The sequence below is a fragment of the Pantoea sp. sgz302252 genome (genome assembly GCF_042610525.1).
Taxonomy (GTDB): Bacteria; Pseudomonadota; Gammaproteobacteria; order Enterobacterales; family Enterobacteriaceae; genus Erwinia.
In genome coordinates this window covers 320,593-414,434 of record NZ_JBHDVM010000005.1, presented here as the reverse complement: position 1 = coordinate 414,434, position 93,842 = coordinate 320,593, and the positions used below count along the sequence as shown (strand labels likewise).

75 protein-coding genes (1 of these 75 running past the window's edge) are annotated in these 93,842 nt (G+C 52.8%); 26 read left to right on the top strand and 49 right to left on the bottom strand.

Going from position 1 to position 93,842, the window contains the following annotated elements:
• The 4 genes from ACETPC_RS12230 to ACETPC_RS12215 form a co-directional block, all read right to left on the bottom strand.
• A partial coding sequence (locus tag ACETPC_RS12230; protein ID WP_380181722.1) for a hemagglutinin repeat-containing protein occupies positions 1-8,768 on the bottom strand: 8,768 nt, incomplete at its 3' end.
• A gap of 30 nt (positions 8,769-8,798) precedes the next feature.
• Positions 8,799-10,502 (bottom strand): ShlB/FhaC/HecB family hemolysin secretion/activation protein, encoded by a 1,704-nt coding sequence (locus ACETPC_RS12225; protein WP_380181720.1) that lies wholly within the window; start codon positions 10,500-10,502, stop codon positions 8,799-8,801.
• 642 nt (positions 10,503-11,144) lie between these two features.
• Positions 11,145-11,690, bottom strand: coding sequence for a glycine zipper 2TM domain-containing protein (locus ACETPC_RS12220; RefSeq protein WP_380181718.1), 546 nt, complete (start codon positions 11,688-11,690; stop codon positions 11,145-11,147).
• Positions 11,691-11,940: 250 nt separating this feature from the next.
• On the bottom strand, positions 11,941-13,245 hold the full coding sequence (locus ACETPC_RS12215; RefSeq protein WP_380181716.1) for an NAD(P)/FAD-dependent oxidoreductase: 1,305 nt from the start codon (positions 13,243-13,245) through the stop codon (positions 11,941-11,943).
• A 102-nt stretch (positions 13,246-13,347) separates the two neighbouring features.
• On the opposite strand from ACETPC_RS12215, the gene ACETPC_RS12210 reads away from it, so the two are divergent.
• From ACETPC_RS12210 to ACETPC_RS12200, 3 genes are all read left to right on the top strand, one after another.
• On the top strand, positions 13,348-13,512 hold the full coding sequence (locus tag ACETPC_RS12210; protein WP_380181714.1) for a hypothetical protein: 165 nt from the start codon (positions 13,348-13,350) through the stop codon (positions 13,510-13,512).
• A 407-nt stretch (positions 13,513-13,919) separates the two neighbouring features.
• Positions 13,920-14,516, top strand: a complete 597-nt coding sequence (locus tag ACETPC_RS12205; protein WP_380181712.1) for a carbonic anhydrase — start codon at positions 13,920-13,922, stop codon at positions 14,514-14,516.
• Positions 14,517-14,532: 16 nt separating this feature from the next.
• Positions 14,533-16,017, top strand: a complete 1,485-nt coding sequence (locus tag ACETPC_RS12200; RefSeq protein WP_380181767.1) for a SulP family inorganic anion transporter — start codon at positions 14,533-14,535, stop codon at positions 16,015-16,017.
• 115 nt (positions 16,018-16,132) lie between these two features.
• On the opposite strand, the gene ACETPC_RS12195 is transcribed toward ACETPC_RS12200, so the two are convergent.
• The 7 genes from ACETPC_RS12195 to hinT all read right to left on the bottom strand — a co-directional run bounded on the left by ACETPC_RS12195 (position 16,133) and on the right by hinT (position 23,598).
• Positions 16,133-19,183: a calcium-binding protein gene (locus ACETPC_RS12195; protein ID WP_380181710.1), complete on the bottom strand. Its 3,051-nt coding sequence runs from the start codon at positions 19,181-19,183 to the stop codon at positions 16,133-16,135.
• A gap of 607 nt (positions 19,184-19,790) precedes the next feature.
• Complete coding sequence (gene ycfP / locus ACETPC_RS12190; protein ID WP_380181708.1) at positions 19,791-20,333, bottom strand: alpha/beta hydrolase YcfP; 543 nt, start codon at positions 20,331-20,333, stop codon at positions 19,791-19,793.
• A gap of 63 nt (positions 20,334-20,396) precedes the next feature.
• On the bottom strand, positions 20,397-21,413 hold the full coding sequence (gene nagZ / locus ACETPC_RS12185; RefSeq protein ID WP_380181706.1) for a beta-N-acetylhexosaminidase: 1,017 nt from the start codon (positions 21,411-21,413) through the stop codon (positions 20,397-20,399).
• Between the two features lie 10 nt (positions 21,414-21,423).
• Positions 21,424-22,266, bottom strand: coding sequence for a thiamine kinase (gene thiK / locus ACETPC_RS12180; RefSeq protein ID WP_380181704.1), 843 nt, complete (start codon positions 22,264-22,266; stop codon positions 21,424-21,426).
• The gene (lpoB, locus tag ACETPC_RS12175) at positions 22,250-22,819 is read right to left on the bottom strand and encodes a penicillin-binding protein activator LpoB (RefSeq protein WP_380181765.1); all 570 of its coding nucleotides are present in this window, start codon (positions 22,817-22,819) and stop codon (positions 22,250-22,252) included. Before lpoB ends, thiK begins: the two co-directional genes overlap by 17 nt.
• 44 nt (positions 22,820-22,863) lie before the next feature.
• The gene (locus ACETPC_RS12170) at positions 22,864-23,232 is read right to left on the bottom strand and encodes a YcfL family protein (protein ID WP_380181702.1); all 369 of its coding nucleotides are present in this window, start codon (positions 23,230-23,232) and stop codon (positions 22,864-22,866) included.
• Positions 23,233-23,247: 15 nt separating this feature from the next.
• Positions 23,248-23,598 carry a purine nucleoside phosphoramidase gene (gene hinT / locus ACETPC_RS12165; protein WP_380181700.1) on the bottom strand — a complete coding sequence of 117 codons (351 nt, stop codon included), beginning with the start codon at positions 23,596-23,598 and terminating at the stop codon, positions 23,248-23,250.
• A gap of 508 nt (positions 23,599-24,106) precedes the next feature.
• Here hinT and ACETPC_RS12160 point away from each other — a divergent pair.
• Positions 24,107-25,738, top strand: coding sequence for a hypothetical protein (locus tag ACETPC_RS12160; RefSeq protein ID WP_380181698.1), 1,632 nt, complete (start codon positions 24,107-24,109; stop codon positions 25,736-25,738).
• Positions 25,738-26,649: a hypothetical protein gene (locus ACETPC_RS12155; RefSeq protein WP_380181696.1), complete on the top strand. Its 912-nt coding sequence runs from the start codon at positions 25,738-25,740 to the stop codon at positions 26,647-26,649. The genes ACETPC_RS12160 and ACETPC_RS12155 overlap by 1 nt, the downstream gene beginning before the upstream one ends.
• Positions 26,650-26,741: 92 nt before the next feature.
• Here ACETPC_RS12155 and ptsG read toward each other — a convergent pair whose 3' ends face one another.
• The 14 genes from ptsG to yceD form a co-directional block, all read right to left on the bottom strand.
• The gene (ptsG, locus tag ACETPC_RS12150) at positions 26,742-28,175 is read right to left on the bottom strand and encodes a PTS glucose transporter subunit IIBC (protein WP_380181694.1); all 1,434 of its coding nucleotides are present in this window, start codon (positions 28,173-28,175) and stop codon (positions 26,742-26,744) included.
• A 283-nt stretch (positions 28,176-28,458) separates the two neighbouring features.
• Positions 28,459-29,250, bottom strand: coding sequence for a metal-dependent hydrolase (locus ACETPC_RS12145; protein WP_380181692.1), 792 nt, complete (start codon positions 29,248-29,250; stop codon positions 28,459-28,461).
• A gap of 17 nt (positions 29,251-29,267) precedes the next feature.
• On the bottom strand, positions 29,268-30,251 hold the full coding sequence (gene holB, locus ACETPC_RS12140) for a DNA polymerase III subunit delta' (RefSeq protein ID WP_380181690.1): 984 nt from the start codon (positions 30,249-30,251) through the stop codon (positions 29,268-29,270).
• Positions 30,248-30,880, bottom strand: a complete 633-nt coding sequence (gene tmk, locus ACETPC_RS12135) for a dTMP kinase (RefSeq protein WP_380181688.1) — start codon at positions 30,878-30,880, stop codon at positions 30,248-30,250. Before tmk ends, holB begins: the two co-directional genes overlap by 4 nt.
• Entirely contained in the window at positions 30,870-31,889 is a 1,020-nt protein-coding gene (gene mltG, locus ACETPC_RS12130; RefSeq protein ID WP_380181686.1) for an endolytic transglycosylase MltG, read from the bottom strand. The genes tmk and mltG overlap by 11 nt, the downstream gene beginning before the upstream one ends.
• A complete protein-coding gene (pabC, locus tag ACETPC_RS12125; RefSeq protein WP_380181684.1) occupies positions 31,886-32,701 on the bottom strand; it encodes an aminodeoxychorismate lyase in 816 nt (271 codons plus the stop codon). The genes mltG and pabC overlap by 4 nt, the downstream gene beginning before the upstream one ends.
• Before the next feature lie 125 nt (positions 32,702-32,826).
• Entirely contained in the window at positions 32,827-34,068 is a 1,242-nt protein-coding gene (gene fabF / locus ACETPC_RS12120; protein ID WP_380181683.1) for a beta-ketoacyl-ACP synthase II, read from the bottom strand.
• Positions 34,069-34,157: 89 nt separating this feature from the next.
• Positions 34,158-34,394 (bottom strand): acyl carrier protein, encoded by a 237-nt coding sequence (acpP, locus tag ACETPC_RS12115; protein WP_124233666.1) that lies wholly within the window; start codon positions 34,392-34,394, stop codon positions 34,158-34,160.
• Between the two features lie 154 nt (positions 34,395-34,548).
• The gene (fabG, locus tag ACETPC_RS12110) at positions 34,549-35,283 is read right to left on the bottom strand and encodes a 3-oxoacyl-ACP reductase FabG (protein WP_380181681.1); all 735 of its coding nucleotides are present in this window, start codon (positions 35,281-35,283) and stop codon (positions 34,549-34,551) included.
• Positions 35,284-35,296: 13 nt separating this feature from the next.
• Positions 35,297-36,226 (bottom strand): ACP S-malonyltransferase, encoded by a 930-nt coding sequence (fabD, locus tag ACETPC_RS12105; protein ID WP_380181679.1) that lies wholly within the window; start codon positions 36,224-36,226, stop codon positions 35,297-35,299.
• 16 nt (positions 36,227-36,242) lie between these two features.
• On the bottom strand, positions 36,243-37,196 hold the full coding sequence (locus ACETPC_RS12100) for a beta-ketoacyl-ACP synthase III (RefSeq protein ID WP_380181677.1): 954 nt from the start codon (positions 37,194-37,196) through the stop codon (positions 36,243-36,245).
• Between the two features lie 5 nt (positions 37,197-37,201).
• Positions 37,202-38,233, bottom strand: a complete 1,032-nt coding sequence (plsX, locus tag ACETPC_RS12095; protein ID WP_380181675.1) for a phosphate acyltransferase PlsX — start codon at positions 38,231-38,233, stop codon at positions 37,202-37,204.
• 23 nt (positions 38,234-38,256) lie between these two features.
• Positions 38,257-38,427 carry a 50S ribosomal protein L32 gene (gene rpmF / locus ACETPC_RS12090; protein WP_013025362.1) on the bottom strand — a complete coding sequence of 57 codons (171 nt, stop codon included), beginning with the start codon at positions 38,425-38,427 and terminating at the stop codon, positions 38,257-38,259.
• A gap of 14 nt (positions 38,428-38,441) precedes the next feature.
• Positions 38,442-38,963 (bottom strand): 23S rRNA accumulation protein YceD, encoded by a 522-nt coding sequence (gene yceD / locus ACETPC_RS12085; protein WP_380181673.1) that lies wholly within the window; start codon positions 38,961-38,963, stop codon positions 38,442-38,444.
• A 141-nt stretch (positions 38,964-39,104) separates the two neighbouring features.
• On the opposite strand from yceD, the gene ACETPC_RS12080 reads away from it, so the two are divergent.
• Positions 39,105-39,692, top strand: coding sequence for a Maf family protein (locus ACETPC_RS12080; protein ID WP_380181671.1), 588 nt, complete (start codon positions 39,105-39,107; stop codon positions 39,690-39,692).
• Between the two features lie 65 nt (positions 39,693-39,757).
• Here ACETPC_RS12080 and rluC read toward each other — a convergent pair whose 3' ends face one another.
• On the bottom strand, positions 39,758-40,720 hold the full coding sequence (gene rluC / locus ACETPC_RS12075; protein WP_380181763.1) for a 23S rRNA pseudouridine(955/2504/2580) synthase RluC: 963 nt from the start codon (positions 40,718-40,720) through the stop codon (positions 39,758-39,760).
• 568 nt (positions 40,721-41,288) lie between these two features.
• On the opposite strand from rluC, the gene rne reads away from it, so the two are divergent.
• Entirely contained in the window at positions 41,289-45,191 is a 3,903-nt protein-coding gene (gene rne, locus ACETPC_RS12070; protein WP_380181669.1) for a ribonuclease E, read from the top strand.
• A gap of 248 nt (positions 45,192-45,439) precedes the next feature.
• On the opposite strand, the gene ACETPC_RS12065 is transcribed toward rne, so the two are convergent.
• The 12 genes from ACETPC_RS12065 to flgB form a co-directional block, all read right to left on the bottom strand.
• Entirely contained in the window at positions 45,440-53,677 is an 8,238-nt protein-coding gene (locus ACETPC_RS12065) for a hypothetical protein (RefSeq protein ID WP_380181667.1), read from the bottom strand.
• 831 nt (positions 53,678-54,508) lie between these two features.
• Entirely contained in the window at positions 54,509-55,474 is a 966-nt protein-coding gene (gene flgL, locus ACETPC_RS12060; protein ID WP_380181665.1) for a flagellar hook-associated protein FlgL, read from the bottom strand.
• 20 nt (positions 55,475-55,494) lie between these two features.
• Entirely contained in the window at positions 55,495-57,147 is a 1,653-nt protein-coding gene (gene flgK / locus ACETPC_RS12055) for a flagellar hook-associated protein FlgK (protein WP_380181663.1), read from the bottom strand.
• A gap of 106 nt (positions 57,148-57,253) precedes the next feature.
• A complete protein-coding gene (gene flgJ, locus ACETPC_RS12050) occupies positions 57,254-58,216 on the bottom strand; it encodes a flagellar assembly peptidoglycan hydrolase FlgJ (protein WP_380181661.1) in 963 nt (320 codons plus the stop codon).
• Complete coding sequence (locus ACETPC_RS12045) at positions 58,216-59,316, bottom strand: flagellar basal body P-ring protein FlgI (protein ID WP_380181659.1); 1,101 nt, start codon at positions 59,314-59,316, stop codon at positions 58,216-58,218. The genes flgJ and ACETPC_RS12045 overlap by 1 nt, the downstream gene beginning before the upstream one ends.
• 9 nt (positions 59,317-59,325) lie before the next feature.
• Positions 59,326-60,027, bottom strand: a complete 702-nt coding sequence (locus ACETPC_RS12040; protein WP_380181657.1) for a flagellar basal body L-ring protein FlgH — start codon at positions 60,025-60,027, stop codon at positions 59,326-59,328.
• A 62-nt stretch (positions 60,028-60,089) separates the two neighbouring features.
• Entirely contained in the window at positions 60,090-60,872 is a 783-nt protein-coding gene (flgG, locus tag ACETPC_RS12035) for a flagellar basal-body rod protein FlgG (protein ID WP_380181655.1), read from the bottom strand.
• Between the two features lie 16 nt (positions 60,873-60,888).
• Complete coding sequence (locus ACETPC_RS12030; protein WP_380181654.1) at positions 60,889-61,629, bottom strand: flagellar basal body rod protein FlgF; 741 nt, start codon at positions 61,627-61,629, stop codon at positions 60,889-60,891.
• A gap of 21 nt (positions 61,630-61,650) precedes the next feature.
• Positions 61,651-62,859, bottom strand: coding sequence for a flagellar hook protein FlgE (gene flgE, locus ACETPC_RS12025; protein WP_380181652.1), 1,209 nt, complete (start codon positions 62,857-62,859; stop codon positions 61,651-61,653).
• Positions 62,860-62,885: 26 nt separating this feature from the next.
• Positions 62,886-63,557: a flagellar hook assembly protein FlgD gene (gene flgD, locus ACETPC_RS12020; RefSeq protein WP_380181650.1), complete on the bottom strand. Its 672-nt coding sequence runs from the start codon at positions 63,555-63,557 to the stop codon at positions 62,886-62,888.
• An 11-nt stretch (positions 63,558-63,568) separates the two neighbouring features.
• A complete protein-coding gene (gene flgC, locus ACETPC_RS12015; protein WP_380181648.1) occupies positions 63,569-63,973 on the bottom strand; it encodes a flagellar basal body rod protein FlgC in 405 nt (134 codons plus the stop codon).
• A gap of 3 nt (positions 63,974-63,976) precedes the next feature.
• On the bottom strand, positions 63,977-64,390 hold the full coding sequence (gene flgB, locus ACETPC_RS12010) for a flagellar basal body rod protein FlgB (protein WP_380181646.1): 414 nt from the start codon (positions 64,388-64,390) through the stop codon (positions 63,977-63,979).
• Positions 64,391-64,544: 154 nt separating this feature from the next.
• Between flgB and flgA the strand changes: the two genes are divergently transcribed.
• From flgA to flgN, 3 genes are all read left to right on the top strand, one after another.
• Positions 64,545-65,210: a flagellar basal body P-ring formation chaperone FlgA gene (gene flgA / locus ACETPC_RS12005; RefSeq protein ID WP_380181644.1), complete on the top strand. Its 666-nt coding sequence runs from the start codon at positions 64,545-64,547 to the stop codon at positions 65,208-65,210.
• A gap of 100 nt (positions 65,211-65,310) precedes the next feature.
• Positions 65,311-65,604 carry a flagellar biosynthesis anti-sigma factor FlgM gene (gene flgM / locus ACETPC_RS12000; protein ID WP_380181642.1) on the top strand — a complete coding sequence of 98 codons (294 nt, stop codon included), beginning with the start codon at positions 65,311-65,313 and terminating at the stop codon, positions 65,602-65,604.
• Between the two features lie 8 nt (positions 65,605-65,612).
• Positions 65,613-66,044 carry a flagellar export chaperone FlgN gene (flgN, locus tag ACETPC_RS11995; protein ID WP_380181640.1) on the top strand — a complete coding sequence of 144 codons (432 nt, stop codon included), beginning with the start codon at positions 65,613-65,615 and terminating at the stop codon, positions 66,042-66,044.
• A 205-nt stretch (positions 66,045-66,249) separates the two neighbouring features.
• Here the strand turns inward: flgN and ACETPC_RS11990 are convergent, their stop codons facing one another.
• The 6 genes from ACETPC_RS11990 to rimJ all read right to left on the bottom strand — a co-directional run bounded on the left by ACETPC_RS11990 (position 66,250) and on the right by rimJ (position 71,923).
• Positions 66,250-66,741 (bottom strand): DUF4411 family protein, encoded by a 492-nt coding sequence (locus tag ACETPC_RS11990; protein ID WP_380181638.1) that lies wholly within the window; start codon positions 66,739-66,741, stop codon positions 66,250-66,252.
• Positions 66,738-67,994, bottom strand: coding sequence for an ImmA/IrrE family metallo-endopeptidase (locus ACETPC_RS11985; protein ID WP_380181761.1), 1,257 nt, complete (start codon positions 67,992-67,994; stop codon positions 66,738-66,740). The genes ACETPC_RS11990 and ACETPC_RS11985 overlap by 4 nt, the downstream gene beginning before the upstream one ends.
• Positions 67,995-68,106: 112 nt before the next feature.
• Positions 68,107-69,645: a murein biosynthesis integral membrane protein MurJ gene (gene murJ / locus ACETPC_RS11980; RefSeq protein WP_380181636.1), complete on the bottom strand. Its 1,539-nt coding sequence runs from the start codon at positions 69,643-69,645 to the stop codon at positions 68,107-68,109.
• 121 nt (positions 69,646-69,766) lie between these two features.
• Positions 69,767-70,684, bottom strand: a complete 918-nt coding sequence (locus ACETPC_RS11975; protein ID WP_380181634.1) for a Gfo/Idh/MocA family protein — start codon at positions 70,682-70,684, stop codon at positions 69,767-69,769.
• A gap of 1 nt (position 70,685) precedes the next feature.
• Positions 70,686-71,327, bottom strand: a complete 642-nt coding sequence (locus ACETPC_RS11970; protein WP_380181632.1) for a DUF480 domain-containing protein — start codon at positions 71,325-71,327, stop codon at positions 70,686-70,688.
• Complete coding sequence (gene rimJ / locus ACETPC_RS11965) at positions 71,327-71,923, bottom strand: ribosomal protein S5-alanine N-acetyltransferase (RefSeq protein WP_380181630.1); 597 nt, start codon at positions 71,921-71,923, stop codon at positions 71,327-71,329. The genes ACETPC_RS11970 and rimJ overlap by 1 nt, the downstream gene beginning before the upstream one ends.
• A 282-nt stretch (positions 71,924-72,205) precedes the next feature.
• Here rimJ and grxB point away from each other — a divergent pair, with 282 nt between their 5' ends.
• From grxB to solA, 7 genes are all read left to right on the top strand, one after another.
• Positions 72,206-72,853 (top strand): glutaredoxin 2, encoded by a 648-nt coding sequence (grxB, locus tag ACETPC_RS11960; protein ID WP_380181628.1) that lies wholly within the window; start codon positions 72,206-72,208, stop codon positions 72,851-72,853.
• Positions 72,854-72,994: 141 nt separating this feature from the next.
• The gene (locus ACETPC_RS11955) at positions 72,995-73,558 is read left to right on the top strand and encodes a lipoprotein (protein ID WP_380181626.1); all 564 of its coding nucleotides are present in this window, start codon (positions 72,995-72,997) and stop codon (positions 73,556-73,558) included.
• A gap of 181 nt (positions 73,559-73,739) precedes the next feature.
• Positions 73,740-74,786 (top strand): dihydroorotase, encoded by a 1,047-nt coding sequence (pyrC, locus tag ACETPC_RS11950; protein ID WP_380181624.1) that lies wholly within the window; start codon positions 73,740-73,742, stop codon positions 74,784-74,786.
• Positions 74,787-74,854: 68 nt separating this feature from the next.
• Complete coding sequence (dinI, locus tag ACETPC_RS11945) at positions 74,855-75,100, top strand: DNA damage-inducible protein I (RefSeq protein ID WP_380181622.1); 246 nt, start codon at positions 74,855-74,857, stop codon at positions 75,098-75,100.
• Between the two features lie 142 nt (positions 75,101-75,242).
• Positions 75,243-75,488, top strand: a complete 246-nt coding sequence (locus ACETPC_RS11940; protein ID WP_380181620.1) for a hypothetical protein — start codon at positions 75,243-75,245, stop codon at positions 75,486-75,488.
• Between the two features lie 238 nt (positions 75,489-75,726).
• Positions 75,727-75,981, top strand: coding sequence for a biofilm formation regulator BssS (bssS, locus tag ACETPC_RS11935; RefSeq protein ID WP_380181618.1), 255 nt, complete (start codon positions 75,727-75,729; stop codon positions 75,979-75,981).
• 99 nt (positions 75,982-76,080) lie between these two features.
• The gene (gene solA, locus ACETPC_RS11930) at positions 76,081-77,187 is read left to right on the top strand and encodes an N-methyl-L-tryptophan oxidase (RefSeq protein ID WP_380181616.1); all 1,107 of its coding nucleotides are present in this window, start codon (positions 76,081-76,083) and stop codon (positions 77,185-77,187) included.
• A gap of 80 nt (positions 77,188-77,267) precedes the next feature.
• Here solA and proP read toward each other — a convergent pair whose 3' ends face one another.
• Positions 77,268-78,737, bottom strand: coding sequence for a glycine betaine/L-proline transporter ProP (proP, locus tag ACETPC_RS11925; protein WP_380181614.1), 1,470 nt, complete (start codon positions 78,735-78,737; stop codon positions 77,268-77,270).
• 427 nt (positions 78,738-79,164) lie between these two features.
• Positions 79,165-80,217 (bottom strand): rhodanese-related sulfurtransferase, encoded by a 1,053-nt coding sequence (locus tag ACETPC_RS11920; RefSeq protein ID WP_380181612.1) that lies wholly within the window; start codon positions 80,215-80,217, stop codon positions 79,165-79,167.
• Between the two features lie 199 nt (positions 80,218-80,416).
• Here ACETPC_RS11920 and ACETPC_RS11915 point away from each other — a divergent pair, with 199 nt between their 5' ends.
• From ACETPC_RS11915 to mdtG, 3 genes are all read left to right on the top strand, one after another.
• On the top strand, positions 80,417-81,511 hold the full coding sequence (locus ACETPC_RS11915) for an NADH:flavin oxidoreductase/NADH oxidase (protein ID WP_380181610.1): 1,095 nt from the start codon (positions 80,417-80,419) through the stop codon (positions 81,509-81,511).
• A gap of 158 nt (positions 81,512-81,669) precedes the next feature.
• Positions 81,670-82,590 carry a Kdo(2)-lipid IV(A) acyltransferase gene (locus ACETPC_RS11910; RefSeq protein ID WP_380181608.1) on the top strand — a complete coding sequence of 307 codons (921 nt, stop codon included), beginning with the start codon at positions 81,670-81,672 and terminating at the stop codon, positions 82,588-82,590.
• A 126-nt stretch (positions 82,591-82,716) separates the two neighbouring features.
• Positions 82,717-83,937, top strand: a complete 1,221-nt coding sequence (mdtG, locus tag ACETPC_RS11905) for a multidrug efflux MFS transporter MdtG (RefSeq protein ID WP_380181606.1) — start codon at positions 82,717-82,719, stop codon at positions 83,935-83,937.
• Here mdtG and ACETPC_RS11900 read toward each other — a convergent pair.
• Together ACETPC_RS11900 and ACETPC_RS11895 are read right to left on the bottom strand one after the other, a co-directional pair.
• A complete protein-coding gene (locus tag ACETPC_RS11900; RefSeq protein WP_380181604.1) occupies positions 83,934-84,248 on the bottom strand; it encodes an ArsR/SmtB family transcription factor in 315 nt (104 codons plus the stop codon). The two genes, mdtG and ACETPC_RS11900, sit on opposite strands and share 4 nt — an antisense overlap.
• A gap of 15 nt (positions 84,249-84,263) precedes the next feature.
• A complete protein-coding gene (locus ACETPC_RS11895) occupies positions 84,264-85,388 on the bottom strand; it encodes an alkene reductase (protein ID WP_380181602.1) in 1,125 nt (374 codons plus the stop codon).
• A 280-nt stretch (positions 85,389-85,668) separates the two neighbouring features.
• Here ACETPC_RS11895 and ACETPC_RS11890 point away from each other — a divergent pair, with 280 nt between their 5' ends.
• From ACETPC_RS11890 to ACETPC_RS11865, 6 genes are all read left to right on the top strand, one after another.
• A complete protein-coding gene (locus ACETPC_RS11890) occupies positions 85,669-86,478 on the top strand; it encodes a flagellin (protein ID WP_380181600.1) in 810 nt (269 codons plus the stop codon).
• 507 nt (positions 86,479-86,985) lie between these two features.
• A complete protein-coding gene (locus ACETPC_RS11885; protein WP_380181598.1) occupies positions 86,986-88,755 on the top strand; it encodes a type I secretion system permease/ATPase in 1,770 nt (589 codons plus the stop codon).
• Positions 88,724-90,052, top strand: coding sequence for an HlyD family type I secretion periplasmic adaptor subunit (locus tag ACETPC_RS11880; RefSeq protein ID WP_380181596.1), 1,329 nt, complete (start codon positions 88,724-88,726; stop codon positions 90,050-90,052). The genes ACETPC_RS11885 and ACETPC_RS11880 overlap by 32 nt, the downstream gene beginning before the upstream one ends.
• A gap of 2 nt (positions 90,053-90,054) precedes the next feature.
• A complete protein-coding gene (locus ACETPC_RS11875; RefSeq protein WP_380181594.1) occupies positions 90,055-91,410 on the top strand; it encodes a TolC family outer membrane protein in 1,356 nt (451 codons plus the stop codon).
• Positions 91,411-91,467: 57 nt separating this feature from the next.
• Positions 91,468-93,195 carry a lipase gene (locus tag ACETPC_RS11870; protein WP_380181592.1) on the top strand — a complete coding sequence of 576 codons (1,728 nt, stop codon included), beginning with the start codon at positions 91,468-91,470 and terminating at the stop codon, positions 93,193-93,195.
• A gap of 195 nt (positions 93,196-93,390) precedes the next feature.
• Complete coding sequence (locus ACETPC_RS11865; RefSeq protein WP_380181590.1) at positions 93,391-93,798, top strand: MysB family protein; 408 nt, start codon at positions 93,391-93,393, stop codon at positions 93,796-93,798.
• A gap of 3 nt (positions 93,799-93,801) precedes the next feature.
• On the opposite strand, the gene ACETPC_RS11860 is transcribed toward ACETPC_RS11865, so the two are convergent.
• Positions 93,802-93,842, bottom strand: the final stretch of a protein-coding gene (locus ACETPC_RS11860) for a YceK/YidQ family lipoprotein (protein WP_380181588.1). 199 nt of this gene lie beyond the right edge of the window; only the last 41 of its 240 coding nucleotides appear in the window; its start codon lies off the right edge, out of view — the gene reads right to left on this strand; its stop codon occupies positions 93,802-93,804.

Here is a 93,842-nt window from a genome sequence, read left to right as displayed (position 1 = left end):
CTGGCCATATTACCCAGCATCTGGCTGCCGATCGGGCCGCCGCTGCTCATGCCCACGCTCTGGTGCTCAACCTTGTAATCCGCGTGGTTTTCAATGTTGCTGAAGCCCAGCGTGCCGGTATCGAGCTTATTGAGGCTGGCATCCGCCGTCGAGCCGATAACCGCACCATTCAGCTGCGTGTGCTCGCCGACCGTCACGTCAAAGCCGCCTTTACCTGCGAAGATGCCCGTCTGTTCGTTCACGCTCTGCCAGGTGCTGTGCATCTTGTCCCGGCTCAGGTTCACGCTGACCGAGCCGCCGCCTCCGCCGAAGGTATAGCTGGCTCCGGCGCTGGCGCTCTGCTGCTTCGAATCGTAGCGGTCGCTGTCCTGTTCCGAGGTCAGCGTCAGGTTACGTCCGGTATCCACCTTCACGCTGTTGCCGCTGACCTGCGCGCCCTGAAGCAGCGTGTCGCGTCCGGCGTTCAGGCTCAGGGCGTTGCCCGCGTTCAGCGTGGTTTCCGTATGGGTCACGCCGTTGCCGTTCTCGCGCCCTTTGCCGGCGTTGACGCTGGCCGATACGTTGAAGCCGGTACCGCCTGAACCTGCGGTCAGCCCCACGCCGATGCTGCCGCCCTTACTGCTGTTGGTGCTGTCGGTGCGCTCGCTGTTCTGTGCTGAAAGCAGGTTGATATCATTTTTTGCCGTCAGTGCCATATCGCCGCTGGCATTGAGCTGGCTGCCCTGCACGGTGATATCGCCCTGGCTGGCTGCCTGCGCACCCGTGGCGGTAATATTCAGATTGCCGCCCGCGCCCAGCGAGCTGCCCTGCGCCTGGCGGCTTTCACTGCGGGTTTCGCTTTTCGATGACTGGCTGCCGTAAGAGAGGTTGACGCCAACGGTGTCGGTCGAGCCTTTTTGATAGCCCTCATCGCCCGGCTTCAGGCCCAGCGCTTCATTATGCGCGTTTGCCGCAGCGGTCTGCGCGCCATCCATTTCATAAGCCTGCTCCGCCTGCTGCACGCTTAGCGCCGCTTTAGTGGCCTGTAAGGCTTTCATACGGCCGTCGCCAGTTTCCGCCGCCGTATGGGCGACCTGCGTCGCCGTGTTCAGCGCGGAGCCTACGGTGCCGGAAAGCGCCAGCGTCAGGCCACTCTGTTTCTGTTCGGTTTTGGTCAAAGAGGTATGGCTGTTTTCCGCCGCGGTGATCGCTACGTCGCTGCCGCTCAGCGTCAGATCCTTGCCTGCGATAACGTCGCTGCCGTGGACGTTAAGCTGATTATTGGCGCTGAGGGTAACGTTGCCGTCGCTGCTGCCGATGGTGCTGCCCTTGTTCAGCGAGCCGCTGGCGTCAGTAGTGCTTTTCTGCATCGCCTGGCCAACGGTGAAGCCGATGCCGCCGGTGCCCATCAGGCCCGATTTTTTCTCTTCGCGCTGATGGATTTCCTGGCTGGACTCGCCTGCGGTGGTCACGTTGAGATCGCGGCCCGCGCTCAGCGCGACGTCCTGCGTGCCCGCCACGTTGCTGCCCGTAACGGCGATATCACGGCCCGCCTGAAGCTGGACGCTGTCGCCGCTAAAGGTAGTGCTGAGCGCCTGCTGGTTATGCACCTCGTCGTGCGTTTCCAGGCTGCTGCCCGACAGCAATCCTTTGCTGCTCTGTTTGCTGTGCTCAACCAGATCGCTGCGGTCGTTGCCGGCGTTCAGCATGATGTCGCGTCCGGCGCTGGCGGTCAGCGCGCCGCCAGCCGTGACGTCGGCAGCGCTGGCTTTGATATCCTGTCCGGCGCTCAGCGTCAGGCTTCCCGCCGCGTTAATGCGCGTACCTACATCAGTCTGCTGTGACAGTCGACGATAATTATCGCTGCCCCAGCTGTCGTTTTCGCTGTGCTGCGTGGTGACGGTGCCCAGCGTCAGATCTTTGCCCGCCTGGATACGCGTCGTGCCGTTCGCGCCTGCATTGCCGATATCGCTGGCGGCCAGCGTGATATTGTTCAGCGCGCTTAGCGCCAGCGTGCCGTCGCTTCCCTGAACATAGATGCCCGCCGGACGATCCACCCATCTGTCTGTGCCGTCGCTCCGCAGCGTCGACTGGCTGGTGATATCGTGGCCTGCCAGCAGCGAAACGGATTTATCGCCGCTGATGGTGCCGCCAAGGTTGTTGATATCCTGACGCGCGGTCAGGCTTACCTCATTACCATCGATATAACCGCTGTTGGTCAGCGACTGCGCGGTGAGCTGCGTGACTTCCCTTCCCAGAATAGTGCCGCTGTTGGTTATATCTTTTTGCGCGTTAATAGCCACGCTACCGCCACCGAGCAACGCGCCGTCGCCGGTTAAATCCCCTTCTTTGACTTTCGCATAGACCTGAGGCACCAGCACGGTTTGCTGCGTACCGTCCGGCAGCGTTACCGTCTGATTCACCAGCCAGACGATATCGCTGGTCAGCAGCGCCATCTGCGCCGGGGTCAGCGCCACGCCCAGCGTCAGCTGATATTCCTTGCCGAAGGCGATGCCGTTGTTCATCAACCCGCGATACTGATCTTCATCGCTGCCGTAGCCGCTGATATAGCGGCCACCGGTCAATTGCGTGACCTGATCGCGTACCAGCCTTTGTTCATAATAGCCGTCGCCCAGCCGTTTCAGGATCTGGCTGCCGTCCGTGGTCAGCGCATTTTGCATGTAGTCGCTACCCAGCCACTGCTTTTGATTTACGAAGCGTGGATCGGTTTCCACCAGATAGCGGCTGTCGCTGGCGGGCTGTAGCTGATACAAGCTGTTGTCCGGCAGGCGCGTGTCCGGCGAAACGGCGCGGATCACTGGCGTAATGGTTTGCCCGTCAACCACCGTAGAAGGCAGCGTTAATGAAAACTGCTGTCCGTTCGGCAACAGTAACGGATTATTTTTGACATCGCTAAGTTTATCAAGGGTTAATGTGCTGTCGTAACGCTCTCCGGCGGGCAATAGCATGTCGCCGCTGGCTACGCTGCCCAGCGTTACCGCTGTTTTAGCCTGCTGGCCTTTTATCGCGCCGACCGTACCGGCCTGGGCAGTTACCGCCTGCTGTTGCAGACCATTAGTTTGATAGCCGCTGCCCTGCGGCGCGGCATTGGCCTGCCACGTCAGCGTTTGTAGATCGATAGTTTCCGTTACCGGCGCTGGCGCGTAGTTGCTGCTGCTTTTGCCCTGCGAGGTTTTAGTGCCGCCAAGTTTCTTTTTCTTCTTTTTGGCGTACCAGCGTACCGATTTGCCTTTATCCGTAGTGACGCGCGTCCCTTTGGTCGCCTCGTTATCCAGCTCGCCAATCTGGCCGCCCAGCGCCGCGCCTGCCACTATCTGGCTATCCTGGTTTGTCAGCCGGTTGGCGGTAAAGGTCATATTGCCGCCCGAGAGGATTTTCCCTGGATCGCTCGATTTAATCTGCGTTTCTTTGACTACGCGCTGGTAGGTGTATTCGTAAAATTCGCTGCCGCTGGTGCCGTCCGGCATGCGGGCGCTGTGGACGTTGTATTTATTTTTATGGCTGGTATCCACATCGGCCCAGTCAAAGCGATCGGTATGGCCTTTCAGGACGGCATCATGATGCTGGGCGTTTTCCGTGGTGACGATTTTCGTGGTGAGGTTGCGGTTAGTGTTGTTCACTTCGGAAACAGCGATAGTTGCATCGCGGCCGGCTTCAATGGTCGCGCCATCATTATTCAGCTGCCGGGCCTGTCCGATTGCGTGGTAGCTGGCATCCAGCTGGCGGCCAAAATGCATATCGCCGTCGCTGTAGATTAACGCGTGATCGCGGTTATTGATGGTATCGGCACCTACGTCCAGCCTCTCCCGCGCAGCGATAACGGCAGCCTTGCCCTTATCGCTGAGGTTATTCAATACCGTAGCGGCAATAGCGATACGATCGCCGTAAATACGGCCCGTGCCAATATTGTTCAGTACGTTAGCCGTAAGATGCGTCAGGCCGCCGTCAATCAGCCCGGTGTTGGTCAGGGTATCTGCTGCTGCGATATGCGTTTCCTGCGCGCTGATTTCACCCTTTTTGTTGTTGGTGATGTTCTGCGCAGAGAGCCAGAGCGCCTGCTGGGCGCCGATCGTGCCGTCGTTAGTCAGGTTGCCGCCCGTGGTCAGCCGCAGCGTGCCGTTAGCTTTAACTTCAGAAGCGTTCTGAAAATCTCCCGCCAGCGTAATATCAAGATCGCCCTGCGACAGCACCTGCCCGTCGCCGCTTAGCGAGGCTGCACTGATTTGGGCCTGGCTGTCGGCGATCAATGTTCCTTTGCGGTTATCGATAGCAAGCGCCTGGCCCTGAGCCGCATCCTGGACAATCAGCGTATTGGCGGAGGAGATTAGCCCATTGAGGTTTTCCAGCGCCTGACGCACCGTCAGCGAGAGCAGGTTGCTCGCCCGTAGCGCGCCTTTGCTGTTATCCAGCGTATCGATTTGCAGCGTCAGCGTGCCGCCTTCAATGCCTTTGTTGTTTTGCTTGCTGTTCTGGTTGATTAGCCGTGGCGTAACGATATCCAGTGCCTGACTGCCGTGGATCAGGCCGCCCGTGTTGTCGAGCTTTTGCGTCAGCACAAGGCTGGCGTTGTCCACACTTTGCAACTGCCCGGACTGGTTATTTAGCTGACCGGCCTGAAGCGTTAGCGTGCCGGCAGAGAACAGTTTACCGTTCTGGTTTTGTAGCCCATTCGCGCCCAGGTTTAAATCTTTGCCGCCCTGGATTTGCCCCTGCTGGTTGTCCAGTTCACCGCTGGCAATACGGGTGTTTTTCGAACCGGCAATCAGGCCGCGCTGGTTGCTCAGCGTCCGACCTGCGGTATCGATAGTGATATCGCCCGCCGACTGGAGCTTGCCGTCATCGTTATTGAGCGCCTGGCCGCTGTATGCCAGCCCGCCGTTGCCCGCTATCTGGCCCTGACTGTTGTTCAGCTCGCCGGTATGCAGCGTCGCCTGATTGCCTGCGGCAATAAAGCCAGTGTGGTTATCCGTCGCGCCGCTGCGTATATCGAGATCGTGCATGGCGACGATGCCGCGCTGGCTGCCGCTGCCGGTATTCACCAGCTGCTGGCCCTGAGTATCAAGCAGCAAATCCGTGCCTGCCTGTAACAAGCCGCCCTGATTTTCCACTTTACCGCTGAGCAGGCTGAGCAGGCCGCTGCCGCCGTTCAGGACGCCGTCCTGATTATTGACATCGCCAGCGACGATATCCGTCCCGGCTTTACCCGTGAGATCGCCTTTTTGGTTGTTTAGATTACCCGAACGCAGCCTTAGCTTGCCGCCGCTGAACAGGCCACCTGCGGTACCGCTATCGCTGTTATTCAGGCTGTTGCCGTGCGTATCCAGCAGCAGGTCGCCAGCGGCTTCAATTCTGCCCGCGCGGTTGTTCAGCTCGCCGCTGTCCAGCTGTAAAACGCCGCGAGCCCCTAACTGCCCAAGCTGATGGTCGAACGTCTGCTGATGCGTATCTACGGTAACGTTCTGCCCGAGAATGACGCCGCTGCCGCCGTTTATCTGGCCGGTTGAGAGCAGTAGATCGCCGCCTGCAATGATGCCGCCAGTAGTGCCGCTGTCGCTGTTAGTTAGCTGCGCGCCCTGCGTATCCAGCGACAGCGCATCACCTGCCTGCAGCAGACCATGCTGGTTTTCTACCGCGTTGGTTATCAGCTTCAGCGTTTTATCTGCAGCGAGCGTGCCGTGGTTATTGGTTAAAACGCCGCTGTTTATGTTTGCGTCACCCGCTGCCACTATTGCGCCTGTACTGTTATCTGTGTCGCCACTGTTTAACAGCAAATCACCGCCCGCAATAATGCCGCCCGTCTGCGCGCTTTGCTGGTTATCCAGCGCTCCGGATGCAAGCTGCATGTCGCTGCCGGACTGAATACGCCCCGCCTGGTTATTTAATTCGCCGGTCTCCAGCAGCAATGTGCCCGAAGAGCTGAGGATACCGCCCTGATGCTGGAAATCCTGCTGATGCGTGTTAATGGCAATATTTCGCGCCTGGATAAAGCCTTTGCCGCCGTCGATTTCACCCGTCGCCAGTTGCAGATCGCCTCGTGCTACGATACCGCCACGCTCGCCGCTGTCGCTGTTGATCAGGCTTGCGCCGTGCGTGTCCAGCGAAAATTCGTCACCCGCCTGAAGTAAGCCGCGCTGGTTATCTGTCGCGCCAGTATCGAGAGAAAGCGCCCGATCTGACATCAGAACACCATCAGCATTAACCAGCGCTCCGCTGGTGATATTGCTGTCTGAGGCCGCAGCGATTACGCCCCGGCTGTTGTCTGTGTCGCCGCTGGCGATGGTGAGCGTGCCGCCGCTGATTATTCCGGCTTTGCCGCTGTCGGTATTGGTTAACGCTGCGCCGTGGGTATTGATTGCCAGAGCCTGGCCGGACTGAATCAGGCCCGCGTCATTCTTCAGGTTGCCACTGTCGAGGTTTAGCGCGGTCTGCGCCACTATATTACCGCTGGCGTTGTTCAGTTCGCCTGCCTGCGTAGCAACAGAGAGCTGTTTGCCCAGCAGCGTACCGCCCTGGTTGTCCAGCCCAAGACTCTGTGTAGTTAACTGCTGCTGCGCCTCTATACGCCCTTTGGCGTTATCAATGCGCTGGCGCGTTGTCAGCCTGGCTTCGCCGCCTGTGGCAGAGATCACGCCCCGCTCGTTTTTCAGGCTTGAGGCGGAAAGATTCAGGTTATGGCCAGCGAGCATTGAGCCCTGCGTGTTGTTCAGCACCTCATTCGCGCTGACCTGCAAATCGCCCTGCCCGGCAGCCAGTAGCGTGCCGCGACTGTTATCCAGGCTGCCTGACGCTATACGCAAATTGCCGCCGCTTTCGATGCGGCCATCCTGGTTTGCCATCGCGCCTGCCACATCCAGCGCCATTTCGCCCTCGCCGCGCTGCGACAGGATCCCCTGTTGATTATTCAGCGTGTCAGATTTGAGCGTTAACGCCTGCGCCTGGGTATGCCCCTGCGAGAGATCAAGATCGCTGCCGGTTATCTCTAACGCGCCTGCCGACAGGACACTGCCCTGATTGCCGTCCAGCTGCGCGATATTCAGCTTTAATTTGTCATTCCCCGCCAACTGTAGCGTGCCCTGCTGGTTCTCCAGCTGACGCGCATCAAGCGTAAGATTGCTGCCGTTGCCCGCGATCAGGCCGCTGCGGTTATCAATGCTGTCGGCTTTAATAACCGTGTCGCCTTCGTTGACGATGGTACCCTGATTGTTCAGCAAGGCACCGGTATTCAGCGCCAGCGACTGCTGGTTTTGCTGCCGCAGCAGGCCGCGATTGTTGCTGATGTTTTTTGCCGTGACGCTCAGGCTGCCCGCGGAAAGTTTGCCCTCATCATTGTTTAGTTTTGTCGCGGCGCCGATCTGAACCGCTCTGGCGGATAAGGTTGCGCCCGCAGTGCTGACATCGTCCTGTGTAGAAGCCAGCCCAATGCTGTCGGCTGAAGTCTGGCTGCCAGAAAAATCCACCCGGCTGCCCTGAGCCTGAATTTGGTCGTGCGCCAGGTTTTTTCCCTGCGCCCTTAGCTCACCCTGGCTGGTCAGCGACAGATTGCCCGACTGTGTCAGCGCGCCGCTGCCGTCAACGCCTGCAGCCAGTGTGCCCTCGCTCGTGCTCTCAATACGGTTGGCGCTAAGCGTTGCGTTACTGCCCGCGCTAACCAGCCCGCTGTTTCGCAATGTTCCATCTGCCGAAAGCGTCACTGTCTGTTGCGAGAGTATTTTGCCGCTGTTGTTCTGGTCACTTTTACTGGCGATCTGCAAAGCGTCGCTGCTTTGCAGTGTGCCGCTGTTTTCCAGCTTGCCGTCCACGCTCAGCTTCAGCTCACCAGCGCTTGCGCCCAGTTCCCCCGCGTTACGTACGCCCACGCCTTTCTCGGTGCCGGTCAGGGTAATTTTATTAGCGTACATGCCGCCTATTGCCGCTACGTCCAGTGCGAATGCAGGACGTGTAGCTTCATCGCTGGCTTTAACCGCAGTGACGCCGCCATCGGCCGAAACCTGGTTTTTACCGGTAACCACGTTAAGGTCGCGGGCATGAAGTTTGGCGTTGACGGTGACCGACTGCGCGATGATTTGGGTGTAATCGGCATCGCTGTCCTGCAGGCCTTTGCCTTCGATATTGACGCGGCCGCCGTTGACGTCAAACCCTTTAAGCTGGCCATTCTCCATGACTGCCTGGCCAGTGGTCAGGGTATTACGGCTGGCATTGATAAAACCGCAGCCGTTGCAGGTAATGCCAGAAGGATTGGCGATCACTACCGCCGCGCGTTTTCCGGCGACTTCGATAAAGCCGTTGAGCTGGCTGGGATTACGGCTGTTGACCTCGTTAAGGATAACGCTGGCTTCCTGCTTTGACAGCCAGGGATTAGCCGCCACCATGCCGCCCAGCTGCGTGCGCGTGTTCTGATGACTGTTGTTCAGGATGACGCCGCGTCCGTCGACGTCGAGCTGGCTGTATTTATTACGCGATACGCCCTGGCCGTTCGGTGTCTGAATATTGATTTGCGGCAGGCCGTTGGCAGTAGACATTACCGTCGGCTGCTGATTGCCCGGCGCGCTGCTGTCTGCCACGATATTCGCCTGCGCCGGTAGCGCCACGGCGCCTGCTGCCAGCCAAAGCGCAAAACTAAGCGGGTTGATGCGCACCTGCGCTTCCTTACGCGTGGCACGCTGACGGCGACGAGCGGCATGGCCGTAACCGCTGCGGGCAATTTCAGGTACCACCATCAGCATGCCGCGAACTTTATTGAAGATAATGCGATAGCAAAGCTTGTTCATAACGGGCGCAATCCCTTGTCAATGGTGAAATCAGTAATTCCAGTTCAGGCTAAAGCCGAAGGTCACCGGATCGGTTTTAAATCCGGCAGGTTTGGCAAGTGGTATACCGGCAAATAAGTCATAGCTGAGGTTGGCTGGCGTGATAGCGCCGCGCAGACCGGCCACGCCGCCAGCCAGATGCTGTCCGCGCAGCCCGCCCTGGGTAGTACTGTTGCCTGCTACTTCGCCATAGTCAGCGCCCAGGTAAAGTTCCTGCGCCGGAAGCGGCGTCTGCCAGGCCAGCGTGTTTTGTACCGTCCAGCCGCGGCTGGCGCTCAGCGTCCTTTCGCCGTCGAAGCCGCGCACCGTCCAGCGGTTGCCGATAGCGAACTCGTCCTGCGGCGTCAAAGGCGTATTGCTCATCTGCCGACGGTATTGGATGTTGTAACTTAAATGCTGGTTACCCAGTGAGAACGGCGCATTTAGCCCGGCCTGCCAGGTCAATATTTTCGCCAGCGCGGTTGCGTAAGTGGCATCGTCAAAAGATTCTTCCCACGCGGGCAACGCGCCAAACCAGCGGGTGCCGCGCTGATAGCTGACGCCCGCATCCAGCGTGGCCGCGCCAATATAGTGACGATGGGCAAGCCCCAGCCGCCAGGCGCTGGTGCGGCGCTGCTGGCTGACAACTTCGGTATCGTTAATAAAGTTGCGCGATTCCTTTACCAGCACGTCATAAGTTGCCGTGGTTTTCGAGGTGGCGTTGCGATGCAATACCCGGCTGATTTGCAGATCCAGCGAACGGCTGTCGCCTGCATACAGAAAATCCCGGCTATAGCCAGCGACTGTCTGGTGATAGTCGTAGTCGCTGGCGGTCACGCCAAACAGCCACCATCCCAGCGGCACCGAATAGTGCCCCGCCAGGCTTTTGCTGCTTTTTCTGCCCGCAAACCCCAGATCCCGACTGGCCGTCAGGTAAAACAGATCGCTCATTGAAGTAGGGTTATCCAGCGCCAGCATGATACCGCTCTGGTAACGGCCAGTGCTTTCCGTGCCGGAATCGTCCAGCCAGGCACCCAGCCGCCAGAAACGATGCTGTGTGCGCTCGATAACAATGTCGCTTTCGCCAGGTTTATCGCCCGGCTGCAGCGCCATTTTTGCTTCTACGGTCGGCAGGCGCTGCAGGTTTTCCAGCCCCTGTTCAATATCCCGCAGATCCAACAGTTCGCCGTTATGCGCGGGCATGGTGGGATAAAGGCTGACGTAGCGCGATGAGGCGGAAGACAAAATAACGTTGCGTATTTTACCCGGAACGATCAGCAGCCTGAGTTCACCCTGACGCAAGTCCTGCGGCGGTGCCAGAACTCGCGTAGTGACCCAGCCATGATTAATGAGCCGATTTTGCAGCAGGCTCATTAGCTGGTTGATGCCCTGTACGCCCAGACAGTGTCCGACTGCCTGACTGGCCAGCCGCTGTAAGGGCACCCAGTGTGGCAACGCCTGCTGGCCAGAAAGGCTGACCCGGTTAATCACAAAGCAAGGGTGTTCCGCCGGGAAAGCCAGCCGGGAAGGAGCCGGAACGGGATCGGCAAGACGGATATCGGGTGCCTGCGGCGTCAACTTTTGCTGCCGGGCTTTCTGCTGTTCCTGCTGATGCTGTAGCTGTTCATCGCCTGGCGCAGCCTGAGCGCCGGCCAGCCAGATAAGGGTGCCCGCAAACAGCACCGCAGAAAGGCGGCTTTTTTCTTTTCCCTGCATAATTTTCCCGGCCACTTAATTTGTAACAAAATGTGTTAACTGCGTTTTTATGCGCACATTATGCACCTGACCTGAGAAACATCAAGTAAAAACTAGCGAAAAATTTACGTATTCCTTACAATGCTAAGCGACACCGGTAAGCTAAATAAGTAATTTAACTTACTAATTTGATTTAAGTGATGCCGCTTGCGTAAAACTAAAACAGAATACCTGAACTCATCAAAATGCTGATGCGTGCCTCGAACCGGGATTACCTGACTGAAAAGAAAGGAGCTTGTAAGAAAGGGATTTGGGCTTTACTGATTTTATAAAAGAGTAATGAGGATTTCATAATCGCATTTAAGATTAAACGCCAGGAAAGAAGCGCTCGGTAATTAAATTTAGCTTAAGTAATAACCTTAAGGAATCATCTGATTCAGAAGAAAAGGGAGGGTGTCAATACTAAAATTAAAGGATTAGGAAAAAGATTAAACCCTACTGCTTTAATCTTTCTGCCTGTCGAAGCCGCGTATAAGACGGCTGCGTTATGCTGCATAACGATGCGGCTATCTGATACCAGTGAACTGGTCTTTTTATCGGGTAAAAGGCCAAAAAAAAGCCCCATCTGCAAAGATGAGGCTGGATTTCGTGCTGGGAGGCTGTTTACGCCTGGTTCTGACCGTTAAGGATCAGTTGCCCATCGCTGTTTAGCGGAATACGGGTACCGGGATCGTTATCCATCCGGATTTTGCCCTGCTGGTTGCCGATTTTGTAGGTTACGTCGTAGCCCAGGGTTTTTTCCTGCTTGTCGTAAACAGTCTTACAGCGCTGCTCGGTGGTGGTGTAGGTATCGCGATCCTGCATGGCGCCCTGCACCTGATTACCGCCGTAGCCGCCAGCCAGCGCGCCTGCTACGGTAGCGACATCTCTTCCTCTTCCGCCACCGAACTGGTGGCCCAGCACGCCGCCCGCGACCGCGCCCAGCACGGAACCGGCAATACGGTTTTCATCCTGTACCGCGCGCCTGTGGGTCAGCGTAACGTTGCGGCACTCCTGACGCGGATTTTTTGTGGTCTCTTTGATTGGCGTAGCGGAGAGCACCTGAGCGAACTGTGGCCCGCGATCGAACACGTTCATTCCCGCCACGGCGGCGACGCCCAGCGCGGCCGCTACCCCAATTCCAATACCTGCCAACATTGATTTATTCACAGGGCTGCCTCCTGAAACGGTTATCGCGCATCTTTAACCGTTGCCCGCCAGGGGCGTACGCGACGCGCTTTGTCCGTTAAAGTTTGCTTATCAGGACCAGTTATGACAATAAGAATTCAGGACGAAATAATCGTTTAAAGTCAAATGCAAAAGCTTTTAAGAGAGTTCCTAGGGCGGGCTGAGACAGAAGAAAGGCTTATAACAGCGGGGCCGCTATAAGCCTGATTACTTTACCTGGGGCGGATCTAACTTAGTGCAGTTTGAGACGCGGGCGAATTACGCGGTTGATGCTGCCGACCAGCATCATCAGACCCGTTTTAAAATAGCCGTGCAGCGCCACCTGATGCATACGGTACAGCGAGATGTAGACAAAGCGTGCGATACGCCCTTCTACCATCATAGAGCCGCGCATCAGGTTACCCATCAGGCTACCTACCGTACTGAAGCGTGAGAGCGAGACCAGCGAGCCGTGATCTTTATAGACATAAGCTTTTTGTTCGCGCCCTTTCATTTGCGCAAGGATATTGTCCAGCACACGCGATGCCATCTGGTGGGCAGACTGCGCGCGAGGAGGAACAAAACCGCCAGACGGCAGCGCACACGAAGCGCAATCGCCAATCGCGTAGATATCCGGATCGCGGGTTGTTTGCAGCGTCGGCTGCACCACCAGCTGGTTGATGCGGTTGGTTTCCAGGCCGCCAATCTCTTTCATAAAGTCCGGCGCTTTGATGCCTGCGGCCCAGACCATTAGATCGGCGTTGATAAACTCGCCCGATTTAGTGTGCAGGCCGTTTTCATCGGCGCTGGTAACCATAGTTTGGGTCAGCACGCGCACGCCTAATTTGGTTAATTCCTGATGCGCGGCGGTAGAGATACGCGGCGGCAGTGCAGGCAGAATGCGCTCGCCTGCTTCCACCAGCGTTACGTTCAGCGCGCTATTGTTCAGGCCCTTATAGCCATAGCTGTGCAGCTGTTTTACCGCGTTGTGCAGCTCGGCGGAAAGCTCCACGCCGGTTGCGCCACCGCCGACGATAGCGATATTGACCTTCTCCTGGCTGCCTTCGCTGGCGGAGAATTTCAGGAAGAGGTTCAGCATTTCGTTGTGAAAACGGCGCGCCTGATGCGGATTGTCCAGGAAGATGCAGTGATCTTTCACGCCCGGCGTGCCGAAATCGTTGGAGGTACTGCCCAGCGCCATTACCAGCGTGTCGTACGCCAGCTCGCGCTCGGGTACCAGCAGCTCGCCCTGCTCGTTGCGGATTTCCGCCAGATGCAGTTTTTTGTTATCACGATCGATTTCGGTCAGCGTGCCCAGCTGAAACTGGAAATGGTGATTACGGGCGTGGGCAAGATAGCTCAGCGCGTCAATCCCTTCATCCAGCGATCCTGTGGCTACTTCGTGCAGCAGCGGCTTCCACAGATGGCTGTGATTGCGATCCACCAGGGTTATTTCCGCCTTTTTCTTCCTTCCCAGTTTCTGACCAAGCTGCGTCGCCAGCTCAAGCCCGCCGGCTCCTCCGCCGACAATAACGATCTTCTTCATTGGTGTAGTCAAACGACCCCCTTAAATTGTGAACCAGTCGTTAATTAAAGGTTAAATAATATCCTTAATTAACATAGGGTTGGCGATTTATTCGCTATCTACAGGCAGAATAGCATGGGGAAATTCGGTCGTCCTGTAAAAATTGATATGGGTCAATTTTTTTCAACTATTTCTTATCAGGATGCTGTTTTAATTAATAAATTTCATCCGGCTTTTGCTGCATTCATTTTGCCGCCTGATAAAAAACAGGCTTACATCAGCTATTTTATTTCTCTTTAAGGAATTATCAGGAATAGATGCTGGAAAAATCAACGTTGGTATAGTCGATAAATTTCCCTCAATAACTGAGGTGCTTATCGGTTTTCAAATCCCTTATTTAAATCGTGGATTTATAACCGTGTTGGCTGCTGAAAACCGCGCTTTACTTAGCCTGATATTGATTATTTACAGCTCAGATAATTGTGTGCAGCGCAAAAAAGACGTTAAATATACTTAATAAATTGCGAATAAAAATACGCATCCCATGCTGATTCACATGGTTTTATTTCAGCACTGTCGCCAGTTTCTTCTGTCAATATACAAAAACGTAATCATCAACCGCTTTTTTTCATCTTTAATTCCTTAAGATCCCCTTAAGATTTACTCGTTAATGTAATCAGATAATGGAATGGGGGACAGGAATGAAAATGCTTAACGCCCTGATGGCACGGAATCGTAGCTGGGTGCAGCAGCAGAAAAGCCGCGATCCGCACTACTTTATTAATCATGTTTCCGGCCAGCAGCCGCAGGCGCTGTGGATTGGCTGTTCCGACAGCCGCGTGCCCGCCGAGGTGCTGACCTGCGCCCATCCTGGCGAGCTTTTTGTACACCGTAATATCGCCAGCATGGTGCTGGAAGACGATGAAAGCCTGATGAGCGTTTTGCAATACGCTTTGCAGGAACTGGGGATTTCAACGGTAATTTTATGTGGTCATTACGGCTGCGGCGGCGTGCTGGCGGCGCTTGAGCGCCAGCAGCGCCAGACTTTGCCCGCAGAGGATCCTTTAAGTAGAAAATTACAGCGCCTTTATCAATCGCTGAAGCGCTATATGAATCTTTACCAACCCGATAAAGAGATTACGCAAACCAGCGCCAGACAGATTGCTGAATACCACGTGATGGCGCAAACGCTGAATTTAATTAACTGCTGGCCGATTAAAGAGGCGCAGCGACAGGGAAAAGAGATCGCTATTTTCGGCTGTATTTATGAGCTGCACAGCGGCCGTTTAAAAAAACTGGTTTAAAAGGATTTTTATGATGATAACGCTGCAAACTGTTCGTTCCGATATTCTGGCAGGCACGGTCGTTTTTCTGGTGGCTTTGCCGCTGAGTCTGGGGATTGCTCAGGCCTGTGGTTTACCCCCTTTTGTCGGTCTGCTGACCGGCGTGGTCGGCGGTATTGTGGTAACAATATTTAGCCCTTCTCGTTTTGCGGTAAGCGGCCCGGCGGCCGGGCTGGTCACAGTGGTGGCTGGCGCGATGGAGTCGCTCGGCAGCTTCTCGCTGCTGCTGAGTGCGCTGGTGCTGGCGGGCGCGCTTCAGCTTCTCGCTGGTTTTTTACGGGCGGGACGCTGGATTTGCCTGGTGCCGGGATCGGTGATTCAGGGCATGATGGCCGCTATCGGGCTACTGCTTATTTTGCAGCAGACGCCCGTCGCGCTGGATACCGACGGCGACTCGGTAACGAAAATTATCTCTCCTGATTCGGTGCTGGTCGCGCTGGGGGCTTTGCTTATCCTCGCCCTGTGGCAAACCCGGTTTATCAAGCGCAGCCGCTTTTTGGGGCGGATCCCTGGCGCGCTGATGGCCGTTCTGTGGGGCAGCCTGATGGTGTTAACCAACGACTATCTGGTTCCGGGGTCGCTAGCCGATCTGGATCGCCTGAGTCTGCCAGAGATTGATTCTTTTTCCGAAGTGGCGGCACAGTTCAGCCATCCGGAATTTAGCGCTTTCTGGCGCAACGGCGCGGTCTGGCTGACGGCAGTTACTTTGGCGCTGGTTGCCAGCCTGGAGACGTTGCTTAGCCAGGAAGCGCTGCAAAAACTCTGTCCGCAGCAACCCCAGCCTTCCGCTGATAAAGAGCTGCTGGCGCAAGGTGTCGGCAATATGCTGAGCGGTTGTTTGGGCGGTCTGCCCATTACTGCCGTGATCGTACGCAGTTCCGTTAACGTCAACGCTGGCGCACGCAGTAAGTTCTCGGTTTTACTCCATGGCCTTCTGCTATTCTGCTGCGGCCTGTTTTTTGAAACGCTGTTAAATACTATTCCGCTGGCAAGCCTGGCGGCCATTTTGATGTATACAGGCTACCGGCTGGCTCATCCGGAGCTATTTCTGCGCCAGTGGCGGCTCGGCGCGGTGCAGTTTATTCCTTTTATCGTTACCGCCTCGGCTATTGTTCTTACCGGCATGCTGACTGGCCTGGCGCTGGGTATGTTATCGCAGCTGCTTTGCAGCACCTGCGCCAGCCATCGTAGCGCTATTCAGTTAAGCAGCTACAGCAATCATTTTGTGATCCGCTTTAATCAGAACCTGACTTTTCTACACAATGCGCGGCTAAGAGATCTGCTGGCGAAGATCCCTGATAACAGCGTCGTCATTGCCGAGTATGAAAGCGCGGAATATATGGACAGAGATATCTGGCTGACGCTGGCAGCGTTTAGCGAAGCGGCGGCGGCTCGTGGAATTATGCTTGAACGCTGGCCCAGGGCAGAGGATCCGCAGCTGGTGGATGGCGGCGTTCATTAATCCGCTCAGGTGGCCGAGGCGCTGTTTTACGTTGTCCGATGGTGTGAAAGCGTTGACAGCAGAGATAAAAAAAACGGAGCGGCTTTTACGCCGCTCCGGTTAGCTGCTGACAGGCTTAGCCATATTGAGAGGAAGCCCAGCCGGTCGGATTTTGCTGCGGCAACGTGAGCTGCGTAATGCCTTCCGCCTCGTTAGCCGCGTCGCCGCCGTCATCGCTATCCAGCATCATAAACTGGGCGGACATTTGCTGAAGTAATAATACAGAGGGTGTTGTCCCGACTGATTCTGCTACAGGTAACGGAATACCGTGTTCAACGTTGCTGATAAGATCTTCTTTAAGCCATACTGTGCCATCGTCAAAACGCACCGCGTCTATCGCATCGCCGCTGGTGCCGTCCTTCCAGAAAAAGTAGTCGACGCGCACCTTGTCCGTTGTGTCCTTCAGATAGAAAAAGAGGTTATTACCGCTGCGCTCGATAGCCACCTCGTCCGGCCGGATGCCGTCGGTGAACTGCAGCACGTCCGTTTTGTTTGCGCCCGCGTCGTTGTTGTAAATCGCGTCGTAGCCGTCGCCCCGGCCAAACACGTAGGTGTCCGAACCCGCCCCGCCGTACAGGCTGTCGTTGCCTTTGCCGCCAATCAGCACGTCGTTGCCCGCGCCGCCTTTAAGCGTGTCGTTGCCCTCATTGCCGATTAAAGCATCGTTAAGATTTCCTCCGGTTAAGCTATCATTACCGTTTCCGCCTTCGGTAAATTTCTCAACCCCGATATTTTCAATGACTTCTTTATAGTCAGGATCGTAAATAAAATAGTTATAGAGCAGATGGCGTAGCTTTTGCGCTTCTACCAGATCCGTTGCGCTAAGTGCTTCAACGTAGCTATCGAAACGATCAAACTGCCACAGGGGATATCCGTAAATATCCGTCTGCTGCGAATAAATCAAGTCAAATGCTTCTTTATAAGTTGTTTGCGCCAGTAACACGGCTTCTACATAGCGGGAGAATGTCTGGAATTCGTTTTCCAGAAAGGCTACATCCAGCTTTCTGACATCGTTACCGTAGGGATAGGCAACACCAGAAGCCGCCTCGAGGAGCGCCATTTTGCGAGCATCAAAAACTGTTCCTCTGCTGTCTGTTTCTACAGCATCTACCTGTCCCCAGTGAAATAATATCTCTTCAAGCAGACCGGATTTCCGGGCTGATGTTGGATCGGCCACAAAACTTTCTATCAGCTTTAATAATTCTTCATCCTGCGTCATCGCAATATGCAGATTGAATATGTTTCCAAATCCACGCACATAGGGTAAGGCCTTAGCCCGATCGGAGACTTTATAATCACCTGTCGGAACAGTCAGACCTGGTCGAATCTCGAACCAGACGTCCGCTGACTGGCCTTTAGCGCCGTCGGTATAAGTGATTTCCCCTGTTTGCCGGTGCGCGTTGCCATTTTCATCTACCGTGCTGGATCTTTTATATGTTGTGCCGATTGCAGCGACGCCTGCTTCCTGCAAGGACATCAGTTCTCCGCTATCGACCATGCCGTTACTATTTTTGTCCTGCCAGACCTGCAGCATATGATAAAGACTATCCTCTTTATCGATAACTTTATCACCATTCTCATCGTATTCAGCCAGAAGCTGATAGCCATTGCTGGCCTGAGTGCCATCTTTTAAATAAGCATTATTACCGAATAATTCGCTGCCGCCGTTAATATTGCCATCACCGTTTCTGTCCCAAACCAGTAAGCCGTCATCGTGACCTACCCAGCCTGAGCTTTCTGCGAAAGCATTGTTGTCATGATCGAAATAAATGCCTTTAGTTCTTGCCTGTGTCTCAATACCATCACGATCCAAATCTAAAATAATTGGACTTGTAGGAAGAGGCGGGACTGGAGAAGGGCCTTCGCTGTTGGGTGAAGGCGGGATCGGATCTGATACACCAGGAGAGTCATCTCCGTTGTCATCATCCTCCGGTTCATCCTTATCATCGGAAGGTCCGTCATCATCATCATCGGGCTTATCATTCGACGGCTCTTCATTGGTTGATATATCATCAACCGCAGGTTCATCGTGCTGCGATGTATTATCTTCTAAAGATTCATTGGGCTCTGATGCATTATCCTCCGAAGGTTTATCTTGCTCTGAAGTATTTTCTTCCGGTGATTCGTCTCGCTCTGACGTGGCATCCTCTGAAGATTTATCTTGCTCTGAGGTATTTTCTTCCGGTGATTCGTCTCGCTCTGACGTGGCATCTTCTGAAGGTTTATCTTGCTCTGATTTAGCATCTTCCGGAGCTTCATCTTGCTGCGACGCATTTTCTTCCGGAGATTTATCAGGCTCTGTTGTAGCCTCTTCCGGAGACTCGTCTTTTTCGGATGCGTGATCTTCCGAAGACTCATTTTCCCGTGAGGTACCGCTGTTATTTGGTGAACCGCTATCCTCTGTACCACCATTTCCCGAATTAACGCTATCATCATCAGGAAGCTGCTCTTCATGGTGAGGAAAATCAATATCGTCATCACCGATTGTTGTGACCTCTTCAGATGACGGACCATTACTCTCTGGTGCGCTATCTTGTTTTGAGGAGCTATCCTCTTCCGATGAACCATCATCTTCTGAGGCGCTGTTGCCTCCTGTTCCGGCACTACCACCGGGCACGCTGCCAGCGTCATGTCCTGATGAATTATCTATATCCTTTAGCATATTTTTAACAATGGCTTCCACATTGTCAAAATGATGTTCATAAGCATCAATTCCAGCCTGGACGGCTGAATACCATACCAGGTAGCCCGCTGCCGCCAGATTGGCTCTTGAAAGTGCGGCGACTGCAGTCTCGCTCAGCACTGGTCCTAAAGAAGCTTCCATCGCCGTACCAACATAGGATGCTACATTAACTAAATCCGCCTGTTGCTCAATAACGCTGCCCCGATCGTTGACCAGCCGATCTAAAGACTCTTTTGCCCCCTGCGCATTATATACTGTAGTAAATAATCCCAGCATGTTGCTGGGTTGAGAGAACTTCTCAAGGCCAGAAGCGGCCTCTGCATCAAGTTCTTTTGCCGCCAGACTTAGTGAAAAAAGAAATTGATTCCTTGTATAATTTTCAAAACCATCTGCCGAAGCTTCATTGTCGCCAGTTTTACTCAGGATGTTTTCTTCACTGTTCATTAAAACCTCTATCGTCCGTAATTGAATCGTCTTATAATATTCATATAACAGCAATAATGAATCCCATTAATTGAAATAGTAATTCCCAATAAAATAATAATTAATAAGCATATCAAACACAAATCATGATTACGTATTTATGTAGCAATAAATAACAAAAATGTAAAGAATAAAACAGCATTTATCTTATAACATTGCATACTACTGGATTAATTATCTTTAGGGTTATTTAGCGGTATCATTGAGAAATTACACATATGCAGATTTTTATATAAATTAGCTACCTCGCTCCCTATAAGACACCTTCTACCTTGTATCTCCTTGAATAAAATATATTATCCATGTGTTCATGGCTGCACTAATTTAAGATGATTTTCCTAAAAACCCGGAAAAAGGCAATGATATTCAGTGCTATTTAAAAATACTGAAACTATTAGTTACGCTTTCTAAAAAACGCAGATTACTGTATTTAAAATCAAGCTAAGGAGATATATTTGTTTTATCCCTGAATCTTATCTTTAGAAAAACCCATTGATTACAATGAAAAAAATAAAAATCATATAATAATTAGCCCGTGTATAAACTCAGGCTATTACCGGAAAAATCTCTACCCCAGCGTCTTAAACGCCTTGATCCGCTGTAGATGCGAGGTGATATCTTTAAATTTATGCCCCTGGACGTCGTCCCAGACGATTTCATAATAGCTGCCCAGTGCCTGTGCGCTACGCTGGCTGTCCAGCGCCTCGTCCTTGCGGGAAAGGATGGTCAGGCAGCGATCGCGGTTTTTCTCGCGAAAGTTGCTTACGCATTTAGTGGCGATATCAGCATATTCTTCAGGTCGGTTTATCTTGCCCTGCATGTTTTCTTCCGGCCACAGGTTGGGATTAAACATTACCTGGCGAATGTCGTTGAGGAAACCGATGCGCTCGGCCCAAAAGCCGCCTAAACCCACGCCGCAAATCAGCGCCCTTTCATCGTCGCTGCTGCGCAGGAGCTTGTCGGTCTCTTTCAGCAGATATTGCATATCATGTTTGGGATGCAGGGTGCTGTAGCTTAACAGCCGCACATCCGGATCGATAAACTGTAGCTGTAGGACTTTCTCGTGGTTGCCGGGACTGGTGGAATCAAAGCCATGCAGATAGATGATCATCGTTTTCCCCTGTGATTTACCTCGGTCTCAATTTTCCCCGGACGTCACATCCGGGGTAATTTTCTAACGCTGCTCCAGCCAGCGCGTTTGCAGCGTGCTCAGCGCCTGGCTGCTCTCTTTCCAGCGTGGCGAAGCCTGTAGCTGCTGACGCGTAAAGTTGCCTCTATGATACAGCTGCGTTGCACGCTCAGCATTGATCGGTGACAGGTTATCCAACACGCTAACGGCGCCGTCACGATTGTTGCAAACCAGGATCATATCGCAGCCCGCATCCAGCGAGGCCTGACCGCGCTCGGCATAGCTGCCCATGATCGCTGCGCCTTCCATCGAAAGGTCATCGGAGAAGATCACGCCGTTAAAGCCCAGTTCTTTGCGCAGCACTTTTTTCAGCCAGTGCGAAGATCCGCTGGCCGGACGCGGATCTACCTGAGTATAGATAACGTGTGCAGGCATAACCGCATCCAGCATTTTTTCGTCTATCAACTGCTTAAAGATCTGCATGTCGTGCTGACGAATAACCTCTTCAGGGCGATCGTCGCGCGGCGTCTCTTTATGCGAATCCGCGCTGACCGCGCCGTGACCGGGAAAATGTTTGCCGGTGGTTTTCATACCCGCTTCGTGCATGCCGTTGATAAAATGCCGCGCCATTTGCAAAGCAATCGCCGGATCGTCATGGAAACTCCGCTCGCCGATTGCCGCACTGCCGTGACCAATATCCAGTACCGGCGCGAAGCTGATATCGATATCCATCGCGATCATCTCGGCAGCCATCAGCCAGCCAGCTTCCTGCGCCAGCCTGGCCGCTTCGGCTTCGCTATTCAGGGCTGAGAAAGACTGCATGGCAGGTAAGCGCGTAAAGCCTTCACGGAAGCGCTGCACGCGGCCGCCCTCCTGATCGACAGCGATCACCAGCCGATGGCGCGAGGCCGTGCGGATCTGCCTGATTAGCTCCTGAAGCTGCTCAGGATCGTGATAGTTGCGGGTAAACAGGATCAGGCCGCCCACCAGCGGATGCTGTAATATTTCCCGCTCTTCCGCGTCCAGCTCGTAACCGAGCACATCTAACATTACCGGTCCCACAAATTACCTCTTATGATCGTACCCGCTGCCAGGCCTGCGCCGCCAGCGTATAAAATGTTTTTTCACCGCTCTGCTGCCAGCGCAATTCATACCAGCTGGCCGCCAGTAGCTGCAGCCAGGGCTGCCAGCGCGCCATCTGCCGCCGCAGCACTGTCGCCTCCAGCCGTTGCAAAGCGGCATACTCATCGATTAGCGCTGTCTCATCAACGGCGCTCAGCGCATTGCCGCTCACCGCCGCCGCCAGTTCCAGCGCAATATCGCCATCGCTGGCGTATTCCCAGTCAATCAGCCGCAGCCTGTTCTGCTGCTGTATCAGATTGCCCGGATGAACATCCATATGCAGTAACGCCAGCCGCAGCGGTTTTGGCTCGCCGTGGCGACGCAGTTGATGCAGCGCGCGCAGCCAGCCATGATGCCGCCGCGCTGGCTGGCTTAGCTGCCAATAGCGCTCCAGCAATTTTTGCATTTGCAAAGGGTAACCGCTTAGCGGCTGCTGATGAAGCCGCGCCAGCTCGCTTGCCAGCACACCGAGCCTCTTAACAAAAGCCGATTCGCTTAGCGGTTCGCCAGGCTGCCAGCCAAGCAGCAGCCAGCTATCGGCATAGCCGTAAGCAGCTGGTGCCAGATCTTTACCGGCAAGCTTGCGCAAAATACGGTACTCCCGCTGGCGATCTACGCCGGGGATCGGATTATCCTGCCGCTGATGGCGGGCCAGCATCGTTAGCTTCTCCAGCTCTACCTTTGCGGTCAGCCCCGTCAGGCCGGAAAGCGGATAAAAAGAACCGGCGGATCGCTCCGCCGGAAATCGTTGTTTAATCAGCCTTGCCAGCGCGGGATCAATGCTGTACGACACCGCTGCCCGACCAGATAATTTCGCCGGTTTGCACCAGCATCAGCTGCATCTGCAGCTCTGGCGATTTTATATCGCCCTGCGCGTTGGTATAGAGCACGTACTGTGCGCCAACGTAACGAGCCAGACCAACCGCTTTGCTACGCGATCCCAGGCTATCCTCGGCAGAAAGGCCCAGCGTCTGTTTAGCCGTGGCAAGCTGTTCCGGCGCCACCAGTTTGAACTGAGTGTTGTTCTGCAACGCGCTTTGCAGCGCGGCAGTGGCTTTCGCACGCTGCAGGCTGCCGTTGGTGCTGTTTTTTACGCCGTCGATCAGCAGCACGCTGCCGGGCGTTACGCCGTCCGCCTTTAACATTTGCGCCACCAGCGGTGTAACGCTGGCGTCCCAGTTAATGGTCTGCATTTTCGGCGGCTGCGGCACCGTTTCTACCGGCGGCGGCTGGGTCGGCGTCGGTACAGGCTGCGGCTGCTCTGGCACCGTCTGGGCCGGTTCAACCGGCGCTGGCTGCTGCTGCTGTTGCAGCACACAGCCGCTCAGAACCAGCGCCAGTAACATCACGCCCGAGAGTTTAGTTATTTTCCTTTCCACGCATTAATCTCCTACAGATACAGGTAAAGGCGAACCTTGCTGGCCGTCAGGTTACCCGTTTGCGACGATATTTCAACACTGCTATGCGGCGCGACCCTTACCGTACGGGGCGCTTCAAAGGGGAGGATTTCCAGCCCTTTATCGTCATACCAGTAAAAACGGTAGTGCAGCGTAACGGGCTTTTCCTGCTGATTATAAAGCTGGGATACAGCGCGCTGCTGCCCTTCGCGCACGGAGATCACGGGTTTATCGGTAATAATGCCAGCCGACAGCACCGAGGATTCCATAACCAGCGACTGCGAAGTATCAATAACGGTGCGATCGCTGCTGCAGCCGCTTAACAGTGCCAGCATAACGCCCAGAGCAAATATCCGCTTCATAATGACCCTGTTATGTTATTCAGCCAGCATCGGGCCTAATGGACGTCCGCCAAGCAGGTGCAGGTGGATATGATAGACCTCCTGACCGCCGTGCTGGTTACAGTTCATAATCAGACGATAGCCATCTTCGGCGATGCCTTCGTCTTTGGCGATTTTTGCCGCCACCACGATCATCCGGCCCAGCGCGGCTTCATGTCCTGCAACCGTGTCGTTAGCGGTCGGGATCAGGATATTCGGCACCACCAGAATGTGCGTTGGCGCTTTTGGCGAGATATCGCGGAAGGCGGTGACCAGCTCATCCTGGTAAACGATGTCGGAAGGAATTTCGCGACGGATAATTTTACTGAAAATGGTTTCTTCAGCCATGGTGCATGTCCTTTAGCTACGAGTTGGATTACGGCAGTATGAGCGAGATATTTGTTTTCTTTCAACCTTCCGCTGCTTTTTCTTTGCCTGCCTGCTGTTTTTCGCGCCGTCCGGCCACTGATTTGCTCTCCTTTGGCCTGCTGGTGAGCACAGGCTAAAAATCCAGACTGCGGCCCAACAGGCAACACCGGCAAAGGGGTAAGCGGACCTTGAAGCATTCAGGGCAAATGAGACGAAAGCATGGAGATAAACAGTCAGTCATGCTGGCAGGCATAAAATAACAAGCAGAATGATAATAGCCGTATACGTATTATCGGCAAGTAGATCTGATACTTGAAAAATAAATAAGTTTTATTGAAAAGATAACTTTATTACAGAGATAATAAATAAAAAGCAATTTGCGCAGCCGCGATTTTATTTACTGTAATTTAGCGGAGTTATTATCTGCCTGGTCTCCAGTGATTATTTCATCGCCGGTGTCTCTGGCCTTGTAATTAAGGATAATTAAATGATTAATTTTTCGACTGACGAGGCGGAGAATTCTCGTCACAGCCCTGTCCAGCCTAACCGATTCGCCCTACGTGAACAGCGTTTGCAGGCGCTGATGGAGAGCTGTCAAAGCCAGATACTGCAGCAGTTAATTGGGCCATTCGGTCTTAACAGCGCGATGTTTACCGATAAGGACGGTGGAAATGTTACGACTACCCACAATTTTGAAAAAGGCGTAGTAGCTACTGAGGAGGATAAAAATCGGCAACAGAGTTGGGTCGATACTAATAGCGGTGGTTACGATAGAAAATCTTATGATAGCGAGCTACCAGGCAAACGCAAGACGTTATTTAATAAAGATGAACCCATTATCTCTGCCTATACCGGTAATGAACTGGCGCGAGACGGTACTACTCACCTCGACCATGTTGTTTCTGCTAATCGAATTGAAGCAGACAGCCGTAGCAATTTATTTATGACTCAGGCGCAACGGGTGGCTATGGCTAACAATCCCAAAAACCTCGTTGCCGCCGAAAGTCATATTAATCAGTCCATGCAGGAAAAGGAGAAAAATGAGTGGGCTGATAAAGTGCGTACAAAAGGTAAAGGAAAAGGCCTGACTAACGCCGAGCATTTCGGCATTGACAGTGAAAAGCTTCAGCAGACGGCCAGTACCGCTGAAGCTCATGTCAGCGCCGAAGTACGGATAGCGCAGCTAAAAAAGCAAGGCGTGGAGCTGGTGAAAACCGGCGCGGATCAGGCGATGTATAGCGCGCTTCGCCAGGCTTTGGGGATTGCATTGCACACGCTGGTTAACCAAACTTTTATCGAACTAAAGCGGCTTTACAGCGATGCTGCGAAAGATAACCTGATTGACCGGCTGACTGCCGCGCTCAGACGCGTGGTAGATAAAGTCATGTCCAAACTGCGCGCCATGCTGGACGCGGCCGTAAACGGTTTATTCCAGGGATTTATCAGCAATCTGCTGACCTTCCTGATCAATAATTTTATCACTACAGCAGCGAAAGTCGTGACGGTGATCCGCGAAGGGACAGCGGGCCTGTGGAAAGCGATAAAAATGCTGATCGCTCCGCCGCCCGGGCAGTCGGCTATCGACACCGCGCGCGCCGTCACAAAAATTCTGGCTGGAGTGGTGACCACCTCGCTGGGGCTAATGTTTGAAGAGGCTATTAAAGGCTTCCTGGCCAGTATTCCCTTGCTGCTCCCGTTGGTAAATATTCTTTCGCCTGCGATCACAGCGATCCTTACCGGGATTGTTTCGTCGCTGGTGGTATATGGCCTGGATCGGTTTTTCGACTGGCTTTCTCAAACCGATACAGAACGTTTGCAGGCAATGGAAAATGGCCTGGACGTGGTTAAAGAAAATACGCAGAGGATGGCAAACTGGCTGGAGCTGCAGTTTCAGAGCGCCGTAAACTATCGCGAGATTGACGCTGATTATCAGCTCATTGCGACCCGTCTGAGCACTGTCCATGAAATGCAGAGCGAAACCGAAGCCAGCCAGCGCTTGCGGGTAAAGGCTAATCAACAGTTCAATCAACAGCTGGAAACTACCATCAACACGCTCGGACATGCCGAGACAGATGTTATGCAGCTTCTGGAAAATTATCTGGCAGGAGATCCTCATTAATGGATGTTATTAAAGATTTGGCAGAAGTACATTTGTCGGAAGCGATGCTTCGGCAGGTTGATGTTCCTGGACTGCTGAAAAGCTTCAAGGAAGATTATGACAAGCTGGATAATCTCAAAAAAGACCGGGCGAAGCATGAGGCGCGCCATGCGGTTTCCCGCTGGTGGAATTCCGATGAGCTTGACGTTGCGCAGCTGAATGCGGCTGAGCTGCATGCCAGTTTTGCGAAAAAGCTGGGGCAGCTGATGATGATCTCTATCGCTCAGTCGCAGCTGCTAAATGAACAGCAGCAGCAGTTGCAGCGCCAGCAAACCAGCATTAAAAAGCAGACCTGCGATATCGCCGAAGCTAATGAGGTAATTAGAGAGCAGCAGGGGATGCTGGCAGAACAGCAGCAGTCGCTAGAGAATTTAATTTCCGACTATTTTGAACTCAAAGGACTGACAGCCGAAGGCGCGAAGCAGCTAATTCTTATTGCACAGGAAGTCAAACAGACAAAAGAGAAGCTGCTGATGGCCTTTGACGAAAAACTGGAGGCCGCGGAAAAGCTCAGGCTACAAAGCGAACTACGCCTGCAGCAGCAGGAGATCGCCTTTTTACAGCAGCGCCAACTGATGCATGACGAGGCGGAAGCGCTAAAACGCCATGTCGCCAGTGAGATCGCTAGCCAGCAAAAAATGGCGAGTGAAGAGCTTGAGGCGGTGCGGCAGCAAACGGAAGTGGTTTGTCAGAGCCTCCAGCAGCGCTATGAACAGGATATCAACGAAGTGCGGCAGCAGTATGAACAGGCTTTTTCCGTACAGCAAATAAAAATGACGCGACTGCGGCGGCTTGCTATGGGCAGCCTGGCCATCGGCATTATCGGGCTGGCCTGGCTGGGATGGTTAAGTCGCGCCCTGTATGCCGGTTAAGAGCGCGTGATTCAGTAAAATACAACCATAAAAAACCCCACTATGAAGTGGGGTTTACTGATGCTTATGTCAGCGCTTTCGCTTCGTTATTCTTAGCTGTTGCGGATATAGTCATCCATCTCGGTTTTCAGGTTATCGGACTTGGTGCCGAAAATAGCCTGCACGCCGGAACCTGCTACCACCACGCCTGCCGCGCCAAGCTGTTTCAGCCCTGACTGGTTCACTTTGGAAACATCCGCCACGCTCACGCGCAGACGTGTGATACAGGCATCAAGGTTAGTGATATTTTCTTTTCCGCCGAAAGCGGCGACCAGGTTGGCAGCCATTTCGTTAGAGGCACCTGCCGTTTGCGTTGCTGCCACATCTTCACGGCCCGGTGTTTTCAGATTGAGTTTGGCAATCAGCACGCGGAACACGCTGTAGTAGATCAGGCCGTAAATGATGCCGACGATTGGGAACAGCCAGATACGGCTGCTGTTGCCGCTCAGCACCACAAAGTCGATCAGGCCGTGCGAGAAGCTGGTGCCGTCGCGCATGCCCAGCAGAATACAGATTGGGAAAGCCAGACCGGCCAGAATGGCATGGATCACGTACAGGATCGGCGCCACGAACATAAAGGAGAATTCGATAGGTTCGGTAATGCCGGTCAGGAACGAGGTTAGCGCGGCGGAGATCATGATGCCGCCCACTTTCGCACGGTTTTCTGGTTTAGCTGAATGCCAGATAGCAATTGCCGCCGCAGGCAGACCGTACATTTTGAACAGGAAGCCGCCGGAGAGTTTGCCCGCGGTTGGATCGCCCGCCATATAGCGCGGAATATCGCCGTGGAAAACCTGACCCGCTGCGTTGGTGAATTCGCCGATCTGCATCTGGAAAGGAACGTTCCAGATATGGTGCAGGCCGAACGGCACCAGAGAACGCTCGATAACGCCGTAGATACCGAAAGCCACTACCGGGTTCTGATAGGCGGCCCACTGTGAGAAGTCCTGAATCGCCGTGCCGATTGGCGGCCAGATAAAGGAGAGCACGATGCCGATAAAGATCGCAGTGAAACCGGAAATAATCGGTACAAAGCGTTTACCGGCAAAGAAGCCAAGATATTCCGGCAGCTTGATGCGATAGAAGCGGTTAAACATATAGGCCGCGATCGAACCGGCAATGATACCGCCCAACACGCCGGTATCGGCAAGGTGTTTGGCCTCTATTTCGCCAGCCGGCATATGCAGTACCAGCGGTGCCACTACCGCCATGGTTTTAACCATGATGCCGTAAGCGACTACCGCAGCCAGCGCGGAAACGCCATCGTTATTGGTAAAGCCGAGCGCCACGCCGATAGCGAAAATCAGCGGCATATTAGCGAAAACGGAACCGCCTGCCTCCGCCATGACATGGGAAACAACGGTGGGCAGCCAGCTGAAGTTGGCGGAGCCTACGCCAAGCAGAATACCGGCGATCGGCAGCACCGATACCGGCAACATCAGCGATTTACCGACCTTTTGCAGGTTTGCAAATGCGTTTTTGAACATAGTGTGAAACTCCTGAGTATGGATGCTTTTACGCGCTTTTCGGCGCGATATAACGGGGGGAGGACCCGCTATGAGTGGAGCGTTTGACGCTCTCGTGATTTATTACGAACTGTAAAATAATTCGCTAAGCATTTGTTTGACGGTTATCACGTTTCACTGAACAACCGTCTGCTGTGTAGTTTAATTCCGCTGAAATCGCCAGTTTTTGGCCATAAAAAAGCCGTATTAACCTGATTAGGGCGCTACGGCTACAAGTTTATTACGAGCTGTAAAATAAAACCGATCAATCCATCAGGCGGCTCATCGGCACATGAAACAACCGGGAAAAATTAGCGGTAGTGGCTTCTGCCAGCTCTTCAATACTGACGCCTTTCAGCACCGCCATATAATCCGCCACGTCACGGGTATAGGCGGGCTGGTTTTCTTTTCCCCGATAGGGCACTGGCGCAAGATAAGGCGAATCGGTTTCCACCAGCATTCTGTCTAAAGGCACGTAACGCGCCGCTTCGCGAATGGTCTCCGCATTACGGAAAGTCATAATGCCGGAAAAGGAGATATAAAACCCCATATCCAGCAGTTTCTCTGCCGTTTCACGATCTTCCGTAAAACAGTGCAGGACGCCGCCGCACTCTTGCACCTGCTCTTCTTTCAGGATTGCCAGCGTATCTTCCCGCGCGTCGCGTGTATGAACAATAACAGGCTTGTTCAGTTCACGGCCTATGCGGATATGCTCGCGAAAAGACGCCTGCTGCTGCGCCATCGTCTCTTTCTGGTAGTAGTAGTCCAGACCCGTTTCGCCCATAGCGATCACTCGCTCATCGGCAGCCAGCTGGCGCAGCTCGGCGAAATCGTATGGCTCATCCTGATTCAACGGATGCACGCCGCAGGAGTAAGCGACATTAGGGCGATTGCCGATTAGCTCAGTCATGGCTTTATAACCTGGCAGCGTAGTCGCTACCGCCAGCATAAATTTTACGTCGCGGGCGGCGGCCTTAGCCAATACATCATCAACATTTTGATGCAGCTTTTCATAATCAAGGCCGTCAAGATGACAGTGTGAATCCACTAAAAACATAATTACTCTCTGATTGATTAGCCGATGGCCGAGGCGTGCAGCATTTGCTCCCACGCCAGCAGCCGGTCGGTCAGTAACAGCTCGCGGTTTACCGCGACCACGTTCAGACTTTCACGGCACAAAAACCACTGGCGAATGCTCTCGTCCAGCGCGCTGGAAGGCAGTTGGCGAGCGATATCGGCCACCAGCGCCTGGCTGTCGGCATTAGCGATAAACCGCCCGCCGCCCTGCTGCCATTTCAGGGCATCCACCAGCAGCGCGCAAAGCCAGCCGGTGCGCTGCACCGCATCCTCATGGTTAAGCACGGGCAGCAAAGATAGCATATCTTGCTGCAAGGCCTCCGGTAGCGCTGCGCACAACGCCTGCCGTGCGGCCCAGTGATTTTCCAGCAGCGTCTGCGCCGCCGCCGGTGCACCGCCGCTTAGCCGCAGCGCGGTCAGACAATCCGGCTGTGGCGCGCCGATCTGCTTTTGCAGCCAGCCCAGGCTTTGTGCCTCGTCCGGTGCCGCCAGATGAACCGTCTGACAGCGGCTGCGCAGCGTAGCCAGCAGCTGTGAAGGCTGCTGGCAGCAGAGCAAAAACCAGGTGTTGGCGGGAGGCTCTTCCAGCGTTTTTAACAGGGCATTGGCAGCCGCTTCAGTAAGCTGGGCGGCATCCGGCAGCCAGACCACTTTTGCGCCGCCCTGCTGCGCGTGATGGAAAAGTTTTTCCGTTACGCCGCGTACCGCGTCAATGCCCAACGAACTTTTGCCCTTTTCTGCCGCCAGCTCGTACCAGTCCGGATGCGTGTGGGCCTGCATCAAATTACAGGCGTGGCACTCTCCGCAGCTTTTCAGCCCCTCTCTGCGCTGGCACATCAGCCAGCGGCTAATCCCCCAGACCAGCGAGGCATCACCCATGCCGGGCAACGCCTGTAGCAGCAGCGCATGGTGTCCGCGCCCGGCCTGGTGCTGGCCGATAATCTGCCGGTAAGGCTGGTTAAGCCACGGATACCAAATCATAGCTGTTCCTGTAGCCACTGGGCCAGGGTCTGGCGCAGCGCGGCGGAGACTTGATCGATAGTTTGGGTAGCATCGATGGTTTTGATGCGCTTATCGCTGGCGGCAAGCGCCAGGTAGCGCTCACGCGTGCGGATAAAGAAGTTTAGCGACTCTTGTTCAATACGATCCAGCTCTCCTCTGGCGCGCGCGCGTTGCAGGCCAATTTCCGGCGTGACATCCAGATAGAGCGTCAGATCCGGCGCGAAATCGCCCAGTACGCTCTGTTTTAGCTGTGCCATCAGTTCAGCATCCATCCCACGCCCGCCGCCCTGGTAAGCCTGAGAAGAGAGATCGTGACGATCGCCGATAACCCAGGCGCCGCGCGCCAGCGCTGGTTTGATTATGTTCTCCACCAATTGCACGCGCGCCGCATAGAGCATCAGTAACTCTGCTTTATCGGTAACAGGTTCCCCTTCAATACCCTGTTTGATCAGCTCGCGTAATTTTTCCGCCAGCGGCGTACCGCCTGGCTCACGGGTATAGACAATATCTTTGATGCCGTGCTGCTTAAGCGTCGCCACAAGAGTATCGCGGGCAGTAGTTTTGCCCGCCCCTTCCAGGCCTTCGATAACGATAAATTTACTGTTCATTTTTTTCCTTAAGCAGCAGGCGCCACGCCTGCACGGCACGATTATGGCTGGCCAGATTGGTGGTGAAAGTATGGCCGCCTTTACCGTCCGCGACAAAATAGAGGAAATCCGTTTTCAACGGATGCGCTGCGGCTTCCAGCGATGCTTTGCCCGGCGTGGCTATTGGACCCGGCGGCATGCCGGCAATCACATAGGTGTTATAGGCCGTAGGCGTTTCCAGATCTTTATGGGTCAGCGTGCCTTTATAGCTTTCTCCCATGCCGTAGATCACGGTGGGATCGGTTTGCAGCCGCATGCCCAGCCTCAGGCGATTGATAAAGACCGAGGCGACCTTGCTGCGTTCATCGCTCAGGGCCGTCTCTTTCTCGACGATCGAAGCCATTGTCAGCAGATCGTTTTTATCTTTATACGGCAAGCCTTCCGTCTTGCTTTGCCAAAGGTTGTCGACAAGCTTTTCCATTCGCTCATGGGCGCGGCGCAGGATAGCTGTATCCGTAGTATTAGCCGTATAGGAATAGGTATCGGGGTAAAACCAGCCTTCTACATCCTGCTCCGGCAGCTTTAAGGCTGCTGCCAGCGTAGTGAGTTTATCGTCCGCCAGCGTATGTTTAATATAGGGCGCCGCACGCAGCTGAGCCAGCCACTCCTGCATACGCGAGCCTTCGATAAACCGAATCGGAAACTGCGCCTCTTTGCCGCTGGAGAGCAGCGCCAGCAGCTGCCGTACGCTCATCCCCTGAGTTAAACGGTAGGTTCCGGCTTTAAACTGCGCCAGATCCGGCTCCAGTTTTAGCAGCCAGCCGAACCAAATGGTTGGTGAAATGATTTTTTGCTGGTTTAGTTCTGCTTCCAGCACCACGCGCCCCGAACCAGCGGGCAGCGTAAATATCGTTTCTTTATCGATAGTGAGAGGCGAAGCGGCGAACTGCCTGATTTGCCAGTAGCTAAAGGCCAGTCCGGCGATCGCGAGCGCGACGATGCCGCCGACAAGTTTACTTTTTACTGTCATAAATTTCCCTGAAAATCTTCCTGCTCGCCGATGCGGTTAAAGAGTTCCCTTGAACCATAAACCCGATTTCCGATCTCAGAAACCGGCAGTACCGGCATCAGCGCATTGGTGATAAAAATTTCATCCGCTTCTTCGAGCGCTTGCGGCGGTACGCTAACTTCGCTGACCCTTATGCCCTGCCGGGCCAGGAGCCGCATTATCTGCCGACGCTGAATACCGTTTACGCCAGACTGGGTGACGTCCGGCGTATAGACACGTTGTCCGCTACGCCAGAATAAATTCGCCGCACAGCATTCCACCACCTTGCCTTGGGTGTCAAGCACCAGTGCCTCGTCGGCACCGCTCTGCTCAAGCTCTGTGCGGATCAGGACCTGTTCCAGCCGGTTAAGGTGTTTGATACCGGCCAGCAGAGGATTGCGCCCAAGGCGAACTGAGCTTAAAGCCAGCCGGACGCCAGTGTGACGTAGTTGATGGTAATGAGCCGGATAGTCCGCCAGCATCAGAATGCGCGAGGCCGCTTCGCAGCCGCTGGCGCTGTAACCGCGACCGCCCGTGCCGCGAGAGATAATTACTTTCAGCACGCCCTCTGTACGCGTTGCGGCAGCAGTATCCATCTCTTGCTGTAGCGACTCCCAGTCAACCTGAGCGATAAGCAGCCGCTCACAGGCTTCTTCCAGCCGCCCGATGTGCGCCGCGCGCGCCACCACTTTTCCCTTCATAATACGGGCCGTCGTGAAACAGCCGTCGCCGAACTGCACGGCGCGATCCCTCACTGCAATAAGTTCCTGCCGTTTACCGTTTGTCCAGATCATCTGCTCTCCTTATTGTCAGGCTGAAGCTTACCTCTCCTCTGGCGTGGATTCATCTCCGATCGGGCGGCGCCACGCCTGAAAACAAAAAAGGCCCGCATTTGCGGGCCCTTTATCACGACAGGCGATCAGATTTTACGGAAGATCAGCGAGCCGTTAGTGCCGCCAAAACCGAAGGAGTTGCATAGCGCATACTCCAGTCCCTTAACCTGACGTGCCGTGTGCGGCACGAAATCCAGGTCGCAACCTTCATCCGGGTTATCCAGGTTGATGGTTGGCGGGATCACCTGATCGCGCAGGGCAAGGATCGAGTAGATAGATTCTACCGCGCCCGCCGCGCCTAACAGATGACCGGTCATGGATTTGGTCGAGCTGACCATGACGCTGGAGGCCGCCGCGCCGAATACCGACTTCACGGCCTGTGCTTCAGCAATATCGCCCGCTGGCGTGGAAGTGCCGTGCGCATTGATATAGCCGATCTGCTCCGGAGACAGCTGCGCATCGCGCAGGGCGTTTTCCATTGCTAACGCTGCGCCTGCGCCGTTTTCCGGCGGCGACGTCATATGATAAGCATCGCTGCTCATGCCGAAACCGACCAGCTCGGCGTAAATTTTCGCGCCGCGCTTTTTCGCGTGCTCATACTCTTCCAGCACCACAATGCCCGCGCCATCGCCCAGCACAAAGCCGTCGCGATCTTTATCCCACGGACGGCTTGCCGCCTGCGGATCGTCATTGCGGGTAGAAAGAGCGCGCGCCGCGCCAAAGCCGCCCATGCCCAGCGGCGTGCTGCCTTTCTCGGCGCCGCCCGCTATCATCACATCAGCATCGTTATAGGCGATGATACGCGCCGCCTGGCCAATGTTATGCACGCCTGTGGTACAGGCAGTGGAGATAGCAATACTTGGGCCCTTCATGCCATACATGATAGTCAGATGACCGGCAATCATGTTCACAATAGTGGAAGGCACAAAGAATGGGCTGATCTTACGAGGGCCGCCGTTTACCAGCGAGGTATGGTTTTCTTCGATCAGACCAAGACCGCCGATGCCGGAGCCGATAGCCGCGCCAACGCGGTGCGCATTCTCGTCAGTAATGACCAGACCGGCATCCTGCATAGCCTGCATGCCAGCAACAACGCCATATTGAATGAAGGCGTCCATCTTGCGCTGATCTTTGCGAGAGATAAACTCTTCGCAGTTGAAATCCTTTACTAAGCCAGCAAAACGCGTTGCATAGGCGCTGGCTTCAAAATGGTCGATCGGGCTGATGCCACTCTGACCGGCAACAAGAGCATTCCAGGTAGACTCTACGGTATTGCCGACAGGAGACAACATGCCAAGACCGGTCACAACTACACGACGCTTAGACACGTTCGTCCTCCAGGGAGGGGAAAAAAAGAGAATCAGTGGGAACTACAGATAAAACTCAGGCGGTCGAGTGACCGCCTGGAGATGCTCACTTAACCCTGGTGACCATTGATGTAATCAATAGCTGCCTGAACGGTAGTGATTTTCTCAGCTTCTTCGTCCGGAATCTCAGTATCAAACTCTTCTTCCAGAGCCATTACCAGCTCAACGGTATCAAGAGAATCAGCGCCCAGATCTTCTACAAAAGAGGCAGTGTTAACAACTTCTTCTTGCTTAACGCCAAGCTGCTCGCCAATGATTTTCTTAACGCGTTCTTCGATAGTGCTCATACTATTAAATTTCCTATCAAAACTCGCTTTCGCGATGGTTTTCGTAGTGTATAAAATGGTGAAAAAGATGCAACTAAATCCCGGCTGGTCAAACCACGAATTTACGCTATTTTGCGGGTTTTACCGCAAATAACGCAAATAGTTTTCGCGATTATCAGACCATGTACATTCCGCCGTTGACGTGCAGCGTCTCACCAGTGATGTACGCCGCCTCGTCAGAGGCTAAAAATGCAACGGCACTGGCGATCTCCTGCGCGTCGCCTAAACGACCCGCCGGCACGCCCGCCAGTATGCCCGCACGCTGCTCTTCAGTCAGCGCACGCGTCATGTCGGTTTCAATGAAACCGGGAGCCACAACGTTAACGGTAATACCACGTGACGCGACTTCACGCGCCAGTGACTTGCTGAAGCCGATTAAACCCGCTTTTGCTGCCGCGTAGTTTGCCTGACCCGCATTACCCATTGTTCCGACAACGGAGCCAATGGTAATAATTCGGCCCACGCGTTTTTTCATCATAGCGCGCATTACCGCTTTTGACAGGCGGAATACGGAAGTCAGATTAGTATCCAGGATATCCTGCCACTCATCGTCCTTCATGCGCATCAGAAGATTATCACGCGTAATGCCAGCATTATTGACTAAAATGTCCACTTCGCCAAATTCTGCGCGAATGGTTGCCAGCGCCTCTTCAATGGAAGCGCTGTCGGTCACGTTCAGCGCCAGGCCTTTGCCGTTGCTGCCCAGGTAAGCGCTAATCGCCTCTGCGCCGCTTTCGCTGGTCGCCGTGCCGATTACTTTCGCGCCGCCCGCTACCAGTTTTTCCGCGATAGCGCGGCCGATGCCGCGGCTCGCGCCGGTAACCAGCGCAATTTTTCCTTCGAAGTTCATTTTCATCCTCTTCTTACTGCCCGAGCGCCGCTGACAGGCTGGCCGGATCGTTAACCGGCGCCGCCGTCAGGGTGTCTACAATTCGTTTGGTCAGGCCGGTCAGCACTTTGCCAGGCCCAACTTCCAGCAGCGACGTTACGCCCTGCTGTGCCATAAACTCTACGCATTCGGTCCAGCGAACCGGGCTGTAGAGCTGGCGAACCAGCGCGCTGCGGATCGCTTCCGGCGTCGTTTCACAGCGCACGTCGACGTTGTTTACCACCGGCACGGTTGGCGCATTGAAGGTCAATGCCTCCAGCGCCACGGCCAGCTTGTCCGCAGCGGGCTTCATCAGCGCGCAGTGCGAAGGCACGCTAACCGGCAACGGCAGTGCGCGTTTGGCGCCAGCAGCTTTACAGGCTGCGCCAGCGCGCTCTACTGCGGCTTTATTGCCAGCGATAACCACCTGGCCCGGCGAGTTAAAGTTTACCGGCGAGACAACCTCGCCCTGCGCCGACTCTTCGCAGGCTTTGGCGATAGCCGCGTCGTCCAGGCCGATAATCGCCTGCATCGCGCCGGTGCCTTCCGGCACCGCTTCCTGCATCAGTTTGCCGCGCAGCTCAACCAGCTTAATGGCGTCTTTAAAATCGATCACGCCTGCGCAAACCAGCGCACTATACTCGCCCAGGCTGTGTCCCGCCAGCATTGCAGGCGCGGATCCGTCTTTTTCCTGCCAAACGCGGAAAATAGCAACAGATGCGGCCAATAATGCCGGCTGAGTCTGCCAGGTTTTGTTCAGTTCTTCCGCAGGGCCATTTTGCACCAGCGCCCACAGATCGTAGCCTAAGGCAGCAGAAGCTTCAGCAAATGTCTGTTCAACCAGCGGGTTTTCCGCCGCCAGCTCTGCCAGCATGCCTGGCGTCTGCGATCCCTGTCCGGGAAAAACCATTGCGAATTGCGTCATTGTTATGTCCTGTTAATCAAAAACGAACCAGCGCCGAGCCCCAGGTGAAGCCGCCGCCAAAGGCTTCCAGCAGAATCAACTGGCCTGGCTGAATGCGGCCGTCGCGCACCGCTTCGTCAAGCGCGGTCGGCACTGAGGCTGCGGAAGTGTTGCCGTGGCGATCGAGCGTCACCACAACTTTGTCCATCTCCATGCCCAGCTTGCGCGCAGTGGCGCTAATGATGCGCAGGTTAGCCTGATGCGGCACCAGCCAGTCGATCGCCTCGCGTTCGAGGTTATTGGCCTGCAGGGTCTCTTCGACGATATGCGCCAGCTCGGTTACCGCCACCTTGAACACTTCGTTGCCAGCCATAGTGACATAGGAAGGCTGCTGCTGATTTTCACGATCCTGGTTAGCCAGAGTCAGCAACTGCCCATAGCGGCCATCGGCATGCAAATGCGTAGAGATAATGCCCTGCTCTTCGCTGGCGCCAAGCACTACGGCGCCTGCGCCGTCACCGAACAGGATGATGGTGCCGCGATCTTCAGGATCGAGCATACGCGCCAGCACGTCAGAACCGATAACCAGCGCATTTTTTACCGCGCCGTTTTTGATGTACTGATCGGCGACGCTCAGGCCATAGGTGAAGCCCGCGCAGGCTGCCGCAAGATCGAAAGAGGCAGCGTCTTTGATGCCCAGCATCTGCTGGATCATGCAGGCGGAGCTTGGGAAAGCATGGCTGGAGGAGGTTGTTGCCACCACGATCAGGCCGATATCATCTTTATCGATGCCCGCCATTTCCAGCGCGCGCTCGGCGGCCTGGAAGCCCATCGTCGCCACGGTTTCGTCCGGGCCGGCGATGCGACGCTCACGGATACCGGTTCGGGTGACAATCCACTCGTCCGACGTATCCACCATTTTTTCCAGATCGGCGTTAGTCCGCACCTGCTCGGGCAGATAGCTGCCCGTACCGATAATCTTCGTATACATGAACGTCAGTCACTCTTAGGTAATACAGTTTCAAGGCGGGCAGCAATCCGCTCGGGAAGTTGCCGCCGCACCGCCTGCTCTGCCTGTTCAATCGCCGCGATAAATGCGCGCTGGCTGGCGCCGCCGTGGCTTTTCACCACGGTTTTGCGCAGCCCTAACAGGCAGGCGCCATTGTACTGGTCGGGGTTAAGATGGCCGAAGCGCTTAGCCAGGCGTTTTTTCAGCAAACGCCCCAGCAGCGACAGCCACCAGGCCCTTTTTTTACCTTCTTGCGATTGCAACAGCGAAAGAAAAACCCTTACCACGCCTTCCATTGTCTTTAACGTGACGTTGCCGATAAAGCCATCGCACACAAGGACGTCCGTTTTCCCGGTAAGAAGCTCGTTACCTTCGAGGTATCCAATATAGTTAATTTCTGTCGCGGCCTGCAGTTTCTCTGCGGCTTCGCGAATACTTTGTAACCCTTTAGTCTCTTCCTGGCCGATATTCAGCAGCGCGACGCGAGGCCGATCGATGGCCAGCACTTCCTCTGCCATTACCGCTCCCATCACGGCAAACTGCACCAGCATAGCGCTATCCGACTCTACGTTAGCGCCCAGGTCCAGCACCACCGTTTTACCTGCCTTGACGTTTGGCAGCACGGTCATCAGCGCCGGACGTTCAATGCCGTCCAGCGGCCCAATCAGGAGTTTAGCCAGTCCCATCAGCGCGCCGGTATTACCGGCGCTGACGCAGGCTTCGGCGCGCCCTGTTTTTACCAGCTCCAGCGCTATACGCATAGAGGAGCCCCGGCTTTGGCGAACCGCCTGCGCTGGCCTGGCATCACTGGCAATAACCGACTCGGCAGGAATAATCTGCAGACGTTCCCGTAATGCGGAATCGGCTTTTGCGAGTAATGACGTGAGTGTGTCGGGATCGCCGACCAAAAGAAGATAAAGCTGCGGATCGGACGCCAGTGCCTGCATTGCCGCAGGCACTGTCACGCAGGGACCGAAATCCCCGCCCATGGCATCTATCGCCAGGGTCAAACGTGTCAAAGTATCGCCGGCTGGGCCGAGAATTACTTAACGATGACCTTGCGACCGCGGTAGTAACCATCCGCAGTGATGTGGTGACGCAGATGAGTTTCGCCAGAAACTTTATCTACGGAAAGAGTGGCAGTGGTCAGAGCATCGTGTGAACGACGCATGCCACGTTTGGAACGGGTTGGTTTATTCTGTTGTACGGCCATGGACCTTACTCCTATTACTTACGCTTTAAACTGGCTAATACGGCAAATGGGTTTGGTTTTTCCGCCTCTGCAGGCAACTTGCCAAAGACCATGTCCGCCTCGGACACTTCACAGTGTTCAGAATCATGCACCGGAACGACCGGCAGGGCGAGGATAATTTCATCTTCTACCACTGCCAGCAGATCGATTTCGCCAAACTCGTTGACCTCGACCGGCTCGTACGCTTCCGGTAGTGCTTCTGCCTGTTCGTCGGTGACGACCGGGCTGAAACAATACGTTACGTGGACGGCGTGCGGAAAGTTCTGGCCGCAGCGTTGACAGCACAGCGTGACGGAAACCGCCGCAGTGCCATTCAGCACGGCTAAACGCTGGTTGTCGATCGCGAACGACATTGCACAATCTACATCGCTGTCCACACTCACTACCGATTCGGCAAGACGCTCCACCTGTTCAGGGGTGTAAACGCCCTGATAGTCCAGGCGTTTCTGAGCGGTGCGAACCGGATCGAGAGTCAGGGGTAATTTTACCTTTTGCATAGGGCGCGCATATTAACTTTGTAACGAGATAGAGTCAAAGAAAAAGGCCGTTTAACAGCATCTTTCACCCATTATTCGCATCCAGTGCGGCGCATAGTTTAAAATGTCCTGCACTCCTGCGCAATTAATCCGGAAAAAATTATGACACAGCTGGTTCTGGCTTCGACCTCCCCTTTCAGAAAAACGCTGCTTGAGAAGCTCGGCCTCCCTTTTATCACCGCCGCGCCTGAGGTTGACGAAACGCCGCAACCTGATGAATCAGCAACGGATTTAGTGCAGCGCCTGGCGGCGGCAAAGGCTCGTGCGCTGGCGGTGAACTATCCCGAACATTTCATTATAGGTTCCGATCAGGTGTGCGTAATTGACGGCAAAATCACCGGCAAGCCGCACACGGAAGAACGGGCCTGCGCGCAATTACGCCAGGCCAGCGGGCATAGCGTGATTTTTTATACTGGCCTGGCGCTGCTCGACAGCCGAAATAATAGCCTGAAGGTTATCTGCGAGCCTTTTAGCGTGGATTTCAGATTATTAACTGAACAAGAAATTATTAATTATGTGCGTAAAGAGCAGCCGCTGAACTGCGCGGGCAGTTTTAAAAGCGAGGGATTGGGCATTACACTGTTCGACAGGCTGACGGGCCGCGACCCCAATACGCTGGTTGGCCTGCCGCTGATTGCGCTGTGCGAGATGCTGCGTGAAGCAGGCATGGACCCGCTGGCGCTGCGCTAAGCAAACAAAAAATTATGCCGCGTAAATGCGGCATAAATTATTAATAACGACGAGAGTACTAAGTTTTATTTGCCCGTGGCCGTTTTACGCAGTACGGCCAGGCAGCGTTTCAACTCGTCGTCCAGCGGCGCTTCCACACGCATTACCTCGCCCGTGTTCGGATGGGTGAACTTTAGCGCCGCCGCATGCAGGAACAGCCTCTTTAGCCCCGTACCCGCCAGCTGCGCATCAAAATCCCTTTCGCCATAGCGATCGTCAAACGCGATAGGATGGCCTGCATGCAGCGTATGCACGCGGATCTGGTGCGTGCGCCCGGTAATTGGGCTGGCTTTAACCAGCGTCGCCTTTTCATAACGCTCTTCTACTTTAAAGCGCGTTTCGGAAGGCTTGCCTTCGCTGCTGACCCGCACCACCCGCTCGCCGCTCTGCAGAATGTTTTTTAGCAGCGGTGCCTGTACTGCTTTAACGTGAGATGGCCACGAGCCGCGCACCAGCGCCAGGTAATCCTTCTGCATGCCTTTTTCACGCAGCTGCTCATGCAGCGAGCGCAACGCGGAACGCTTTTTGGCCACCAGCAAAATGCCTGAGGTATCGCGATCCAGACGGTGCACCAGCTCCAGGAAGCGTGCTTCCGGGCGCAGCGCTCGCAGGCCCTCAATTACGCCGAAGCTCAGTCCGCTACCGCCGTGTACGGCCGTGCCGGAAGGTTTATTCAGCACCAGAATATAGTCATCTTCATAAACAATGGCGTCCGCCAGCGCGGCGACTTTATCCAGCTTTGGCGAGACGGCTGCTTCTTCGCGCTCTGCCACGCGCACCGGCGGAATGCGTACCTCATCGCCAGCCTCCAGCTTATATTCCGGCTTGATCCTGCCTTTATTAACGCGTACCTCGCCCTTGCGCAAGATGCGGTAAATCATGCTTTTCGGCACCCCTTTTAGCTGGGTGCGTAAAAAGTTGTCGATGCGCTGCCCCGCTTCATCAGCGGCGATAGTCACAATTTGTACTGCTGGCGTATTGGTTTTCATGGTGGGCGATTCTAAATAGAGCGCCAGCATAGCGCCACTTCTTTTTCTGTGCTTAACTGTCAGTGACCCTGCCACAGTGAATTTACGCCGTTTTTTTAGGCGATTTGCTGAAAAGCGCTGCAAATCGTCTGAATTGCTGGAATAAACTTCGCAGAGCGGGAAAAGTCACCTTGCTATCACAGGCTTAGCTTGAAATAATGATTTCGTTTTTCTGGCTCAATGCTTGCGAAACAAGATAATAGCGTTATAAGAAATTTTGCCGGATAGCCCATACACGCAGCAATGGCGTAAGACGTATTGTGCAATCAGGCATTTAGCGGGCTGCGGGTTGCAGCCTGGACGGCGAGACGGGATTGGTTCACTCTGGTTTTCACTGGCGGTTCCCCCTCTTTATAAATGCGCTGTTTTTCCAGTTGAAAAGCAGGCTACCGAGATTTGCGCCCCTTGAGCTGGCGACAACCGGGAGGTTGACGGCTTTGCGATGAGACACGGGGCCATCGGTTTGACGCGTCCAGCGTTACTATGCCCGTAGCTTTGTCACTAATGTAAGAATAATGAGTAAGTTACGATGAAAAGAATGTTGATCAACGCAACTCAACAGGAGGAGTTGCGTGTCGCCCTTGTGGATGGACAGCGCCTGTACGATCTGGATATCGAAAGCCCCGGACACGAGCAGAAAAAAGCCAACATCTATAAAGGCAAGATTACCCGCATTGAACCCAGCCTTGAAGCCGCCTTCGTTGACTACGGCGCTGAAAGACACGGTTTTCTCCCTCTGAAAGAAATCTCCCGCGAAAACTTTCCCAGCAACTACTCCTCTCACGGCCGTCCCAATATCAAAGACGTGCTGCGTGAAGGCCAGGAAGTTATTGTCCAGATCGATAAAGAAGAGCGCGGCAACAAAGGCGCGGCGCTGACTACCTTTATCAGCCTGGCCGGTAGCTATTTGGTGTTGATGCCGAACAACCCACGCGCTGGCGGTATCTCTCGCCGCATCGAAGGTGACGATCGTACCGAGCTGAAAGAGGCTCTTTCCGCGCTGGAGCTGCCGGAAGGCATGGGCCTGATCGTGCGTACCGCAGGCGTTGGTAAATCCGCCGAGGCGCTGCAGTGGGATTTAAGCTTCCGGATGAAGCACTGGGAAGCGATTAAAAAAGCCGCCGACAGCCGCCCTGCTCCCTTCCTGATCCATCAGGAGAGCAACGTGATCGTTCGCGCTTTCCGCGACTATCTGCGCCAGGATATCGGTGAAATCCTGATCGATAACCCAAAAGTGCTGGAGCTGGCACGTCAGCATATCGCCGCGCTGGGCCGTCCCGACTTCAGCAGCAAAATCAAGCTCTACACCGGCGAAATCCCGCTGTTCAGCCACTATCAGATCGAATCGCAAATCGAATCCGCTTTCCAGCGTGAAGTGCGCCTGCCTTCCGGCGGCTCTATCGTTATCGATTCCACCGAAGCGCTGACCGCCATCGACATCAACTCCGCACGCGCTACCCGCGGCGGCGATATCGAAGAGACGGCGTTTAACACCAACCTGGAAGCGGCGGATGAAATCGCCCGCCAGCTGCGCCTGCGTGACCTGGGCGGCCTGATCGTTATCGACTTTATCGATATGACCCCGGTTCGCCACCAGCGTGCGGTAGAAAACCGCCTGCGTGAAGCAGTGCGTCAGGATCGCGCCCGTATTCAGATCAGCCATATTTCTCGTTTCGGCCTGCTGGAGATGTCGCGTCAGCGTCTCAGCCCGTCGCTGGGCGAGTCCAGTCACCATGTTTGCCCGCGCTGTAGCGGCACCGGCACCATTCGTGACAACGAGTCGCTGTCGCTCTCTATTCTGCGCCTGATCGAAGAAGAAGCGCTGAAAGAGAACACCAAAGAAGTTCACGCCATTGTGCCGGTACAGATCGCCTCTTACCTGCTCAACGAAAAACGCGAAGCGGTAAATGCCATCGAAAAACGCCAGGGCGGCGTGCGTGCCATCATCGTGCCGAACGATCAGATGGAAACTCCGCACTACTCCGTACTGCGCGTGCGCAGCGGCGAAGAGACGCAGACGCTGAGTTATCATCTGCCGAAGCTGCATGAAGCGGAGATGGCGCTGCCTTCAGAAGAGGAGCACGCCGAGCGCAAACGTCCTGAGCAGCCTGCTCTGGCCGCGTTTGTGATGCCGGATGCGCCGCCAGTGCCGCAGGAAACCGTTGCGGAAGCACCACCGGCCGCGCCGGTTGCAGCGCCTCAGCCAGCCCAGCGTGCTGCCAACGAACCTGGCATGGTAGGCCGCCTCCTGCGTGGACTGAAGAAAATGTTCGCGGGCGCAGAGAAGCCGGTTGAACAGCCGCAGCCTGTGGCCGAAGCCGCAGAAGAAGAGAAAGCGCCGGAAGCTGCGCCGCAGCGTAACGAACGTCGTAACAACCGTCGTCAGAACAATCGCCGCGACCGCAATAACGGCGAGCGCTATGGCGATCGTAGCGAGCGCGCCAATGACCGTAACGATCGCAATGGTGAACGTAACGATCGCAACGGCGAGCGTAATGACCGCAACGGCGAGCGTAACGACCGCAACGGCGAGCGTAACGACCGCAACGGTGAACGCAACAACAACCGTAACGATCGTAACAACAATCGCAACGAGCGTATGGTGCGCGATAGCGATCCGCAGGCGGAAGCCCGCGAAGAGAACCGTCGCAACAAGCGTAACGCAGCACCGCAGGGCGAAGCACCGCTTAGCGAAGAGGCCCGTAACCAGCAGCGCGAAGAGCAGCAGCAGCAGCGCCGCGAGCAGCGCGCCGAGCGCAAACGCCGTCAGGAAGAGAAACGCCTGGCCGCGCAGGAAGAGAAAGCCGCTGAGGCTGTGCAGCTGGAAGAAGCCGCTGTTGAGCAAGCCGAAGAGCAGGTTCAGGTGATGCCGCGCCGTAAACCGCGCCAGCTGAGCCAGAAAGTGCGTATCGAAACGGCTGAGCAAACCGCAGCCCGCTCTTTCGCGCCGGAAGAGCCTGCGCCAGTTGAACAGCAGCAGCCTGCGCTGGCCGAAGCAGTGGATATCGTTGAGTCGGAAGAAGAAGAGCGCGATAACAGCATGCCGCGTCGCTCACGTCGTTCGCCACGCCATCTGCGTGTTAGCGGCCAGCGTCGCCGTCGCTACCGTGATGAGCGCTATCCGAACCAGTCGCCGATGCCGCTGACCTTTGCCGCCGCTTCGCCGGAAATGGCTTCAGGCAAGGTCTGGGTTTCCTATCCGGTAGCGCACGTTTCCGATAACCATGAGGTTGAGCAATCCGTGGTGCCGGATTACGGTCACGAAGAGACGGCAGCCGCCATCGCCGCTGCAGAAAGCCTGCCGCAGGAAGCCAAAGACGAGGCCCAGCCAGTGCATATCGCTGAGCCGCAGTCGATTACGCCAGCTAACGCTGTAGAAACTGCCGCAGCGGAAGCGCCGGTAGAGGCTACTAACACTGCCGCAATCGCAGCGCCGGTGAGTGAAGCACCCGCCGTGATTTCTGTCGCTGATGAAGAAGTAGCGAAAGAAGTCGCGCAGGAAGCCTTCCCGGCAGATAAAGCCCATGAAGACGAATCGGCGGAAGCTGCTCAGCCAGCCTCTGCTACCGATGTCAGCGCAGAAACCGAGCAGCAGGTTGCCGAGGTGCTTAACGCGCCGGTAGCCGCGCCAGCAGCTACCGAACCGCATGCGCCAGTACCTGCGCGTGACGAACCTGTAGCCACCAGCGCGCAGGCTGAAACCACTGCTCCGGCACAGGCTGAAGCTGCTGCTCCGGTACAAACTGAAGCCGCTAAGCCACAGGCTGAAACTGCCGCTCCGGTACAAACTGAAGCCGCTAAGCCACAGGCTGAAACTGCCGCTCCGGTACAAACTGAAGCCGCTAAGCCACAGGCTGAAACTGCCGCTCCGGTACAAACTGAAGCCGCTAAGCCACAGGCTGAAACTGCCGCTCCGGTACAAACTGAAGCCGCTAAGCCACAGGCTGAAACTGCTGCTCCGGTACAAACTGAAGCCGCTAAGCCACAGGCTGAAACTGCCGCTCCGGTACAAACTGAAGCCGCTGAGCCACAGGCTGAAACCGCTGCTCCGGTACAATCCGAAGAAGCTGTTAAAGCGCAGGCTGAAAGTGTGGTTCAGACCGGTATGGCTGCGCCAGCCGTGCAGGCAGAGCCGGTACAGCGTGGCAGCATGGCCTCAGCCGCTCCGGCTCGCCCAACTCAGGTCGAAACGGCTCCGGCAGTGCCAGCACCAGCACAGCCAGAAGCACCTGTAGCCGCTCAGCCTGCTGCCGCACCGGCCTTTAAGCACCACGCCGCCGCGCCAATGACTAAAGCTCCGGCACCTGAGTATCAGCCAGAACCCGCTCGCCACAGTGACTGGGTACGCCCTTCCTTCAATTTTGAAGGCAAAGGCTCTGCTGGCGGCCATGCCGCTACGCACCAGGCGACCGCTCCGGCAACGCGTCCGTAGCAATTAATACTGACAACCGTTACCAGTAAATCAAAACTGCACCCTAAAAGTTGAATATCAACTGATTAAGGTGCAGTTTTTTTGATCTTTAGTCAGTTAAACCTGCCCGGACTTGTGATGTGACACAGGACATCCAGCCAAAATAGATATTGATATTATCCAACGTACAAGCCCTGCCTGAACTGATCATGAGTTTTAAAAAACAGGGACCAGGTGCTATCAGCCCGCTTCATTACTGGCAAGGCCAATCAGGCTCCATAAATTTCTATATAAAAGCCTAAAAAACGTTCTACAGGTATTCGTTGTAAAACCTCAGGCACATAGTCTAAAAATCTTTCTGGAAGGATACCTGATGAAAGTTGTTCTAATTCCGCATCGGTAGTCATTGTTCTTACCATGTTTATAAATAAAATAATTTTTTGTAAGTCATCTGCACCCAAATGCTCATTACCGAAATATTGCTGTGAAATTATCTTTAGATCCAAATCATAATTACTACTTAAGCTTTTAATATCGATTAAATTTTCTTCCACTTCCTTTAACGCGTTACGGCGGTTCTCAGCGTTAAATGCTCCAGTTGCTCCTGCTCCAAGAATAAGCAAACCTCCTGTCAACGCCCCTGCTGATGCTTTTGAGCGCAGTGGCATCTCTCGTATGAGCTGAAGAATTTCCCGCCCATCACTATTTCTGTCAGGGCTTTCCGCTATCAGATAATCGCCTGTTATCGTCGAATTATTTGTGTCACTGGTTACGTCAGCTGAGCCTCTTCCTAGCCGGAGCGTTTTAAAGCTTTCAGGTATAGTTACACTACGACGACTACCAGCAGGTCGATAATATTGCCTCAGAGAATAGACTTCACCCCTATCTACTGGCTCTTGCAATCGCCCGATACCCAGCCTCCGTCTAAGCGAAAGCACGGATTCAGTCAACTGATAAACAGCGATATTACCTACGTCTGAGATTAGCACTGAGGCACGGTTTGAATAAGGTACGGAAAATGAACCATCACTGGGTAAGGAGTTTGCCATAGGGGAGTATATACCGCTATAACCTTTAACTTTGACCCTCAGTAAGTTCGCTATAACCTGCCCCTGAGAAAAAGGTCTGATAGTATTTCCATAACAACACTGAAGATCAATATAATTGATATTATTAATATCGACATTACGTGCTTTAGCAAATTCACGAATAACCTTAACCACATCCCGTGCGGTAAAATGTCCTGTGCTTCCTGGAGCACCATGCGCGCGAATGACTATAGTTCGGTTATCTGACCCCATCCGAATATAGCTATCCGGACCAAAAGGCTCAGCAAATCTGTCTTTTTTTTGAGTATACTGCGAGGCCTCAGAGATTTCTTTTTGTGAAGATGCAGATTTATTTTCAGAAACGTCACTATAAGGAGTATTTCCAGCTTGTTCAAAGGAGGTCGATGGGGAATTCGGATTATCCCTGTAGTGGGATGTTCCAGGCATTGCAGAAACGTCTGGCTCCAATGAGCCTTCTGCATGCATATCATTAAAGTAGTTTTCCACTATTTTTGTGGCGGGCGTATACTGAAAAACCGGCTGATAGCCCTCTTCATCAGGCTTTGCAAAATAGTCATCAAAATTCTTAATCGTTTTACTATCCATGGTATGTTTAAAATGATTTCTGGAAGTGTATTTACCAATTTTATTAAACTTTTCCAAAGGATATTTGCCATTCAGCTTAAGTATGAAATCACCACCATTGACCTGATACATATATATACCCTTAGCTGTAACGTGCACATACGCTACATGATCATATATTACAGTGCCATTCTTACGTATTACGCCTACATGTATAAAACCAGATTGAGTTATGTTACCGGATTTGAAAGTTGTTAATGGGGGTCTTGTTTGCAAGTCGAATGTCTGACGATAACGATCAGAATTCATTATTTCACCATTTTTATCCGGTTTCGCCACTGTTTCAAGCAACCATTTAGTTTGCCTGGGCGTCAAAGATTCAGCCTGGCCGGCATTTTTGATTGCGGTACTATAACAAATATTGCTGTAAGAAGCGGCCCCCTCAATCTTGCTCGCCCGATTAATTTTTTTATCAAGCTCCTTTGAACTTAACTTTGCAGCAGGCCTGTATCGCCATACTGCCTCATGCATCCAGGAACCATTTTGCCACGTATCACCCCCATTTCTGGATATTTCAAAAACACCGTTACGTACCCGTCCTTTCAAACGTTTACCATCGGCATTAAAACTTCTCGCGCTTTCATTAGGTTTAGCAGACTTGAGGGTTTGAAAATATTTTTTTGGGTTCTGCCCTGCTTTTAGCGCCTCGGCACAGTGCTCTTCTGACCCAAAGCTGTTCCTTTCAGGAATATTATCCCGTCTACTGTAACCGGCATTTTGTAGTACATATGCGAACATATGTATATCACTACCTCGAGTCCATGTCTGGCCATTATCAGACGAAATTTCCAGCACGCCATGCTTTTTCCTGCCCAAAAGTTGCCTGCCATAAAAAACAAAGGGATGGGTTCTTTCAGCCGGAGGTATATGGTAGGGTTTAGCAGGGCGTAATGGTCTGATTTCGTGATTTTTTTTTGGCAAGCTTCCGGTTCTCTTTTTTTCCTCAATCTGAATTTTATTGTTTGGTTTTTCGTTGAAAGAGTCTTTAACTTTCGTGTGCACGGTTTTCCTTTCCGTCACATTCATATGTGCGTTATTAACTTCCGGAGTTGCCCTGGACAATGGCTCAGCCAGTGAATTTTTCAGCTTGATATTATTTGTGATAATTTTTGTCGTTATCCAGCCATTCCTGCTGCTCATGCCAGCATCAAGGCAAGCCATATAAATATGCAAAGGATCGCCTGTTTCTACAGCAATTTTTATGCTTAGAGCAAGCCCCGCGATATCAATGACTTTATCTGCGATAACTAAGCCATAGCTAACTATTGCCGCTCCTGTTCTGCTAAATTTCCTGATGATTTTTGCAACCTTAGCACCAGGAATGAAAGAAACAACTAAACTCGCTACCGCTAAAGGGTCAGGGCTTTTACCTTCAATTATATTCGCCGTTATTTCTGAGGAAGATTGAGCAATAGGTAAAACAAATCCTCCTGGGAGTAACGTCACGATTAATGTAAAAGTCGGATCTATCCATTGCGCCGTACGTACAGCATTATCTATATTTATTTGTGCCTGTTCTGAACTTTCTTTTTTATTAATACTAATATTATTTTGTATTGCCCTGGCACTACTTTCTGCCGGATGTGCTATGCCATATAGAATTTTTAAATGTAGCGGCCTTTGGTCTGCGAACTCTCCTTTATATAAGGTCTTATTAGCTTTAAAATCCGCATCATCTATTTTAGCCCCACAAGCCGCTTTAACCATTAAATCTTCATTAGTGGTCCAATTAATCTTCTTATTACTGTCCATTGAATAAATTTCATACAACCATTTACTTCTGGGGTCTTTGATTTCGCTTATTTTATTTTCTTCAAATTCTTTGTAAAGACGGTCAGCAATAGTAATAATATCCGTTCTTGCTCGCCTGATATAATTAAAATACTTATCAAAATCTATCTCTCCTTTTTTTATCTTTCTGAATATAACAAAACCATTATCATAAATATAGCTCCCTGCTGATGTATAAGGCAGCCGACCTTCAAGCTCTTTCTTCAAATCTTTTTCATCAGCAATATAATAATATTTTTTTGGGGAACTAAGATCGACCAGAACACCTGTTTTAGCACCAGGCTTATCAGGAATAAAAAGACAGTTGACAAATGTATAACCATATACGTCAACCTGAGTAACGCGTTCTTTCCCCATTCGAGCTTCATGGGCGTTAATGCGGGAAGCGTAGGGTATTTTAGGATCGTTTTCAATTTGAAAAAGCGTATATTTTAATGCATTATAATAAGCTTTTGATTTTTGTTCATCAGGTAATTCACTATAATTTTTTTGTTGACCAAATTCTGTATCATCACTTCTATTCTCAACTGCCTCATTTATAAGAAACTTTCTGCTATACATTAGCCTGAATTTAGTTCTCGCGATTTCCCTTTTCTCATCCTCACTTCCCCCTCCCCTTTTTTCTAATTCTTCTTTAGCTATCATTAACCTTTTATTAAGGTCATCAATTTGGATTGTCGGCGGAGGAAATGATTCCATTTCCAAATCAATTTTTTCAGCCACATTCCAAAGTTCACTTCTTGTTAAAACATCTATATGATTTTTTCTAAAATACTCATTTATTTCCTCCTCTTTGAGTTGTAATTTAGCTTGATCCTGAAGACATTTTTTACTGATAGCTGAAATATTTTTGTCATTATTATTTATACTTGAATTTAAGAGAGTTTTAATTTCTTCTGGTGATTCGAAATCTTCTGCTTTCCTGCCTGTCATACTGAAGTACGCATTCAACGACATATTATAGTTATCCATTGCTTTTAACATATCCGTATGAATTTTCTCCAGACCACGATAGTAAACTACCTCTTCCTTACGAATCTGGTGAAAGTAATCGTTTACTTCACTTTCTTCACCGGTAAAATTAGCCGGTATGGTGTATAAGGGGTTGGGCCTCTCTACAGCATGTATATTCTCATCGTAATAGTTATTTTGACTTTCTCTATCCTGAGCTTCTGGCTTACTATAGCTTGTTTTATCTATTTCTGCTGTGTTTGGATCGGCATGCTGTAAATCTGCAAGTTTCACTCGAATATTTTTCTCTACACGTTCGAAAGCCTCAGCTGTCAACTCATCGCCATTCCATCGGGCTTTTTTAATATGTATATCAAGGGCTATGTTAAGATATTCTGTAAATGATTTTAAATTTATATAACAATTATTTTCAATGTAAATTCGGTGCATTTCATTTTTTAAGATCTCATCTATTTTATTATTGCCATTGTCATGTAATACGTATGATGAATAGTAATCAAATTTATAGCTACTAGTGTAGAATTCTTTCCATCTTACCATAGCTCCGGGTATGCGCTTTATTGTAAAACCCTCACCACCAACATTTAAATATAATCCATCTTTTCCAAATATTGTTGCCGGCCAATACTGCCCGCCAAAATAGATATATATATTCTCACTTTCTATAGCGCCTGATGACTCATTTATCACTCTTAAACATATTGTTTCGCCATCACCCATAATGGGAGTAGCTACAGGAAGCGGTTGAGGACCATACACCTCTTTCATTGTATTATTTATAGCGTTTTTTAGCGCCATGAAATCTCTACTACTTTCTGATTCAACCTCCCATTCATTCATCTCTGGAGTATTGCGCAGAATGTATTCTATATCAGTTTCGTTAATTTCAGTAACAGGGAAATTTATATGCCGCCCGACACGGCTGAACCTGGTTGGTAAATTGTCTGTATTGTTTATAGTATAAACTTTACTACCTTCACTAATTCTGTTAGCACTTATATCCTGACCAGGTTCCCTTTCTTTGGCATCCTGCTTCTCAATAGCAGAATTGCCACTGAGGCGAACAACTTCGGATGCGGGGCTGATAACGCATTTTGTTCTCTTTAAATATTCATTAACTATTACCTGAATGGCCAGCCTTTTATTAAAATCAGGAACATCCTCCCTGGATGGGCTATTTTTGATTGCTGCCATTAGCTGAAAGACAATGATTTGAAATTCAGGATCCTTCTTCATATAATTATAAATCTCAGCAACCAATTCTGGCTTTACTACATCTCTATCAACATTATACCATCCCATCATCTCCTCTAGTTTCCCGGTTATAACCTGTTCTTTCTCTTTTTCCCAGACTACCTTTCCGTATATCGTACCAAAGCCTGCATATACTCCTCGCCAGAACATATCCTCCGGTAGGTCAGCCAGACTATCAGTAATATATTCATCCAGGGCAATTTCTTTATCATAAATTTGCTTTAGGGTACAGGCTCCAGCGCCTAACCAGCCCAACAAAGGAATGGTTGACATGCCTGCTTTGTAAGCTGCTTTAAAGATTTCCTTTTCTATAAATTTATTTTTAATCCTTGTAGCAGGTCCCTGCTGAAATCGGATGCCACGATTTATGGCCTTGTTCCCCTGATGCAAAATTAATCCGGTGATTAAACCTCGAATAAGTAATTTCGTTGGCACATTAAGTGGAGTAGAGAACATGGTAAAACCGCCTTTTAAAGCGGCAGTAACTGCGCCTCGCGGCACCTTTTTCTGCGCCCACTGTTTTAAACAGCCCTTAATATTGAGTGTTCCCGCTATAATTTCTTCCGGCGTGGGAGGATAGATAATATTGTTCTCTGATGCATGTTTTAACTCCAGCTCTAACTTTTTTATAAATACCTCAAGATTAGGATCTTTCTCTGTTCTCAAAGCAGGATAAGCATCACTTATAACACTTACCAGGTTTTTTTCGAAAATGGCGATCGCGGTCTCTTTGTTTTCCGGATTTATTTCATACAGATAATCCTGCTTTAAATTTTCTGCCCATTCGGCAATGCCGCGTGCCAGCATACCAGCACGGGAAAAGTAACCTAAACTTTCTCCCGTAATTCTTGTTACTTCTTTGCCAATCAAGTTTTTAAGTGGACTTAATTGAAGCAGTAATTTTTCTACATTTTTTGCAAGTTCTTTCCCGCCTTCATGCCCGTGACTGGCCAGACGCAATGCAGAATCCCCAACTTCACTGGCAACAGTGGAATATTTCTCAATCACACTTTCCAGAATGCCGTAAAACTGGCGAAATCCGCGCCACTCGTCTTCCTCTGTTTTTTCAGTTTTGAGTTTCTGAGAAACGTCATGCCAGGTTTTCTCTTGCCTTCTTTCCTGCACAACTGCGTCAATTGACGCCAGTAGCTTTGTTAACGCTTTCTGAGAGTTCTTGATTTTATTTTCCCAGCGCGCCTTTTCCAGTTCTAACTGTTCATTAAGCAACTCATCCAATACAGGCTGGACGGAAGAGCGAACGGTCTGCTTCTGCAGACTATTTAGCTGTTCTACTCCTTCCTGTAACTCCCAGGCAACTATCAGCAACTGTCTCAGCAGGCGCTCAATTTGTTGATATTGATCCCTTAGCAACAATCCCGCATTTAAAATTTCATTTTTGGCGCTCTCAGACATGACAATATCAATCCTGGGGCTTTTTTTCAGAAGCCACTTCTGCAGCTCCAAGCCTATTTTATTGATTGAACAATATAATTTATCTGATCTTTCTTTTATTTTATTGCCTACCTTTTTAGCATTGGCAACAATTTTATCCTCCAGGTCTTTATACTCTTTAAATTTTTCCTCTGCCGAAGGCTCAAGCTCTTTGCTCTGCTGCCTGAATACAATTATGGCTTCTCCCAGAGCTTCAGACATAGTAAGGATGGCACGGGCAATATGAGTATGCATGGATTCATTACATTTTTCCGGCCTGAAATTACCTGTCAGAGGGTTTTTTCCAGAAATATCGCTCGCAGATCCTCCGTCAACAGCAGCTATATATCGATCATGCTTACGCAGGCCTGCTTCGTACTTTGCAATTGGTCCCATTCTTCCTGGCGCTGTTGGCCGATATCGGTCATGTAAATTTCTCATGGCATATTCTCTGGCATCTCTGGCTTCATTAAGAATATGGTCAGATTTTTTATCTATAAATTCCTTAAGTTTTATCCGCTTCCTTATATCCTCTGCTAACAGCGAATTTTTTAATTGTTTGAATTTAAAATTTTCCACCGTTAGTTGATATGACTGGCTGGACATTAAGCCTAAAAGCTTATTTTTTACAATAACGTAATTATCTTCACTTACCGCTGTTGTTGGATCCTCGTTGAGTTTTTCAATGGTTTCTTCTGCCAGAGCGTTCAGCTTTACATTAACTACTTTATCTACATTCTTTGCCCAATCTATTACCGCAAGACTTTCTGTTATCTTTAATGTTTGCAGTGTATCATGAATTAGATTGAGCATATTATTAGCCTCATCTATGGCACTTTGTAATTTTGGCGATCGCTCCACTAGTGCCTTTAATTTTTGCAGATATTCATTTGTTCGTAACATAAATTTCCGCAAGCCAGGGTTTTCATAAGCAGAGCTTCCCCGGTGCAGCATCTCTTCAATCTGGTTGATTAACTCTTTGTCTATCCCCTTTACGTTATAACCCTTGCGCAAATATTCTTTAATATCAGGCTGTAATTTTTTGAATTCTTTTTTAATCACTCCTTTCAGCTTATCTTTTTGATCGAAATATTTTTCAAAGCATGCCCTTTCTTTTTTTTCTGCCGAGGAAGTATTATCACTTTCCTCATTTTGAGTCAGAAAATTAAATCTCCTCATTGCTAACTGAGGCTTTTCGCTATTATACTCCGCCTTCAACTCGTCTAATTCACTTGCTAAAGAATAAATTCCTGAATTAGTACCAGCGGCTCCCCCACCATATTGACCTATTTCACCTGTAGGTTCACTTAGTGTCTCAAAAACTTTGTGAAGATCTAAAAAAGAGGTGTTAGTTAAGTTTACCATAATAACCAGTCCATGTTGATCGAATAGAATTTCGGTGATTTATATTATTTATTAATATATGTTTACACCGCTAAAACCCAGCAGCAGCTGGACGCGTAATTTTCAATGACTGAATTTTACGAAATACAGTCTGCTGTCGGCTGGCAGAATGTAAGGCACATAACGAGCGCACGGTAAATACAGGAACTTTCAGAGCGTTGTTAGTTATACTTGTGTCAGCCCAACGCTCAGGCAGCCTCCTTACCTGTATCAGCCATTAGCTTTACCTGTTATGTTACGCTTTGAATGCTGTGCTGTGCTGTGCTGTGCTGTGCTGTGCTGTGCTGTGCTGTGCTGTGCTGTGCTGTGCTGTGCTGTGCTGTGCTGTGCTGTGCTGTGCTGTGCTGTTGGGTTATAATATTTATTTCGTCTTTTTTTTCAATTTAAATAAAACAAACTCGCCTCTTAAGTTATTTAAGCACAAACTTATTTTCAAACGTCACTTTACGACGTTTATATTAGAACTTTTTATAACCACGTTGTTTATTGGGAACTGGTCAAGGTTAATAAATTTAACACGCATCTAAAAAACCTTGTTATGACTCATTTGCTCATACGAAAGCTCATAAAAAAGGATGCGTTGTTTTTAAGGTTCTTGCGGGCTTGCCTTTGTTGAATTTTTAAATCGGGGCGCGAGACCTGAGCAAGTAGCTCTTTGCCTTAATATAAGTGTTGCTCTACCTTCCGGGAACAGTCTAAAAATAACAAAAAAAAACCCGTCGTCAGGAGGTTAATCTGAGGACGGGGAAAAAACGGACGCACCCGGTTTAAGCGCGTCCAAAATGGGTAATCTTAAGAATTCATTTTAAACAGTGACATCTGGGACATAGAGCTGAACACCTTGTATGAAGCCTGCAATGCCGCCTGCTTCATGGTGTAAGACGAAATCGTGCTGGTGTAGTCCGCATCCACCAGGCTGCTCATCTGGGTGGACTGATTCAGCGTCGTATCGTCCGCTTTAGATTCAATATTATCCAGCTCATTCAGCTGCGTACCCACTTCCGACTGCACTTTCAGCACGTTGTTCATGGAGTTACGCAGGCCACGGTTAGCTTTGGCCATATCCGCCGCAGCGGCGTCTTTGGTCGTCGCGTCCGCATCCGCCAGCGGCTGTTTCAGCGAGTTAATCGCCGTGTTCAGCGTGGTGAAAATATTGCTTTCGCTGGCGCTGCCGTCCGGCTCCGGCGTGGCGTTGCTGGTCAGCGAGGTAAACACCTGGCTACCGGTGTGGCTGGTAGTCATGGTGCGGCTGGCGTCCACTTTCTGCGTGATTGCCGTATCGCCACCGTTATAGGTCACATTACCGCTGGCATCCTGGGTAAAAGGCGCCGTATCGGATTTGTAGCCGGCGAAAATATAGCGACCGTTACCGTCCGTCGAGTTCGCCAGGTTCATCAGCTGATCGCGCAGGCTGGTTAATGTGGTGGCGTAAGTCGCACGGTCTTCGTCTGAAAGCGTGCCCGTAGAGGCAGCAACCACCGCCGTCTGCGCCTGAGTAATCACGCTGGTTACCTGAGAAAGATTGGTATCTTCCTGTGCCAGGCTGCTGGTGGCGAAAGTGCGCGCAGTTTTATACTGGCTGGTTTCCGCCTGCGCCTGCGACAGCACCACGGCCTGGGCCGCCGCGACAGGATCGTCCGAAGGCCTGTTTACCCGCTTGCCGGTTGACAGCTGCTCGCCGGATTTCAGCCAGCTGGCCTGCGAATCCGAAATACCGCGCATCTGTTGGTCATAAATCATCGTGGTGCTTAAGCGCATGATATTTTCCTTCTGCGAAATCAGCTGACGGCGCCGATCAGCGCGTTAAAAATGGTCTGGGCAGTTTGTAAAATCTGCGCGTTAGCGGTGTAGTACTGCTGATAACGCGTCAGGTTGCCGTACTCTTCATCCAGGTTTACGCCGGAAACGGACTGCTGCTGGTTAGTCAGCTGCGTCACCACATTGCTCTGCGTGGTGCTGGTCGTTTCCAGGTTGCTGGTCTTGTTGCCGATATCGGCGACCATGCTGGCGTAACCCTGAGTAATAGTGCTGCTGCCGTTAATAACTTTTTTAGTCTGTAAATCCAGTAGCGACTGGGCGTTGTTGTTGTTGCTTACACCGTTATCGGCATCGGCCGCGGCAATTTTAGCCTCGTCGGTGATATTCACGCTCATATTGGTGATCACGTTCGCTACCGGCTTGACCAGGAAGCTATCTTTCGCCGTTGGCGTACCGCTTACCGTCAGCTGAAGGCCGTCGAAACTCAGCGTGTTGTTGCCGCTGGCATCGGTACCCGCTGTCGCCGTCACGCTGGCATTATCGGAAAGACGTTTAACGTTCCAGTTGCTGCCGTCGTAGCTCACGGTGTAATTAGAGGCCTGTACTTTGCTGGTATCCGTCCACGCCGCCGACAGCGAAGCTGTTTTGCTGTTGTTGGTGTTCGAGGTTACAGACGGGCTGCCCAGGTTAAAGAAGGCTTCGCCTGCATCGCCGTTGCTGTCATAGCCTGCTTCATGTTGGGTATTGAAACTGTCGCCCAGCGCCATCGCCATCTGGCCCAGCTGATTGCGGGTATTATCCAGATCGGTACGGAAAGACAGCAGGCCGCCCAGCGAACCGGTCGTGATCAGGCTTTCCGGGATCTCGGTGGCTTTGCCACTGGTAGAATCCACGGTCGCAATGGTTTTGCGGGTTGGGTCGGCACTGGAAGATACAGAGGCCAGCTTGCTGTAGCTGTCGCCCTGCACCAGCGAAATACCGTTGCCGATGCTGATGTTATAGCTACCGCCGTCCTGCTGGCTAACGGTTACACCAACGATATTGTTCAGATCGCTGACCAACTGGTCACGCTGATCCAGCAGATCGTTAGGCTCGTTACCTGCGCCCGCACCTTTCAGCTTGGTGATCTGCTGATTGATATTAGCGATCTGTTTGGCATAGCCGTTGATCTGGTCAACCGAAGAGGTGATCGAGGTGTTCAGGCTGGCGTCTACGTTACTTAAATAGGTATTGGTAACCTGGAACTGGTTTACCAGCCCGTTCGCTTTACCTAACACAGCCTGACGCGCCGAAGAGTCGGAAGCGTTACTGGTCAGCGTTTGCAGCGAGGCAAAGAAATCCTGCACGGTAGTCGACAGCGTATTGGTGGTGCTGGAAAACGCATCATCAATATTAGAGAGCTGCGTGTATTGCGTGGTCAGCGCGCTGGACTGCGAGCTGGCGGTACGCAGCTGGTTAGTGATGAAGGCATCATATTCGCGATTGACGCTGGCTACGGATACGCCGTTGCCATAGTACTGAGTGCCGTTCAGCGTGCTGCTTGCCTGAGCAAGAACCGTAGTCTGCCGGGAATAGCCAGCGACATTATAGTTACTGATGTTGTTACTGGTGGTATTCAGCGCGGCCGAAGCGGCGTTGATGCCGGTTAAAGCGGTATTAATCAAGTTAGACATGTCGGTTCCTTATCGCTCCAGCACGGGCCGGCATTACAATCGGTTGCCGACGCAGCGTCGGCTTTAAAAGGTTATCGGCAAAAATAAGGCAAACTTGAGCGCAAAATCAGAACAAATCGCCGATATCATGGGTGTAAGCTTTAACAACTTTTTCTCCCATGCTCTTGAATTGCTGGATCATTCCCACCAGTTTCTGCGCGTATTTCGGATCGGTGGCGTAGCCTGCCGCCTGCAGCGCTTTCGCGCCCTGCTCTGGCGTCGCCGCCGTGGTTACCGCCTGATAACGCGGGTTATTGGCAATCAGCTTCACGTAATCGTTCAGCGCATCGAAATAGGAGTCATAAACGCGGAATTTGGCTTTTATCTTTTTCGCTTCGCCATGCTCATATTCAGTGGTAGTAATCTCGGTTGTTTTGCCCTGCCAGCTGGACGTTGCCTTAATGCCAAACAGGTTGAAGCTTGGCTTGCCTTCGGCGGTCAGGATCTGGCGCTGACCCCAGCCCGATTCCAGCGCAGCCTGCGCCAGGATCAGGTGATGAGGAATACCCGTACCGGCGCTGGCCTTGATAGCTGGCTGCGTTAGTTTGGCGATAAAATCGCTGCTGTCGCCGCTGAGCGCCATGTCCGATGAAGCGGCAGGCAAACGAGGTACGGCTTTGCGCACGATCCTTTCCTGTTCTGCGTCCATCGCCATCGCCAGCGGCGGCAGCGTATTAATGTAGTTTTTATCCAGCAGCATCGGCGTGGTGCCCGCTTTTTCGTCGGGCGTCTGCGCCTGCTCCATCTGTTTGACGATCATATCGGCCAGGCCGAGTCCTTTGGAGGCGATCTGCTGCCCAATCTGCTGATCGTACATCGAGGTGAAAAGACGCGTCTGCTCGGTGCTTAACATGCCGTCCTTCGGCAGCGCGTCACGCATACTTTTCAACATCATCTGTACAAACATGCCTTCTACCTGCTTAGCCACTTCCTTCGCATGCGCTTTCGGATCGTTGCCAGCCTGGCGTTTCAGGTCATTCAGCGAGCGGCTATCGTAAGCCGCCGCTGCCAGAGATTGGGCGTTGCTCATCAGATAATTTCCAGTTTGGCGTGCAGACAGCCCGCGCTCTGCATTGACTGCAGGATAGACATCAGGTCGATTGGCGTTGCGCCCAGCGCGTTCAGCGCGCGCACTACGCTATTCAGGTTGGCGCTGGCGTTAACGCTCTGCAATGCGCCGCCGCTCTGACGCAGGTCGATCTGCGTTTGTGGCGTTACCGTAGTCTGTCCGCCCGCGAACGGCGTGTTCGGCTGGCTGACGTTCTGCTGCTGGTTTACTGTTACAGACAGATTGCCCTGAGCGATAGCGCAAGAGCTGAGCATCACTTCGCGGTTCATCACTACCGAGCCGGTACGGGAGTTGATAATGACTTTCGCATCCTGAATCGGTACAGAGACGTCAATATTCTGGATATCGGCCAGCAGGCGAACCTGCGAAGTGCCGTTGGCGGAAACCTGTACCTGTACGGTGCGGCCATCCAGCGCCTGAGCGGAACCGTAGCGACCATTAATAGCGTCAGCGATACGCTGCGCCATGCTGAAGTCTTCCTGGTTAAGGTAAAGCTGAATCACGTTTGAAGCGCCGAAGCTGTTCGGCAGTTCGCGTTCAATAGTGGCGCCGCCGGTAATGCGGCCGCCGTTAACCTGGTTAACCGTTACGCTGCTGCCGCCAGCGGAAGCGCCTGCGCCACCCACCAGAATATTACCCTGAGCCAGCGCATAAACCTGGTTGTCCACGCCTTTCAGCGGCGTCATCAGCAGCGTACCGCCGCGCAGGCTTTTAGCGTTACCCATAGAGGAAACCACTACGTCAATCACCTGGCCCTGGCGGCCAAAAGCCGGCAGCTTGGCGGTCACCATAACCGCCGCCACGTTTTTCAGCTGCATGTTGGTACCGCTGGGCACGGTGATACCCAGCTGCGACAGCATGTTGTTCAAACTCTGTGTGGTAAATGGCGTCTGGGTAGTCTGGTCGCCGGAGCCATCCAGACCTACTACCAGGCCATAACCAATCAGGGAGTTATCGCGCACGCCGCCGACCGTGGTCAGATCGCGGATGCGATCGGCGTGGGCGAAAGTGCTGACTGCGGCCAGCACAGCCAGGGTAAACCGGAAAATAAACTTACGCATTTTAACCTCTTAGAATGGTGACAGGTTCAGGAAGAACCGTTGCAGCCAGCCCATCGTCTGCGCCTCATTGATGTAGCCGTTGCCGACGTACTCAATGCGGGCGTCCGCCACCTGGGTCGAAACTACGCTGTTGCTGCCGCTGATGGTGCGCGGGTTGACCACGCCCGAGAAGCGGATAAATTCCGTACCCTGGTTAATCTCAATCTGTTTTTCACCAATCACTTTCAGGTTGCCGTTCGGCAGTACCTGATTCACGGTCACGGTAATGGTGCCGGTGAAGGTGTTGTTCGCCGTCGCGCCGCCTTTGCCTGCAAAGGTGTTTTTGCCGCTGGCGTCGATATTCGTTTTATCGCCACCCAACAGGCCGGTCATGGCAGAAGGCAATGCGGTCAGGCCCAGAGAAGCGCTGCCGTCGCGACCTGCGGATGCCGTGGAGCTTTTGCTCGCGCTGACGTTTTCCTGCAGGGTAATGGTCAGCGTATCGCCGATATTACGTGGGCGGCGATCCTCGAACAGCGGCTGGTAGCCGTAGTTCATCGGCATCACGCCCTGAAAAATGGAGCCGTTAACCACGGGCGGCGAAGCAGGCAGCGGCTGGGCCGTTGTCGAACCTTCCACCAGGGGCTTACGGGGAACTAAAGCACAACCGTTAAGCGTCAGGAGCAGCGTTGCTACCAACAAACGTCCAGGCAGTGAAATTTGCTTCGCCATGGATAACTCTCTTTATTAAATGCTTTTATTAAGCCGGGCGAACCCGGCCGTCACGCTTTGGATTACAGCTGAGTCAGCTTGGCCAGCATCTGATCGGATGTGCTGATAGCCTTGCTGTTGATTTCATAGGCGCGCTGAGTCTGGATCATGCTCACCAGCTCTTCCGCCACGTTCACGTTCGAGGCTTCAACGTAGCCCTGATAGAGCAGGCCCGCACCGTTGTTGCCTGGCGTGCTGTCAGTCGGCGCGCCGGAGGCCTGAGTTTCCATGTAAAGGTTTTCGCCTTTGCTTTCCAGACCGGCGTCGTTGATAAAGGTGCTCAGCGTCAGCTGACCTACCTGGGTCGGCTGAGTCTGGCCCTGCACGGTCACGCTGACCGTACCGTCACGCCCGATGGTCATGCTCAGGGCGTTAGCCGGAATAGTGATCGCTGGCTGCACAGGGAAACCGGCGTTGGTCACCAGCTGGCCGTTCTGGTCGGTCTGGAATGAACCGTCGCGGGTATAGGCTACGGTGCCGTCCGGCATCTGTACCTGGAAATAACCCTGGCCGCTGATCGCCACATCTTTTGACGAGTCGGTTTTGTTCAGGTTGCCCTGAGTATGCAGACGTTCGGTGGCTACCGGACGGGTACCCGTACCCAGCTGCATGCCAGATGGCAGCGTAGTCTGTTCGGATGACTGTGCGCCGGGCTGGCGAACGGTCTGATACATCAGGTCTTCGAACACGGCACGCTGGCGTTTAAAACCGTTGGTGCTGACGTTTGCCAGGTTGTTCGAGATGACGTCCATATTGGTTTGCTGGGCGTCAAGACCGGTTTTAGCTATCCATAAGGAGTTAATCATGTTGGTTCCTCTGCTCTTAGCTCATTGACAGCAGCTGGTTAGCGCGTTGTTCGTTTTCATCGACGCTGGAGATGACTTTCATCTGCATCTCGAAGCGGCGTGAGTTGGCGATCATATCGACCATGGTCTGGGTAGAGCTGACGTTGCTGCCTTCCAGCACGCCGGGCATCACCTGGATGGTCGGATCGGCCTGTAATGTCTGCACGTTTCCGGTGGGACGGAATAAACCATCGTCACCGCGCGTTACCTCTGAGCCGGTGGCTTTCACCAGCTTCAGGCGGCCCAGCTGGACAGTGGCGTTCGGCGAATCGCCCGGGTTCAGCGCGGTAATAGTCCCGTCAGCGGCAATGGTGATTTCCGAGCCCTGCGGCACCGCAATCGGCCCGCCGTCGCCCATGACCACCTTGCCCTGAATGGTGAGCTGTCCGGCGTTGTTCAGCTCCATATTGCCGTTGCGGGTGTAGGCTTCAGTGCCATCTTCCGCCTGCACCGCCAGCCAGCCATCCTGACGAACAGCGACGTCCAGCGAGCGTCCGGTGTAGTCCATCGCGCCCGGCGTCATATCCGATCCCGGCGTCGAAGCCGTGACCAGCGTACGCGTTGGCAGCGATTCGCCCTGCACCGGCACGGCGCGCAGCGCGTTCAGCTGCGCACGAAAACCAGGCGTTGAGGCGTTGGCCAGGTTGTTCGCCGTAACTGCCTGCTGTTGGAGGGTCTGACTGGCAGCCCCCATTGCGGTATATATCGCGTGATCCATAAGACGATCCTGTTAGCCGAATTAACGCAGGTTGACCAGGGTGTTGAGGATCTGGTCCTGTGTTTTAATGGTCTGGGCGTTGGACTGATAGTTACGCTGCGCAACGATCATGTTTACCAGCTCTTTACTCAGATCAACGTTGGAAGATTCCAGCGCGCCTGCGGTCAGGGTGCCCAGGTTACCAGTGCCTGCCAGGCCAACCAGCGCCTGACCAGAAGATGCAGTCGCTGACCAGACGTTGTTGCCTTCAGATTTCAGGCCTTCCGGGTTAGCGAAGTTAGCCAGCGCGATCTGGCCCAGCGTCTGGGTCTTCTCGTTGGAGTAGTTACCTACTACGGTGCCGTCGTTGTTGATCTGGTAGCTGGTCAGTTCGCCAGGCTTATAGCCATCCTGCGTCGGGTTACCGAAGGTGCTGGTGCCGGTGTTCTGCTGCTGGCTGCCCGCCATGCTCAGGGTAAAGTTAGTTGCCGCTGAACCATTCAGACCCGCCAGGGTAACTGCCTGGGTCGCGGTGGACGTCAGCTGACCGCTGGTGTCAAAGGTCATGTTGAAGCTGCCCACATCGGCCGTTGGATCCGCTGCGCTGCCGTCCTTCACGTTGACTGTCCAGGTATTGTCGGCAGTTTTGGTGAAGTACAGGTTCAGGTTGTGCTCGTTACCCAGCGAGTCATAGGTCGTCATTGACGCTTTGCTGTTGTAAGAGCTGGTATCGTTGATATCCAGCGGCGTAGTGGTCGGCACGCTGTCGGTTGAGTTCAGGTTAGCGACCAAAGCTGCCGTGCTGGTAGACTTAGCTGGCATAGCGGTCGTAGGAACGCTCAGCGCAACCGGGTTAGCGCCGGTCTGCACGGTTGGCGGCGTGCCGGTTGCCGGATAGCCGGTCAGCTGCAGACCGTTGGCGTTAACGATGTTGCGGTTCTCATCCAGCGTGAACTGGCCGTTACGGGTGTAGTAAACCGCGCCGCTGGTATCAGCCATACGGAAGAAGCCAGACTGGCTGATCGCCACGTCCAAACCACGGCTGGTAGAAGTCGTAGTACCGTCGTTAAAGTCCTGCGTTACCGCAGCCACTTTCACGCCCAGACCTACTTTAGAGTCGGCGAACATATCGGCGAAAGAAACGGTCGCGGATTTAAAGCCCACCGTCGCGGAGTTTGCGATGTTGTTGCCGATAACGTCCAGGTTGCTGGATGCTGCGTTTAAGCCGCTGACTGCCTGAGAAAATGCCATGTGTGTATTCCTGAATCGGGGTTAAGTTAAATAATCTGACGAACGTTTGCGACGGTAGTGGTGCCCATCGTGCCGAGGTCCAGAACGGCACCGCTGGTGTCGTTAGTAACCCCACTGACTAATGCGTAATTCAAAGGCTGCGCTACCAGCTGGCCGGTGGCGTTGCTGGCGCTGATTGAGACGTTATATTTACCGTCTCCCGCCGTAGTACCGTCTGCCGCGCTGCCATCCCAGGAGAAGGTATGCACGCCAGCGCTCAGCGCACCCAGGTTGATGGTTTGCACCACCTTGCCGGATGAATCGGTAATCGTGGCCGTGGTCGCGGTAGAAGCCTGCTCCAGGCTGACGCCGAACGGCGTAGTCTGGCCGCTGCCAACCAGCACCTGAGAGCCATCGACCATTACGCCGTGGCCGATCAGCGTGGAAGCCTGCAGAGACTGTCCGCTGTTGATCTGGCCGGAAATAGATCCCAGCGTGGTGTTCAGTTTTTCAATACCGCTCAGGGTATTGATCTGTGCCAGCTGGGTAGTCAGCTGGCTGTTATCCATGGGATTCGTCGGATCCTGGTTCTTTAACTGCGTGACCAGCAGGGTCAGGAAGTTACTTTGCAGGTCGGCTGCCGAAGTATCGGTAGTCGACGACGTGGTGGTAATCGAGGTATTGTCGAGTTTTTCATTAACGCCAACTGCAATGCCCATCTTCCTGCTCCTTATTGACCCATCGTCAGGGTTTTCATCATCATCTGTTTCACGGTGTTCAGCACTTCAACGTTCGCCTGGTAGCTGCGCGACGCCGACATGGTGTTGACCGTTTCCCCAACCACATCCACGTTTGGCATCTTGACGTAGCCTTTAGCGTCGGCCATTGGGTTGCCTGGCTCGTACACCAGCTTCGCGGGCGTTGGGTCATCAATTACTTGCGCTACGCGCACGCCGCCGGTTGCGGCACCAGGCGCAGCATCGGTCTGGAAAACCACCTGCTTAGCGACGTAGGGTTGGCCGTCCGGCCCGGTGACGCTGTCGGCGTTGGCCAGGTTGCTGGCGCTGACGTTCAGGCGCTGCGACTGGGCGGCCATCGCCGAACCGGCGATATTAAAAATGTTCAGTAAAGCCATTTATCATTGCCCCTGTAAGACGGACATCATGCTTTTGATTTGCCCGCTAATGACGGTTAAATCCGTCTGGTACTTCAGGCTGTTGTCAGCGAACTCGGTACGTTCGCGATCCATATCCACCGTGTTGCCGTCCATTGAAGGCTGGTCAGGCACGCGGTACATCAGATCCATCGATGCTGGCGCAGATGACTGTGCCTCGATATGGCGTGATGACGTTACCGCCAGCGACATGCCCGTCCCCTGCGCCCGGCCCTGCTCCATCACTTTGCTCAGCTGGCTGGCAAAATCGATATCGCGCGCCTGATAGCCCGGCGTGTCCGCGTTAGCGATATTGGATGCCAGGATTTCCTGCCGCTGCGCGCGCAGGTTCAGCGCTTCGGTGTTAAACCGCAGTGCCGCGTCAAGTTTGTCGAGCATGCTTCCTCCGCAATTGAAAATTCAGTGGGGAGAGGATAAGCGGGTTAGGATTAATCTTATCGACGGAATAGCGCTAAAAAGCGTCGTTAATTTGCGCCTTGACTTTGCGCGCGGGTCAGTAGAATCGTCGCCATATTGCAGTGAGGATGAAAAAATGCGTGGTTTGACTCTCTTCCTGATGGGCCTTGGCATGGTGACGATGGGCGCCAGCGCCGCCGACTTAACGGCACAGCTCAATCAATTTTTTAAATCCCGCTATGGGGAAACCGGCTTAGGTGCCGATACCCTGAGCGTGGTGGTGAAAACGCCGCAGGCGCAGTGGCCCACTTGTGAAGCTCCGCAATTCTCCTTACCGGGCAATAGCCGGATGTGGGGCAACATGAGCGTGGCGGCCAACTGCGGCCAGAACCGGCGCTATTTGCAGGTTCAGGTGCAGGTTGAAGGCGATTATCTGGTGGCGGCTCGCCAGGTAGCGCGCGGTACGGCACTAACCGCCGATGATATTAAAGTTGAGCATGGCCGACTGGATACGCTGCCGGCGCGTGCTGCGCTTAACGCTACCGATGTAGCCGAGGGTATTGCGCTGCGGGATATTATGCCGGGCCAGCCGCTGACGATGATGATGGTGCGCCAACCGTGGCGCGTGAAGGCTGGTGACAACGTCAACGTTATTGCCAGCGGCGACGGCTTTAACGTCGCCAGCGAAGGCCGGGCGATGAACAATGCCACCGTCGCGCAACCAGTAAGGGTCCGACTAAATTCGGGTCAGATGGTAAGTGGCAAAATCGGCCCGGATGGGAATATTCTTATAACGTTATAAAGCGCTAAAGATGGCTTCAGTTCTGCCGATAGTGTAAATAACAGACGTAGTACACTTGAGCCATTCAGGCCGCATTTGCCTGAGCAAACAGGAGCCAGATATGAGCATTGACAGAACTCAACCGATGAAGCCGGCGAGCACCGTACAGCCTCGCGAACTTCCCGAAGCGGCTACGCCAAAGGCGCAGAAGGTCGAGACAAAAACAACCGAATCAGGTACCCAGGTGGTACTGAGCGGCGCCCAGGCCCAGCTGACCAAAGCCAGCTCGCAGGATATTAATACCGCGCGCGTTGAGCAGCTGAAAAGCGCCATCCGTAACGGCGAACTGAAGATGGATACCGGCAAAATCGCCGATGCCCTGATCCAGCAGGCCAGAGACTCTTTAGAAGGTTAATCAGGTAAATGAATAAACTGTTGAACGCGCTTGATAAAATGCTGGAAGTCCTGAAAAGTCTGTCTGACGTCATGGCGGCAGAGCAACAACAGCTCTCGGGCGGTCAGATCAACAGCAGCCTGCTGCAACGTATTACGGAAGATAAAAGCTCTCTGCTGGCGACGCTCAACTTTCTTGAGCAGATGCGCCGTGACGCGGATAAAGAAGCGGGTGTTCACGCGCCCTACAGCGGCCAGCCAGAGCTGGCCCGCCGCTGGGCCGCGCTGCAGGAGCAGACGGTCAAACTGCGCGATACCAACACGCATAATGGCATGCTGCTTAACCATCAGATCAGCTTTACAGAAAAAGCGATCGAGGTGTTAAAGCCTTATCAGACGCAAAAATTTTATGGCCCAAACGGCCAGGCGACTTCAAGCAGCTTTATTAACCGCAAGGTTTAAGTGTGCCGGCGCAGTCTCTGCGCAGAAAATTTTGTCGCTGATTTCAGTCAGCATCCTGCCTGCCCCGGTTTTGCCGGGGTTTTGCGCTGGAAATAAAACGGGAGCGATTTGCGTATTTTTTTAAAAGCGTTGTGTTCCAGCCAATAAATTTATTTTTATAAAGTTAAGTCTGTTTGCATTCACAAGCGAAAAAACTGGCTTAGTGTCAAGAGGCAAGCACAAAGCGCGCGTTTAATTGCCGTAAAAACTGGAAGGTATTCAGGCAGGATACGCCAAACTGCTGACATATATTTGGTATTTTGACTTTTTTGGTATTGAATGAAGCATATGACTCATGGGTAACCACAATAGCCCCAGCTGATTTCGCTTTGGCGATAATCCAGGGATCGGCTTTAGCCAAAAAGCTGTCACGATGACCAGCATTATAGTTGCCTGACATTACTGCTTGTACAATTTGAGTAAAAACTTGCTGGGTCGTTGCATCGTCGTTGCTGACAAAATGTCCCGGGCGTGCTTTAACCCAGTTTGCCAGCTCATCATCCCCCTCTTTCAATTCCCGACCAATCATATCAACACTGGCAATCATTCCCTGTTGAAACTGCAAATCCAGCCAGTCCCAATAAGCGGGGCAAATATCCATACCGTAATATTGATTTTTAGCCTGAATATAGGTATTTGCGTCCAGCAGATATCTCATAAACCCAATTCCTTAGCAAATTCCGTTATTTTTGCCGGTTTAATATTATCCAGAAGCACGCTGGCCTCCCGCAGCAAAAGCTGACCGCTTAATGCCTGTTCCACTACGGCACGTGAGAAGGGCTGGCTGATCTGGGCTTTTTTCGTTTTGTAATAAGTTGGGCCTTTACCGCGCTTTTCTCTCTCCTGCCAGGCTGCTTTCAACAGAGCGATATAGTGTGCATAATCTTCATAAAGAATAAACCCCAGCGTCAGTGCCCGACGCGCCAATACCCAACAGCTAACCCGAAAATGCTGTTCCAGCGGTGCCAAATTTTCCTGCCAGGACTTTACATCGTGTCGCCAGTAGCGCTGAAATTCTTCAGCTGGTACCAGCAGTTCAGCTGCCACCGCGTTGCAAAAAATTTCTTCTTTCCTGGCTGTGCGGGCATCAGCATCAGACAAACCAGATTGCCCAATCCATATATGGGCAAGTTCATGAATCAGAGTAAATAAGCGGGCGCCTGGCGCATCAGCATGATTGACGAAAATAATTGGCGCATATTCATCCGTAATAGCAAAGCCGCGAAATTCTTCTACCTTGAGAGGGCGGGTATGGTGATGTAAATTCGCCTGCCGCATCACTAAAACCCCAATGGCTTCTATCCGCTTAACCAGGTCGCGGTAATAATCATCGCTGCTGCCCCTTTCGGGATGTAGCGTAATATCTAACGCCTTTCTGATATCATTAACGACATCATTAACCTGATGGCTTACTTTAAAACGACCAACATAAGGATTGGGGTCGGTTAGCTGTTGCTGTAAGTATTCCCGATACCATTCCTGACGTTGCAGCATCAGCTTAACCAGATCCAGCAATTCCGCGCTGGGTTGATGCAGCGGTTTACTCTCCAGCGTTCTCAGATCCGGAATCGGGAGCTTTTCAACCGGTGGGATGGATAAAAACAGGTAGCCGAAGGGAATATGGGCTTTGTCCGCAAACTGCATTGCCTGATTAAAAGTTAAAGACTGTTCGCCGGCTTCCCATTTTAATAAACGCTCTTCATTGGTTGTCAGCTTATGGGCAAATTCAGGCACAGAAAAACCCGCACGCTCGCGCGCCCAGGTTAGCATTGCCGTATTGACATTTGCCGTTGCCATAGTGCTGTTTCCAAAAAAAATTACTGATAAACGCAGAGCTTGCGTAGCCCATCCTTTGTCGCCCTGTTTTCCATGAGCCGTTTTATCACACCTTGCCTGACCAGGGAATATCACCAGAGCCAAATTTACTCTTTGGCTCTGGCGCTTACTTATCCAGCAAAATGAAAAAGGCGATTGCTGCACATATCTGGTTTTACTATCAGTAAGTTAAAATCATATGCGCATATTAAACCGCGCTAGTCCGCGCAAAATCCTTCACGCGAAAACCCAGCAGCGCCAGCACGGCAAAATAAACGCCGCCGCCGACCGCACAGACTGCCGCCAGGCGCAGCAGACGCATTAGCATATTGCCCTGCGCCCATTCGGGCATTATCCACATCATGCCCACCAGCGCTGCCGCCATAGCGATAACCGCTATTACCAGACGCAGCAGGAAGCTAAGCCAGCCCGGCTGCGGCTGAAAGATCTTTTGCTTGCGCAACTGCCAGTAAAGCAGCGAGGCGTTCAGGCAGGCGGCCAGGCCGATGGACAGCGACAGGCCAGCGTGTTTCAGCGGACCAATAAAGGCCAGGTTCATCAACTGCGTCATAATCAGCGTAATAATGGCGATCTTTACCGGCGTTTTAATATCCTGGCGCGAGTAAAAGCCCGGCGCCAGAATTTTCACCACGATCAATCCCATTAAGCCTACCGAATAAGCGACCAGCGCACGCTGGGTCATCGCCGCATCAAACGCGGAAAATTTCCCATACTGGAACAGCGCTACGGTCAGCGGCTTAGCCAGAATGCCCAGCGCCACCGCGCTCGGCAGCGCCAGCACGAAGCAAAGACGCAGGCCCCAGTCCATCAGGCGGTTGTATTCGTCATGGTTATTACTGGCGAAGCTTTTAGCCAGCGACGGCAGCAGAATGGTGCCCAACGCCACGCCCAGTACGCCGGAAGGAAACTCCATCAGGCGGTCGGCGTAATACATCCAGGAAACCGAACCTGAGACCAGGAAAGAGGCGAAAATCGTATTGATGATTAGAGAAATTTGGCTGACGGAAACGCCCAGTATCGCCGGGCCCATCTGCCGCATCACTCGCCAGACGCCTGCGTCTTTTAGATTAAGGCGCGGCAGCACCAGCATGCCAATTTTCTTTAAATGCGGCAGCTGATAGCCGAGCTGTAAAACGCCGCCCGCTACTACAGCCCAGGCCAGCGCCATAATAGGCGGATGGAAATGCGGCGCGGCGAACAGCGCGAAGCCGATCATACTGATGTTAAGCAGCGTTGGCGCGAAAGCCGGAACGGAAAAGCGATTCCAGGTATTCAGAATGGCGCCGACCAGCGAGGCCAGCGAGATCAGCAGAATATAGGGAAAGGTCACGCGCAGCAGCGCCGAAGTCAGCGCGAACTTGTCGGCAGTATCGGCAAAGCCCGGTGCGGTCACTAAAATTACCCAGGGCGCGGCGAACATCCCGGCCACGGTGATAATTGCCAGCGCCAGCGTCAACAGGCCCGAAACGTACGCGATGAAAACTCGCGTCGCCTCTTCGCCCTGCTTGCTTTTATATTCCGCCAGAATAGGCACAAAAGCCTGGGAGAAAGCGCCTTCGGCAAAAATACGGCGCAGCAGGTTCGGTAGTTTAAAGGCAACAAAGAAGGCGTCGGTCGCCATTCCCGCGCCGAAGACTCTTGCCACTATGGCGTCGCGCGCAAAACCCAGCACGCGGGAAAACAGGGTCATCGAACTGACCGCTGCCAGGGATTTCAACAGGTTCATGATCTTCGATTCTTATAGAGAGGTGGCGCGGCCACGGTTATTATCCGGCCGCCGCAGACGACCGAAAGCCGGCATAGTCTACTGATATACCGTGAAATAACCATATTCGATTGTTACAGCGTTATTCCCGATCGCTTTCGCGCCAGAGCTTTTCAATCACCCGCTGCGCCGCCAGCGCCTGTTCGCCGGATGTTTGCGGCATAGTCTGATTTTGCGCACAGTCGATAAAATGGCGGGCAGCGCCGACAAAACCGCGCTGTTCCAGGGTGCTCTGCCAGCCGGGAACAGGATCGACAATCAGCCGTCCGCCCTTTTCCTGCCGCAGCTCGCGCATTTCATCAACCTGCCAGACGCTGCCGTCCGCTATCGCCATCACTGATTCGCGTTGCGTGCCTGCACGACGGTGCATGCTGGTGGTGATTTGCAGTTTGCCATACTGAAAATGGTGCTCAGCATAGAGCATTTCGCCTTCGTCGTTGGTCAGCAGCGTACCGCTTTGCAGCGTTCCCCCGCCGCCGAGCCACAGCGCTGTATCTACTACGTGCAGATAATCATCTAACAGCGTAAAGAAAAGATCGTGCGGGCCAACGCTGTCGCTGCGATGCTTATCCATACGCAATGAAGCCAGCCCGTTGAGATTCTTTAACTGTAAATAGCGAGGCGCGAAGCGGCGATTAAACGCCACCATCAGCTTGCGGCCACGCTGCTGCGCCAGCGTCACCAGCTGTTCGGCTTCGGCCAGCGTCGCCGCAAGCGGCTTATCGACGCAGACGTCTTTACCTGCCAGCAACAGCTGTTTGACGATGCTAAAGTGCGTAGCGGTAGAAGTGTGGACGAAAACCGCGTCGCAGGCTTTACCCAGTTCTTCCAGTGAGGCATAAAGCGGAATACGCCAGCTTTCGCAAAGCGCACGCGCCTTCTGCTGATTAGGCGAAAAAGCGCCCGCAAACTGCCAATCCTGAGCATTCGCCAGCACTGGCAGCCAGGCTTTTTGCGCGATGTTGCCTAATCCCACCATACCGATACGCAGCTTTGTCATCTCACTCTCCTTTCAGCAACTGAGTTAGCTGCTGCTGCATCGCTGCTACCTGACGTTCCAGCTCTGCCACTCTCTCTGCCAGATCGCCGTTTTCGGCCGCGCCTGGTGCTATGGCCAAAGCCGCTTCGTCAACCTCGCCACTAAACAGATGCATATAGCGGCTCTCCCGTTTGCCCGGCTCGCGCGCCAGCCTGACCACAAAGGGGCCATCTTCACGGCTGGCAAGATTTTCCAGGGTTTGTTCGACCTCTGCCATATCGCTGAATTCATGCAGCCGAGCGCTACGCGTGCGCAATTCGCCCGGCGTTTGCGGGCCGCGCAGCAGCAGCGTAGCCACCAGCGCTACCTCCGCGGAAGAGAGTTTTAGCTGGCCGAATTCACTGTTGCAAAAGCGATGTTCATATTTCACTACGCGATTGCCGAAGCCGCTTTGCGTAGTGATTAAATGCTTTTTAGCCAGCATATCCAGCGCATCCTGCACGCCGGTTTCGTCCAGCGTCATCACCGGCTCGCGGTTTGATTTCTGATTGCAGGCGGTAACCACGCCGTTCAGCGACATCGGATATTGTTCGGGCGTTGTGATTTGCTTTTCCAGCAGACAGCCGATAATGCGCGCCTCAACAGGCGCAAAAAGAATTTTCATTAAAAGGGTCCACGTCGTTCAGGTGTCCATTCTTTAGCCGTCAGCGCGGTCAACACATGATCCTGCCAGCGTCCGTCGATCAGCAGATAATCTTTGGCATAGCCCTCTTTCTCAAAGCCGAGCCGGGCCAGCAGATTGCCGCTGCGTTGATTATGCGGCATATAGTTCGCCATGATGCGGTGCATGCGCTGCTGACGCTGCATATAGCGGATAGCCGCCTGTAGCGCCTCAAACATCATGCCTTTTCCTTGCCATTTCTCGCCCAGCGAGTAGCCAAGATAACAGGCATGGAAGGAGCCGCGCACTACGTTGCTGAAGTTCGCTACGCCGCGCACTTCGTTTTCGTCCGGATCCATTACCGCGAAGTAGTAAGCATTGCCTTGCTTATGCATATCGGTAATCAATCCCAGTCGTGCCTGCCAGCCGGAAGGATAGCAGTGGCTCTCATCCCGAATCGGCTCCCAGGGTTTCAAAAATGCCCGGTTTTCCGCGTAGTAATCTGCCAGGCGCCAGGCATCGCGCTCATGGATCAGCCGCACCACCAGTCTGTCCGTGGTCAGGCGTACTTTCGGGGCAGCGGAACGATAGCCAAACATCTTTTCTCCTGAATTCAGCCGATCATGGATAAGAGTGCCGCAGCGGGCTGGTCACAATCCGCAGCCCGCACTCTTCACTATAACCGCCTGATTAGCCATGTAAAACAAAGCTGAGGATTTTTCATCATAATTTTCAGCAGGGCGGCTAAACTCCCCAGCTTCTGTCTGAGGTTGCGGTGCCAGTGGTTTGCCCTGTTAGCTGTTCTCTTCCATACTCCCCAGAGACATTCAGAAGCGCAAAGTGGGTTATTACTCTCTTTGCCGCTGTATAAGGAGGCATTTTTGAAACTTTATATTTACGATCACTGTCCGTTTTGCGTGAAAGCGCGCATGATTTTCGGCCTGAAAAATCTGCCGGTTGAGCTGGTGGTGATGCTGAATGACGACGAGGCGACGCCGAAAAAGCTGATTGGGCAGAAAATGGCACCCATCCTGATGAAAGAAGACGGCAGCTGTATGCCGGAAAGTCTTGATATCGTCGCTTTCGTCGATAAAAGCGACGGCGAGCCGCTGCTGACGGGCCGTACCAATCCGGCTATTACTGACTGGCTGCGCCATATCAACGGCTATCTGAATAAGCTGCTGCTGCCGCGCATCGCGACGGCTTCTTTTGCTGAATTCGCCACGCCGGAAGCGCGTAGCTACTTTACAGCGAAAAAAGAGGCTAACGTGGGCAGCTTTGCGGAATTAAGGCAGCATTCGGAAGGTTTCATTAAAAACATCAATGACGATCTGCGCAAGCTCGACAAGCTGATTGTGAAACCCAACGCGGTGAATGGCGAGCTTTCGCTGGATGATATCAATCTGTTCCCGGTGCTGCGCTCGCTGTCGCTGGTAGCAGGCATCGACTATCCCAGCCGCGTGGCCGACTATCGCGATAATATGGCCAAGCAAACGCAGATTAACCTGCTTTCTTCCATCGCCGCTTGATCCCCAGGAGCCGCCCGCGCGGCTCCATTTTTATTTCGTCACAACTTTTCGCGCCAGCCCGGTGACTCTTTGCTGTTTGTCGGGCAAGCTACTGCTTGACGTCAGAAGGGTAGCTGACGTCATAACGCGAAGAGGAGCACTATGAACACTATCATGCGGGGCGCAATGGCCCTGATGCTGACCCTGAGCCTGGCCGGCTGCAACAAGCTAACGCAGTACACCGTCACCGAACAGGAGGTGAACCAGGCACTGCAAAAGCACAATAATTTCGAAAAACAGATTGGCGTGGCCGGACTGGTTGATGCCCATATTGTGTTGACCGATCTCAACAGCAAAATTGGCCGGGAAGAGCCGGATAAAGTGACGCTCACCGGCAAAGCCACCGTCAACGTCAGCTCGCTGTTCGGCCCGCAGCGCGCGGAAATGCTGCTGACCATGAAAGCGCAGCCTTTCTTTGATAAAGACCAGGGCGCGATCTACCTGAAGGATATGCAGCTAACCGATCTTCAGGCGCAGCCCGCGAAGATGCAGGGCGTGCTGAATACCCTGACGCCCTACCTGAATCAGTCGCTAAAGGATTATTTTAATCAGAAACCGGCTTACGTGCTGAGTACGGATCGCAGCAAGGCGGAATCGTTGGCGAAACGCTTTGCTAAAGGACTGGTCGTTAAGCCTGGCGAACTGGTTATCCCCTTTACCGAGTGATTTTCCGGCGGGTTTCTGCTCTGGCCGGAACCCGCCGCCCGATTTTATCGCCCTCCCGGTATGGCAAACACTTTTTTTCACCCTGCCCTAATAAAGCAGGTGCAAACGTTTGGCTTTATCCTTATCCTTGATACCCGGCCAAATCGCGCCATACCGATTTCACTTCTGCCGGAGCCTGTTCATGACTGCACACCCTCAGCAACTTATTATCCGCCGCCCTGACGACTGGCATATCCATCTGCGAGACGATGAGATGCTGAAAACCGTGCTGCCCTTTACCAGCGAGGTTAATGGCCGGGCGATAGTGATGCCAAACCTGGTGCCGCCGGTAACCAGCGTGACTGCAGCCATCGCCTACCGCGATCGCATTCTGGCCGCCGTGCCGGAAAACCACAGCTTTACGCCGCTGATGACCTGCTACCTGACCGATTCGCTGGCAGCAGACGAGGTTGAGAAAGGCTTTAATGCCGGCGTTTTTACTGCCGCCAAGCTCTATCCCGCCCATGCCACCACTAACTCCAGCCACGGCGTGACCAATATTGATTCCATCGCCTCTGTACTGGAGCGCATGCAGAAAATCGGCATGCCGCTGCTGATCCATGGCGAAGTTACCGATGCGCATATCGATATTTTTGACCGCGAAGCGCGCTTTATTGAAACGGTGATGGAACCGTTGCGCCAGCGCTATCCCGAGCTGAAAGTGGTGTTTGAGCATATCACTACTAAAGAAGCCGCCGCCTACGTGCAGGAAGGCAATCATCTGCTTGGCGCGACCATTACGCCGCAGCATTTGATGTTTAACCGCAACCATATGCTGGTCGGCGGCGTGCGCCCGCATCTTTACTGTCTGCCGATCCTGAAGCGCAACGTCCATCAGGAAGCGTTACGTAAAGTTGTCGCCAGCGGCCACCCGCGCTTTTTCCTGGGCACGGATACCGCGCCGCATCTGCGTCACCGTAAAGAAGCCAGCTGTGGTTGCGCGGGCGTCTTCAATGCCCCTTCTTCCTTACCCGCTTACGCTACGGTGTTTGAAGAGCTGGGCGCGCTGGAGCATTTTGCCGCCTTCTGTTCCGAAAACGGCCCGCGTTTTTATGGCCTGCCGCTTAATGAAGGCACTATTAAACTGGTGCGTCAGCCGTGGACGGTACCGGAGAGCGTTGCCCTGGGCGAAGATACGCTGGTGCCTTTCCTTGCAGGCGAAACGCTGAACTGGCGCGTCGAAATTTAATCCGGACAAAAGGATTGCTTCCGGGAATCTTACTGTATATATTCACAGTAAATTCATCGGAGGCTTTTATGCGTATTGAAGTCACTGTAGCAAAAACCACCTCGCTGCCCGCTGGCGCTATCGATGCGCTAACGGCAGAGCTGAGCAAGCGCATCGATAAACATTTTCCTGAATCCGCCCACAGCGTCTCGGTACGCTATGCCGCAGCTAACAATCTGACGGTAATGGGCGGCGGTAAAGAGGCGAAAGACCAGATTACCGATATCCTGCAGGAAACCTGGGAAAGCGCCGACGACTGGTTTATCACCGACTAGCCGGCGCGTCCCTCTCTTTCAGTTTTTTGCCGGGCTTCGCCGTCCGGCTTTTTTATCTTTCTCTCCCCCTTTGCAGCTGACGGAATCTGGCTATAGTAGAGTGACTAAAGGCAAATGCCGCCACTGGCTAAGAGGTCTGCTCATGAATGCTGAAAATCCCGAAGAAGCAATGACGTTTGGCGAACTGCTGGCGCTGATCGCCGATCAGCAGCGTCGTCTGAGCGTGCTGGAGCTCGCTTTTTCCTCGCTTTCCCTGTGTCTGGACGAGCCTGCCGCGCTGCGGCTGATTGACAGGCTACGCCTTGAGGCCAACAGCCCGGAACATGATGAAAATAAACAGCAGCATTTCGCCGCGCTGGCGGAGGAGCTGGCAAAACGAGCCGGGTGAATAATATTTACTCAAGTTTTAAGAGCCCGCTGCCGATATTTATATTATCGGGAGCAGCCGCTTTAGTTTCTGCGTACGCAATCCCGCTCTAATTAAAGGCAATCGGCCCGGATCAAAATTTCATTCTGCGGGAATCAGAATTCCTGTTATAATTATCCTGCTCTATGAAAAAAGGCCGCATTGAACCTCGATAAATCACTTCGTTGTCATTGTCAACACGAGTAATAAGGGGGTTATAATGGACAGAAACAAAGAGGTTATCCAGACACATCCCCTCATCGGGTGGGATATCAGTACCGTAGACAGCTACGATGCTATGATGATCCGTTTGCATTCGCTTTCATCCAACGAGCAGCCGAGCGATGAAGCCGATGTAGGTCAGACCTACTGGCTGACCACCGACGTAGCCAGACAATTTATCTCTATTCTTGAAGCTGGCATCGCCAAGATCGAAGCTACTGAATATCAGGACCGCGACTACAAAAAGCACTAATTTTACGCGTGTTACCCTGAAGGCACCCAATCGGGTGCCTTTTTCATTGCCGCCGCATTTTGCTATTCTGACCGCCTGTTTAGCAAAGGAGCCAGGTGCATGGTTTATGACTTAATAGTGGTGGGCAGCGGTTCGGTCGGCGCGGCAGCCGGCTGGTATGCCACCCAGGCGGGGCTTAGCGTCCTGATGATCGATCGCGCGCATCCGCCTCATCGGGAAGGCAGTCATCACGGCGAGTCTCGGTTAATCCGCCATGCCTATGGCGAAGGCGCGCGTTACGTGCCTATGGTGCTGCGGGCGCAGCAGTTGTGGGACGTGCTGGAGCAGCAATGCGGCGAGCGTCTGATGCAGCGCAGCGGCGTGCTTAACCTTGCGCCCAATCATTCCGAATTTATCCGCAACGTGCGCCACAGCGCCGACCAATATAACCTGCCGGTCGAGATCCTCAGCGGCGAAGAGGCAGCGCGTCGCTGGCCACAACTCTCTGTTCCTGAAGGTTATACCGGTATTTTTGAACCGCGTTCGGGCTATCTGAAATCGGAAACGGCTATTCGTCATCTGATCCGCCTGTGCGAAGAAGCAGGCTGTGCCCAACTATTTAACTGCGCGGTGACGGCGTTGGGAGAAAGTGACGGCTTGCAGCTGGTAGAGACTTCCGAAGGGGTTTTCCGCGGCAAAAAGCTGCTGCTGAGCGCCGGCACCTGGGTTAAAACGCTGCTTCCCGACCTGCCGGTTACGCCAGTCAGAAAGGTCTTTGCCTGGCATCAGGCGGACGGACGCTACAGTGAAAACAATAAGTTTCCTGCTTTTACCGTGGAAATGCCGGACGGCACGCATTTCTACGGTTTTCCTGCTGAAAATAGCGCTATCAAGATCGGTAAACATGATGGCGGTCAGCCGATTAGCACGCCAGAGCAGCGCAAGGCTTTTGGCAGCGTAGCGGAAGACGGTAGCGAGCTTTTCGCTTTTATCCGGCAATTTTTACCCGGCGTTGGCGTTTGTTTACGCGGCGAAGCCTGCACTTACGATAATACGGCGGATGAAGATTTTATAATCGATACGTTAAATCCAAATCGGCTGGTTATTACCGGTTTAAGCGGTCACGGATTTAAATTCGCTACGGTACTGGGCGAAATCGCTGCGCAATTTGCTCAAAGCAAAGCGGCGGAATTTGATTTATCTCCCTTCTCTCTTTCCCGTTTCTGAATAAAAAAAGGACGGCGTTTTTAATTGCCGTCCTTTCCGTTTAGCTTAATAAAATTTCCGTTAAGCGCGAAATAATCTTTTTATTTCGCCGCTGCCGCTGCGGCGTCTTTTTTCTGCTGACGCAGGCGCAGTTTCTTCACCAGCTTATGCGCTTCCGCTTCGCTGCCAACGGCAGGCGCTGAACCCGTCAACGGCTTGCGCGCCGTTTCACGCATGGTGAAGACGGTGATCACGCCGATAACGCCAGCGCCCATCAAATAGTAAGCAGGCATCATCAGGTTGTGCGTGGTCTCTACCAGCCAGGTAGTGATCAGCGGCGTGGTGCCGCCGAACAGCGAAACTGAAAGGTTGAAGCCAATCGCCAGCGCGCTATAGCGAATGTCCGTTGCGAATAGCGCAGGCAGCGTGGCAGGCATTGAACCGCTAAAGCAGGTATGCAGCACGCCCAGCACAATCAGTCCGGCAAATACCAGCCACATGTTGCCAGAACCAATCAGCATCAGGCATGGTACCGCCAGTACGATTAGCCCGATAGCGCCACTCAGGATCACCGGACGGCGGCCCAGACGATCGTTCCAGTGGCCGGAAAACAGCGTCAGCGGCATCATCACGAACATCACCACCAGGATCAACAGCAGGCTGCTCATTTCGCTCAGGCCCAGGATGCCGGTCAGGTAGCTCGGCATATAGGAGGTCAGCATATAGTTGGAGACGTTAAACAGCAGCACCAGGCCGATACATTTCAGCATCTGGGCGCGGTATTTGCTTAGCATCTGCAGCAGCGTCAGGCGCGGCTTGCTGTGCTCCAGCGCATCCTGTTTTTCCATATGCTTCTGGAAGGCTGGCGTTTCTTCCAGCTTCAGGCGTACATAGAGGCCGAACAGGCCCAGCGGCGCAGCGATAAAGAAGGGAATGCGCCAGCCCCAGTCCAGCAGCGTTGCTTCGGGCATTGCCGCCGTCAGGCCGGTTACCAGGCCCGCCCCAAGCAGGTAGCCGCCCAGGGTGCCGAACTCAAGAAAGCTGCCCATAAAGCCGCGACGGTTATCGGTGGAGTACTCGGCGATAAAAGTCGCCGCGCCGCCATATTCGCCGCCGGTGGAGAAGCCCTGCACCAGACGAGCTACCAGCAGCAGGATTGGCGCAAGAATGCCGATGCTGTCGTAGCTCGGGATCAGGCCAATACAGAATGTCCCGATTGCCATCATGATCATGGTAACGGCCAGCACTTTCTGGCGCCCTACTTTGTCGCCCAGCGGTCCAAATACCAGGCCGCCGATAGGTCGCACCACAAAGGCTGCCGCAAAAGCGCCAAAAGCCGCCAGCAGCTGCGCTGCGGAACTGCCGCCAGGGAAGAAAACTTTACCAATTGTGACCGCGAGATAGCTATATACGCCGAAGTCGAACCACTCCATCGCATTGCCCAGCGCAGCCGCGCCCACGGCACGCTTCAGCATGTCGTTATCCACGATGGTGATATCGTCTACGGTGAGTTCTTTTGGCTTTTTCTGCCAGAAATGCTTTTTATGTTTAGGTTCTGAGTGCGTGCTCATGCGTTCCCCTGTGTGAGAGAAAAGTAGCAGCATCATAGCTTTCGTTGCCGGTGGAGCCTGTAGAGAAAGAAGGGAATGAAAGCTATAAAGCAGCGAATATTGTGCGCAAAGACGTTTCTTTACGGGAATTTACTCTATACGACAGGCTGCTTTTTAGCAAGTTTGTGACAGAAATCGCTGAAATAGTCACTTTCTTAATGTGCCAATAGCGTTTCTACCCCTTTTGCCAGCAGTACAGCCTGTAGAAACCAGCATACACGCGTGTACCAAAGGTCAGGACAAGCGTAATTGACATTAGTATGTTGTAACTATAAACAAGCTAAGAGGTTGATTATACAGGTTTCATAATAATCGGGGTTCTTTGAAATGTAATAGCCTGGCGCTGCCCTGTTATGAGCCGGTCAAGCCGGCCCCGAGGTATAAAAAATCAGCTATCCGGCGTGGGGATTTTCAGCGTCATATTCAGCAAGCCGCGCGACTTATTGAATATTTTATTGCCGTTTTCACGACCGGCGCGACGCGCGCGCTGCTCTTCCGGCGCCAGCGCCAGCTCTTCCATACAGATTGGGCTGCAACACTCATGATACTTTTCTGCACAGCTGGCGCACTGGATAAACAGCAGATGGCAGCCGTCATTTTTACAGTTAACGTGAGTATCGCAGGCGGCGCCGCACTGGTGGCAATGCGCAATCACATCATCAGAAATGCGCTCGCCCATACGTTCGTCAAAGACAAAGTTTTTGCCTTTAAAGCGTACCGGTAAACCCTGTTCGCGAGCACGGCGGGCATATTCAATAATGCCGCCTTCGATGTGATAGACGTTTTCGAAGCCGTTATGGCGCATCCAGGCGCTGGCTTTTTCACAGCGGATACCGCCAGTGCAGTACATCACGATTTTTTTATCTTTATTGTCCTGCAGCATATCAACCGCCATCGGCAGCTGATCGCGGAAGGTGTCCGCCGGGATCTCCATTGCGTTGTCGAAGTGGCCCACTTCATATTCATAGTGGTTGCGCATATCGACGAAAACCGCTTCGGGATCGTCCAGCATGGCGTTGACTTCGTCTGCTTTCAGGTAGCTCCCGACGTCGCTGGCGTCGAAAGTTTCATCTGTAATGCCGTCGGCCACGATGCGTTCACGCACTTTCAGACGCAATACCCAGAAGGATTTACCATCGTCATCCAGCGCAATATTCATGCGCAGATTATTCAGAGCCGGATCGAAGCCGTAGAGCATCGCTTTCATGGCTTCGTAATTGCTGGCGGGCACGCTGATTTGCGCGTTGATCCCTTCCGCGGCGACGTAAACGCGGCCAAAAACTTTCAGCTTCGTTAGCGCAATATAGAGCGCATCACGAAAAGCTTTGGGATCGGCAATGGTGAAGTATTTGTAAAAAGAGACCGTAGTGCGTGGCTCGGTTTCGGCCAGCATGCGCGCTTTCAGTTCTTCATTTGAAACAAGGTTATGTAACACTGGCATGGTGTACGTTCCTGCGGCTTTGAGAAATTTTGCGGGCGATATCATACCCTAATGTTGCCAGAAGCACACAGAAACCGTAAAAAATCTGCATCAGGAAAACGATCGCTCCGCAACCGCCTGAAAAGCATATCCGGATCAACATCACAAAAAATTCCGCCTATAGTTAGCCTGTCGCGCTTTAATTTCACGGAGAAATAACATGAGTAAGCTATTTACCCCAATCGAGCTGGGCAAGTTAACGCTTAAAAATCGCATCGCTATCGCGCCAATGTGCCAGTATTCCGCCGAGCAAGGTAAAGCCACTGCCTGGCACCGCATTCATCTCGGTCACCTCGCGCTTTCTGGCGCGGGCCTGCTGATTATCGAAGCGGCGGCCATTGAGCCGGCCGGACGCATTACGCCGCAGGACCTTGGGCTATGGGATGATGAAACCGAACAGGCGCTGGGCAGCGTGCTGCAGGATGTACGTCAATATTCTACTCTGCCGATTGGGATTCAGCTGGCGCACGCCGGCCGTAAAGCCTCTACCGATGTCCCGTGGCGCGGTGGCGGCTTCCTGCAGCCGGAACAGGGCGGCTGGCAGACCTCTGCTCCTTCCGCCGTGCCTTTTAACGACAGTGACAATGCGCCGACGGAGCTAACCCTTGAGCGTATAGAAGAACTAAAACAGGCTTTTGTCGATAGCGCCATTCGTGCTGACCGCCTTGGTCTGGATTTGGTCGAGGTGCATGCTGCACACGGCTATCTGCTGCATGAATTCCTTTCTCCGCTATCCAATAAACGCGAAGACCAATACGGCGGCTCGCTGGAAAACCGCATGCGCCTGACGCTGGAAGTGTTCCGCGAAGTGCGTCGCGTCTTCCCGGCGGATAAGCCGGTCGGCGTGCGCATTTCCGCTACCGACTGGGTTGAAGGCGGCTGGGATTTGGAACAGTCCGTAGCGCTGAGCAAGGCGCTGGCGGCGGAAGGCTGTGCCTATATTCACGTTTCCAGCGGCGGCCTGGCGCCGGAGCAAAAAATCAGCGTTGGCCCTAATTATCAGGTGCCTTTCGCCGCAGCGATTAAAAAAGAAGTTTCGGTGCCGGTGATCGCGGTTGGCCTGATTACCGAACCGCATCAGGCTGAGGCTGTGTTAGTCGAGGGGGAAGCGGATATGGTGGCGCTGGCTCGCGGTATGCTTTATAACCCGCGCTGGCCATGGCACGCCGCCGCCGCGCTGGGCGCTAAAGTGGATGCGCCAGAGCAGTACTGGCGCTGCGAACCCCACGAAGTAAAAGGGCTTTTTAACTCTTAACTATGCAGTACACGCCAGCGCGCCTCCCTGCGCTGGCGTTTAAACCTTCTGAATCGCAACGCATTATTTCAGTTCGCTGCCAAAAAATGGCACAATACGCCATAACTCTTAAATTCCGGGCAGCATAATGGTGCCCCTTTTTTACGATCTGGACACTCATGACTCAGCTGCCTCAGTTTACGCGCGCTTTGTTGCATCCCCGTTATTGGTTTACCTGGCTGGGCATTGCTCTGCTCTACGTGCTGGTGCTGTTGCCCTATCCCCTGCTCTATCGCTTCGGCTGCGGTCTTGGCCGTCTGGCGATGCGTTTTATGACGCGCCGCGTGGCGGTAGCCCGGCGCAATCTGGAGCTCTGTTTCCCGGAAATGCCGGAAGCGGAGCGCGAAGCTATGGTAGGCCGTAACTTTGAATCCGTCGGCATGGGGCTGATTGAAACCGGCATGGCCTGGTTCTGGCCCGACTGGCGCATTAATAAATGGTTTCAGGTCAGTGGCCTGGAACATATCGCCAAAGCGCATCAGGAGAGCAAAGGCGTGCTGCTAATCGGCATGCATTTTCTGACCCTGGAGCTGGGCGCGCGCATTTTTGGTATTCATAATCCCGGCATTGGCGTTTACCGTCCTAACGACAACGCTTTGTTAGACTGGCTGCAGACCTGGGGCAGAATGCGTTCCAATAAAAGCATGCTGGACCGCAAAGATCTGAAAGGCATGATCCGCGCGCTAAAAAATGGCGATATTATCTGGTACGCGCCGGATCACGATTACGGCCCGAAGAGCAGCGTCTTTGTGCCTTTTTTCGGCGTAGAGAAAGCGGCTTCCACCAAAGGCAGCTATTTGCTGATCCGCAGCGGCCAGCCTGCCGTGATCCCCTTTGTACCGCGTCGTTTGCCGCATGGCAGAGGTTATGAAATGGTAATTCTGCCAGCGGAAGAAAATGTGCCGCTGGATGATGAATCCGCCACCGCCGCGCGGATGAATAAAATAGTTGAGCACGGCGTGCTGATGGCGCCCGAGCAGTATATGTGGCTGCATCGCCGTTTTAAAACTCGCCCGGCTGGCGAACCTTCTCTCTATTAAAGCCGCGGGCGGGATCCGTTCCGCCCGAACTTCAATCCTGGCTCAACCCTTCCCCGGATTCCACTGTTAAGCCATCTGTTTTAAGCGCATACTTAGTCTGCTAATAAATTGACCAGACGGGCGCTTATGGCTACCACTGACCTTCCTTCTTCTACTGTTAACTGGCAAAAAAATCTTTTTGTCGCCTGGTGCGGCTGCTTTCTGACCGGCATGGCCTTCAGTCTGGTAATGCCTTTTCTGCCGCTTTATATTGAGCAGCTTGGGGTCAGCGATGCGCAGGCGCTGAATTTGTGGTCTGGTTTGGCTTTTAGCATCACTTTTCTTTTTTCCGCTATCGCCTCGCCTTTTTGGGGAGGGCTGGCGGATCGCAAAGGCCGCAAAATCATGCTGCTGCGTTCGGCGCTGGGCATGGCCATTATTATGGTACTGATGGGGATGGCGACCTCTGTCTGGCAATTTCTGGTATTGCGCGCGCTGCTGGGCCTGCTTGGCGGCTTTGTGCCTAACGCTAATGCGCTGATTGCCACTCAGGTGCCGCTGAAGAGAAGCGGCTGGGCGCTGGGCTGGCTCTCTACCGGCGCCGTCAGCGGGGCGCTGATCGGGCCGTTGATCGGCGGGCTGCTTGCCGATAGCTTTGGCCTGCGTCCGGTATTTTTTATCACCGCCGCCGTGCTGTTTCTCTGCTTTATTATGACGCTGCTGGCGATACGGGAAGAGTTTGTGCCGGTACAAAAGAAGGATATGCTGCACGCGCGTCAGGTTTTCACCTCCCTAAAGAATCCTAAGCTGGTGCTGTCGCTGTTTGTCACCACGCTGATTATTCAGGTCGCTACCGGCTCAGTGGCGCCCATTTTAACGCTGTATGTGCGGGATCTTGCGGGAAATATTGAGAATCTGGCTTTTGTCAGCGGTGCTATTGCCTCGGTTCCCGGCGTTGCTGCTTTACTTTGTGCGCCGCGGCTGGGCAAGCTGGGCGACCGTATCGGCCCGGAACGCGTCCTGATTGCTATGCTGATCCTGTCGGTCTTACTGTTGATCCCGATGTCGCTGGTACAAAATCCGCTGCAGCTGGGTATATTGCGCTTTTTGCTTGGTGCCGCCGACGGTGCTCTGCTGCCTGCAGTGCAGACGCTGCTGATTTATAACGTCAGCAATAGCGTGGCCGGGCGCATCTTCAGCTATAACCAGTCTTTTCGCGATATCGGCAACGTCACCGGGCCGCTGATTGGCGCCATGGTTTCAGCGCACTGGGGGTTCCGTGCGGTGTTTGTGGTAACGGCAGCCGTAGTCCTGTTTAACGCCTTTTACTCATGGCACACGCTACGTCGCCAGCCTGCCCGGCCTTAAAGAGTGTTAAGAAAATCGCTAACCGTTCCCGTAAGCTCGCGGATACGCGGCTCGCAGCGACGGTAATAAGTCCACTTGCCGACTTTGCTGGCTTCCAGCAGACCCGCTTCCTGCAGCATCTTCAGGCAGAGCGAAGTGGCGGGCTGCGACAAGCCCGCCTTGTCCTGGATCAGGCTGGCGCAAACCCCGTAGCGGTCAAAATCATACAGCTGGCTGTAGCCGGCAAAAGCCTCGTCGGGGTTTTTTAACCATAAAAGCACGGCCATACGCGTTGGATTGGCCAACAGCTTCATGGCGTTTTCAGGTGTCATCCAGCCTCACTTTAATCAGGAAGGGTAAAACGGATAGTCAGTATATCCTTTTCGCGTGCCGCCATACAGCGAGGCGGCATCTACCGCGTTCAGTGAATAGCCATTGCGCAAGCGGTAAGGCAGATCCGGGTTGGCGATAAAGGTTCTGCCGAAGCCAAAGAGATCGCCCCAGCCTTGTTGCAGCACGCGTTCCGCTTTTTCCTGCGTATAGCGCCCGGCATACATAATCACTCCGCTGAATGCGGCGCGCAGCGCGCTACGGAAATCTTCCGGCAATTCCGGGCTGTTATCCCAGTCCGCTTCCGCAATCGACAGATAGCCGACTTTTAACGAATCCAGCATTTTTGCCGCCGTGATATAAGTGGTGTACGGATCGCTTTCTACCAGGCCCAGATAGACACGATCTTCGCTGGTGCTGGTAAACAGCGGCGCAAATCTTACCCCTACGCGCTGGTTGCCGAATACGGCGCTAACCTCAGTAACAATTTCCTGTAAAAAACGCAGCCTGTTAGCCAGAGTGCCGCCATATTCGTCGGTGCGGAAATTACTGTGCTCCGAGATAAACTGGTTGATCAGATAGCCATTAGCCGCGTGCAATTCCACGCCGTCAAATCCGGCCTCTTTAGCATTTTCCGCCGCCTGTCGGTAGAGCCCGACAATTTCTTTGACTTCTGCGGTAGTCAGTTCACGTGGCTCAGAAGGCGCGGTCAGCATGCCTTCGCCCGGCCCGGTTTCGATAAAAACGCGCACGCCTGTTACCGCTACGGCAGAAGGCGCGACCGGCTGCAGTTTAGCTGGCTGTAATTCACTATGCGAAACGCGGCCGACGTGCCAAAGCTGGCAAAACAGCGTGCCACCCTCCTGATGTACTGCTTCCGTAACCTTTTTCCAGCCGGCGATTTGTTCCGCGCTGTGAATACCTGGCGTCCAGGCATAGCCTTGCCCGCGTGGCTCAATTTGTGTGCCTTCCGTGACCATAAATCCTGCGCTGGCGCGCTGGCGATAGTAATCAACCATCATTTCGCCCGGCACGTTGCCTGGCTGTTCGCTACGGCAGCGAGTCAGCGGCGGCAGCGCGATGCGGTTAGCTAAGGTGAGGTCGCCAATCTGTAGCGGTGTAAAAAGGGATTTGTCGTTCATAAGTTCAGGGTTCCTGCTGCTGAAAAGCGGGCAATTATATTTATACATTTAAATATTTAAATTCATTTTGTGCTGTTCGTTCTATTGTTAAGAAAATTACAAGGGTTAATTCGGGCTAACCTCTTGTTTTTTCGCAGAGGTGCCTTTTTCACCCTGTCTGGCGCAGATTTCACGCGAAATCTGTTTAAAGTTTTTTCAGAGTGTGACGATAAATAATACAGACGGTGACGGGCATCCTGGCGCCGTATCCGAACCCTGGTAAATATTTAAGGAAACGATTATGTCCGTTATCAACACTAACATCATGTCCCTGACTACTCAGAACAACCTGAACAAATCACAGGCTTCTCTGAGCACCGCTATCGAGCGTCTTTCTTCTGGTCTGCGTATCAACAGCGCGAAAGACGACGCCGCAGGCGAAGCTATTGCTAACCGCATGAGCTCCCAGATCAAGGGTCTGACTCAGGCTTCACGCAACGCCAACGACGGTATCTCTCTGACTCAGACCGCTGAAGGCTCTCTGAACGAGATGAACACCAACTTACAGCGTATCCGTGAACTGACTGTTCAGGCGAAAAACGGCACCAACAGCGCCGACGACATCGACTCTATCCAGAAAGAAGTTGACGCGCGCCTGGCTGAAATCAACCGTATCGGTAAAGCTTCTACCTTCAACGGCACGGCAATCTTCAACAGCACCGGCAGCGTAAACATTCAGGTTGGCGCTAACGACTCTACCGACGCTAACGTGATCAGCATCGACCTGACCGGCGCTGGCTTCCAGGCTTCTGGTCTGGGCGCATCCTTCGACGTGACCGGCGGCAACCTGTCTGACCTGGACGCGCGTATCAAAGATGTCGATACCGCACGTAGCGGCCTGGGTGCGATTCAGAACCGTTTTGAATCCACCATCAACAACCTGAACACTTCTGTGACCAACCTGACCGCGTCACAGTCCCGTATCCAGGATGCTGACTACGCAACTGAAGTTTCTAACATGTCGAAGGCGCAGATCCTTCAGCAGGCTGGTACCTCCGTGCTGTCAAAAGCCAACCAGGTTCCACAGGGCGTGCTGTCTCTGCTGCAGTAATCATCAAGCTTTCCCGATGGCGTCCGGCTTCTGCCGGACTCCCCGATGCAGTTGCAGAAAGGGCCCGTTATGGGGCCCTTTTTTTATGACGCTGTAAAGGCTATTCAGTCGTAACCCTTCGGCAGTTTCCCATTATCTCCACGGCCCCTCTTTCAAAATAGCGCCAATATTCTATTTAACTTCCCAATAAACCATGTACTGTAACCCTACCTGCTTTACCGCTTAATATAATCTATAAATAAAACCAAATAACTTAAGAGCTGTTATGAAAATCATTTACCCCGAAGAATTACAGGATAAAATGAATAGACATCACTATTAAAAACACACCGAAAACGCCCAATCCAGCTTACAAAAAAATTAATTTTAAGTAAGCACCCTATTCGTATCGTGTAAATAAATATTGCATTTTGTTTTTTCGGGTGCAATAAATACGCACTTACGTAATCTACTAATCAGTAGCCTGTCCATATTACTTAATCCGGATCACAGGGAGCTATCTGGTCGATGGCAGAAAAAAATGAAATTATAAAATTTATTCGTGGTTGTTATCCAGAAATTACACATCTAGCCCTGTTTACGGCAGTTATTAACCTACTGATGCTTACGCCTTCTCTGTATATGCTGCAAATTTATGACCGCGTATTGGCCTCCGGGAATAGCATAACTCTGCTGATGCTAACGCTGATTGTGCTGGCAGCCTACCTTGTTATGTTATTGCTGGAATATATGCGCAGCGCCATTGTAATCCGCCTGGGCAACCGCATGGATCATTGCCTGTCAGATCGCGTCTATACCGCTTGTTGCCGGGCCAGCTTTGACCGTGGCGAGGTTGACCCGGGGCAACGCCTGCAAGATTTGACCCAGATGCGCCAAATTTTAACAGGCAGTACGCTTTTCGCTTTTTTTGACGCTCCCTGGTTTCCTGTTTATCTTGCCGTTATTTTTCTTTTCAATTTCTGGCTGGGGATTGTTGCTCTTGTTGGTGCCGCTCTTCTAATATTACTGGCAATTTTAAATACAAAGCTCACCAGCAATAAATTAAAAGAAGCAGGGAAGTATTCTGCCGCTGAAAATAGCCTGGCAACTGCAAGCCTGCAAAATTCGGAAGTGACAGAGGCATTAGGCATGCTGCCGGAATTAAAAAATCGTTGGCAGGCGCTGCATACAAATTTTTTGTATAACCAGCATAAGGCCAGTGAAAGAGCGGCGCTGGTTAGCGCTATTACCCGCTCGGTACGTCTGGCTTTGCAATCGTTGATTTTGGGGTTTGGCGGCTGGCTGACTCTGCGTGGCTCCATGACGCCCGGCATGATGATTGCCGGGTCTATTTTAATGGGCCGAACCCTGGCGCCTGTTGAACAATTAATTAACGTTTGGCGAAACGTCAGTACGGCGAAGCTTTCTTATCGTCGGCTGGTAAAACTTTTGCATAATTACCCTCCTTACCGGGAAGGCGTTTCCCTGCCTGAACCTGTCGGCAACCTGGCCGTAGAAAATTTAACCGCCGCTTCGGCAGAGACGAATAAGGTGCTGATATTGCATCAGCTGAATTTTACGCTAAAGGCGGGAGAAGTCCTGGGAATTATTGGCCCCAGCGCCTCCGGAAAATCTACGCTTGCCCGGGCGCTGGTCGGCGTCTGGCCGCATATGTCAGGCAAAGTTCGTCTGGATGGCGCGGATATCCGCCAGTGGAACCGAAACGACCTTGGCCGCTGGCTGGGATATCTGCCTCAGGATGTTGCGCTGTTTGCCGGTTCAGTCGCTGATAATATCGCCCGCTTCAGGGAGAAAGCTGATTCCCGGGAAATTATTAAGGCGGCACGCCTGGCGGGCGTGCATGAGCTGATCCTGCGTCTGCCTCAGGGCTATGACACGCTGATTGGTCATCAGGGCGCAGGCTTGTCCGGCGGGCAGAAACAGCGAATTGGCCTGGCGAGAGCGCTTTATGGCGATCCCGCGCTGCTCGTTCTTGATGAGCCAGATGCCAGCCTCGATGACGCCGGAAAAAAGGCGCTGCACCAGGCGATAGCCTCACTGCGGCAACGCGGCAAAACAATCGTGCTGGTCACGCACCACAGCAGCCTTGTCGCGCTAACCAGCCAGCTACTGCTGCTGCAGGAAGGAAGAATAAAAGATTATGGCCCGACGCAAGCAGTATTACAGGCTCGCATGCGGCAAAGCGTAAAAAGAGAACAAAATCTTGCCCACGCTTCGTTAACGTCAGAAATCAAGGGGAGCAAAGGTGTTGACGCACTCAATCAGCAGCAATATTAAGGCTAAGCAAATCCCGCTGGAAATCCGCTTTTTTTCCCGCGCGGGTTGGCTGGTTATACTGGCCGGGCTACTGAGTTTCACGCTCTGGAGTCTCTTCGCGCCGCTGGATAAAGGGGTAAGCTCATCGGGTACCGTTATGGTTTCCGGCCATCGTAAAACCATCCAGGCGCCCGCTGGCGGCATGATTGCTTTTGTTAACGTAAAGGAAGGACAGCGGGTCAAGGCTGGCGACAAACTGGTGCAGCTGGATCAGGTACAGGTGCAGGCGCAGCTTACAGCTGTCAGCGAGCAATACTTTACCTCGCTGGCAATGGCGAATCGATTACAGGCGGAGCTTGACGGGCTGAAAAGCATTCCGGAGCTGCCAACAGCGGCTCAGCCCGCCGATGCGGCGATGGCGGCCAAAATATTACTGCTGCAAAATCAAATATTTAACTCACGCCGTGAGGCATTATCCCATGAAAATGAAGGATATAAACAGGTTATCGCAGGCATTAGTGCGCAGCTAAAAGGCCTGCTGGCGGCGGAAAAAAATAAAAAAGCCCAGCTTGGTCTGTTGCATGCGCAAACCAAAAGCCTACAGCCTTTGGTAAGCGAGGGCTATTTTCCTCGTAACCGCTATCTGGATCTTTTACGCCAGGCTGCTGAAATCGAAAGCAGCCTCAGCGAAATGGCGGGCCAGGCGGAACAGCTGCAAAAACAGCGGGAAGAGTATCAACTCCGCATAAAAAAGAGTCATGCCGATTATCAGAAAGAGGTGCGCACCGCACTGGAGCAAACCCGGCTACAGCTTAGCGATATTAAAAACAAGCTGGAGCAGGCGACGTTGGCCGCCAAAAACACGCAGATTTTTGCCCCTCAGGATGGCGTCGTCATGGATTTAAACCTGTTTACCCGGGGCGGCGTCATCAATTATGGCGAGCGGGTTATGGATATCGTTCCCGACCGGGCGGAGCTGGTAGTGGAAGCGCGGTTGGGCGTCGAATTGATTGATAAGGTGCATGAAGGCTTACCCGTAAAGCTGCTTTTTACCGCTTTCAACCAGAGCACCACGCCCAAAATTCCCGCTACCGTCACGCTGGTTTCCGCCGACAGGCTGGTCGATAGCAGTACTGGCGCGCCCTACTACAAAATCCAGGCAACCGTTTCGCCAGAGGAAAGCGGCAGGCTCATCACTGATAAAATCAGACCCGGCATGGCCGTAGAGCTATTTATTCAGACGGGAAACCGCTCGCTATTCAACTACCTGTTTAAGCCATTTATGGATCGAGCCGCAACAGCGTTAAGCGAGGATTAATGATGACGTTAATCAGAATCTACTGGCTGCTACTGCTATTAAGTTTCGCCGGTCATGCCAGCGCCATGACGATATTAAAAGCCTATACCCTGGCGCTGGAGCATGCGCCCTCTTATTTAGCCGCGCTAAAAGAAAAAGAAGCTGGCGGCGAAGAAGAAAATATTGCGCTGGCGGGCCTGCTTCCCGAGATCGCCGCCAGCTATCAAAACAGCCGTAACCGGCAAAAACAGGAGTATGTTCAGCAAACGCTAAGCGGGCCGAATAAGGCAATAGATCATAATGATTACGCCAGCTATTCCGGCTCCGTTACCCTTACCCAGCCGCTGTTCGACTATCAGGCAATTACCCGTTATCGTGCCGCACAGGCGCAAAAGTTAATGGCGGACGAAAGGTACCGCGCCCGGCTGCAGGAGCTGGCGATAAAGGTGACGGAAGCCTGTCTGGCACTGGCTTATGCGCAAGAGGCCGTAAAACTGGCAGGGTTAAAAAAGCATGCCTTTTTGGAGCAATTAAGCGCTAACCGCCGCCTGTTACAGGCTGGCGAAGGTTCAATCACGGACGTGACCGAATCCGATGCGCGCTATCACCTGGCAATAGCCGAAGAGATTGAAGTTAATAACGAACTGGATGCAGCCCGGCGTGAGCTGGAGGCCATTATCGGTGCGCCAGTCAGGAACATTCCTTTGTTAAACGGGCTGACGTCAGCTAAATTCCGGGCTTTGCCATTAAAAACGCTGGATTTCCAGACGTGGCAAAAGCTTGCGCTGGCTAATAACCCTTCGCTGCGTGCAATACGCCAGGAACTGGAAGCAAAGCGTTACGAGGTTGAACAATACCGGGGCGGACATTTTCCGGTAGTGCAACTTTACGCCTCCCACACGCTTAACGATTCCGCAACCGACAATACGCTTCACCAGAAATATCGCACCAGCAGCGTGGGCGTCAGAGTGAAAGTCCCATTTTATTCTGGCGGCGGCATTTCGGCCGCAACGCGTAAAGCCACTGCGGAATACAGTCAAAGAAAATACCAGCTTGAAGAAAATACAGCCACTACTCTTAACGACCTGAAACGGGTTTATAACGGCTATATCAGTAGCCGCACAAGAATTCAGGCTTTAAGCCTGGCAATGGATGCGGCAAGAAAACAGGTAGTTGCCACGCGTAAAAGCGTATTCGCCGGACATAGGGTAAATCTGGATATTTTAAATGCCGAACAGCAGTTATATAGCGCCCAGCTCGATCTGATTAATGAAAAATATAACCATATTAAATATTGGGCCGGACTGCTAAGCAAAGCGGGCCTGCTTGAAATTAATGACCTGGCAATAATAGATAAGCATTTCAGCCAGGCAAACTAGTTCCTTCGTATGAAAAGGAAACACAGTAGTATATATTAACTATTTTAAGAGGTTATTATGGCTATTTTTGACTACAAAGGCGAAACTGACATACAGCTTATAAAAGATGTTTTAACTCTGGAAAGCGTAAATTTTGGAAGCGCAACCCAGGCGGATTATAGTTTTAACAGTGTGGATGGCTGGAAAATTCTGGATGCTGAGACGCTGGGATATTCCGGCTGCGCCAATAAATATGGCGCTTTCTTTGGAGAATCCCTGTTTACCGCTTCTGCAGAGTGCAGCGTATTAGGTAAGTATGACGCTAGCGGCAATCTGATTTCAATAGGGCTTAGCTTCTGGGGAACGGGTACCTACGCAGGTAACCCTCTATATGTGCCTAATACTGTTCTGGACTGGGCGTCAAATACGGTTATAGCGCTTGATGAAAGCTATAGCGATATCTATATAGCTAACGCTTATAACAACCTGCTTTCTTGTATTTCTTCTTTTGCTACCGCCAACGGCCTTAGCGGTAGTGACATTATTTTTACCGGTCATAGCCTGGGCGGTCTGTCCGTTAACAGTATGGCTACGGCTTCCGCCCAGGGAAAATGGGAGGGGTTTTTTGAAGACTCCAGCTATATTGCCCTGGCTTCGCCCACGCAGAATCTGCTGGATGATAAGGTATTAAATGTTGGCTATGAGGGCGATCCCGTATTCAGAGTCCTGGAAGGAAGCAGTCTGACCTGGGAGAGTCCTTTCAGTCACGACAAGCCGCTGGAAACCGCAACCAATAATATTGTCACCTTCAACGATTATTATGCGGGCCTGACGGATGGATGCGATATTATGTCTATCGTTAATATCTCATCCTGGGCAAGCCATTCTGGACAGGATTACAGTGATGGTATGCTCAGGATCATGGACTCTGAGATCTATAGCTATACGCATATCGATTCTAATATCGTTGTATCAAACCTGAGCGAAGAAAATCGCAGTACTACCTGGGTACAGGATTTAAATAAAAGCATTGAACATCAGGGAAGTACTTTTATTATAGGAACAGCGTCGAACGATCTGCTGCAGGGCGGCGCCAACAATGATTATCTGTGCGGTGGCGCGGGTAATGATACCTTTAAAGACCACAGCGGCTATAACGTTATCTATGGCGGCGAAGGGGAAAATACTTATATCACTGAATGTATAGTCGGTGATATTAATTTTGCCAGAAACAGCGACGGCACCCTTTTCTTTAAATATTCTAATGGCGATATTACTAAAGCGGAGGATATCCATATTGTTAATGCCGACAAGCCTTTCTTTAGCTTCCTTGACCTGACGCTTTCGCTGAAAACCGATTTCACCGTGACGGAATATGGCTTACAGGACGGCAGCGATATCCTGAGCTATGCACAAAGCTATTATGCCACGGAAGAAAACAGTTTTACCCTTATAGCAGACAGCGATGACAATTGGTTATTCGCTGCCGATACTGACAGCATTATCTATGCCAACGGCAGCCACGCCAATATTGTTTCTGGCTATGGCAACGATACTATCTATGCCAGCGGCAGTGGCGACTCGCTGCTTTTCTACGGCGATTTTGGTAACGACACTATTTTTAACCTTTCCGGGCAAGAAACCTTTATTTTTATGGAGAACGAATTTATTGCCGATAACGACAGTTATCTCAATCATCTCTCTTTTGTTGACGATAATGCCGTGCTGACTTTTGGCGATAGCAGCGTAACGCTTACCGGCGTTAATGCAGATTCGCTGGCGGATATGCACTTTATCGTAGCCTGAGTGCCGTGGTAGCGATTTCGCTGCGGTACTGATGCAACATGCGGCGTATTTTTGCGCCGCTTTTACTCGGTTACTGCGTAACCTACTAATAGTTATGGTTAAATTTCTTCTGCTTTTTTTTCTTTCCGGGTTTACCCCTGCCAAACTTCGACTATCCTTCTTTAAAACCTGAAAATATTGTGATGGAGATGGACAATGAGTATGTACGCAACGCTGGAAGAGGCTATCGACGCAGCGCGTGAAGAGTTTTTGGCGGACAATCCGGAGATGGAAGAGGATGAAGCCTCGGTCAGCCAGTTTAATCTGCAAAAATATGTGATGCAGGATGGCGATATCATGTGGCAGGCAGAGTTTTTGGCGGACGATACCGACGAAGGCGAAATTCTGGCGCTGCGTAGCGGCGAAGCGGCACAGGCCATTTTCGACGGCGATTTCGACGAGATTGAGCTGCGTCAGGAGTGGCTGCCGGAAAACACGCTGCACGAATGGGATGAAGGCGAATTCCAGCTGGAGCCGCCGGGTGACAGTGAAGAAGGCAAGGCGGCAGCAGATGAATGGGAGGATGACAATAGCGATTCCGATCGTACCGATCGCTGGGAATAGCAGCTACTCGTAGGGGCCGTGATGCGAGTCCACCGGCAGTAACA

Coding starts and splice junctions, on each gene's coding strand:
- ACETPC_RS12225 (WP_380181720.1), bottom strand. CDS start 10,502: ATGCAGGGAAAAGAAAAAAGCCGCCTTTCTGCGGTGCTGTTTGCGGGC.
- ACETPC_RS12210 (WP_380181714.1), top strand. CDS start 13,348: ATGGGGAAATTCGGTCGTCCTGTAAAAATTGATATGGGTCAATTTTTT.
- ACETPC_RS12205 (WP_380181712.1), top strand. CDS start 13,920: ATGCTTAACGCCCTGATGGCACGGAATCGTAGCTGGGTGCAGCAGCAG.
- ACETPC_RS12195 (WP_380181710.1), bottom strand. CDS start 19,183: ATGAACAGTGAAGAAAACATCCTGAGTAAAACTGGCGACAATGAAGCT.
- ycfP (WP_380181708.1), bottom strand. CDS start 20,333: ATGATCATCTATCTGCATGGCTTTGATTCCACCAGTCCCGGCAACCAC.
- lpoB (WP_380181765.1), bottom strand. CDS start 22,819: ATGTTACTGGCGCTGGTTCTGAGCGGCTGTGTGCTGCAACAGCAGCAG.
- ACETPC_RS12170 (WP_380181702.1), bottom strand. CDS start 23,232: ATGAAGCGGATATTTGCTCTGGGCGTTATGCTGGCACTGTTAAGCGGC.
- hinT (WP_380181700.1), bottom strand. CDS start 23,598: ATGGCTGAAGAAACCATTTTCAGTAAAATTATCCGTCGCGAAATTCCT.
- ACETPC_RS12160 (WP_380181698.1), top strand. CDS start 24,107: ATGATTAATTTTTCGACTGACGAGGCGGAGAATTCTCGTCACAGCCCT.
- ACETPC_RS12155 (WP_380181696.1), top strand. CDS start 25,738: ATGGATGTTATTAAAGATTTGGCAGAAGTACATTTGTCGGAAGCGATG.
- ptsG (WP_380181694.1), bottom strand. CDS start 28,175: ATGTTCAAAAACGCATTTGCAAACCTGCAAAAGGTCGGTAAATCGCTG.
- ACETPC_RS12145 (WP_380181692.1), bottom strand. CDS start 29,250: ATGTTTTTAGTGGATTCACACTGTCATCTTGACGGCCTTGATTATGAA.
- holB (WP_380181690.1), bottom strand. CDS start 30,251: ATGATTTGGTATCCGTGGCTTAACCAGCCTTACCGGCAGATTATCGGC.
- tmk (WP_380181688.1), bottom strand. CDS start 30,880: ATGAACAGTAAATTTATCGTTATCGAAGGCCTGGAAGGGGCGGGCAAA.
- mltG (WP_380181686.1), bottom strand. CDS start 31,889: ATGACAGTAAAAAGTAAACTTGTCGGCGGCATCGTCGCGCTCGCGATC.
- pabC (WP_380181684.1), bottom strand. CDS start 32,701: ATGATCTGGACAAACGGTAAACGGCAGGAACTTATTGCAGTGAGGGAT.
- acpP (WP_124233666.1), bottom strand. CDS start 34,394: ATGAGCACTATCGAAGAACGCGTTAAGAAAATCATTGGCGAGCAGCTT.
- fabG (WP_380181681.1), bottom strand. CDS start 35,283: ATGAACTTCGAAGGAAAAATTGCGCTGGTTACCGGCGCGAGCCGCGGC.
- fabD (WP_380181679.1), bottom strand. CDS start 36,226: ATGACGCAATTCGCAATGGTTTTTCCCGGACAGGGATCGCAGACGCCA.
- ACETPC_RS12100 (WP_380181677.1), bottom strand. CDS start 37,196: ATGTATACGAAGATTATCGGTACGGGCAGCTATCTGCCCGAGCAGGTG.
- rpmF (WP_013025362.1), bottom strand. CDS start 38,427: ATGGCCGTACAACAGAATAAACCAACCCGTTCCAAACGTGGCATGCGT.
- yceD (WP_380181673.1), bottom strand. CDS start 38,963: ATGCAAAAGGTAAAATTACCCCTGACTCTCGATCCGGTTCGCACCGCT.
- ACETPC_RS12080 (WP_380181671.1), top strand. CDS start 39,105: ATGACACAGCTGGTTCTGGCTTCGACCTCCCCTTTCAGAAAAACGCTG.
- rluC (WP_380181763.1), bottom strand. CDS start 40,720: ATGAAAACCAATACGCCAGCAGTACAAATTGTGACTATCGCCGCTGAT.
- rne (WP_380181669.1), top strand. CDS start 41,289: ATGAAAAGAATGTTGATCAACGCAACTCAACAGGAGGAGTTGCGTGTC.
- ACETPC_RS12065 (WP_380181667.1), bottom strand. CDS start 53,677: ATGGTAAACTTAACTAACACCTCTTTTTTAGATCTTCACAAAGTTTTT.
- flgL (WP_380181665.1), bottom strand. CDS start 55,474: ATGCGCTTAAGCACCACGATGATTTATGACCAACAGATGCGCGGTATT.
- flgK (WP_380181663.1), bottom strand. CDS start 57,147: ATGTCTAACTTGATTAATACCGCTTTAACCGGCATCAACGCCGCTTCG.
- flgJ (WP_380181661.1), bottom strand. CDS start 58,216: ATGAGCAACGCCCAATCTCTGGCAGCGGCGGCTTACGATAGCCGCTCG.
- ACETPC_RS12045 (WP_380181659.1), bottom strand. CDS start 59,316: ATGCGTAAGTTTATTTTCCGGTTTACCCTGGCTGTGCTGGCCGCAGTC.
- ACETPC_RS12040 (WP_380181657.1), bottom strand. CDS start 60,027: ATGGCGAAGCAAATTTCACTGCCTGGACGTTTGTTGGTAGCAACGCTG.
- flgG (WP_380181655.1), bottom strand. CDS start 60,872: ATGATTAACTCCTTATGGATAGCTAAAACCGGTCTTGACGCCCAGCAA.
- ACETPC_RS12030 (WP_380181654.1), bottom strand. CDS start 61,629: ATGGATCACGCGATATATACCGCAATGGGGGCTGCCAGTCAGACCCTC.
- flgE (WP_380181652.1), bottom strand. CDS start 62,859: ATGGCATTTTCTCAGGCAGTCAGCGGCTTAAACGCAGCATCCAGCAAC.
- flgD (WP_380181650.1), bottom strand. CDS start 63,557: ATGGGCATTGCAGTTGGCGTTAATGAAAAACTCGACAATACCTCGATT.
- flgC (WP_380181648.1), bottom strand. CDS start 63,973: ATGGCTTTACTGAACATTTTTAATATCGCCGGTTCGGCGATGGCCGCC.
- flgB (WP_380181646.1), bottom strand. CDS start 64,390: ATGCTCGACAAACTTGACGCGGCACTGCGGTTTAACACCGAAGCGCTG.
- flgA (WP_380181644.1), top strand. CDS start 64,545: ATGCGTGGTTTGACTCTCTTCCTGATGGGCCTTGGCATGGTGACGATG.
- flgM (WP_380181642.1), top strand. CDS start 65,311: ATGAGCATTGACAGAACTCAACCGATGAAGCCGGCGAGCACCGTACAG.
- flgN (WP_380181640.1), top strand. CDS start 65,613: ATGAATAAACTGTTGAACGCGCTTGATAAAATGCTGGAAGTCCTGAAA.
- ACETPC_RS11990 (WP_380181638.1), bottom strand. CDS start 66,741: ATGAGATATCTGCTGGACGCAAATACCTATATTCAGGCTAAAAATCAA.
- murJ (WP_380181636.1), bottom strand. CDS start 69,645: ATGAACCTGTTGAAATCCCTGGCAGCGGTCAGTTCGATGACCCTGTTT.
- ACETPC_RS11975 (WP_380181634.1), bottom strand. CDS start 70,684: ATGACAAAGCTGCGTATCGGTATGGTGGGATTAGGCAACATCGCGCAA.
- ACETPC_RS11970 (WP_380181632.1), bottom strand. CDS start 71,327: ATGAAAATTCTTTTTGCGCCTGTTGAGGCGCGCATTATCGGCTGTCTG.
- rimJ (WP_380181630.1), bottom strand. CDS start 71,923: ATGTTTGGCTATCGTTCCGCTGCCCCGAAAGTACGCCTGACCACGGAC.
- ACETPC_RS11955 (WP_380181626.1), top strand. CDS start 72,995: ATGAACACTATCATGCGGGGCGCAATGGCCCTGATGCTGACCCTGAGC.
- pyrC (WP_380181624.1), top strand. CDS start 73,740: ATGACTGCACACCCTCAGCAACTTATTATCCGCCGCCCTGACGACTGG.
- dinI (WP_380181622.1), top strand. CDS start 74,855: ATGCGTATTGAAGTCACTGTAGCAAAAACCACCTCGCTGCCCGCTGGC.
- ACETPC_RS11940 (WP_380181620.1), top strand. CDS start 75,243: ATGAATGCTGAAAATCCCGAAGAAGCAATGACGTTTGGCGAACTGCTG.
- bssS (WP_380181618.1), top strand. CDS start 75,727: ATGGACAGAAACAAAGAGGTTATCCAGACACATCCCCTCATCGGGTGG.
- solA (WP_380181616.1), top strand. CDS start 76,081: ATGGTTTATGACTTAATAGTGGTGGGCAGCGGTTCGGTCGGCGCGGCA.
- proP (WP_380181614.1), bottom strand. CDS start 78,737: ATGAGCACGCACTCAGAACCTAAACATAAAAAGCATTTCTGGCAGAAA.
- ACETPC_RS11920 (WP_380181612.1), bottom strand. CDS start 80,217: ATGCCAGTGTTACATAACCTTGTTTCAAATGAAGAACTGAAAGCGCGC.
- ACETPC_RS11915 (WP_380181610.1), top strand. CDS start 80,417: ATGAGTAAGCTATTTACCCCAATCGAGCTGGGCAAGTTAACGCTTAAA.
- ACETPC_RS11910 (WP_380181608.1), top strand. CDS start 81,670: ATGACTCAGCTGCCTCAGTTTACGCGCGCTTTGTTGCATCCCCGTTAT.
- mdtG (WP_380181606.1), top strand. CDS start 82,717: ATGGCTACCACTGACCTTCCTTCTTCTACTGTTAACTGGCAAAAAAAT.
- ACETPC_RS11900 (WP_380181604.1), bottom strand. CDS start 84,248: ATGACACCTGAAAACGCCATGAAGCTGTTGGCCAATCCAACGCGTATG.
- ACETPC_RS11895 (WP_380181602.1), bottom strand. CDS start 85,388: ATGAACGACAAATCCCTTTTTACACCGCTACAGATTGGCGACCTCACC.
- ACETPC_RS11890 (WP_380181600.1), top strand. CDS start 85,669: ATGTCCGTTATCAACACTAACATCATGTCCCTGACTACTCAGAACAAC.
- ACETPC_RS11885 (WP_380181598.1), top strand. CDS start 86,986: ATGGCAGAAAAAAATGAAATTATAAAATTTATTCGTGGTTGTTATCCA.
- ACETPC_RS11875 (WP_380181594.1), top strand. CDS start 90,055: ATGACGTTAATCAGAATCTACTGGCTGCTACTGCTATTAAGTTTCGCC.
- ACETPC_RS11870 (WP_380181592.1), top strand. CDS start 91,468: ATGGCTATTTTTGACTACAAAGGCGAAACTGACATACAGCTTATAAAA.
- ACETPC_RS11865 (WP_380181590.1), top strand. CDS start 93,391: ATGAGTATGTACGCAACGCTGGAAGAGGCTATCGACGCAGCGCGTGAA.